The 114,116-nt window shown below is 69.7% G+C and carries 97 protein-coding genes, 1 tRNA gene and 3 pseudogenes (1 of these 101 cut by a window edge); 72 read left to right on the top strand and 29 right to left on the bottom strand.

Features of this window, described 5'->3' with window-relative positions; genetic code table 11:
* Positions 1-11: 11 nt before the first annotated feature.
* The 3 genes from GXN78_RS27050 to GXN78_RS27060 all read left to right on the top strand — a co-directional run bounded on the left by GXN78_RS27050 (position 12) and on the right by GXN78_RS27060 (position 2,116).
* Positions 12-920, top strand: coding sequence for an SDR family oxidoreductase (locus GXN78_RS27050; protein ID WP_106558147.1), 909 nt, complete (start codon positions 12-14; stop codon positions 918-920).
* 83 nt (positions 921-1,003) lie between these two features.
* Positions 1,004-1,474, top strand: coding sequence for a hypothetical protein (locus tag GXN78_RS27055; RefSeq protein ID WP_106558148.1), 471 nt, complete (start codon positions 1,004-1,006; stop codon positions 1,472-1,474).
* A gap of 282 nt (positions 1,475-1,756) precedes the next feature.
* Positions 1,757-2,116, top strand: coding sequence for a DUF1428 domain-containing protein (locus tag GXN78_RS27060; RefSeq protein WP_106558149.1), 360 nt, complete (start codon positions 1,757-1,759; stop codon positions 2,114-2,116).
* A gap of 19 nt (positions 2,117-2,135) precedes the next feature.
* Here the strand turns inward: GXN78_RS27060 and GXN78_RS27065 are convergent, their stop codons facing one another.
* The gene (locus GXN78_RS27065) at positions 2,136-3,065 is read right to left on the bottom strand and encodes a LysR substrate-binding domain-containing protein (RefSeq protein WP_106558150.1); all 930 of its coding nucleotides are present in this window, start codon (positions 3,063-3,065) and stop codon (positions 2,136-2,138) included.
* Between the two features lie 124 nt (positions 3,066-3,189).
* On the opposite strand from GXN78_RS27065, the gene GXN78_RS27070 reads away from it, so the two are divergent.
* Positions 3,190-3,888, top strand: a complete 699-nt coding sequence (locus GXN78_RS27070; RefSeq protein WP_106558151.1) for an NAD(P)H-dependent oxidoreductase — start codon at positions 3,190-3,192, stop codon at positions 3,886-3,888.
* Positions 3,885-4,292, top strand: coding sequence for a RidA family protein (locus GXN78_RS27075; protein WP_106558152.1), 408 nt, complete (start codon positions 3,885-3,887; stop codon positions 4,290-4,292). Before GXN78_RS27070 ends, GXN78_RS27075 begins: the two co-directional genes overlap by 4 nt.
* An 11-nt stretch (positions 4,293-4,303) precedes the next feature.
* Here the strand turns inward: GXN78_RS27075 and sctR are convergent, their stop codons facing one another.
* Positions 4,304-4,963 (bottom strand): type III secretion system export apparatus subunit SctR, encoded by a 660-nt coding sequence (gene sctR, locus GXN78_RS27080; RefSeq protein WP_106558153.1) that lies wholly within the window; start codon positions 4,961-4,963, stop codon positions 4,304-4,306.
* Between the two features lie 17 nt (positions 4,964-4,980).
* Positions 4,981-6,060, bottom strand: coding sequence for a type III secretion system cytoplasmic ring protein SctQ (sctQ, locus tag GXN78_RS27085; RefSeq protein ID WP_106558154.1), 1,080 nt, complete (start codon positions 6,058-6,060; stop codon positions 4,981-4,983).
* A 287-nt stretch (positions 6,061-6,347) separates the two neighbouring features.
* Between sctQ and sctV the strand changes: the two genes are divergently transcribed.
* From sctV to GXN78_RS27155, 14 genes are all read left to right on the top strand, one after another.
* Positions 6,348-8,420, top strand: a complete 2,073-nt coding sequence (sctV, locus tag GXN78_RS27090; RefSeq protein WP_106558170.1) for a type III secretion system export apparatus subunit SctV — start codon at positions 6,348-6,350, stop codon at positions 8,418-8,420.
* 43 nt (positions 8,421-8,463) lie between these two features.
* Positions 8,464-8,730 (top strand): type III secretion system export apparatus subunit SctS, encoded by a 267-nt coding sequence (sctS, locus tag GXN78_RS27095; RefSeq protein WP_068672733.1) that lies wholly within the window; start codon positions 8,464-8,466, stop codon positions 8,728-8,730.
* Between the two features lie 8 nt (positions 8,731-8,738).
* Positions 8,739-10,580 carry a type III secretion system outer membrane ring subunit SctC gene (gene sctC, locus GXN78_RS27100; protein WP_106558171.1) on the top strand — a complete coding sequence of 614 codons (1,842 nt, stop codon included), beginning with the start codon at positions 8,739-8,741 and terminating at the stop codon, positions 10,578-10,580.
* Between the two features lie 5 nt (positions 10,581-10,585).
* The gene (locus tag GXN78_RS27105; RefSeq protein WP_106558155.1) at positions 10,586-11,734 is read left to right on the top strand and encodes an FHA domain-containing protein; all 1,149 of its coding nucleotides are present in this window, start codon (positions 10,586-10,588) and stop codon (positions 11,732-11,734) included.
* Between the two features lie 144 nt (positions 11,735-11,878).
* Positions 11,879-12,085 (top strand): hypothetical protein, encoded by a 207-nt coding sequence (locus GXN78_RS27110; RefSeq protein ID WP_068672726.1) that lies wholly within the window; start codon positions 11,879-11,881, stop codon positions 12,083-12,085.
* A 67-nt stretch (positions 12,086-12,152) separates the two neighbouring features.
* Positions 12,153-12,575: a hypothetical protein gene (locus GXN78_RS27115; protein ID WP_106558156.1), complete on the top strand. Its 423-nt coding sequence runs from the start codon at positions 12,153-12,155 to the stop codon at positions 12,573-12,575.
* Between the two features lie 8 nt (positions 12,576-12,583).
* Positions 12,584-13,366: a type III secretion inner membrane ring lipoprotein SctJ gene (gene sctJ, locus GXN78_RS27120; RefSeq protein ID WP_239142941.1), complete on the top strand. Its 783-nt coding sequence runs from the start codon at positions 12,584-12,586 to the stop codon at positions 13,364-13,366.
* 16 nt (positions 13,367-13,382) lie between these two features.
* Positions 13,383-14,072, top strand: a complete 690-nt coding sequence (locus GXN78_RS27125) for a SctK family type III secretion system sorting platform protein (protein WP_164255788.1) — start codon at positions 13,383-13,385, stop codon at positions 14,070-14,072.
* Positions 14,054-14,692 (top strand): type III secretion system stator protein SctL, encoded by a 639-nt coding sequence (sctL, locus tag GXN78_RS27130; protein WP_106558159.1) that lies wholly within the window; start codon positions 14,054-14,056, stop codon positions 14,690-14,692. The genes GXN78_RS27125 and sctL overlap by 19 nt, the downstream gene beginning before the upstream one ends.
* Before the next feature lie 59 nt (positions 14,693-14,751).
* Entirely contained in the window at positions 14,752-16,089 is a 1,338-nt protein-coding gene (locus GXN78_RS27135) for a FliI/YscN family ATPase (protein WP_106558160.1), read from the top strand.
* A 2-nt stretch (positions 16,090-16,091) separates the two neighbouring features.
* Positions 16,092-16,595: a serine kinase gene (locus tag GXN78_RS27140; protein ID WP_106558161.1), complete on the top strand. Its 504-nt coding sequence runs from the start codon at positions 16,092-16,094 to the stop codon at positions 16,593-16,595.
* 2 nt (positions 16,596-16,597) lie between these two features.
* On the top strand, positions 16,598-17,380 hold the full coding sequence (sctT, locus tag GXN78_RS27145) for a type III secretion system export apparatus subunit SctT (RefSeq protein WP_106558162.1): 783 nt from the start codon (positions 16,598-16,600) through the stop codon (positions 17,378-17,380).
* 6 nt (positions 17,381-17,386) lie between these two features.
* Positions 17,387-18,418: an EscU/YscU/HrcU family type III secretion system export apparatus switch protein gene (locus tag GXN78_RS27150; protein WP_106558163.1), complete on the top strand. Its 1,032-nt coding sequence runs from the start codon at positions 17,387-17,389 to the stop codon at positions 18,416-18,418.
* A 421-nt stretch (positions 18,419-18,839) separates the two neighbouring features.
* A complete protein-coding gene (locus GXN78_RS27155) occupies positions 18,840-27,509 on the top strand; it encodes a DUF4781 domain-containing protein (RefSeq protein ID WP_106558164.1) in 8,670 nt (2,889 codons plus the stop codon).
* 8 nt (positions 27,510-27,517) lie between these two features.
* Here GXN78_RS27155 and GXN78_RS27160 read toward each other — a convergent pair whose 3' ends face one another.
* Both GXN78_RS27160 and GXN78_RS27165 read right to left on the bottom strand, forming a co-directional pair.
* Positions 27,518-29,254 (bottom strand): winged helix-turn-helix domain-containing protein, encoded by a 1,737-nt coding sequence (locus GXN78_RS27160; RefSeq protein ID WP_164255790.1) that lies wholly within the window; start codon positions 29,252-29,254, stop codon positions 27,518-27,520.
* Between the two features lie 166 nt (positions 29,255-29,420).
* On the bottom strand, positions 29,421-29,594 hold the full coding sequence (locus tag GXN78_RS27165; protein ID WP_164255792.1) for a hypothetical protein: 174 nt from the start codon (positions 29,592-29,594) through the stop codon (positions 29,421-29,423).
* On the opposite strand from GXN78_RS27165, the gene GXN78_RS27170 reads away from it, so the two are divergent.
* The 3 genes from GXN78_RS27170 (at position 29,583) to GXN78_RS27180 (ending at position 32,117) form a co-directional block, all read left to right on the top strand.
* The gene (locus GXN78_RS27170; protein ID WP_164255794.1) at positions 29,583-30,821 is read left to right on the top strand and encodes a vanadium-dependent haloperoxidase; all 1,239 of its coding nucleotides are present in this window, start codon (positions 29,583-29,585) and stop codon (positions 30,819-30,821) included. The genes GXN78_RS27165 and GXN78_RS27170 overlap by 12 nt on opposite strands.
* 54 nt (positions 30,822-30,875) lie before the next feature.
* A complete protein-coding gene (locus tag GXN78_RS27175; RefSeq protein WP_106554760.1) occupies positions 30,876-31,265 on the top strand; it encodes a hypothetical protein in 390 nt (129 codons plus the stop codon).
* Positions 31,266-31,367: 102 nt separating this feature from the next.
* Positions 31,368-32,117: an SGNH/GDSL hydrolase family protein gene (locus GXN78_RS27180; RefSeq protein ID WP_106554759.1), complete on the top strand. Its 750-nt coding sequence runs from the start codon at positions 31,368-31,370 to the stop codon at positions 32,115-32,117.
* 45 nt (positions 32,118-32,162) lie between these two features.
* Here the strand turns inward: GXN78_RS27180 and GXN78_RS27185 are convergent, their stop codons facing one another.
* The 6 genes and pseudogenes from GXN78_RS27185 to GXN78_RS27210 form a co-directional block, all read right to left on the bottom strand.
* Entirely contained in the window at positions 32,163-33,041 is an 879-nt protein-coding gene (locus tag GXN78_RS27185) for a DMT family transporter (RefSeq protein ID WP_106554758.1), read from the bottom strand.
* A complete protein-coding gene (locus GXN78_RS27190) occupies positions 33,038-35,350 on the bottom strand; it encodes a molybdopterin-dependent oxidoreductase (protein ID WP_106554757.1) in 2,313 nt (770 codons plus the stop codon). The genes GXN78_RS27185 and GXN78_RS27190 overlap by 4 nt, the downstream gene beginning before the upstream one ends.
* A gap of 13 nt (positions 35,351-35,363) precedes the next feature.
* Positions 35,364-36,548, bottom strand: a pseudogene (gene metC / locus GXN78_RS27195) (cystathionine beta-lyase).
* Between the two features lie 47 nt (positions 36,549-36,595).
* A complete protein-coding gene (locus GXN78_RS27200; protein WP_164255844.1) occupies positions 36,596-37,537 on the bottom strand; it encodes a tripartite tricarboxylate transporter substrate binding protein in 942 nt (313 codons plus the stop codon).
* A gap of 118 nt (positions 37,538-37,655) precedes the next feature.
* On the bottom strand, positions 37,656-39,239 hold the full coding sequence (locus GXN78_RS27205) for a rhodanese-like domain-containing protein (protein ID WP_106554756.1): 1,584 nt from the start codon (positions 39,237-39,239) through the stop codon (positions 37,656-37,658).
* Positions 39,240-39,338: 99 nt separating this feature from the next.
* A complete protein-coding gene (locus GXN78_RS27210; RefSeq protein ID WP_181360487.1) occupies positions 39,339-39,875 on the bottom strand; it encodes a cysteine dioxygenase family protein in 537 nt (178 codons plus the stop codon).
* A gap of 152 nt (positions 39,876-40,027) precedes the next feature.
* Between GXN78_RS27210 and GXN78_RS27215 the strand changes: the two genes are divergently transcribed.
* From GXN78_RS27215 to GXN78_RS27245, 7 genes are all read left to right on the top strand, one after another.
* On the top strand, positions 40,028-40,918 hold the full coding sequence (locus GXN78_RS27215) for a LysR substrate-binding domain-containing protein (protein ID WP_106554754.1): 891 nt from the start codon (positions 40,028-40,030) through the stop codon (positions 40,916-40,918).
* A gap of 166 nt (positions 40,919-41,084) precedes the next feature.
* Entirely contained in the window at positions 41,085-42,140 is a 1,056-nt protein-coding gene (locus tag GXN78_RS27220; RefSeq protein WP_106554753.1) for a M14 family metallopeptidase, read from the top strand.
* A 101-nt stretch (positions 42,141-42,241) separates the two neighbouring features.
* Positions 42,242-43,240 (top strand): tripartite tricarboxylate transporter substrate binding protein, encoded by a 999-nt coding sequence (locus tag GXN78_RS27225; RefSeq protein ID WP_106554752.1) that lies wholly within the window; start codon positions 42,242-42,244, stop codon positions 43,238-43,240.
* A 145-nt stretch (positions 43,241-43,385) separates the two neighbouring features.
* A complete protein-coding gene (locus GXN78_RS27230) occupies positions 43,386-50,840 on the top strand; it encodes a DUF4781 domain-containing protein (RefSeq protein ID WP_164255796.1) in 7,455 nt (2,484 codons plus the stop codon).
* A 51-nt stretch (positions 50,841-50,891) separates the two neighbouring features.
* Positions 50,892-51,335 (top strand): AraC family transcriptional regulator, encoded by a 444-nt coding sequence (locus tag GXN78_RS27235; RefSeq protein ID WP_106554780.1) that lies wholly within the window; start codon positions 50,892-50,894, stop codon positions 51,333-51,335.
* A gap of 42 nt (positions 51,336-51,377) precedes the next feature.
* The gene (locus GXN78_RS27240) at positions 51,378-51,797 is read left to right on the top strand and encodes a VOC family protein (RefSeq protein ID WP_106554750.1); all 420 of its coding nucleotides are present in this window, start codon (positions 51,378-51,380) and stop codon (positions 51,795-51,797) included.
* The gene (locus GXN78_RS27245) at positions 51,794-54,190 is read left to right on the top strand and encodes an excinuclease ABC subunit UvrA (protein ID WP_106554749.1); all 2,397 of its coding nucleotides are present in this window, start codon (positions 51,794-51,796) and stop codon (positions 54,188-54,190) included. Before GXN78_RS27240 ends, GXN78_RS27245 begins: the two co-directional genes overlap by 4 nt.
* Before the next feature lie 21 nt (positions 54,191-54,211).
* Here GXN78_RS27245 and GXN78_RS27250 read toward each other — a convergent pair whose 3' ends face one another.
* Positions 54,212-55,114 carry an AraC family transcriptional regulator gene (locus tag GXN78_RS27250; protein ID WP_106554748.1) on the bottom strand — a complete coding sequence of 301 codons (903 nt, stop codon included), beginning with the start codon at positions 55,112-55,114 and terminating at the stop codon, positions 54,212-54,214.
* Positions 55,115-55,336: 222 nt separating this feature from the next.
* Here GXN78_RS27250 and GXN78_RS27255 point away from each other — a divergent pair, with 222 nt between their 5' ends.
* The 11 genes and pseudogenes from GXN78_RS27255 to GXN78_RS42020 all read left to right on the top strand — a co-directional run.
* A complete protein-coding gene (locus GXN78_RS27255; protein ID WP_106554747.1) occupies positions 55,337-56,914 on the top strand; it encodes an ABC transporter substrate-binding protein in 1,578 nt (525 codons plus the stop codon).
* Between the two features lie 15 nt (positions 56,915-56,929).
* Entirely contained in the window at positions 56,930-57,940 is a 1,011-nt protein-coding gene (locus tag GXN78_RS27260) for a M14 family metallopeptidase (protein WP_106554746.1), read from the top strand.
* A gap of 19 nt (positions 57,941-57,959) precedes the next feature.
* Complete coding sequence (locus GXN78_RS27265; protein WP_106554745.1) at positions 57,960-58,937, top strand: ABC transporter permease; 978 nt, start codon at positions 57,960-57,962, stop codon at positions 58,935-58,937.
* A gap of 44 nt (positions 58,938-58,981) precedes the next feature.
* Positions 58,982-59,944, top strand: coding sequence for an ABC transporter permease (locus tag GXN78_RS27270; RefSeq protein WP_106554744.1), 963 nt, complete (start codon positions 58,982-58,984; stop codon positions 59,942-59,944).
* Between the two features lie 5 nt (positions 59,945-59,949).
* The gene (locus tag GXN78_RS27275; RefSeq protein ID WP_106554743.1) at positions 59,950-60,948 is read left to right on the top strand and encodes an ABC transporter ATP-binding protein; all 999 of its coding nucleotides are present in this window, start codon (positions 59,950-59,952) and stop codon (positions 60,946-60,948) included.
* Positions 60,949-60,952: 4 nt separating this feature from the next.
* A complete protein-coding gene (locus tag GXN78_RS27280; RefSeq protein ID WP_106554742.1) occupies positions 60,953-62,047 on the top strand; it encodes an oligopeptide/dipeptide ABC transporter ATP-binding protein in 1,095 nt (364 codons plus the stop codon).
* Between the two features lie 186 nt (positions 62,048-62,233).
* On the top strand, positions 62,234-63,190 hold the full coding sequence (locus GXN78_RS27285) for a LuxR family transcriptional regulator (RefSeq protein WP_164255798.1): 957 nt from the start codon (positions 62,234-62,236) through the stop codon (positions 63,188-63,190).
* 164 nt (positions 63,191-63,354) lie between these two features.
* Positions 63,355-63,576: a hypothetical protein gene (locus GXN78_RS27290; RefSeq protein ID WP_106554740.1), complete on the top strand. Its 222-nt coding sequence runs from the start codon at positions 63,355-63,357 to the stop codon at positions 63,574-63,576.
* An 81-nt stretch (positions 63,577-63,657) separates the two neighbouring features.
* Positions 63,658-64,386 (top strand): hypothetical protein, encoded by a 729-nt coding sequence (locus tag GXN78_RS41455; RefSeq protein ID WP_146162975.1) that lies wholly within the window; start codon positions 63,658-63,660, stop codon positions 64,384-64,386.
* A complete protein-coding gene (locus GXN78_RS41460; RefSeq protein WP_239142966.1) occupies positions 64,296-65,147 on the top strand; it encodes a transglutaminase domain-containing protein in 852 nt (283 codons plus the stop codon). Before GXN78_RS41455 ends, GXN78_RS41460 begins: the two co-directional genes overlap by 91 nt.
* 446 nt (positions 65,148-65,593) lie before the next feature.
* Positions 65,594-66,202: pseudogene (locus GXN78_RS42020) on the top strand (DUF6531 domain-containing protein); the annotation flags it as partial.
* A 234-nt stretch (positions 66,203-66,436) separates the two neighbouring features.
* Here GXN78_RS42020 and GXN78_RS41470 read toward each other — a convergent pair.
* The 5 genes and pseudogenes from GXN78_RS41470 to GXN78_RS27325 all read right to left on the bottom strand — a co-directional run.
* Positions 66,437-66,898: pseudogene (locus GXN78_RS41470) on the bottom strand (glycosyltransferase); the annotation flags it as partial.
* A gap of 3 nt (positions 66,899-66,901) precedes the next feature.
* Complete coding sequence (locus tag GXN78_RS27310; protein WP_106554738.1) at positions 66,902-68,041, bottom strand: ATP-binding protein; 1,140 nt, start codon at positions 68,039-68,041, stop codon at positions 66,902-66,904.
* The gene (locus GXN78_RS27315; protein WP_106554737.1) at positions 68,038-68,712 is read right to left on the bottom strand and encodes a response regulator transcription factor; all 675 of its coding nucleotides are present in this window, start codon (positions 68,710-68,712) and stop codon (positions 68,038-68,040) included. The genes GXN78_RS27310 and GXN78_RS27315 overlap by 4 nt, the downstream gene beginning before the upstream one ends.
* 215 nt (positions 68,713-68,927) lie before the next feature.
* A complete protein-coding gene (locus tag GXN78_RS27320) occupies positions 68,928-69,959 on the bottom strand; it encodes an aldo/keto reductase (RefSeq protein ID WP_106554736.1) in 1,032 nt (343 codons plus the stop codon).
* Between the two features lie 45 nt (positions 69,960-70,004).
* On the bottom strand, positions 70,005-71,195 hold the full coding sequence (locus GXN78_RS27325) for an MFS transporter (protein WP_106554735.1): 1,191 nt from the start codon (positions 71,193-71,195) through the stop codon (positions 70,005-70,007).
* 79 nt (positions 71,196-71,274) lie between these two features.
* Between GXN78_RS27325 and GXN78_RS27330 the strand changes: the two genes are divergently transcribed.
* The 6 genes from GXN78_RS27330 to GXN78_RS27355 are packed head-to-tail and all read left to right on the top strand — an operon-like array spanning position 71,275 to position 76,287.
* Positions 71,275-72,219 (top strand): LysR family transcriptional regulator, encoded by a 945-nt coding sequence (locus GXN78_RS27330; RefSeq protein ID WP_106554734.1) that lies wholly within the window; start codon positions 71,275-71,277, stop codon positions 72,217-72,219.
* Positions 72,216-72,839, top strand: a complete 624-nt coding sequence (locus GXN78_RS27335) for a paraquat-inducible protein A (RefSeq protein ID WP_106554733.1) — start codon at positions 72,216-72,218, stop codon at positions 72,837-72,839. The genes GXN78_RS27330 and GXN78_RS27335 overlap by 4 nt, the downstream gene beginning before the upstream one ends.
* Positions 72,836-73,498 (top strand): paraquat-inducible protein A, encoded by a 663-nt coding sequence (locus GXN78_RS27340; protein WP_106554732.1) that lies wholly within the window; start codon positions 72,836-72,838, stop codon positions 73,496-73,498. Before GXN78_RS27335 ends, GXN78_RS27340 begins: the two co-directional genes overlap by 4 nt.
* Positions 73,495-75,123 (top strand): MlaD family protein, encoded by a 1,629-nt coding sequence (locus tag GXN78_RS27345; RefSeq protein WP_106554731.1) that lies wholly within the window; start codon positions 73,495-73,497, stop codon positions 75,121-75,123. Before GXN78_RS27340 ends, GXN78_RS27345 begins: the two co-directional genes overlap by 4 nt.
* Positions 75,120-75,743, top strand: coding sequence for a PqiC family protein (locus tag GXN78_RS27350; protein WP_106554730.1), 624 nt, complete (start codon positions 75,120-75,122; stop codon positions 75,741-75,743). Before GXN78_RS27345 ends, GXN78_RS27350 begins: the two co-directional genes overlap by 4 nt.
* Before the next feature lies 1 nt (position 75,744).
* Complete coding sequence (locus tag GXN78_RS27355) at positions 75,745-76,287, top strand: methylated-DNA--[protein]-cysteine S-methyltransferase (protein ID WP_106554729.1); 543 nt, start codon at positions 75,745-75,747, stop codon at positions 76,285-76,287.
* Here the strand turns inward: GXN78_RS27355 and GXN78_RS27360 are convergent, their stop codons facing one another.
* A complete protein-coding gene (locus GXN78_RS27360; protein WP_239142943.1) occupies positions 76,288-77,199 on the bottom strand; it encodes an endonuclease/exonuclease/phosphatase family protein in 912 nt (303 codons plus the stop codon).
* A 310-nt stretch (positions 77,200-77,509) separates the two neighbouring features.
* On the opposite strand from GXN78_RS27360, the gene GXN78_RS27365 reads away from it, so the two are divergent.
* The 3 genes from GXN78_RS27365 to GXN78_RS42265 all read left to right on the top strand — a co-directional run bounded on the left by GXN78_RS27365 (position 77,510) and on the right by GXN78_RS42265 (position 80,692).
* Complete coding sequence (locus tag GXN78_RS27365; protein ID WP_106554779.1) at positions 77,510-78,946, top strand: MFS transporter; 1,437 nt, start codon at positions 77,510-77,512, stop codon at positions 78,944-78,946.
* Between the two features lie 145 nt (positions 78,947-79,091).
* Positions 79,092-80,258: an MFS transporter gene (locus GXN78_RS27370; protein WP_343231033.1), complete on the top strand. Its 1,167-nt coding sequence runs from the start codon at positions 79,092-79,094 to the stop codon at positions 80,256-80,258.
* The gene (locus GXN78_RS42265; RefSeq protein ID WP_343231034.1) at positions 80,255-80,692 is read left to right on the top strand and encodes a hypothetical protein; all 438 of its coding nucleotides are present in this window, start codon (positions 80,255-80,257) and stop codon (positions 80,690-80,692) included. The genes GXN78_RS27370 and GXN78_RS42265 overlap by 4 nt, the downstream gene beginning before the upstream one ends.
* Before the next feature lie 79 nt (positions 80,693-80,771).
* On the opposite strand, the gene GXN78_RS27375 is transcribed toward GXN78_RS42265, so the two are convergent.
* The 3 genes from GXN78_RS27375 to GXN78_RS27385 all read right to left on the bottom strand — a co-directional run bounded on the left by GXN78_RS27375 (position 80,772) and on the right by GXN78_RS27385 (position 82,415).
* Positions 80,772-80,845: transfer RNA gene (locus tag GXN78_RS27375), tRNA-Gly, on the bottom strand.
* A 59-nt stretch (positions 80,846-80,904) separates the two neighbouring features.
* Positions 80,905-81,381: a c-type cytochrome gene (locus GXN78_RS27380; protein WP_106554726.1), complete on the bottom strand. Its 477-nt coding sequence runs from the start codon at positions 81,379-81,381 to the stop codon at positions 80,905-80,907.
* A gap of 35 nt (positions 81,382-81,416) precedes the next feature.
* Positions 81,417-82,415 (bottom strand): AraC family transcriptional regulator, encoded by a 999-nt coding sequence (locus GXN78_RS27385; RefSeq protein ID WP_106554725.1) that lies wholly within the window; start codon positions 82,413-82,415, stop codon positions 81,417-81,419.
* A 107-nt stretch (positions 82,416-82,522) separates the two neighbouring features.
* Between GXN78_RS27385 and GXN78_RS27390 the strand changes: the two genes are divergently transcribed.
* Positions 82,523-83,983: an FAD-binding oxidoreductase gene (locus tag GXN78_RS27390; protein WP_106554724.1), complete on the top strand. Its 1,461-nt coding sequence runs from the start codon at positions 82,523-82,525 to the stop codon at positions 83,981-83,983.
* Here GXN78_RS27390 and GXN78_RS27395 read toward each other — a convergent pair.
* Positions 83,958-84,779, bottom strand: a complete 822-nt coding sequence (locus GXN78_RS27395; RefSeq protein ID WP_106554723.1) for a ferritin-like domain-containing protein — start codon at positions 84,777-84,779, stop codon at positions 83,958-83,960. The genes GXN78_RS27390 and GXN78_RS27395 overlap by 26 nt on opposite strands.
* A gap of 88 nt (positions 84,780-84,867) precedes the next feature.
* On the opposite strand from GXN78_RS27395, the gene GXN78_RS27400 reads away from it, so the two are divergent.
* Positions 84,868-86,799 carry a PhoX family phosphatase gene (locus tag GXN78_RS27400; protein ID WP_106554722.1) on the top strand — a complete coding sequence of 644 codons (1,932 nt, stop codon included), beginning with the start codon at positions 84,868-84,870 and terminating at the stop codon, positions 86,797-86,799.
* 21 nt (positions 86,800-86,820) lie between these two features.
* Here GXN78_RS27400 and GXN78_RS27405 read toward each other — a convergent pair whose 3' ends face one another.
* Positions 86,821-87,198 (bottom strand): DUF2784 domain-containing protein, encoded by a 378-nt coding sequence (locus tag GXN78_RS27405; RefSeq protein WP_106554721.1) that lies wholly within the window; start codon positions 87,196-87,198, stop codon positions 86,821-86,823.
* Positions 87,199-87,370: 172 nt separating this feature from the next.
* On the opposite strand from GXN78_RS27405, the gene alaS reads away from it, so the two are divergent.
* The 5 genes from alaS (at position 87,371) to GXN78_RS27430 (ending at position 93,885) form a co-directional block, all read left to right on the top strand.
* The gene (gene alaS, locus GXN78_RS27410; RefSeq protein ID WP_106554720.1) at positions 87,371-89,995 is read left to right on the top strand and encodes an alanine--tRNA ligase; all 2,625 of its coding nucleotides are present in this window, start codon (positions 87,371-87,373) and stop codon (positions 89,993-89,995) included.
* 171 nt (positions 89,996-90,166) lie between these two features.
* Positions 90,167-91,189, top strand: a complete 1,023-nt coding sequence (locus GXN78_RS27415) for a 2-dehydropantoate 2-reductase (protein ID WP_106554719.1) — start codon at positions 90,167-90,169, stop codon at positions 91,187-91,189.
* Between the two features lie 25 nt (positions 91,190-91,214).
* Positions 91,215-92,468 carry a D-amino acid dehydrogenase gene (locus tag GXN78_RS27420; RefSeq protein WP_106554718.1) on the top strand — a complete coding sequence of 418 codons (1,254 nt, stop codon included), beginning with the start codon at positions 91,215-91,217 and terminating at the stop codon, positions 92,466-92,468.
* Positions 92,469-92,560: 92 nt separating this feature from the next.
* Positions 92,561-93,241 (top strand): hypothetical protein, encoded by a 681-nt coding sequence (locus GXN78_RS27425; protein ID WP_106554778.1) that lies wholly within the window; start codon positions 92,561-92,563, stop codon positions 93,239-93,241.
* Positions 93,238-93,885 carry an RES family NAD+ phosphorylase gene (locus tag GXN78_RS27430; protein WP_106554717.1) on the top strand — a complete coding sequence of 216 codons (648 nt, stop codon included), beginning with the start codon at positions 93,238-93,240 and terminating at the stop codon, positions 93,883-93,885. The genes GXN78_RS27425 and GXN78_RS27430 overlap by 4 nt, the downstream gene beginning before the upstream one ends.
* A 27-nt stretch (positions 93,886-93,912) precedes the next feature.
* Here GXN78_RS27430 and GXN78_RS27435 read toward each other — a convergent pair whose 3' ends face one another.
* Together GXN78_RS27435 and GXN78_RS27440 are read right to left on the bottom strand one after the other, a co-directional pair.
* Positions 93,913-94,272, bottom strand: a complete 360-nt coding sequence (locus GXN78_RS27435; protein WP_106554716.1) for a hypothetical protein — start codon at positions 94,270-94,272, stop codon at positions 93,913-93,915.
* Positions 94,273-94,339: 67 nt separating this feature from the next.
* Positions 94,340-95,146 (bottom strand): substrate-binding domain-containing protein, encoded by an 807-nt coding sequence (locus GXN78_RS27440; protein ID WP_106554715.1) that lies wholly within the window; start codon positions 95,144-95,146, stop codon positions 94,340-94,342.
* 218 nt (positions 95,147-95,364) lie between these two features.
* Here GXN78_RS27440 and GXN78_RS27445 point away from each other — a divergent pair, with 218 nt between their 5' ends.
* Genes GXN78_RS27445 through GXN78_RS27520 form a run of 16 tightly spaced genes read left to right on the top strand, consistent with a single transcriptional unit; the run spans position 95,365 to position 110,923 of the window.
* Positions 95,365-96,342, top strand: coding sequence for a tripartite tricarboxylate transporter substrate binding protein (locus tag GXN78_RS27445; RefSeq protein ID WP_106554777.1), 978 nt, complete (start codon positions 95,365-95,367; stop codon positions 96,340-96,342).
* 6 nt (positions 96,343-96,348) lie between these two features.
* Positions 96,349-97,164, top strand: coding sequence for an SDR family oxidoreductase (locus GXN78_RS27450; RefSeq protein WP_106554714.1), 816 nt, complete (start codon positions 96,349-96,351; stop codon positions 97,162-97,164).
* A gap of 19 nt (positions 97,165-97,183) precedes the next feature.
* Entirely contained in the window at positions 97,184-97,738 is a 555-nt protein-coding gene (locus tag GXN78_RS27455; protein WP_106554713.1) for a cupin domain-containing protein, read from the top strand.
* Between the two features lie 16 nt (positions 97,739-97,754).
* A complete protein-coding gene (locus GXN78_RS27460; RefSeq protein ID WP_106554712.1) occupies positions 97,755-98,627 on the top strand; it encodes an alpha/beta hydrolase in 873 nt (290 codons plus the stop codon).
* Positions 98,628-98,654: 27 nt separating this feature from the next.
* The gene (locus tag GXN78_RS27465) at positions 98,655-99,482 is read left to right on the top strand and encodes an IclR family transcriptional regulator (protein ID WP_106554711.1); all 828 of its coding nucleotides are present in this window, start codon (positions 98,655-98,657) and stop codon (positions 99,480-99,482) included.
* 10 nt (positions 99,483-99,492) lie between these two features.
* Entirely contained in the window at positions 99,493-100,329 is an 837-nt protein-coding gene (locus tag GXN78_RS27470; RefSeq protein WP_106554710.1) for an SDR family oxidoreductase, read from the top strand.
* Positions 100,322-102,019: a thiamine pyrophosphate-binding protein gene (locus tag GXN78_RS27475; RefSeq protein ID WP_106554709.1), complete on the top strand. Its 1,698-nt coding sequence runs from the start codon at positions 100,322-100,324 to the stop codon at positions 102,017-102,019. The genes GXN78_RS27470 and GXN78_RS27475 overlap by 8 nt, the downstream gene beginning before the upstream one ends.
* 9 nt (positions 102,020-102,028) lie before the next feature.
* Positions 102,029-102,829, top strand: a complete 801-nt coding sequence (locus tag GXN78_RS27480) for an aspartate dehydrogenase (RefSeq protein ID WP_106554708.1) — start codon at positions 102,029-102,031, stop codon at positions 102,827-102,829.
* A gap of 6 nt (positions 102,830-102,835) precedes the next feature.
* Entirely contained in the window at positions 102,836-104,311 is a 1,476-nt protein-coding gene (locus GXN78_RS27485) for an aldehyde dehydrogenase (protein ID WP_106554707.1), read from the top strand.
* Between the two features lie 13 nt (positions 104,312-104,324).
* Positions 104,325-105,296: a VOC family protein gene (locus GXN78_RS27490; RefSeq protein ID WP_106554706.1), complete on the top strand. Its 972-nt coding sequence runs from the start codon at positions 104,325-104,327 to the stop codon at positions 105,294-105,296.
* Positions 105,293-106,303, top strand: coding sequence for a tripartite tricarboxylate transporter substrate binding protein (locus GXN78_RS27495; protein ID WP_239142944.1), 1,011 nt, complete (start codon positions 105,293-105,295; stop codon positions 106,301-106,303). Before GXN78_RS27490 ends, GXN78_RS27495 begins: the two co-directional genes overlap by 4 nt.
* Positions 106,304-106,326: 23 nt before the next feature.
* Positions 106,327-107,472, top strand: a complete 1,146-nt coding sequence (locus tag GXN78_RS27500) for an FAD-dependent monooxygenase (RefSeq protein ID WP_106554705.1) — start codon at positions 106,327-106,329, stop codon at positions 107,470-107,472.
* Positions 107,473-107,501: 29 nt separating this feature from the next.
* Positions 107,502-107,723, top strand: coding sequence for a recombinase-like helix-turn-helix domain-containing protein (locus GXN78_RS27505; RefSeq protein ID WP_106554704.1), 222 nt, complete (start codon positions 107,502-107,504; stop codon positions 107,721-107,723).
* Between the two features lie 12 nt (positions 107,724-107,735).
* Positions 107,736-108,773: an aromatic ring-hydroxylating dioxygenase subunit alpha gene (locus tag GXN78_RS27510; protein WP_106554703.1), complete on the top strand. Its 1,038-nt coding sequence runs from the start codon at positions 107,736-107,738 to the stop codon at positions 108,771-108,773.
* Between the two features lie 32 nt (positions 108,774-108,805).
* On the top strand, positions 108,806-109,777 hold the full coding sequence (locus GXN78_RS27515; RefSeq protein ID WP_106554702.1) for a PDR/VanB family oxidoreductase: 972 nt from the start codon (positions 108,806-108,808) through the stop codon (positions 109,775-109,777).
* Positions 109,778-109,816: 39 nt separating this feature from the next.
* Complete coding sequence (locus GXN78_RS27520; RefSeq protein WP_106554701.1) at positions 109,817-110,923, top strand: porin; 1,107 nt, start codon at positions 109,817-109,819, stop codon at positions 110,921-110,923.
* Between the two features lie 16 nt (positions 110,924-110,939).
* Here the strand turns inward: GXN78_RS27520 and GXN78_RS27525 are convergent, their stop codons facing one another.
* The 4 genes from GXN78_RS27525 to GXN78_RS27540 all read right to left on the bottom strand — a co-directional run.
* Entirely contained in the window at positions 110,940-111,395 is a 456-nt protein-coding gene (locus tag GXN78_RS27525) for a hypothetical protein (RefSeq protein ID WP_106554700.1), read from the bottom strand.
* 224 nt (positions 111,396-111,619) lie between these two features.
* Positions 111,620-112,381, bottom strand: coding sequence for a Mut7-C RNAse domain-containing protein (locus tag GXN78_RS27530; protein WP_106554699.1), 762 nt, complete (start codon positions 112,379-112,381; stop codon positions 111,620-111,622).
* Positions 112,382-112,406: 25 nt separating this feature from the next.
* Positions 112,407-112,886 carry a YbaK/EbsC family protein gene (locus GXN78_RS27535; protein ID WP_106554698.1) on the bottom strand — a complete coding sequence of 160 codons (480 nt, stop codon included), beginning with the start codon at positions 112,884-112,886 and terminating at the stop codon, positions 112,407-112,409.
* A gap of 152 nt (positions 112,887-113,038) precedes the next feature.
* On the bottom strand, positions 113,039-114,116 hold the 3' portion of the coding sequence (locus GXN78_RS27540) for an MFS transporter (RefSeq protein WP_106554697.1). Its footprint extends 221 nt past the window's final position; the window shows 1,078 of its 1,299 coding nt (coding positions 222-1,299); the start codon falls outside the window, past its right edge; the stop codon is at positions 113,039-113,041.

Here is a 114,116-nt window from a genome sequence, read left to right on the forward strand (position 1 = left end):
AAGGACCCCCAATGATCCAGGACTTCCACGGCACCACCGCCGTTCTCACCGGCGCCGGCTCCGGCTTCGGCCTCGAATGCGCGCGCATCGGCGCCGCGCGCGGCATGAACCTGGTGCTGGTCGACGTGCAGCAGGACGCGCTGGACGAGGCGCGCGCCGAGATGGAGGCGGCCGGTGCCCAGGTCCTGGCGCGCAAGGTCGACGTGGCCGACGCGGGCCAGATGGAACAGCTTGCAAGAGACGTGAAGGAGCGCTTCGGCGCGCCGCATTTCGTCTTCAACAATGCCGGCGTGGGTTCCGGCGGGCTGGTCTGGGAGAACACCGTTGCCGACTGGGAATGGGTGCTCGGCGTCGACCTGTGGGGCGTGATCCACGGCGTGCGCCTGTTCACGCCGATGATGCTCGAGGCGGCCGCCAAAGACCCGGCCTGGCGCGGCCACATCGTCAACACCGCCAGCATGGCAGGCCTGCTGACGCCGCCCAACATGGGCATCTACAACACCGCCAAGGCGGCGGTCGTGAGCCTCACCGAAACCCTCTACCAGGACCTCAAGCTCATCACCGACCAGGTCGGCGCGAGCCTGCTGTGCCCGTACTTCGTGCCCACCGGCATCACCAGCAGCGAGCGCAACCGGCCCGGCGCGCTGGCGGCCGACAAGCCCACCCGAAGCCAGCTGATCGGCCAGGCCATGAGCAACAAGGCGGTCAGCAGCGGCAAGGTCACGGCCGTCGAGGTGGCGAACCAGGTCTTCGAAGCGATCAGCGCCAACCAGTTCTACGTGTTCAGCCATCCCAAGGCGCTGGGCAACGTGAGGAGCCGCATGGAGAACATCGTCTCCCTCACCAACCCCGCCGATCCCTTCCTGGAGCGGCCCGAGATCGGCGCGAAGCTGCGCGCCCAGTTGCGCGGCGCGGACTGAACCCGGGCCGGGTCGGACTCGGGAGGCCCCCCGCGTAGGTGTTCGCTGGCAGACAGTGCGTCTGCTTTGGGGACACTGGCTCGATGCTGAACCAAGCCTACGCAACGCCCGAAGCGGCGCGGCGCGACTACGGCCCCGTGCACGCCCAACTGACCAAAGCCGATCTCGGCGCCCAGCTGGCACGCCGCGCCGACGAATGGATCCGCCATGCGGGTCCCGCCGAGCTGTTGAGCGTCATCCTCTCCGGCGGCCTCAGTCCGGTGATCGTCGAAGAGGACGGCCACGTCCGCACCGGCATCGAGCTCGGCGAAGAGCCGGGCCTGCTGTCGAAACTCGGGATCATCTGGTCCGATCTGCCGCCAGCGGAGACGCTGCCCATCGTCGCGCTCGTCTGGGAGGCGACGCCGCCGCCTGCCGACAGCCGCCTATGGGAGGCCTGGCTGGCCCTCGACGGCCATGCGCGGGAAGGTGTGCGCCGCTTCCTGCACGACGAAGTCGACCAGTGCATCCCCTTGTTCGAGGCCTGCGCTGAGGCCTGGCTCCGCGAGAAGTAAACCCTTCGTTGTACCTGTTGCATTCGGTTGTAACCCACTGCTTCTTCAACAGGCAATCCGGCGGCAAGCCTTGTGGGACAAGGCTTCGGGGAGTTGCTCCCGCAGTTTTCCACAAGCTTGTCCACCTTCCGCGGGGACATTTCCGAGGAATGTCGCACAAGGGTGAGGAAGGGCGAGGTGCCGTCAGGGCTTCTGTGCCGGCACTTGCGATAGTGCCGGCACGCACTACGCTGTCTTGACTGCCTTCCCCGTTTGCCTTCAACCCAGCCCAAGGAGATCTGCATGGCTTACATCGACGGATATGTTCTTCCGGTCCCCAAGCGCAACATCGAGCAGTACCGCGAGATGGCCACCAAGGCGGGCAAGATCTGGCGCGAGCACGGCGCCCTCGAGTACCGCGAGTGCGTGGCCGACGATGTGAAGCCCGGCGAGGTGACGTCCTTCCCGCAGGCCGTGAACCTGAAGGAGGACGAGCTCGTCATCTTCTCGTACATCGTGTACGAATCGCGCGCGCACCGCGACGAGGTCAATGCCAAGGTGATGGGCGATCCGCGCCTGGCCGACATGATGGACCCCAAGACCTTGCCCTTCGACGGCAAGCGCATGTTCTGGGGCGGCTTCGACACGCTCGTCTCGCTCTGAGCTCGCGGGCGGCTCAAGCTCAGGCTTGGCCGGCCTGCGCCGCGATCCACGCCCACACGGCCCCTATCGCCGGCTCGCGCTCGCGGCCCCTGGCCGTGGCCAGGAAATAGCGGCCGGTGTCGAGCGCCGGGCCGAAGGGCTGCACCAGCGCGCCGCTGCGCAGCTCCTCGGCCGCGAGCGTGAGGCTCAGCAATGCGACGCCATGGCCCGCGAGCGTGGCGAACATCGCGTGCGTCTCGTCCGAGAAGCTGAGGCCCGCGGCCGCCGCGCGCGAGCGGGCTTTCGGCATGGCCAGGCCTGCTTCCGCGAACCAGCGCGGCCATCGCGCGGGCGCACTCGCGTTCGGCTGCCAGTCGCAATGGATCAGGCGGTGCTGCGGCAGGTCCCGCGCGCGCTTCAGGCCCAGCGCGGGGCTGCACAGGGGCGCATAGCGCTCGGCCATCAGCTCCGCCGTCGCGAGGCCGGGCCAGTCGCCCCGGCCGGAGCGGATCGCGAGGTCCGCGTCGCCGCGCGCCAGGTCGACCAGCGTATCGCTCGCATGCAGCCGAAGCTCGATGCCGGGGCAGGCGCTGCGAAAGGCCGCGATGCGCGGCAGCACCCACTTGGCGACGAAGGCGGTGTTGGCAGTGAGCGTGACCGTCTCGCCCTCGGCGCGCGCGCGCAAGGCCTGCACGCCAGCTTCGAGCGTGTCGAAGCCTTCGCGCAGCGCATGGAACAGCCGCAGGCCCGCGGGCGTCAGCGCCAGCTGGCGCGTCAGGCGCCGGAACAGCGGCTGGCCCAGCGTGCTTTCGAGGCCGCGCACCTGGTGACTGATGGCGGTGGGCGTGACCGAGAGCTCGGCTGCGGCGCGCTGAAAGCTGGCATGCGCCGCGGCGGCCTCGAAGGCCCGCAGCGCGGACAGGGGCGGCAGCCGGCGAGGCGGCCGAATGGGTGAGCTAAGTTCATTCATCGAGGAGAAATCGTCATTTGCGGCGCAACGAAAGCAGCTCTAGATTCGATGCAGGCATGGGTGTCGCCCGAGGGTACGACACACAAGCCAGGTTCATCCATCGATTCCAAGGAAAGCCTTCTTCATGAGCACGCTTTTGCACATCGACGCCAGCGCCCGGACAGGCCGCTCCGGCATCGACCCCCATGGTTCCCACACGCGCCGGCTGTCGGCGCGCTTCGTCGAGCGCTGGCGTGCGGCACGCCCGCAGGACCGCATCGACTACCTCGACGTCGGCGCCCGGCCGCCATCGCACGTCACGGGCGCATGGATCCACGCCGCCTTCACGCCGCCGGACGCACGCGAGCCGTGGATGGGCGAGGCCCTGGCCGAGAGCGATCGTCTCGTCGACCAGCTGATCGCGGCCGACCTGATCGTGGTGGGCGTGCCGATGTACAACTTCGGCGTGCCCGCGCAGTTCAAGGCCTACATCGACAACATCGTGCGCGTGGGCCGCACCTTCGGCTTCGACCGTGCGCGCGGCGAGGTGCCGTACTGGCCGCTGCTGGTCGATGCGGGCAAACGCCTGGTGCTGCTGGGTTCGCGCGGCGACTTTGGCTACGGCGAGGGCGAGCGCATCGCGCATCTCAACCACACGGAGGCCAGCGTGCGCTCGGTGTTCGGCTACATGGGCATCATGGAGGTGCACGAACTCGCGGTCGAGTACGACGAGTTCGGCGGCGAACTGCTGGCACAGTCGCTGGTGCAGGCCGAGCATGCCGTCGATCGCCTGGTCGACCACCTCTCGGCCCGACATGTTCAATTCATCATGGAAAACGCATGACCTCTTTTCAACTCTTCAACCCGGCCGGCCTCTACGACCCGGGCCCCAATGGTTACTCGCACCTCGCGAACGTCCCGCCCGGACACCGGTTCGTGCTCGTGTCGGGGCAGGGCGGCGAGGCGACGGACGGGCAGCTGCCACCCGATTTCGAAACGCAGGTGCGGCAGGCCCTCTCGAACATGCGTGTCGCGCTCGCGTCCGTCGGAGCCGAGACCGGGGATGTGGCGCGGCTGCTGGTGCTGGTGGTGGACCACAACGAAGAGCGGCTGAAGGTGCTCGGAGCGGAACTCGACCGTGTCTGGGGCGATGCGCCGAAGCCGGCGTGCACGCTGGTGCCGGTGCCGCGGCTGGCGCTGGATGGGATGCTGTTCGAGGTCGAGGCGACGGCGGTGGTGCTTGCTTAGGGCCGAGCCGCTCACCGATACGACAACACCAACCCATGCACCAGCCGCGTCCACCCATCCAGCATCACGAACAGCAACAGCTTGAACGGCAATGAAATCGTCGTCGGCGCAATCATCGACATCCCCAGCGCGAGCAGCACGGTGGCGACGATCAGGTCCACCACCACGAACACCAGGTAGATGATGAAGCCGATCTGGAAGGCCCGCGTCAGCTCGCTCAGCGTGAAGCTCGGCACCAGCACCATGAAGTCGTCGGCACGCAGCTGCTCGGCGCGCGCCTGCGGCCAGATGTTGGAGGCCGACTTCAGGAAGAACTGCCGCTCCCGCTCGTGCGTGTGCTTCTGCAAGAACTCCTTGAGCGGTGCCTTGGCCGCATCGATCACCGCCACGATGTCGTTGAGGCCCTCGCCCTTGGCGCCGAAGTTTCGATTGCGCAGCGCATCGCCCACGTCCATGCCCACCGGCGCCATGATGTAGACCGACAGGATGATCGCGATGCCGTTGAGCACCATGTTCGGGGGCGTCTGCTGCAGGCCCAGCGCGGTGCGCAGCAGGCCGAAGACGATCACCAGCTTGGTGTAGCTGGTCACCATCAGCGCCACGAAGGGCGCGACGCCGAAGGCGACGATCAGCGCGACCAGCGTGAGGGGTTCGGGGAGTCCGCCCTGCATCTTTGCCGCCCGCCCGCTCAGACTTCGCCGGGCGCGAACTCCGACACGCGCACCCCCAGCCGGTCGCCCACCGCCACCAGGTAGCCCTTGCCCAGCACATTGCCGTGCGCCAGGATGCGCACCGGGCTGCGGTTGAGCGGCTGGCCGAGCTCGAACACGTGGCCGGCGCGGATGCTCTTCAATTCGCCGAGCGACAGCGACAGCTCGCCGACCTCGAAGCGCAGCGTGACCTCCAGCGCATCGAGCCGGTCGATCGGCAGGTTGACGCTGGCATCAGCGGCGGTCGGGGCGGGAGTGTCTGGCTTCATGGCGCTGTCTTTGGTTTGCTGAACGGTGATGCGCGAGCCCTCGGCAAAGGCCGTGAGCTGCCGGCCCGCCGGCCCGCCGAGCGCGGCCGTGACCACGATCGCGGCGCCCGAGGAGCTCCATTGCTCGATGCCGACGATGTCGCCGGGGCGGATGCTGTTGATCTCGCGCAGCTGGATCGGCGTGCCGCCGATCACGAAATGGACGGGTAGCCGCAGCGCATCGAAGGCGGCGCCCGGCCGTACCGCGTGCCGCTCGGCATCGGCCGGCACCAGGGCATCGAGCGTCGCGCCATCGTCGAACTGGACGAAGCCGCGCAAGACCGCGCCGCCCTCGGCCGCGGTGGCGACGAAGAAGGCCGCGCGTTCCGGATCGCAGGTCGGCGCAACGGCATCGCCGCCCTCCGGCGGCTGCCATTCGAAGTGCAGGCGCAACGCCTTCTCCAGCGCATCGGCCACCGGATGCAGCGCATCGGCCAGCAGGATGTAGCGCAGCTCGCGCGGCAGCAGCTCGAGGCGGCGCTCGCCCAGCAGCGCCTGAAGGCTCGGTGCATCCAGCCCCAGGTGGCCCGCGTGCGCACCGAGCTTGAATCGATAGCTCTCGCGCACCGCAGGCACCGGCCCCGCGTCGTGCCGCCACGCGAGGCGATAGCGCACGTCGCGCGCCACCAGCTCGCGCGGCGGCGCCGCGCCGTACAAGCGGTTGAGCGCACGCACGTTCGCAGGCTCGGCCCGCGGCAGCGCGCGCGCCTCGCCGAGCGCGGTCACCGGCTCAGCGGCCTGCGCGGGCATGCGTGCTTTCGTTGAACAAATCGCTGGGTCCTGTCACTGTCCACATTCCGCGCGGGCAGCGGGCCGCTGTCGCATTGCGGCGCAGCTTAGCGAAAGCAAACGGGCGCAGGTAGTACGCAAATGCGTAGTGCCATCCATGCGACAGGCGTGCGGATTCCTACGAGAACTCGTGGTTGCCGTAAACAGAGGCTGCCACTTAGAGTGCGCCGCGACGTGATCTTTTTCACGTTCGAGGCCGGCGCGTGGCGCCGGTCCGCAAGGCCAGCAAACTCCAACAGCAACACAACATGGCGAGTCCCGCCCGATCCTTGCAGCCGTACCGCGGCAGCCTGCGCGACCTGTTCGCGAGCGCTGGCCGCTACAACGATCTGCTGCTCGCGGGCCTGCTGGTGGTGGTGGTGGCGCTCTTCGTGCTTCCGCTGCCGACGCCGCTCCTGGACCTGCTGATCGCGAGCAACCTGGCGATCAGCCTGGTGCTGCTGATCGTGGCGATGTACGTGCCCTCGGCGCTGTCGCTCTCCACCTTTCCCTCGCTGCTGCTCTTCACCACGCTGTTCCGGCTGGCGCTCAACATCGCCTCCACCAAGCTGATCCTGCTGCAGGCCAATGCCGGCCACATCATCGACACCTTCGGCAAGCTGATCGTCGGCAACAACGTGGTGGTCGGCGGCGTGGTCTTCCTGATCATCGCCATCGTCCAGTTCATCGTGATCGCCAAGGGCTCGGAGCGCGTGGCCGAGGTGGCGGCGCGCTTCGCGCTGGACGCGATGCCGGGCAAGCAGATGAGCATCGATGCCGACGTGCGCGCCGGCGTGCTCTCCTCGGCCCAGGCGCAGAAGCGGCGCCAGGTGCTGGAGCAGGAATGCCAGCTGCACGGCGCGATGGACGGCGCGATGAAGTTCGTCAAGGGCGACGCCATCGCGAGCATCGTGATCGCGCTGGTCAACATCCTCGCGGGCATCGCCATCGGCACGCTGATGCACGAGATGACGCTTTCCGGCGCGCTGCAGCGCTACGCCATCCTCACGGTGGGCGACGGCATGGTCTCGCAGATCCCGTCGCTGCTGGTCTCGATCGCCGCCGGCATCGTGATCACCCGCGTGGGGAGTGGCGAGCGCCGCGATGCGCAGCTGGCCAGCCAGATCGGCGAGCAGCTGATGGCGCATCCGCGCGCGCTGATCATCGCGGGCCTCGCCGTGGCCAGCTTCCTGGTGGTGCCGGGCTTTCCCAAGTGGGTGTTCGGCCTGCTGGCGGCGGTGATCATCGGCCTGGGTTTCGCGATGCGCAGCGTGCGCGAGCGGCGGCGCACGCCGGGCTGGATCTCGCACCGCGAAGGCGTGGCCGAGGAGGAGGGCGAGAGCGGCCATGCAATCGCCTCGCCGCTGGCCGTGCGGCTGTCCGACACGCTGCGCGGCTCGGTCGACCGCCATGCGCTCGACCAGCAGCTTGCCGGCGTGAAGACCGCCGTCGAGTCCGACCTGGGCCCTGTGTTCCCGCGCCTGCAGCTGGCCCATGCGGCCGGCCTGCCCGAGCACGGCTATCAGGTGCTGGTGCATGACGTGGTGGTATCCGAAGGTTTGCTCCAGCCGGGCTGGCAGTTGCTCGACCCGGCCGAGGCCACCACGCCGCCCGCAGGCGCGCAGGTGGCCGAACCCTTCGGCCCCTTCGCGCGCGTGGTGTGGGTGCAGGGCGCGCAGCCCGGCCTGCGGACCTGGGAGGCGGAGGAGGTGGTGGGCCTGCACGTCGACCATGCGGTGCGCCGCAACGTGCGCGAGCTGATCGGCCTGCAGGAAGTGCAGCGCCTGCTGCATTCGGTGCAGCGCGATGCGCCCGAGCTCGCGGCCGAGGTGGCGCGCGTGGCCTCGCCGCAGCGCATCGCCGAGGTGCTGCGCCGGCTGCTGCAGGAGGGCATCCCGATCCGCAACCTGCACGCCATCTTCGAATGCCTGGCGATCTGGGCGCCCAAAGAGCAGGACTCGATCGCGCTGACCGAGCTGGTGCGCATCCACCTCGGCCGCTACATCACCAGCCGCTACGTGGGCCCGAGCCGCCAGCTCGAGGCCATCCTCTTCGAGTCCAGCCTGCTCGAGCGCGTGCAGAACGCGGTCGAGCGCTCGCCGCGCGGCAACCTGCTGCTGCTGAGCCCGGCCGTGACGCAGGACATCCGCGAGCAGGTGCGCCGCATCCTCGGCTCGACCGCCAACCGCGTGGTGGCCATCGCGTCTTCCGACGTGCGCCGCTACGTCAAGACCCTGATCGAGCCGGTCGCGCCCCAGCTTCCGGTGCTGTCCTATCAGGAAGTCGACGAAGACGTGGCCCTGCAGCCGGTGGGCTGGGTCACCAACCCGCAAGCCCATTGATCGATGAACCGCCCCCTGCGCACAGAGCGAACCCACCAGCCCCATGACACCGCAGAACATCCTGGACATCACCCGCGAGGGCCTGCTGCTCGTGCTCTGGATCTCGCTGCCGGTGGTGGTGGTGGCCACCGTCACCGCGCTGGTGGTGGCGGTGCTGCAGGCGGTGACGCAGGTGCAGGACCAGAGCATCGGCCAGTCGATCCGGATGATCGCGGTGATGGTCGCCATCATCGCCACCGCCGGCTGGCTGGGCCGCGACGTGATGCGCTTCGCCGAGCGTGCCTTCCACACGCTCACTTCATTGCCGTGAGCTGGGCCATGGTCGTCATGCCCATACGCAAGGCCCGCAGGGCCGGGCAGCATGCCTGGCTGCTGCTGGGCCTGGCCACGCTGCTGCTCGCCGCCGCGCAGCCCGCTTCGGCGGCCGAGCTGCGCTGGAGCAGCAACCGGCCCTTCCAGATCGTCGCCAACGAGAAGCCGATGCCCGACTTCCTGCGCGAGCTCGCCTCCTCGCAGAACATCACGGCGGTGATCGATCCGAAGGTGAGCGGCGTGATCAGCGGCAAGTTCTCGGGGCCGGCGCAGCACATCCTCAACAGCGTGTGTGCGGTCAACGGGCTGACCTGGTACTACGACGGCGCCTTCCTCTACATCGACCTGGCGGCCGACTCGCGCAGCGACGTGCTGCCGATTGCGCCCGAGAACGCCAGCCGCATCGCCGAGACGCTGGTGCGCCTGCGCATCTCCGACGAGCGCTATCCGCTGTCGATCAGCGAGAGCGATGCCAGCGTGCATGTGACCGGGCCCAAGCGCTATGTCGAGATGGTGCGCCAGGCGGTCAAGCTCGCCGACCAGCGCAGCGCGCTGGCCGATGGCGCGGAGATCCGGCTGTTCCCGCTGAAGTACGCCTGGGCCGCCGACTTCAAGATCAACCGCTCGGGCAAAGAGACCGTCATCCCCGGCGTGGCCAACGTGCTGCGCAGCCTCTACGGCCGCAACGGCAACGCGCCCGGCAGCAGCGCCGGCCGCGGGCCCAGCGCGCCTTTCTCGGTCGGACCCAACCGCCAGATCAAGCTGCGCAGCGGCGAGTCGATCAACGCGCCCAAGATCGAGATGCCGGGCGTGGGGCCGGCGAGCGCAGACGCAGGCGGCGCGAGCATGCCGGCCGCCTTCGGCAACGAGCTGCCCCAGTTCCAGGCCGACACCCGCATGAACGCGGTGCTGGTGCGCGACACGCCCGAGCGCATGGGCCAGTACCAGCGCCTCATCGAATCGATGGACGTGCGCCCGCGGCTGATCGAGATCGAAGTGACGATCATGGACATCAGCTCCGACACCCTGAGCAGCCTGGGCATCGACTGGCGCCTGCACGGCCGCCACGGCGACTTCCAGACCGGCCGCGGCGATCGCGGCCCGCTGACCTGGGACAGCGCGACCTCCGAGGCCGGCCAGATCGGCGGCTTCAACGCCAGCGGCCAGCCGGTGACGCCGCTGGGCAGCATGCTCACCGCCGCCATCGGCAACAGTGCGCGCAACTACCTGCTGGCCCGCGTCACGGCGCTGGCCACCAACGGCGACGCCAACTTCGTCGCGCGGCCCAAGGTGATGACGCTGGACAACACCGAGGCCGTGCTCGAGAACCTGAGCGAGTTCTACGTGCGCGTCGACGGCTTCCAGGACGCGGGCCTCTTCAGCATCACCGCAGGCACCGCGGTGCGCGTGACGCCGCTGATCATCGAGGAGAAGAGCGGCCGCGGCGTGATGATGTCCATCGACATCGTGGACGGCGACCTCAGCAGCCAGGCCGTGGACCGTATCCCGATCGTGCGACGCCGCACCGTCAATACGCAGGCGCTGGTGGACGAGGGCGCGAGCCTGCTGATCGCCGGCTATTCGTCGGAAGAGCGCACCAACGCGACCACCGGCGTGCCGGTGCTCAAAGACATCCCGGGCGTCGGCAACCTCTTCAAGTACAGCGACAAGAAGCAGATCAACATGGAGCGCTTCTACCTGCTGACCCCGCGCCTGGTGGTGCCGGGCTCCGCGGCTTCGGCGCCGGTGCTGCCGCTGGGGCCCATCTCGACGCCCGCGCCCGCGCCGGCGCCCAAGACCACGCCCGTGTCGATGACGACGCCGACGGCGGCGACGCCCGGAGAGTGACGGCGATGCGTGAAGACCCCGCCTTCGACCCCGCGCCGGCCCCCAACGCCGGCTGGTGCCTGCGCTTCCTGAGCGGCGCGGTCAAGGGCCGCACCATTGCGCTGAAGCCCGGCATCAACGTGCTCGGCTCGGGCGGCGAGTGCGAGGTGATGCTGCCGGGCGGCGACGTGCTGCCGCGCCACCTCGTCTTCACCGTCGGCGAGCTGGTCGTCTCCATGCAGCGCCTGGGCACCGCCTCGGCCCGGCTCAACGGCGAGGAGATGCAGCAGCCGCGCCGCAGCGTGGTGGCCGGCGACATCGTGAGCGTGGGGCAGATCGACTTCCAGCTCGACCGCAGCTATCCGGCCGCCGTGCAGGAGGACCGCATGTTCGCCGCCGCGCCCGATGCCGCGGCCGCGGCGCAGGCGGCCGCGCTGGCGCCGCAGCGCCGCGGGCCGCGCGTGGGCTACTGGGCCGGCGGCATCGTGGCGCTCTTGGCCGTGCTCGGCCTCGCGGCCCTGTGGGTGGGCGGCGAGCGCGGCGCATCCGCGGCCGGCCTGGGCCGCGTGAACCTGGCAGAGGTGGAGAAGGCGCTCGCGCCCTTCCCGGAAGTCGAGGTGGTCGCGGCGCCGGGCGGGCAGTTCAGCGTCAAGGGCTATGTCGAGTCGAAGCAGCGCCGCGAGACGCTGCAGCGTGCGGTGGCGCCCTTCGGCGGCAAGGTCGCCGTCAACGTGCATTCGGCCGAGGACATGGTTGAGCAGGCGCGGCGCTACGTGGGCGATCCCGGCGTGGCCGTCACCTACACGGGCCAGGGCCGGCTGGTGCTGAGCGGCACGGTGGAGGATGCTTCGGTGCGCCAGAAGATCCGGCGCCTGAGCGAGGACCTGCATCCGGCCGTGCTGGTTTCCGACAAGGTTCAATACCGCGAGAAGCCGCAGCCCGACAACAAGGACGCCGACCTGCGCGCGCAGTGGCAAGGCTGGCAGAGCGTGCTGCCAGCGCGCATGGTGAGCATCACCGAGGACGGCAACGGCCTGCGCCACATCCAGCTGTCCAACGGCAATCGCTACTACGAGGGCTCGGTGCTGCGCTCCGGCGCCGAACTCAAGCGCATCGACGCCGACGGGCTGGTCCTGAGCGGCGGCGTGCCCAACAACGGCAAACCTGCGAGGTGACGAGATGCGCCCACCCACGCACCCGATGCCCGCGCCCCGATTTCATGCGGCGACAGCGACCCTGCGCGCCGCGTGGAATGGCTTCGTCCTACCCGGACGGGGCTTTCAAACCGCAGTGATTCCCCATCAACCAGGAGAAATGAAATGGCAGGCTCTGTCGACAACTCGATCCAGCAAATGAATCAGGCCGCGGCCGACAACGCGCGCCTGATGTCCGCCAGCATGGCGGCATCGACCAGCATCCAGGGTGCGGCCTCGACCGCCCACACGGTGAACGGTGCCAGCGCCGCCGGCGGCGAAGTGGCCAAGTCCACCGGCAACGACATCCGCCAGTCGGCGAAGTCGTCCTGATGGTCCAGGCCTGCACGAGGCCGCAAGGCCGCGTGCAGGCATTTCCCTTTTCACCAGGAGCTGAACCATGACCGATCCCATCGCGTCGGCCGCCGCGAGCGCGCCGCCGCCCGAAGTCGCCGGGCCCGGCGCGGCGCAGCAGCAGCAACAGAACACGAGCGGCTCCCGCTTCGATCCGGGCGACACCCGCATGTTCGCCAACATGATGCAGGGCGTGCAGGCCCCGCCGCCGGCCCTGGCCGGCCCCAGCGCCATCGGCGATGCGGCCAAGTCGCTGGCCGCGCAGTTCTCGGGCAACGTGCGCTCCTACGAGGAGATGCGCCACAGCATGCTCGAGTCCATCGACCTGTCGGACCCGATCAAGACCATGTTCGTGATGACCGACCACGCGATGGAGGCGCACATGATGTTCGCCAAGATGCACATCTCCACCGGGCTGGCCAGCGCCGCGACCAGCCTGTTCGGCACGCTGCTGAAGAACCAGCAATGAGGCGGCCAGTGAAGCCCATCGCCTTCATCGCCCGCATCCGCTGGCTGGCCGCCTTGCTGCTGCTCTTCGCGCTGGCCGGCTGCAAGGTCCCGCTGTACTCCAACCTCAACGAGCAGGAGGCCAACGAGATCGTGGCCGCCCTGTCGGGCGAGGGCATCGACGCCGCCAAGAGCAAGCTCGAAGGCACGAGCTGGCAGGTCGAAGTGGAGCAGGGCCGCCTGGGCCAGGCCCTCGACGTGCTGCGCACGCAGGGCCTGCCGGCCGAGCGCTACACCACCATGGGCGAGGTGTTCCAGAAGCAGGGCCTGGTGTCCACGCCCTCCGAGGAGCGCATGCGCTACATCTACGCCGTCTCGCAGGAGCTGTCGCAGACCCTGCGCAATGTCGATGGCGTGGTGGCGGCGCGCGTGCACGTGGTCATTCTGGCCAACGACCCGTTGTCCGAGAAGATCCGGCCCTCGTCGGCCGCGGTCTTCATCAAGCACCGGCCCGATGTGGACCTGCGCCTGCTCGCGCCGGCGGTGAAGGACATGGTGGCGCACAGCATCGAAGGCCTGACGCACGACCAGGTCTCGCTCTCGCTCTTCGAGGCGCGCCGGTCGGCGGCGACGCCCGCGACCAACGCCGCTACGCAGCCGCTGGTGCTGGGCCTGTTCTCCACGCAGACCGCCATGCTGCTGCTGGGCCTGCTGCTCGCGGCCGCCGTGTGCCTCATGGTGCTTCCCGGCCTTCTGCGCCGCCAAGGTCTGGATTGGCGTAGCTGGTCGCGCAGCCAGGTCTTCAGGCGCTGAGGGAGCCGTCGACGCAATGTCCGCCACCGCACCCAGCCCACCCAGGCCGCCCCCGGCCCGATGGACCCTGGTGCGCCTGGTGATGCGCTTCAACCTGCATCCCGAGCACGATCTGCATCCCAGCTGGCTGCCCGCCCACTGGCCGGCGCAGCACCGCGTGCCGGCGCGCCTGGGGGAGGGCGGCCGCGCCGTGCTGGCCGATCTGCTGCGGCGCGACCAGGCGCCGCCGTCCTCGGCGGACTACAACTTCGATTCGCGCCTCAAGCGCCTGGCGCTGCTCGATGCGCGGGCGCTGCGCCGGCTCGCCGCCTACCTCGGCTTCTGCGCCCACCTGCCGCTGTTCCGGCTGCGCGCCGGCGCGGGCCGGCAACTGCGCCGCCAGGCCTGCCGCTTCGATGCCGACGCGGTGGACTTCGTGCTCGACCGCGTGCCGCAGCTCAGCGAGCTGCGCATGAACCACTCGGCCCTGGAGCAGCGCCCCATCGCCGCCGGCCGCATCGTGCTGGAGCGTGGCCACCGCCTGCTGCTGGGCGCCTTCGCGCCCGAGGGCGAGGCGGTGCTGCGCCGCCTGCAGCACAAGCTCCCGCGGCGCGTCTCTTCCCTGGCGCTGCCGCAGTTCGAGCCGCGCCAGGCCCGCCAACTCCACGAGCTGATGCTCTCCTGCATCGTTCCCGAAAGACTGCCGCAATGGGACTGGCTTTTCTGATCACCACCGAGAACCTGCAGCTCCTGAGCGAGCGCAAGGTGCTCAAGGAACACGAGTACGCGGCCCTGCTCGATGCCTCGGCCGTGGTCGAGACGGCGCGGCGCGAGGCGCGGCGCATCTCGCAGCAGGCGCAGCAGGAGGCGGAGGCCAGCCGCCGCCAGGGCTACGAGCAGGGCCTGCAGCAGGCCAAGGCCGAGTACGCGACGCAGCTGGTGTCCGAGGCCCTGGCGGCGGAGCGCCAGATGCAGGCGCTGCGCACGTCGATGGCGCAGATCGTGGTCAAGGCGGTGGGGCAGTTCATCGCCGGTGCCGATCCGGCCGCGCTCTTCGAGGCCGCGCTGCTGCGCGTCGACACGCTCATCCGCAGCGAGCCTTTCGTCACCGTGCGCGTCGCGCCGGCGCAGGAGGCGACCCTGCGCGAGGTGCTGGCCCGGCTGCGCCACGAGGCGCAATGGACCATGAGCCTGAGCCTCGCGCCCGACCCTTCGTTGCAGCCCGGCGCCTGCGTGGTGCAGACCGCCTCGGGCGTGCTGGAGATCGGCGTCGAGGCCCAGTTGGAGGCCTTCCGTCGCGCGGTGGAGCGCGGCGGGCTGCTGCCGGCGGCAGGAGCCGCGCCATGAGCGCCGCCCGGCCGCCCGAAGGCGCTCGCACCGCAGCTGAAGGCGAAGGTTGTTCTCCAATGACCCAGGGCCCAGCCGCCAGCGCCCTGGACATCGTCGCCGACCTCGAACAGGCCTTCGGCCGCATCACGCCGGTGGCGATGCGCGGGCGCGTGAGCAAGGCGGTGGGCATGCTGATCGACGCCTCCGGCATCCAGGCCCACGTGGGCGAGCTGTGCGAGCTGGTCACGCCGGGCGAGCCGCCGCTGCTGGCCGAGGTGGTGGGCTTTCGCGGCAACACCGCCATCCTCACGCCGCTCGGCCCCATCACCGGCATTTCGGCGCTGACCGAGGTGCTGCCCACCGGCCGCGGCCATGCCTGCCCGGTGGGCGATGCGCTGCTGGGCCGGGTGCTCGACGCACTGGGCCAGCCCATCGACGGGCGCGGCCCGCTTGCCACGCGCGCCCAGCTGCCGGTGCACCGCGAGCCCGTGAGCCCGCTGGAGCGCCGCATGATCGAGGCGCCGCTGCCCACCGGCATCCGCGCCGTCGATGCGCTGCTGACGCTGGGCGAAGGCCAGCGCATCGGCGTGTTCTCGCCGCCCGGCGTGGGCAAGAGCACCTTGCTCGGCATGCTGGCGCGCGGCTCCAGCGCCGAGGTCAACGTGATCGCGCTGATCGGCGAGCGCGGGCGCGAAGTGCAGGAGTTCATCGCCCACAGCCTGGGCCCCGAGGGCCTGGCGAAGACGGTGATGGTGGTCTCCACCTCCGACCGGCCGCCGATGGAGCGCATCAAGTCGGCCTATGTGGCCACCACCATCGCCGAGCATTTCCGCGACCAGGGCAAGAAGGTGCTGCTGCTGGTGGATTCGCTCACGCGCTTTGCGCGCGCGCAGCGCGAGATCGGCCTGGCCAGCGGCGAGCCGCCGACGCGGCGCAGCTACCCGCCCTCGATCTTCTCGATGCTGCCGCAGCTGCTGGAGCGCGCGGGGCAGGGCCGCACGGGCTCGATCACCGCCGTCTACTCGGTGCTGACCGAAGGCGACGAGGAGAACGACCCGATCGCCGAGGAGGTGCGCTCCATCCTCGACGGCCACATCGTGCTCTCGCGCAAGCTGGCCGCGGCCAACCGTTACCCGGCCATCGACGTGCTGGCCAGCATCAGCCGCGTGATGCCGCTGGTGACATCGCGCGCGCACCGCGAGGCCGCGGCGCATTTCCGCGGGCTGCTGGCCAAGTACCAGGAGATGGAGCTGCTGGTGCAGATCGGCGAGTACAAGGCGGGCAGCGATGCGCTGGCGGACGCGGCCATCCGGGCCCGGCCCGCGATGCTGAATTTTCTTGCGCAGCCGCCCGACGCGCGCCAGGACTACGAGGCCTGCCTGGCCGCGTTGCAGCGCTTCCAGGAGGAGGCCTGATCATGAGCAGCAGCAACGCCAACAGCATCGACTTGAAGCTGCTGATCGACGTGCGCGAGCGCCAGAAGACCGCCGCCCTGGGGGTGGTCGCGCGCGACCGCGAGGCGGCCGAGCAGAGCCATGCGCAGCTTCTGCAGGCCGAGGCCTGGCGCGAGCAGCAGGTTCGGAGCAAGGCCGCGCACTGGCAGGCCACGGTCGGCGCGCTGGCCGGCGGGCAATGCAATGTCGCGCAGCTGCGCCATGCCGGCGCCTGGAGCGGCGCGCTCGATGCGCAGATCGCGCAGGCCCACGAGCAGGCGGTGCAGGCGGGTGAGTTCCATGCGCAGCGCGAAGAGGTGCTGGCCCGCAGCCGCCAGGCGCTGCGCGACGCCAGCGGCGAGCTCGAGAAAGCGCAGCAGATGCAGCAGCGCGCCCGCGCCGAGCGTCTGGCCCTGCAGGAGACGCGCCAGGATGAGGCCGCCGAAGAAGCGGCCTCACAGGCCTGGGCCGCGCGAAGAACCGTGTAGCCATGGAAAGCGCCCTCGAGCTCGCCAACATCGAGAAGTTCTTCTCGTCCGTGGTGCTGACGCTGCCGCGGCTGTTCGCGATCTTCGCGGTCGTCCCCTTCCTGTCGGGCGGGATGATGACCGGGATCGTGCGCAACGGCCTCTTGCTGATGCTCGCGATCTTCATGTCGCCCGCCGCCGGCGCCATGCCCGAGGTGGGCATCGGCACCTGGGTGCTGATCGCCGGCAAGGAGGCGCTGATCGGCCTGCTGCTGGGCCTGGGCTTCGGCATCTTCATCTGGGCGATCCAGAGCGTGGGCGACCTGATTGACTTCCAGACCGGCTCGGCCAACGCCTCCTTCTTCGACCCGGTGGCCGGCCACGAGAACGGGCCCACGGGCGAGTTCCTGGGCTGGCTGGTGATCACGCTCTTCGTCGCGGCCGGCGGGCTGCTGGCGATGCTGGGGGTGATCGTCGACTCGTACCGGCTGTGGCCGGTGGGCTCCTTCTTCCCCAACGTGGGCGCGGTGCTGGAGCAGTTCGCGATCCGGCAGGGCGACACGCTGTTCCTGTGGATCGTGAAGCTCGCCTCGCCGGTGATCTTCGTGCTGCTGCTGGTCGAGCTGGGCATGGGCCTGATCAGCCGCGTGGCGCCGCAGCTCAACGTCTTCGTGTTCTCGCAGCCGCTCAAGAGCCTGCTGGCGCATCTGATGATGCTGCTCTTCGTCTTCTTCGTGTACGAGTCGCTGCAGGAATTCCTGCGGCCGGAGAACGGGGTGCTCGACTTCTTGAGGGCAACGCTGTAGCCAACGATGGCCGAGAAGGACCAGAAGCCCACCCCCAAGCGCCTGCGCGATGCGCGCAAGCGGGGCGAGGTGGTGTTCAGCGCCGATGTCGCCTCCACCACCGTGTTCGCGGTGGTGCTGGTGTCGGTCTGGCTGGGCGGCGAGACGCTCTACAGCCTCCTGCGCGAGCTGTGGCTGCATGCCACCAGCGCCGCGCTGCTGACGCGGCCCGACGACCGCTTCGCCGAGCTGCTGCTGCACACGGGCGAGGCGCTGCTGTGGGGCACGCTGCCCATCATGGGCATCGCCGCGGTGGCGGGCATCGCAGGCTCGTTGTTCCAGGTGGGCGGGGTGGCGGCGTGGGAGCGGATCAAGCCCGACGTCAACCGCATGAACCCGGCCGAGGGCGCCAAGCGCATCTTCTCGACGCGCAACCTCATCAACCTGCTGAAAATGAGCGTGAAGACGATCCTGCTCGCGGCGCTGATGTACATCGTGGTGCGCGGCTTCGTCGACAGCGCGCTGAAGCTGGGCTATGCCTTCCCCGGCACCATCATGCGCGCCGCGGCCCACATGGTGCTGGTGGCCTTCGGCTGGGCGGTGGTGATCTACGCGCTGATGGCGATGGTGGACTACGCGCACGAGCACTACGAGTTCATGAAGCAGCAGCGCATGTCCATCGAGGAGCTGCGCCAGGAATACAAGGAGGTCGAGGGCGACCCGCTCAACCAGTCGCGGCGCCGCTCGGCCCATTTCGAGGCGGTGTATGCGAGCCTGGGCGACCGGGTGCGCATGGCCTCGGCGGTGATCCATTCGGCGCGCACCGCGGTGGCGCTGCAGTATCTGGGCGAGAAGGACCTGCCGCGGGTGATTGCGCGCGGCGAGGGCGATGTCGCGGCGCAGATCCGGCGGCATGCGGGGGAGGGGCTGGTGCCGATGGAGTTCGAGCCGCAGCTGGCCGAACGGCTCTATGCGGAGGTGCCGGTGGACCAGGCCATTCCGCGTTCCTTGTTTGCGCCCGTGGCCAAGCTGCTGCGTTGGGCGCAAGGGGTTGAGTAAGTGGCCTGTAGCAGCCGATGGGGTCCGTCGTTGGATGCACGCCCGGCAAGCGGTGCGGGCCGGTCGACCCCACTGCGGCGGCCCCTTCGGGGCTTCCCTGCGGTGCTCGCCTTTCGCGGGGTCTCGCTCAAACTCGCTTCGCTCAGACAGTCGCGAGCCCTGATCCGCGAAAGGCTGCGCTCCTCGGCACCGCAGAGGGGATCGCCCGACCCGCACCGCATGCCGGGCTTGGGGGTGTGCGGGGGTTGCGTGCACCTCGGAGGTCCGGTTGCCCTCACCCGCGCGCAGGCGGTCTTGCTCCCTCTCCCTCTGGGAGAGGGCTGGGGTGAGGGCACCGGGCCTATCCACGGCACCGCCTGCCTCCGCACCCCTGCCGCCAGGCCCCTTCCTTCAAAAAACTGAACAACACCAAGACACCACCATGGTTGCACCCGCCGGTTCCTCCCAACTCTCAGGCCAGGCCGCGATCGACAACGCGGCCGCATTGCGTGCCGCCGAGGAAGCGCGACGGCGCGCGGAGGAGGCGGCGCGCCGCGCGGCCGAGGAGGCCAAGCGCCGCGCCGAGGAAGCGCGGCGCCTCGCGGAAGAGGCGCGCAAGAAGGCCGACGAGGCGCGCAAGGCGGCGGAGGCGGCCGAGGCCAAGGCGGCCAAGAGCAAGGACAAGATCGACCAGGCCGACGCGGAGAAGCTGCGCACCCAGTCCGACAAGGACGAGACCGACGCGCTCAAGAAGGAGGCCACGGCCAGCCTGCGCGACAAGGAGAAGACCCTGGCCGACTCCAAGCTGGACGACGTGCGCCAGCGCCGGCCGCAGAACGATCCCTCCGAAGGCACGCGCGCGGCGCAGAGCGAGGTCGATGCCGCGAAGAAGACCGTGGCCCTCTACGACGCGCCGGCCGGTGCCGCGCCCGCCGCCGAACGGCCTGCCGACCCGCAGACCCAGGCCCTGCTCGACAAGGCCGAGAAGGCCGCCAAGCCGGTGTTCGACGCCCAGGCCCGCGGCGAGGATCCCAAGGCGGAGGACCTGGCCAAGCTCAACGGAGCGGTGGACGAATGGCAGGCCGCTGCCGCGCAGGACATGCGCGAGGCGGCCGTGCAGGCCCAGGCGCAGGGCGAGGACCCGAACAAGGCGATCGCGGCCCAGGCCGCCAAGCTGCGCGATGCAGTGGAGAAGGGCAAGGAGATCGATCCCTCCAGCATCGACAAGTACCTCGACCAGGCGAAGGACGCCGTCAAGGCCGAGAGCCCCGCGATGCGGCAGCTGCGCAGCGAGCAGTACACCGTGCAGAAGGACGGCGAGAAGCAGGTGGCCGACGGCCGCCAGGCCGCGAAGGACGCCGATGCCGCCGCCGACAAGGCCGAGGCCTATTCCAAGAGTTTCGGCAAGGGGGCCGGCAGCAACGACACCATCATCACCGCCAAGCAGAACGCCAAGGACGAGGCCACGCGCCTGCGCAAGCTCTCCAACGAGGCCAACGACCGGCAGGGCGGCTTGGTGCGCACTTACGGCGGCACCGCGCCCGACCCGAAGGACCCGAACAAGACGCAGAGTTTCGTCGGCTCGGTGAACGCCGACTACAACGCGCAGGTGGCCGACCTCGAGGTGAGCGAGGCTTCGAAGGCCTACGAGCTCGCCAAGGCCGGCAACGACCCGAAGAAGCTGGCCGCAGCGCAGGACGCGCTGGACCTGGCCATCGATGCGCGCGACATCATGCATGCGGCGCTCGACGACGCCAAGGCGGAGCTGGAGCGCAGCGACAGCGCGGCCGAGCTGCGCGATGCAAAGGCCGCCTACGAAGCCGAGAAGGAGAAGCAGCCCCAGCCCTACAAGGTCAAGCACCACGGCGGCTTCCTGCAGGACGACTACGAGACCACCGAGCTGCCCGAGGGCTACGACTGGACCTTCGAGGTCACGCCCGGCAGCGAGATGGCCAAGCAGGTCAAGGAGATCGACGGCAAGTGGTACTACGTCTTCGACATCAACGGCGAGGAGAGCAAGACCGAGATGAACCCGGTCACGGCCCGGCTGTGGGAGGCGCAGCAGAAGGCCGATGCCGCCAACGCCAAGGCCGACACCGCGGCCAGCACGCTGCAGGAAGTACAGAACGACCTGATCGGCAGCCAGGGGCAGGGGCCGACGATCGACCCGGCGCGCTTCACCGGCGACGCCGACGGAATCAACAGCCGCCTGAACGATGCCAACAACACGGTGGCGACCACGCAGGCGAATCTCGGCAAGCCCACGCCGCCGCCCGGCGTGCAGGGCGTGTGGGCGCCGTCGGCCACGGCCGAGCAGATGGGCGTGGCCCTGCAGAACCAGACCGATGCGCAGAAGGATGCCGATGCGCTCAAGGCCATGCAGGACTGGCGCCAGGCGCAGTACGACCAGGCGGCCGGCAAGGCGGTCGACCCCAAGCACTTGGCGGACCTGAAGACCAAGGCGCGCAACGCCCAGCGCGGGGCCGACGAGGCCAAGCCTGCGCTCACCGCCGAGGAAGAGGCGGACATCACCGACAACAAGCTGCCGGCAGCACGCAAGGCGCTGAAGGACCAGGAGGACGAGGTCACGCGGCTCACTGCGCCCGACAGCAAGGCCACCCAGGCCGAGCGCGACACGGCGCAGAACAAGTACGACCGGCTCGACCTGGACGTGCGCGACTACGAGACCCGGCTCGAGCTCGAGCATGCGAAGCAGGCCAGCCTGGGCGCGCCCTATGCGTATGCGACCGCGTCCTTCGCGAAGCCGCAGCTCAGCGCGTTCAACGAGACGCGCAACAACGGCAACTACGGCGACACGGTCACCACCGACATCTACCCCGACAACTACGACCCGACCTGGAACATCGTGCCGGGCAAGGACGGCGGGGTGAAGGCCGACGGCCTGCCCAGGGGCATCTCGCCGGAGGACGTGGAGGTCCGCTACAACCCCTGCGGCGGCGGCTACACCGTCACCTTCAAGAAGAACTCCGAGGTGCTCGGCCGGCAGAGCGACATGTTCACCAACTACGTGGTCCAGAAGGGCACGTACAAGATGAACCCGGCGACCGCCGAGCTCTGGAACGCCACCAATACCGACAAGAGCGTGGGCGGCGGCCGCTTGATCGCAGCGCAGGAGGCGCGCGACCAGGTGCTCGCCGAGCGCAAGCAGATGGCCGCCGACGCACCGCCGGCGAAGGACGCGCCGCCCCTGGTCGGACCCGACGGCAAGCCGGTGCCCACGCTGAACTTCACCGACGACCTGGGCCCGCGCAAGAAGGCGGTCGACCAGAAGGTGGTCGACGCCAACGGCAAGCTGGCCGATGCCCAGCGCGCGCTCGATGGCGGCACCGGCGACAAGACCCAGCTGACCCAGGCGCGTGACGACGCCAAGGCCGAGCGCGACATCGCACTGGCCGAGCAGAAGGCGGTGGATGCCGTGATGCTGTGGCAGGAAGCCAACCGCACGCGCCAGCTCTACGAGGCCAACGAGCGCGCCGGCCGCCCCAACGCGAGCTACGCCAAGCCGCCGCGTGAGTACGCCGACGAGATGCATGCCAAGGCCGAGACCGCGCGCAACGACTGGTACACCACCCGCAACCAGCACTACAAGCAGGTGGCCGCGCGCGAGCTCGACGCGGCGCAGAAGTCGCACGACGACTGGAAGAGTACGCATCCAGGCCTGTCGGACAGCGGCAGCGACACCGCGAAGGCGCTGGAGGCCGCCAAGACGAAGAGCAGCTTCGCCGACCGCATGCTGGCTGCCGGCGCCAACCAGGAGGCCGCGGCGCGCGAGTACCAGTACATCGCCGAGAACCTGAGCCCCGAGCAGCACGACGACCCGCGCGCGCTCTACAAGCTCTTCGACAAGGACCCGGCGCGCATGGCGCAGTCCATCATCAACAGCCACTTCGTGCAGTACGGCGGCGATCCCACGGAGATGGAGAACCGCACCCAGCTGGCCAACACGGTGGCCAACGCGCTGGGCTGGCAGCCCACCACCGAGCTCGACCCCGACGCGCCCGCCACCAACGAGCGGCTGCGCCGCACCCAGGACCTCTACGGCGGCCTGGGCAAGGAGCAGAAGGAGATGCGCGACAAGATCGTCGACCAGATCATCAAGGACGGCGGCGCGCATGCGAAGGTGACGGTGCTGCCGGTGGTGTACGCCACGGAGAAGGGCGGCGTCGTCAAGACCGCCGTCTTCAAGGTCGAGAACAAGGACGATCCGCGCGGCAAGGAGATGGAGTTCGTCGACGAGCAGGCCTGGACCTACGACAGCCTGGACGACTACCGCGCCAACAACAGCCTGCCGGTGGAAGGCGTGAAGCTGGCGATGCCGAGCGACGGCAACTTCACGCTCGACGACCGCGGCAACGTCGAGCTCTACACCGGCGACGCGCGCACCGAGACCGGCTGGGAGACCTTCAGGCGCACCTCGCACATCGACTGGGTGGTGGGCGGCGTGGGCCTGGTGGCGGGCGTGGTGCTCACGGTCGGCTCCTTCGGCACGCTGTCGGCGCCCGGCGTCATGCTGGCCGCCGGCTCGCTCACGCTGCTGGCGGCCGGCTACGGCGCCGTGACCTCGGCCCAGAGCCTCTACAAGCAGGGCAGCCATGGGCAGGACATCAATCCCTTCACCAGCACGCAGGCGCGGCTGGACTGGCTGAACCTGGGCCTGTCGGTCGCGGCCGTGCCGGTGGTCGGCGCCTCCACCCGCGCGACGATGCAGGCCATGCGTGCGCGCAATGCGCTGCAGGCCGCGCTCAAGGAAGCGGGCAAGGAGGGCGGCAACGCGGCGCTGGCCGGCAAGCATTTCGCCGACTTCGAGCGCTACACGCAAAGCGCGCAGGCCTGGGGCCAGCCGGCTTCGGCGATGGCGCGCCCCTTCGCGAAGCTGCCGGTAGGCCTGCTGAAGAAGGTGGGGCCGCTCGACGCAGGCAGCGCCTATGCCTTCGAGGAGGGCGCGCGCTACCTGCACGACAACTGGGACCAGCTCGCGCCCGGCGAGCGCAGCAGCCAGTTCGCGATGCTGGCGATGAATGCCAGCGGCTTCGCCTCGCCGGTATTCGCCAAGGGCTACCTGCGCGTGCACAACGCAATCAAGCCGCAGGTGCACGAGGCCACGCAGGCCGGCTTCCCGACGGCGGGCCGCACGACGAACGCGCCGGAGGCGGAGCCTTCCAACGTGGTGGCACTGGACAGCCGGCGCGGCAGCGGCGCCGACGCCTTCGACGAAGCGCAGGCGGGCGGCGGCAACGATGCCGCGCTGCTGCCCTTCCGCGAAGCACCGGCCACGCCGGTCGCGGCCCCTGAGCCTGTGCCGGACAACGTCACGCCGCTGCATCCGGACGGGCCTCCGCTCGTGACCGCCGAGGTGTCGCCCGATGCCGATCTGGCCCCGGTGATCCCGCTGGTGCTGCGCCGTCCCTCCGGCGATGGACCGGAGCCTGGCGCGCCGGGCGCTGCCGCGGGATCGGCACGCAACGCGGCGCGTGAGCCGCAACAGCAGCAGCTGGCGCTGGCCGCAGGCGGGGAGGGCGACGTCGCGAACGCACCCTTCACGCGCTCGCCGCACCGCATCGCGGTCGTGCGGCAGCTCAACCCACAGGCCTCGGCGCAAAACCCGGGGGGAGGCGGCAGCCACGGGCAGGGACAGCCGCCGGTACCGCCGGCGAAGTCGACGCCCGGACCGGTGCCGGGTGCGGGCGCCGGCTCGGGGGCGGCCCGCCCGCCCGTGCCGGCGGCGCAGCCGCCTGCATCGACCCCGGCATCCGGCGCGCCGGCCTCCGGCCCCGAGGCGCTGGCGCGCCTCACGCAGGAGCCGCCCGCGGGTTCGACGGAACGCTTCACCGTGTCGAAGCTGAGCCCGGACGACACCATTGCCGGCGGCGCCGGCGTGAAGGCCAAACGCAACAACAGCTATGCCAGCTTCGCCGAGGCCAGCGCCGCGGCCGCCGACATGGGGGGCGCCTGGGTGCATCGCGTTGCGCCGCGCGATGGTCCCGGCGCGCTCTTCAGGCGGGGCCGTGCCGCGCCCGACGAGATCATGGGTGCGGTGGAGGTCAATGCCGCGGGCAAGCTGCAGCCGAACGCGGTAGCGAATCCGCGCGCGTCCGCGTGGCAGCCAGCCGCGGCTGCACGGGCCACGCCAGCTGCTGCGCCGGCGCCCGTTGCAGCCAAGCCGCCTGTTGTGCCTACCCCTGCGCCAGCGCCCGTCGCCGCAGCGAGCCACGGCACGCCCCAACACCAGTCGGGCCAGTCGACCGGTCTGGCCTACAACGGCCCCGACATCGACCTCCTGCTCGAAGGCACCCCGAGCTTCACCGACAAGCGGCCGGCCTACGCCGGCCCCGCCACGATGGCGGAGCTGGAAACCAGCACGGCCTTGCCCACGCCGGCCGACATCGAGCAGACCCAGTACCTCGCCTCGGCCGGCTCGCCCGACGGCCATGCGGCACGCGACATCCCGCTGCGCCGCCGCTTCGTGCAATGGGCGCGCGGCCAGGCGCCGAACTTCATCGGCGCGCCGGACTTCGTGGGTGGCCGCTATGTGCTCGCGAAGGATGCCAACGGCCTCAATCAGGGTGCGCCCGATGCGAGCTTCGCGCTGCTCGACCGGCAGCATGTCTACTCGAGCTTCGAGACGGCCCGCGCGGCGGCCGCGGCCCATGCGCAGGCGAGCGGCGACACGCAGGCCGGCGTGGTGCGCCTGATCGGCCCGAAGACCGCGATGGCCGAAGTGGTGGCCAGCGGCAGCTTCCGCAACGACCAGGTCGACGGCATCGTCGCCGTGCAGCCCGACGGCTCGGTCAACCCCATCAGCATCGCCAACCGCAATGCCGCGCATGCGCCGAAGCCGGGCGAGCAGTTCGTCGATCCGCACAGCGCGATGTCGGCCAACGACAAGGTCTACAGCGGCAGAGACAAGGCCAAGCTCTTCGCCAAGTCGACCGCCTACATCGTGGGCACCGGCGCGGCCTTCTACGCCACCGTGCGCTGGGGCGGCGGCTCGATGGGCTGGAGCATGGCCGGCGCCGGGCTCGGCAGCTACATCGGCGCGCGCAGCGTGTTCCTGCGCTATGCCTTCGACGCCTTCCTCTACCGCGGCGGCGTCGCGGGCGCGCGCCAGACCGCCAAGATCCGGCTGCAGAAGCACCTGAATCCCAAGGACGACAACGCCTTCGCGCAGATCGCGAACATCGCCGACCCGGAAAAGCAGCAGGCCGCGCTGTTCCAGCTCAAGACCCAGCTCGTCAGCTGGCATGCGGCGCGCCGCGGCATCCAGGGCCGGGCCGACTACCGCCAGGCGCTGCAGACGCTGGCACGCGATCCGGCCGATGCCGCCGCGCTGGCGACGCTGGAGCGTGGCGCGGCCGAACGCGCAGCCCGGCCGCTGATCGGCAAGCGCGGCTGGGTCAACCGCGTGCCGCCGGCCTTGCGCACGCAGTACGCGCAGGCGCTCTCGCGGCTCGAGGCCGGCAACGCCACGGTCGACGACAGGGCGCTGCTGGCCACCGCACCCGAGGTGGGGCGCGGCACGCAGTACGCAGGCGCGCTGCGCGGGCGCGTGCTGCGCAATGTGCCCGGCGCCGATCGCGCGCGCTACCGCGAAGCCGTCGACACACTGAGCACGCGCCAGGGCGACGTCAACGCGGCACTGAAGACGCTGGAGGGCATCCCCCTCGACACGGTGCAGCGCCACACCACCGGCGCGCGCGGCGCGGTGCGCGGCATTCCCAAGGCCGACCGCCAGAGCGTGGCGATGGCGGCGGAGACGCTGCGCGCGAACCCCGCCGACCAGCGCTCGAAGGATGTGCTCGATGGCAGCCCGGGCACGCTGACCTCGCCGAATTCGCCGCTGGGCCGCGCACTGTTCGGCGCGCGGGTGCTGAGCTTCGGCCTCAGCCATTCGGCCGGCACGCGCCTGTACCTCAACCCCTTCTTCGACGGCGCCGCGCAGCAGTGGACCTGGAACATCACCAGCCTCGACGGCGCGCGGCAGTGGATCGGCAACGAGGGCAGCCTGCACTACGCCATCGGCAACGCCACCGGCCTGGGCGCCACCGTGGCCGGGCGCTACGCAACCATCGGGAAGGCCCGCAGCGGCCTGGACATCAAGGAGCGCGGCGAGACCCCGCCGGCCGCGGGCACCACGCCCGACCCGACCGCGGTCCCGCTGGGCAAGAACGGCAAGCCGGTGCCGGTCTACAAGGCCACCGACAAGAATTCGTGGTTCGTGCGCTTCCTCAAGGGCCTGGGCAATCCGAATGCGGTCAAGCACGCGGGCGTGGACGCCGACGGCAAGCCGATGGTCAAGCCTTCCTTCGTGCAGCGGCTGCCGCAGTATTCGTCGTGGGGCGACTCCAGCGGCACCATCGCGCTGACCATCGCGGACGGGATGCAGGGCTTGATCTACGCCAAGGCCGGGCAGTGGGACCTGGCCGCGCCCCAGATCCTCAAGGTGCTGTCGGACGTGGGCATCTTCCGCGGCACGCAGAAGGACTATCTCGACGAGTACGCCTCCAACCGCAAGATGGGCCCGCGGGTCTACAACACGCGCTGGACCAACTACGTGAACGCGCCGCTGGGCGAGGCCAAAGTCACGCCGACGAAGATCTCCGACGGCTGGATCCGCCGCGGCTGGCCACCGCTGGTGCTGCTGGGCGTCGCGGTCGGCGGGCGCGTGCTGGCGGAGGAGTGGTCGGTGCACGAGAAGGACAAGGCGGTGGCTGCGGGGATCACGCCGGGGGTGCGGCAGACGAGCGGGCCGGCGAGTTCGAGTCCGACTCCGACTCCGAGCGCGACTCCTTCGCAGCCGCAGGACCCGCCGACGCAGCAGGCCGATCCGCAGCAGCCCGATCCGCAGCAGCCGCCGCGCCCCGAGTACTGGATCGTCGACGGCCAAGTGCGCGAGCGCTCCAGCTTCAGCCGCATGGCCGAAGCCAAGGGCGAGCGCGACCGCATGGGCTACGACGAGGCGCTCGCGCAGCTCTTCAACCTCAATCCGCAGTACCGGCGCTCGCTGATGGACGGCTATGTGGACCCGGTGCGGCTGGACGATCCGGACACGCTCAACAACGGCACGCGCATCCGGGTGGGGAGCCTGCCGTGAAGGAGACGCTATCGCTCCGGCAGGCCTGCCGCGCGCAGGCCTGCGACGAACCTGTTGCGGCTGGCCAGGTAGCCGTCGGCACCGGCAGGATTGTTGATGACGTACCGCTCGATCGTGTTGTGCGGCATCAGCTTGCGGTGCTCCGCCATGTTCCGTTCAGCATCCGCCTGGCGGCCGTGCAGCGCATCGATCGACGCCAGCGAGGCATGGGAGAGTCCGAAGTTCGGCCTTTCCGCCAAGGATCGTCGTGCCAGCGCGTAGGCTTTGTCGTCGTCTTCGAGCGTGAAGGCTGCGTTCGACGCCACGAAGTAGGCAGAGGCCATGATCCGCGAGTCCCGGTAGCCAATCCGCATGGCGCTGTCGATATGGGGCTGCATCTCCGCGGCACGGCCGTTGAGTTGCAGTGCCGTCGCATACCTCAGGCGCGCGTTCGGGTTGGAAGGCGAGCGCAGCATCGCCTTCTCGTAGACAGGCAGCGCCACGTCCGGCTGGCCGCGAAACAGCAGCACATTGGCCCAATTGATGAGCGCAACGGTGTCGTTCGGTGCGATGGCCAGAGCGCGTGCGGCAACGCGCTCGGAAGCGGCAAGATCTTCAAGCGGAGCCTCGCCGGAATGGCCAAAGCGCTCGGACATGAGCGCTGCACCCAGGCCGGTCAGTGCGACCACGGAATCCGGGTCGGCGCGCAAGGCGGCCTCGAAACGCGCCCTGGCTCTCTTCACGTCTTCCATGGACTGGCGCCGCTCGATGTCGGCCCATCCTGACAGCGCGAGGTCCGCGGGGTCGAACTGGTAACCGGGCCGACTCACTTTCGTCTTGTGCATCTCCGACTGACGCAGCCTGAGGCTGCTGACGGCACGAAGCGCGACGTCGACGTTCAGCCCCGGGTCATTCGCATCGGGATACTCGAAGTGTTCCGACCAGACGATGTTCCCTTCGGGAATCGTCTTGACCTGCGTGTCGATCGCGACGCCACCCCCGTGTGCGGCGATTCGACCGCTCATCGCGTACCGCGCGCCGGCGGCCGATGTCGAGCGCATGACAATCGCGCTCTGCCGTTCTGAAAGCTGGGCTGCAATCTCATCCACGAGTCCGTTCCGAACATTCGCAGGTGCGGGCATGGTGCCGATGTCCTGGAACGGGATCAGGACAATGGAATGGCGTCTTGCGATCTCCTCGTCGATGCGAAGCGGCGGCGACGCCGATCCGACATAGATGGTGCCGCCGGCGATCACGAGCGCCGCCAGCGCGACGGCCGCCGCAAGGCCGCGCTTGCCATGACGCGTGGGTGATGCGGCCGGCACAGTGGCCGCCGCCACCGGCGTGCCTGTCGTTGGCGCGGGAGGGCCAGGCTCGCTCGGACCGACAGGCCGAACGTCCGCCTCGAACATGTAACCGCGGCGCGGCAACGTGGTGATCAACTTCGCGCCTTGATCGCTCAGCCGGCTTCGCAGGTCGCCGACGCACTGCACGAGCGAGTCGTCCGTTACCACGACGTCCGCCCACAGGCTCTCCATTAATTCGGCCCGGCTGATGAGGCGTTGGGGATTTGCCAGGAAATAGCGCAGCAGCGCGCTCGGCTTGGGGCTGAGCGGTATCGGCGAGCCGTTCCGTCGCAGTTGGTCGCGCTCGAAATCGAACTCGAAGTCGACGAACTGAACGACCGCCGGAATCCCGACTCGAGCGCGCGATGGTGTGGGCGCGGTCGGGACTCGCTCATGGATGGTCGATTGCCCGTCGTTCATGGACCCGCCCTTCACGCAGCCGCAGGCGCCCGGCATCTCGGGGCGGCGATCCGCCAGGGCATTCTCCTCCCGTTTGCGACGACGTGAAAGGCTTCGACACGTCGCATCCTCGGAGATTGATCGTCTGTTCATCGGGGTTCGATCGTGATGATTTCGCCCGTCGCGCCTATGGTGACTCGGCGCGCCCGCTCAGTTCGCGCGGTCCGACCAGCAGCACCCTGATGACGAAGGGAAGCGTGTCCATGAACAAGCACTTGACGGCGGGCTGGTTGAGGCGCTGGCCGCCATCCTGGCCATGGTCCCGGCTTGCGGCGGTGGAGGTGGGGCGGTGGTGGCTCATTCGGCGGTGGGAGCCTCGCCGTGCCACCCTGTCGGCGTCAAGGTCACGGGACCCAACGCGGTGACCTTACTGGAACGAGGTGGCGAGTTATCACCGTCAACTCCTCCCCGCTGCTGCCACGGGTCACCGGCGGAACAACGGCCGTCCGATGCAGTGGACCTCGCCGTCGTTCATCTGGCCATCTACAACGCGCTCGCCGCAATCACCGGGCAATACCAGCCGTACGGGGGCCTGACGCAAACCGCTTCCAACGCAGATGCGTCCCAGCAGGCAGCGATCGGCGCGGCGGCCCATGGCGTCTTGAAGGGAATGTTCCCGAATCGATCGGCCCGGTATCAAGCTCCCTACGACAGCTTCCTGGCGTCGATCCCTGACGACGCGGCCAGGGCCGAGGGCATCGCAGTGGGCACTGGAGCGGCGAGCGCGATGCTTGCATTGCGTGGCGACGACGGTCGCTCGGTGGCGCTGGCACCCTATGTGCCCGGCACGGAACCGGGGCGCTTTCGGGGCGTGAACCCGATCAACCGCAACGCGCAGTTCATCAAGCCGTTTGCAATGACCAGTGCCTCGCAGTTCCGCACGCCTTCGCCGCCTGCGCTCGACAGCGAGGCCTACGCCATCGATTTCAATGAATCGCGCTTGCTGGGCGGCGCCGTCGGCAGCTCACGCACCGACGCCCAACTCGAGATCGCGAGGTTCTACACGGAAGCCCCGCCACGCTATTGGCAGCGCAACTTGCGCCGGTTCGCGATGAGCGACGCCAGCCTGGTCGATCAGGCGCGGTTGATGGCCATGCTGTTCACGGTCGAGGCCGATGCAGGCATCGCCTGCTTCGAGTCGAAGTACCGCTATGAATTCTGGCGTCCGCAAAGCGCCATCCCGCTGGCCGAAACGGACGGCAACGCGGCCACGCCGGCCGACGCCACATGGACGCCCGTGGTGCCGACCCCCAATCACCCGGAATACCCGGCGGCCCACGGCTGCATCACGGCGGCGATGGCCGAAACGCTCAAGACCTACTACCGCACCGACCAGGTCGAATTCACCCTCGACAGCACGGTGACCGGCACCACGCGCAGTTTCAAGACAACGCAGGCCATGGTGGACGAAGTCTGCGACGCCCGCGTCTACGGTGGCATGCATTTTCGAAATTCGACGCTTCGCGGCGCAGAGCTCGGAACCAACGTGGCCCGGTGGGTGTTGCAACGGAACTTCCTGGCGCGATGAGCCGGGCTGCGCCACAGCGGCGCCGGTTGGGCGCGCGATGGGTTGGAGTGAACCATGCACGCACGAGTCTTCGTCTCGATGCTTTTCAGCTGGATGGGACTCTTCCCGCCGACCGGTCCGGTGACGGCTGCGGAAGAGCGCATCTATCTCAGCAAGGCCGACATCGAGCGCGTTCTCGTCGGCAAGGGCCTCGAGTCGAGGAACCTGTCGACCGGCATGGTGTCGCACTGGGTTTTTCTGCCGAACGGCAGCGTCGAGTTTGCCAACAAGCGAGGCCCGGGCAACGCTTCCGGGACCTGGATCGTTCGAGCCGATGGTTTGATGTGCGTGACGATGCTCGCCCGCACGGGTTGCCGCTATTGGTTTCGTCACGGCGCTGCACTCGCGAACGCGATCAGCAAGGATCCTGGTTCGCCGCTGGTGGCCGAGATCGAGTTCGAGTAGGCCAAGGGATCGCGCCGGCGTGCTTGCAAAGCGGAAGCGGGCGACTAGACTGCATGCGTCCGGCAAACCATCTCGACGCTGTCGTGCAGAGGAGATGAATCCATGATTCCTGTTCTCGCCGCCGTGTTGCTGACAGCATTCCTTGCCGGTTGTGGAGGCGGAGGCGACGGGGGCGGAGGCAATGGCGCATTCGCCACTGTCGGTCAGGACACGGCAAAGCCTGACGCCGGTTCCTCCAAGGGGCAAGATGCTGCGACCTCGAGAAAGTCCGCCGATGCATCCCTGTGCACGGTCGAGATTTATGGCGACTCGATCATGGCCTCCAACGGGAGCGCGGTCAGCCCCGCCACGACGCTGCAGCTCTTCAGGCCGAACCTGCTGGTGGTTGCCGATCATTCGGTCGGGGGCATGAGTCTCGGCGTCCTGGCGCCTGTCTTTCCCGGCCTCGCCCGCAGCGCGCACTACGTGATCATCGAGAACGGTGTCATCGATGCGTGGCAAGGGAGGAACATCAACACGGTGATCGGCGAGTACTACGCCATCATCCAGAAGGTGCGGGACGAGGGACGCATTCCGGTGCTGACCGGCTTTTCCCGTCAGTCCAGGGGCGGAGAACTCAACTCATTTCAAGTCCAACTCCGGGACTTTTACGACGCCATCCTTCAAGCGATCGCCACGAACACGAACACGACCTTTGCCGACTGGGGACAGGTGCCGTTCTTCGGCGCCTGGGACTTGCTCGACTTCGTGCACCCCAACAAGAACTACAGCGACCGCCTGATCTTCAAACTCGCGTTGACGCTCGACACGCTCACCACGAGCTGCACGGACACCTTGCTTCCTCCGGCCTGATCGGGGTACGTCCAGGAGTCTGCCCAACAGGCTCGCGCTCGCCCATCATTCCGGCTGAGCATCCAGCGCAGCCGCGCGGGTCCGGCCCCGCTCGCTGTGCAGCATGTAGAGGCCCGATCCGACGAGCAGCGCGATTCCCAGCCAGGCCCACCCGCTGGGGACCTCGTTCCACACGGCGTAGCCCAGCAGCATGGCGAAGAGAACCGCGGTGTAGCGGAAGGGGGCCGTGAGCGACGCCTCGCCGGTGCGCATGCATTGCACCAGCAGGAAATAGCCGGAGGCCAGGAAGGCCGCCGCGATGCCCAGCAAGGCCAGGTCGACCGGCGCAAACGCCTGCCAGCCGCTCAGCAGGGTCAGGCCGCCGGCCAGCAAGGTGACGGCCAATGCCGTGGCCAGGGTGATGATGATCGACGGGATGGCCGGATCGATGCGTCGCGTCATCAGGTCGCGCGCGGCATGGAACAGCGTGCCGAGCAGGCACAGCAGGGACCATGCGTTGAAGCCTTCCCCGCTGGGCTGCACGACACAGAGAACACCCGCGAAGCCCAGCACCACGGCGGACCAGCGCGCCATGCCGGCGCGCTCGCCCATGAAGAGCACCGCGAACACGGTCATGAAGAGCGGCGCGGCGAGGTTGATGGCGGTGGCGTTGGCGATCGGCAGGCGGAACAGCGACAACAGGTACATCACGGTCGCGCAGGCATCGACCGCGCCACGCAGCGCCACGCGCGGATGCAGCACCGCCCCGACCTGGCGCAGTGCGCCCAGGCGGTGCGCGACCAGCAGCACCAGCGCCGAGGCCATCAGCCCGCGCAGGAAGATGAGCTGCGCCGAGGGCATGGACTGGCTGACGTGCTTGACCAGCGCGTCGTTGAGCACGAAGCAGCCCATGGCACCGATCATCATCGCGATGGCGCGTGTCACCTGCCTGGCATGCCCCTTCCCGGCGGCTCGAAGGCGCGGATCGGCGGCAGCGTGCCGTCGTAGCGCTCGATCTGCACCGTGCTGAGCTGCCCCGCGCAGCCCTGTGCGAGCAATGACGTGCCGATGTCGCGCGTCAGCACGTTGGGATTGCCGTGTGCGCACATCGGGCGGCCCTGGTCGTCCAGCGCCGGGTCGTACCAGGCGCCGGTAGGCAACTGCACCACGTCCTCGCGCATGTCGGCGCACAGGTGGGCGCTGGCCAGGCAGGCACCGATCTCGTTGAAGAGCCGCACGATGTCGCCCTGCCGGATGCCGCGCGCCGCGGCCGCAGACGGGTGCAGGGTGCAGACCTCGCGGCCTTGGCGCTTGCTGGCCTGGCTGTGCGCGCCGAAGTCGAGCTGGCTGTGCAGCTTGGCGTGCGGCTGGTTGGCGACCAGCCAGAGCGGGTGCTCGGCGGTGGGGGCAAACCTGGGCGGCAGCCACGCCGGGTGACCGCGGCAGTCGGCGTAGCCGAAGGCCTCGACCGTGTGCGAGCTGACCTGGACCTTGCCGCTGGGCGTGGGCAGCGGTGCGCCCACCGGGTCGTTTCGAAAGGCGCGCAGGATGCCGCCGTCGTCGTCGCGCTGCGGCAGCATGAGCTTTCCGCGCTGCCAGAAGGCTTCGAAGGTGGGGGCCTCCAGGTCCATGGCTTCGAGCGCGGCGCGGGTGCGTTCATACAGGTGCGCCAGCCATTCGCGCGTCGTGCGGCCTTCGCTGAAGGCCTCGAGCCCGCCCAGGCGCCCGGCCAGGTCGCAGAAGATGTCGTAGTCGTCGCGGCTCTCTGCGTGCGGTTCGGCGATGCGGTGCATGGCCACCATCATCGGGTCGGTCGGCGTCGCGCCGATGTCCTCGCGCTCCAGCGTCATCGTGCAGGGCAGCACGATGTCGGCGTGCCGGGCGGTGGCGGTCCAGGCGATCTCGTGCACGACGAAGGTATCGAGCCTGCGGAAGGCCTCGGCCAGCCGCGCCAGGTTCTGGTGATGGTGGAACGGGTTTCCTCCGGCCCAGTAGGCCAGGCGGATGTGGGGGTAGCTGAAGCTTTGGCCGTTGTAGTCGAAGGGCTGGCCGGGGTTGAGCAGCATGTCGCTGATGCGCGCGACGGGGATGAACGCCTTCACCCCGTTGGTGCCCTGCGGCAGCGCCGCGGCCGGCACCGCATTGTTGCGCTTGCCGTAGTGGGCCACCGTGCCGAGCGCGTAGTTGTAGCCGCCGCCGGGCAGGCCCAGCTGGCCCAGTGCCGCGGCGAGCACGGCGCCCATCCATACCGGCTGCTCGCCATGCTCGGCGCGCTGCAGCGAATGCGAGACCACCACCAGCGTGCGCTTGCCGACCAGCGAGCGGGCGAGCTCGCTCAACTGCTGCGCCGGCAGGCCGCAGATCGGGGCGGCCCATGCGCAACTCTTGGCCACGCCGTCGCTGCGACCCATGAGGTAGTCCTCGAAGCGCTCCCAGCCGTCGCAGCAGCGGGCGATGAAGGCGCGGTCGTGCGTGCCGTCGCTGACCAGCTGATGCACCAGGGCCAGCATCAGCGCGGTATCGGTGTTGGGCACGGCAGGCAGCCATTCGAAGCGCGCCTCGTCGGGCAGGTCGCTCCTGAGCGGGCTGATGGAGACGAAGCGGCAGCCGCGCACCGCAGCGTCGCGCATGGCGTTGCGCTCGATGTGCCGGCTGATGCCGCCGGAGGCCACGCGCGAGTTCTTCAGGGCCATGCCGCCGAAGGCCAGCACGACGTCGGTGTGCTCGACGATCTGCTCCCAGGTCACGTTGCGTCGTGCCACTTCTTCCAGGGGGCCGATGACGTGCGGGAGCATGGGCCCGGAGGCGCCGGCACTGTAGTTGTTGACCGAGCGCACATAGCCGCCCAACACGGTGTTGAGGAAGCGATGCACCTGGCTCTGCGCATGATGGAAGCGCCCCGCGCTCGACCAGCCGTAGGAGCCGCCGAACACGGCGCCGGGGCCATGCTCATCCTTCACGCGCTGCAGTTCCTTCGCGAGCAGGTCCAGCACCTCGTTCCAGGGCATGGCGACGTAGCCGTCTCGGCCGCGCATCGGGTCGGGGCCCGGTCCCCGCTCCAGCCAGCCCTTGCGCACCATGGGCGTGGTGACGCGCACTCTGTGGCGCAAGGCATCGGGGAAGTTGTCGATCAGCGGGTTCGGGTCCGGGTCGTCCGGATCCGGCTTCACGGCCAGCGCATGTCCGTCCCAGGCCGCGGAGAAAACGCCCCAGTGAGCGCTATGGGGCAGGAAGCGCGGCGTTTCGGTCGTCATGCCTGCCGTGGGCTCAGCGCTGGAGCGCTGCAAAGGCGCGCTCGAGGTCGTCCACCAGGTCGTCCGGCGATTCCAGCCCGATGTGCAGCCGGATCACCGGGCCGCGTTCGCGCCAGTCCGTCACGCTGCGCGCATGCGTCATGTCGGCCAGCGTGACGAGGCTCTCGAACCCGCCCCACGAAGCGCCGAGGCCGAACAGGGACAGGCCGTCGATCAGGCGCTCCGCCGCCGCCACGTCGTAGTCGCGCCGCAGCTCGAAGGACAGCAGGCCGTTGGTGCCGCGGCAGTCGCGCAGCCAGAGCGCATGGCCCGGATCCGCGGGCAGCGCGGGGCAGAAGACGGTGGCGACCTCGGGCCTCGCCTCGAGCCAGCCGGCGATGCGCAGCGCGTGCCGCTCGTGCATCTGCAGGCGCGCCTACAGCGTGCGCAGGCCGCGCATCACGAGCCAGGCATCGTCGGGGCTCACGGTCATGCCGAAGGCGTCGCTGCGCTCGGCCAGCGGCTGCCACGCCGCCTGCGTGGTGCAGACGGTCCCCATCATCACGTCGGAGTGCCCCGACAGGTACTTGGTGGCGGCCATGATCGAGATGTCCGCGCCGAGCGCCAGCGGGCGGTACTGGCAGCCCGAGCCCCAGGTGTTGTCGGCCGCGAGCAGGGCGCCGCGTGCGTGGGCCATCTCGGCCAGGCGCGGGAGGTCGCACATTTCGTAGACCAGCGAGCCCGGCGCCTCCGCATAGACCAGCCGCGTGGCCGGCTCCATGAGCGACGCCGCATCGCTGCCGTCGGCATTGAAGAAGGTGCAGCGGATGCCGTAGGGCGCGAGGAAACTGCGCGCCAGATGCCGCGTGGGCTGGTAGACGCTGTCGGACATCAGCACGTGGTCGCCCGGCTTCAGGTAGGCGAGCAGGCTCATGCCGATCGCGGCCAGGCCGGTCGGGAACAGCCGGGTCCGGTGGCCGCCTTCGAGCTCGCTCACCGCGTCCTCCAGCGCGAAGGTCGTGGGCGTGCCGCGCGCGCCGTAGGTGAAGAGGCGCTCGCCGCCGCGGCGCGCGCGCATCTCGCGCTGCTGCGCGACGTTGTCGAAGAGCACGGTGCTGGCGCGCACCAGCGGCGGGTTGACCGCGTGGCCGCCGTCGAAGGCCGGCGCGTGTCCGGCATTCACGGCAGGCGGTCTGCAATTGCGGGTCCCAGGGGGCAGGGAGTAAGGGGATAGGATGGGAACGATTCTGCGTCGCGTCCTTCCAGTCACCCGGGCGCCAAAGGCTTCACCACGCTGGACCGGCGGTCGATGTCCTGGCGCAGCTGCGCTGCGAACGCCTCGGGCGAATTGCCGACCACTTCGCTGCCGCCGTCGGTGATCAGCCGCGCGACCTCCGGCATGCGCAGGGTGCGCACGATCGCCTCGTGGAGGTAGGCCACGCGTTCGCGCGAGGTGCCGGCGGGCGCGAAGACGCCGTACCAATCCTCGAAGCGCGCGTTCTTGTAGCCGAGCTCCTCGAGCGTGGGCACCTTGGCGAACACGCCGACGCGGCGCGGGCTGGTCACCGCCAGCGCGCGCAGCTTGCCGTTCTGGATCATGCCGGCCACCGAAGCGGTGGAGGTCACCAGCACGTCGACCTGGTGTCCCATCAGGTCCGTGATGGCGGGCGCCGCGCCCTTGTAGGGCACATGCGTCATCTGCGCACCGGCTTCCTTCTGCAGCACCACGCCGACCAGGTGCGACAGGGTGCCGTTGCCGGGCGAGGCGTAGGTCAGGCGGCCCGGCTGGGCCTTGCTGCGCCGGACCAGTTCGTCGAAGTCCTTGAGCGGCGAGTCGGCCGGCACCACGATCGCGAGCGGCGCCGCGTTGATCTGCGTGACCGGCACGAAGTTCTTCAGCGGGTCGAAGCCGGCCGACGCGTAGAGCGTCGGGTTCACGGCCATGAGCGAGACCTGTGCGGTCAGCAGGGTGTAGCCGTCGGCGCGTGCGTCGGCGACCGCCTTGGCCCCGATGTTGCCGCCCGCGCCGCCGCGGTTCTCGACCAGTGCCGGCTGGCCGGTCACCTCGGGCAGGCGCGTGGTGACGAAGCGGGTGGTGGCATCGTTGCCGCCCCCGGCGGGGAAGGGCGAGATGAAGCGGATCGGCTGGGCCGGGAAGCCGTCGCGCGCGGCGAGCGCTTGCGCGGCGGCGGGCGGTGCACCGGTCATCGCAAGGGCGCCTGCGAAGGTGGCGAAGGCGGCGAAGGCAGCGAGCCGGCGCCGGGGCGTCGACACGCAGAGGGAACGGGGCAGGGCGGCGGCAAGGGTCATCGTGAACTCCGGTGAATCAGGAGAGGGCGGTCGCAGGCAGGCGGAAGGCCGCCAGCTCCTGCGCGTCGAGCTGTGCGACCAGTCCGGTTTCCCAGGCCAGGTAGCGGCGCGCGGCTTCCTTGTTGCCGTCGTGCCGGTCGTGCACGAAGAACAGGAAGTCGATGCATTCGGCATCGGCCGGAAGCGCCGGGCTCTGCTCGATCGGCAGGCCGGCGTGCTCCCAGGCCTTCATGCCGCCTTCGAGGAGCAGGGGCGCGGGCAGGGTCGCGGGCCAGTCCGCGGCTGCCGCCCATTCGGCCGCCTGCGGCGGGTCGGCGACCAGCACCACCGGGCGGGTCTCGCCGGCCAGCGCGTCGGCCAGCCGCGGACGGATCGACCAGCGCGCGCCCGCGATGTGCGCGGCGCGGAACTGCATGCTCGGCCGCAGGTCGAGCACCGCGGCATCGCCGTCGCGAAGAAGCTGCGCCAGAGCCTGGACGCCGATCCTCGCGAGCGGTGGTGGCTCGGGGATGACGGCCGGGGCGATCGCCAGGCCGCTGCCGAGGCCGCCGACCAGCACCGAGGCGTCGTGGCCCATCTGCCGCAGCCAGCTCGCCACCGCGGGCGCACGCACGCCGTCGTCGTCCAGCAGCACCAGCCTGGCGCCGCGCACGCCGACGAACTGGTCGGTGGCCTGCATCAGCTGCCCGCCGGGCGTGTGCTGCGCGCCGGGCAGGCTGCCGCGCGCAAATTCTTCCGGCGTGCGGACATCGCAGAGGAACAGCGTGCGCTGCGAATCGTCGGTCCAGCGCGCCACCGTGCCAGCGTCGACGAAGGGCACCTCGAAGCGCCGTGCCAGCGCCTCCGCCTGTTCCTTCAGCGCGGCGCTGCCGCTCGCGTCGTCGTAGCGGCGCTGGCCGCCGTGCTCGAGGGCGTGGTCCGCCAGATACCAGCCCTGGGTGCCGTTCTCCAGTGCATAGACCGGATTGGGCAGGCCCAGGTTGATCAGGGTCTGCGCGCCGATGATGCTGCGCGTGCGGCCCGCGCAGTTGATCACGATGGGGGTCGCATCGTCGGGCACGAGGTGCCGGATGCGATAGGGCAGCTCCCCGTTGGGACAGCAGATCGCCGTTGGAATGTTCATCTTGCGGAACTCATTGACCGGACGTCCGTCGAGGACGACCACCGGCTCGCCGCGCGCGATCATGGCGGCCAGCCGGTCGGCGCTCACGCGTGGCGTGTGGTAGACCTTTTCGGCCAACTCGCCGAAGGTCTTCGAAGGCAGATTGACGCCCGCGAACAGGGGGTAGCCGGCGGCTGCCCAGCCCTGCGTGCCGCCGCGAAGGACCGACACGTCCACATAGCCGAGGGCGGCCAGCCGCGCGGCAGCGCGCTGCGCGACGCCGGCGGCTTCGCCCGCGTCGTCGTACACCACGGTGCGCGTCGAGCGCCGCGGCACCAGCCGCGCCACCTCGGTCTCGAGCACGCTGTAGGGCAGCGGTGTGCCATGGAACAGGTGGGATTCGCCGTACTGGCCGTGCTCGCGGACATCGAGCAGCGCCAGTTCGGCACCGTCGTGCGACCAGGTCTTGAGGGTTCGGGCGTCGATCTGTGGGTGCATGGGGACGAAGGGGCGTGAAGATGAAAAGGGCACGGGCGCGGCCGCGCCGTGCACGACCGGGACCGGCCGTGCACGACTTGCCGCAATCGGTGGGGAGCCTCAGCGTCGCGTCTGCACGCCGATGCCCATGGTCTGGCAGGTGCCCTTCTCGAGGTCGTAGCCGGTGCGCCGGTCGAGGGTCTCGAGCGCGCGGCCGTACATGTGCAGGTGGCGAATGACCTGCTCGCCCTGGATCTCGACCGAATGGATGTCCTCGGGCATGAGCGCAATCCCGATGCCGGGGGCGACCACCACGCAGTCGGTCTCGGCGAGCTTCGCGACGCCCGGCACGCTGCCGTCGTCGAGGCGCTCATACACACGGTTGTGCTCGGTGCCCTCCACCGCGGCAATGCAGGCCCAGGTGGTGTGGTTGTGCGGCACGATGCGCTTGCCGGGGCGCATCACGTTCAGGTAGAGCGCATAGCTCTGGTCGGGGTCCTCGGCGATCAGGTAGCGGGCCTGGTGCTCGCCCGCCTCGGGCGCGGGGAAATCGGCCTCGGACCAGAGCTCTCGCCGCGCGGCGAGCGCCAGGAGCGTGTCCAGCACGTCGGCGAGCTTCTCGCGCGTCGGCTCGCCCGCGCGCGTGGCCTGCTTCATGCGGTCGATCGATGCGGACACTGCTGCGTCTCGTTGGGGGGATGGCTTGCTCAAGTTGTCTCCTGCGTTGACTTGCCGACTGACACTGTAGGCAGGACGGGGATTGCGAACAATCCAGCGCGGGCAGCAAATCCATCAATAAGATTAATGGAATGAAAACCCTCGACCTCGAACTGCTGCGATCGCTCGACGCGATCGTCTCGCACGAAAGTTTTGCCGCTGCGGCGGTCCACCTCGACCGCACGCAGTCCGCGGTGACGCAGCAGATGCAGCGCCTGGAAGAGCAGATCGGCCACCCGCTCTTCGAGAAGCAGGGCCGGCAGAAGAAGCTGACCGAGCATGGGCAGCGCCTGCTGACCTATGCGCGCCACCTGCTGGCCATCAACGACGAGGCGATGCGCAACTTCCAGCAGGGTCGGCTCGAGGGCGTGCTGCGCATCGGCGCACCGCACGACGTCGCCGACACCATGCTGCCGCCCCTGCTGACCGAGGTGGCGCGCAGTTCGCCGCTGCTGCAGCTCGACATCCACGTGGGGCGCAGTCCCTTCCTGATGGCGTCTCTCAAGCGCGGCGAGATCGACATGACGATCTCCAACCGGGTCGACCCCGAGCTCGAGGGCGTCGTGCTGCGCAGCTCGCCGACCGTGTGGCTGTGCAGCGCGAGCTACCTGCACGACGAGGCCAAGCCGATCCCGCTGATCGACGCCGACGGGCCGAGCATCTTCCGGCGCCTGGCGCACGAGGCGCTCGACGCCGCGGGCATCGCCTGGACTTCGCGCTACACCTCGAGCAGCCTGATCGGCATCAAGGCCGCGCTGCGCGCCGGCCTGGGGGTGACGGCGCGCGGCGTGGAGCAGCTCGACGCGGGCCTGCGCGTGCTGGGCCCGACCGACGGCATGCCGCGGCTGCCCGACCTGGCCTACCACCTGTACGTGCGCAGCCACGTCGTGAACCCGGTGACGCGGGAAGTGTTCGAGATCCTGAAGAGCCGGATGCGCCTGCTGCGCACCGGCGCGCAGCGCGAGTACCCGCCTGGCGACTGAGCGCGCACACGCGCTGGATGCATCAGCGCTCCTAATGGTTTGCCGTCGACGGCTAATTGGAGCCGGGGCCGGCGGGCCCTACGATGGCCTCGATGCGCCGCCGGCACTCAATTGCGGGGCGCGCAGCTTCTGGCCTGGCCACCGTTCTTGCAAGGGGGATTGCAGCATGGGCATCGTGGGTGATTGGTTGAGATCCAGGGACGGCGCCGCGCGCACCTCGGGTCGTTTGCGTGTCGGCTCGATGGCCTCCGGTGCCGAGGTGTCGCTGCCCTATGTCGCGCTGCGCGGCGCGCGACCCGGGCGCACGCTCTGGCTGCACGGGCAGGTGCATGGCGACGAGATCAACGGCATGGTCGCCGCGCTGCGTTTTGCGCACGGGCTGGACCCTGCGCGCATGGCGGGCAACCTGGTCGTGACGCCGACCGGCAATCCGCAGGCGCTGGATGCGCGGCGCAAGCGCAATCCCTACGACGATCTCGACCTCGACCAGTGCTACCCGGGCAGCGCGTCCGGCCTGATCAGCGAGCGCGTCGCGCACGCGCTGTTCGCCGAGGTGCAGGGCGTCGCCGACGTGCTGGTCAACCTGCACACGATGAATCCGCTCTTCGACGCGCCGCCCTACACGGTCTACAAGGTGCACCCCGAGAGCCCCATCACCGAGGAGCAGGTGCTGGCCGCCATCGCGCCTTTCTTCCCGGCGCTGGCTTGTCGCATGGACGTGGGCGGCAAGGGCGAGCTGCCCGGCCACATCGCGGGCGCGCTCGACTACCAATGCCTCGCCGCCGGCATCTGCGCATTCATGCTGGAACTCGGGGCCGGCAGCCGCCTGCAACCCGCGAACGTGGCGCTGGCCGAGCAGGGCTTTCTCGGGCTGGCCCAGCGCATGGGCATCGTGGACGGCGCGCCCGCCGGCGCGGCCGCACGGCTTCGCACGGTCAGCCGCCGCGGCTGGGTCACGGCCGACGAGGGCGGGCTCTTCGTGCCGCGCTTCAAGGCCGGCGATCAGGTGCCGGCGGGCGAGTCGATCGGCGATCTGCTCGGCCTCGACGGCAGCGTCGCGCCGGTCGCGCCGCTGGCGCGCGACGGCGTGCTGATCGGCTTGCGCAGCGACCCGGTGGTCCACACCGGCGAGCGCCTCGCCTTCGTGGCCTGGGAGTGGGAGGAACGTCCTGCGCCCGCGGCCGGCCTCGTTACTGCCGGCCTCGTCGCTGCCGCCCGCTGACGCACGCCACGCATCGCGTCGCTGCGGCCGCCGAGCCCCGTGCCCTGAATTCGTCTGCCATCGTCCACCCCGCCGCCGCGCGCGGCACACCGGAGTCCGTCATGTCCGTTCCTTCGCCTTCCCACCCCCGCCGGCGCCTGCTGCGTCTCGGCGCCAGCCTGGCGCTGGCCGTGGCCGCACTGCCGGCCGCGCAGGCCGCCGATTGGCCGTCTGCCGACAAGCCGGTGCGGATCGTCGTCGGCTTTCCGCCAGGCGGTGGCGCCGACGTGTTGGCACGCGTCATCTCGACGGGCCTGGCGGCGGAGATCGGCGGCAACGTGATCGTCGAGAACCGGCCGGGCGCCGGCGGGCTGCTCGCGACCGAGGCGGTGGCCCGCGCGCCCGCAGACGGCTACACGCTGTACATCGCGACGCCCGGCTCGTTCACGATCTGGCCGTCGCTGCGCAAGCTGAAGTACGACGCCAGCAAGGATTTCGCGGCCGTGAGCCTGCTGGTCACCATGCCCAACCTGCTGGTGACGGGCGCGGCGACACCGTACGACAGCGTGGCCGGCCTGATCGCCGCCGCCCGGGCGCCGGGCGCCCGGCTGAACTACGCCTCGGGCGGCGTCGGCACGATCGGGCAGATCGCGGCCGAGCAGTTCAACGTGCTGGCCGGGCTGAATCTGTCGCACGTGCCGTACAAGGGCACGGCCCCGGCGCTCACCGACGTGATGGGCGGCATGGTGCCCATCACCTTCTCCGATCCCTCGGCGAAGTCGCAGATCGACGGCGGCAAGCTGAAGCTGCTCGCCGTGACCACCGCCAAGCGTTCGCGCCTTTTCCCCGACACGCCGACGATGGCGGAGTCCGGCGTTGCCGGCTACGACGTCATGAACTGGTACGGCCTGGTGGCGCCCGCGGGCACGCCGCCCGCGGTGGTCTCGAAACTCAACGCGGGGCTGGTCAAGGTCATGGCGCAGGCCGACGTGCGCCAGCGCCTGGAAGCAGCGGGCATGGAGGCGACCTCGAGTTCTCCGCGGCAGTTCGGCGAGCTGATGAGCCGTGAGCGCAGCAAGTGGGCTGCGCTGATCGCCAAGGCCGGCATCCAGGCGGATTGAGCGGCGGGGCGCCGGCCCTGTCCACCGGGGTCGTGTTGCATCGGCGCACTACGAGTTTTCGTGGTGCGCGGCCATGTGCGTGTCATGCAGGCCGGGCTACCCTCGGGAGTGCATCGCCCCCGAGAAAAGCACCCCAGGAGACTTCATGGTCGCACCCGCATCTTCTTCCGGTTCCACCCAGGCGGCCATCGACCATGCGGCCGCGCTGCGGGCCGCCGAGGAAGCCCGGCGCCGGGCGGAAGAGGCGGCGCGGCGTGCGGCCGAAGAGGCCAGGCGCGTAGCCGAGGAGGCACGGCGGCAGGCCGAGGAGGCGCGCAAGAAGGCCGATGCGCTCGATGCGCTGAAGAAGGAGGCCATCGCCAACCTGCGCGAGAAGGAAGCGAAGGTTGCGGAGTCCAAGCTGGACGACGTGCGGCAGCGCCGCCCGGCCAACGATCCTTCGCAGGAGACGCGGGCCGCGCAGACCGAGGTCGATGCGGCGAAGAAGACGGTGGCCCTCTACGAACCGCCGCCGAAAGGGCAGGACAAGCCGGCCCTGCCCAGCGCCGGCACCCAGGCCCTGCTCGACAAGGCGCAGAAGGCTGCCAAGCCGGTCTTCGACGCCCAGGCGCGCGGCGGCGACGGCACCGCGGCGCAGAAGGCCACGCTCAATGCCGCGGTCGACGACTGGCTGGCAGCCGTGCAGCAGGACATGCGCAACGCCGCCGTCCAGGCCCGGGCCGAGGGCAAGGACCCAGGCGCCGCCATCGACCAGCAGGCCGCAACGATCAAGCAGGCCGTCGATGCGGGCGGCGTGTTCGACCCCACGTCGATGGGCGCCTACGTCGAGAAGGCGCAAAGCGGCGTCAAGGCCGAGACCCCTGCCATCCGGCAACTGCGCAGCGAGCAATACCAGGTCAACCAGTCCGGCGAGAAACAGGTCGCCGATGCGCGCACCGAGGCCGGCGATGCCGAGGCCGCGGCCGTCAAGGCCGAGAAGTACGCCGCCAGCTTCGGCGACGGGCCGGGCGGCAACGACACCCTCATCACGGCCAAGCAGAACGCGAAGGACGAGGCGGCCCGGTTGCGCGGCGTCGCGAACCGCGCGAATGCCAAGCTGAACGGCCTGGTCAAGGCCTACGGCACCAGCGACCCGTCCGACCCGCAGAACCCCAAGACCAATGTGGTGGGCGCGGTCAACGCCGACTACGAAGCGCGCGTGGCCGACCTGGAGGTGCAGGACCTCAGCGACAAGTACCAGCAGGCGGTGGCGGGCGGAGACCCCAAGAAGATCGCGCAGGCCGATGCCGCGCTGCGCGACGCCCAGGACGCGCAGCGCTATGCCCACGCGCTCGCCGACGACGAGACGGCCCAGCTGGACCAGATCGATGCCGGCATCGAATACACCGACGCCGAGGCCGCGTGGAAGGCCGAGTCGCTGCAGCAGCCCGGCACCTACACGGTCACCGAGCGCGACGGCGACAAGACGAGCACGAAGACCGAGAAGGCCGAGGGCTACGACCCGGCCTTCTGGGCCAAGCCCGGCAGCGAGGAGGGCAAGAAGGTCCAGGCCATCGACGGCAAGTACTACTACGTGGATGGCGACAAGAAGACCGAACTGAACCCGACCACCGCGCGCCTCTGGGCCGCGCACGACAAGCAGGAGGCCGCGAAGACGCGTGGCGGCGAGACGGGCAAGACGCTGACGCAGGTGAAGGAAGACCTGGTCGGCGGCGCCGACGGCAGCGGTCCCCAGCTCGACGAGGGCCGCTACCTCGACGACGCCGATGGAATCCAGCAGCGCCTGGCCGATGCCAACCGCGACGTCACGGCGGCCTACGCCGGGCTCGGCAGCCAGCGGCCGCCCGGCTTCATCGGCCCGGTGGTCGCCTCCACCACGCCGAAGCAGCTGGGCGAGGCGCTGGAGCGGCAGCGCACCGCGCAAGCCGAGGCCGATGCCCTCGAGGCGATGCAGGACCTGCGCGGGGCCGAGCGCGACCAGGCTGCGGGCAAGCCGGTGGACGCCGGCAAGCTGCAGGGCTTGCGCGACACCGCGCGCGAGGCGCAGCGCAAGCACGAGGAGGCGCAGCCCAAGCTCTCGCCCCAGGACGAGAAGAAAATGCGCGACACGCTGCTGCCGCAGGCGCGCACCGACGCGAAGACCAAGAGCGACACCGTCGACAAGCTCACCGCCCCCGGCAGCACCGCCTCCGAGGCGCAGCGCAACAAGGCGCTGGACGAGCTCGATGCAGCCAAGCTCACGGTGCGCGACTACGAGACCAAGCTCGAGCTGATCGACGCCGAGCGCGACTGGTACGCGGCGCAGTACCAGTATGGCCAGGCCGACTTCGCCAAGCCGCAGCTGTCGATGTTCATGAAGAACGGCGAGTCGGTCACGGACGACGTCTACCCCGAGAACTACGACCCGACCTGGAACCTCAAGCCCGGCGCCGACGGCAAGGTCAGCGCCGAGGGCCTACCGCGCAGGCTCTCGCCTGATGACATCGAAGTGCGCCACGATCCATGCGGCGGCGGCTATACGGTGATCGTCAAGAAGGACTCCGAGGTCATCGGCTGGCAGAAGTCCGAGCGCTACGGCGACATACGCCACTTCACGGTGCGCGAGGGCGAGTACAAGATGAACCCGGCCACGGCGCGGCTGTGGGACACGTCCGAGTTCGGCAACGGCCGGCTCGCGCAGGCGCGCAGCGAGCGCGCCGGTGTCGAGAAGCAGCTCACCGACGCCGCGGCCGAGGCGCCGCCGCCCCCCGAGGCCCAGCCGCTGCTCGGGCCCGACGGCAAGCCGGTGCCCACGCTGCGCCTGGGAGAGGACCTCGGGCCGCGCAAGAAGCAGGCGGACCAGAACGTCGTCGATGCCACCACGGCGCGCGACCAGGCCCAGACCGCCTACGACGCCGGCACCGGCGATCGCAGCGCGCTCAAGAACGCGCTCGACGACGCCAATTCACGCCTCGCCATCGCGCAGAACGAGCAGGCCGCGGTGGATGCGGTGCTGCTGTGGCAGGAGGCCCACCGCACCCGTCAGTTGTACGAGGCCAACGAGCGCGCCGGCCGCGCGCAGACGATGTGCTACGCCAAGCCGCCGGCCGAGATGGAGAGCGACGCGCGCGCCAACGCCGTTGCGGCGCGCGGCAAGTGGCTGGATTCGCACAACAAGTTCTATACCGACACGGCCCAGCGCGACCTGGGCGCCGCACAGTCCGCGCACGACAAGTGGAAGAGCGCCCATCCGGGCCTGGCCGAAACCGGCAGCGCCACCTGGCAGGACCTGCAGGCGGCGCAGGCCAAGGTCGACACCGCCAAGCGCTACCAGGTGGCCGGCGCCACCGAGAGCGCGAGCGCGCGCGAGCAGAACTTCATCGCGCAGAACCTGCGGCCCGACCAGCACGAGAACGGCGCCGAGCTCTACAAGCTCTTCATGCGCGACCCGACGCTGATGGCGCAGCCCCTCATCAACAGCCACTACGTGCAGTACGGCGGGCAGTACACGCAGATGCAGGGCCGCACGCAGCTGGAGAACGCGGTCGCGACCGCGCTGGGCTGGAAGCCCGACGTCGGGCTGGACCCTTCGACGCCGGCCAACAGCGAGCGCCTGCAGCAGACGCAGAGCCTCTTCACCCAGCTCTCGAAGGAGCAGCAGGGGGTGCTGGACCGCACGGTCGGCAAGATCGTCGAGGAGGGCGGCGACAAGGCGCGCGTGATGGTGCTGCCGGTGGTCTACGGGCTGGAGGGCGAGCAGGGCGGCATCGTCAAGACGGCGGTGTTCAAGGTCGAGACGAAGCCGGGCGAGTCGAAGCTGGTGGACGAGCAGGGCTGGGTCTACGACGACCTCGACGACTACCGCGCCAACAACAGCCTGCCGGTGGAAGGCGTGAACCTGGTCACGCCGGAGGACGGCAACTTCACGCTCGACGCCAACGGCAACGTCAAGCTCTTCGCCGGCGATGCGCGCACCGAAACCGGCTGGGAGAGCTTCAGGCGCAAGTCGCACCTCGACGTGGTGGCCGGCGCGGTCGGCGTGGTGGCGGGCGTGGTGCTGACGGTGGGCTCCTTCGGCACGCTGTCCGCGCCGGGCGTGATGCTGATCGCGGGCTCGGCCGCGGTGCTGGCGGCGGGCTACGGCGTTGCGACCTCGGCCGAGAGCCTGTACCGGCAGGGCAGCCATGGGCAGGACATCAATCCCTTCACCAGCACGCAGGCGCGGCTGGACTGGCTCAACCTCGGGCTGTCGGCGGTCAGCGTGCCGGTGGTGGGCGCGTCCACCCGCGCCACCATCCAGGCCATGCGCGCCGGCAATGCACTCAAGGCCGCGGCGGCGGCGCGCGGCGCCGGCGACGTGGTGGCGGCCGACAAGCACCTGGCGGACTTCGCGCGCTATTCGCAGAGCGCGCAGGGCTGGGGCCGCCCGGCCGCCGCGGCCGCCAAGCCGCTGGGCGTGGGCAGTGTCTACGCCTTCGAGGAAGGCGCGCGCTACATGGTCGACAACTGGGAGCACATGACGCCCGGCGAGCGCCAGAAGCAGCTGGGCATGCTGGGCCTCAACGCGGCCGGCTTTGCCTCGCCGGTGTTCGCGCGCGGCTATGTGCGGGTGCACAACGCGGTCAAGCCGCAGACGGTCGCGGCGCAGCCCGAGACGGTTGCGGCGGGCAGCACCGCGGCGACGGGAAGCCGTGTGACGGATGGGGCGGAGGTGATTCCGCTGGCCAGCCGGCGGCCGGCCGTGGCGGCCGACGATCCGCAGGCGCCCATCGCGGCGCAGGATCCCTTGCAGCCCTTCCGCGAATCGCCAGCGGCGCGCAGCGAGGGCACGGTGCAGACGCCCGACAACGTCGTCCCCCTGCATCCCGAAGGGCCGCCGCCGGTGGTGGTCGCCGAGTCGCCCGATGCGGCGCTGGCGCCGGTGATCCCGCTGGTGCTGCGCCGGCCCGCGGGCGATGGGCCCGACCCCGGTCCCGGCGCGGTGCCGGCCTCCGCGCGCCGGCCGCAGGAACAGCAGCTGCCCCTGGCCGCGGGCGGCGAGGAGCAAGCCGCCAATGCGCCGTACACGCGCTCGCCGCACCGGCTGGCGACGGTGCGGCAGCTGAGCCCGCAGGCCTCGGCCAACCCCGGCGGGCAGGGCACGCACGGGCAGGGCGGATCGGGGCAGCCGGCCGGATCGGTCCCGCCCGTCAGCGCGCACGCGAGCGGCGTGCCGCAGGCCTCGTCGCCGCCGCCATCTTCCTCGGGTTCCGGTTCGGGCCCCGGCGGTCCCGCAGGGCCTTCGACGCCCGCCGCGCCGACGCCGCCCGGCGGCTTCCGCGGCTGGGTGGCCCGCATCACCGGGCCGACCAAGGCGCTGGTTGCCTTCGGCGTCACGCAGGGCGGCGCCATCACCGCCAAGCTCTTCGGCGCCGGCGGCTTCTACGACAACGTGACCGGCGGCCCCTGGGCCACCTGGGTCAACCAGACCCGCGGCCTGGGCACGCGCGGCGCCTATTACACGGGCAAGCGCGGGCTGGAGAACGCGCTGGAGTTCGCCCGCAAGGGCGATGCCGCATCGGCCGTGCGGCAAGTCGAGCTGGTGGCCAAGCGCGCTCCGCTGCGCGGCCTCTCGCCCGAGGAGATCGCGAGCAAGAAGCAGAAGGCCGTCGACCAGCTCGGCGAGTTCGGCGAGGCCGTGGCGCGCTACCAGAAGGGGCTGGAAGACGCGGGCGTGCCGCAGGACGTCGCCGAGGCTTTTCCGGTGCGCCTGGCCTCCGAGGCGGAGATCAAGACCGGCGCCGATCAGCAGCTGCCGGAGATGGCGCCGGGCACCTTGATCGATGCGCTCGGCAAGAGCACTTTGCTGGGCCGCGCGCTGCACGATCCGAGCGCCTCGCCAGCGGCGCTGGCCCTTGCCGTCGATGCCTACAACGCCGGCGATGCGCAGACCGTCGCCGCCTTCAACCGCCTGCGCCCCGAGACGCGCGACCGCGTGCTCGCCGCGCGCGAGGCCGAGCTGGGCTACGGCCGGGCGCGCGAGATGGTCAACGAGAAGGGCAACCTGATCGACATGAAGGACGTGCAGGGCGCATTGGGCAGCACCATGCACATGGGCTCCAAGGTGGGCATCAGCTTCAAGTACCTGGCGCTGGGCTTCGCGACCAACTCCGGGCTCGGGGGCAGCTACAACTTCGTCAAGCAGGCCTTCACGCCCGGCGCGTGGACCAGCGCGAAGGGCGGGCTGCGCACTGCGGGCCTGTCGGGCGAGGTGGTGGGCAACGTGCCGAACATCGGCATCCAGTGGAGCTACCTGCGCGCACTCAACACGCGCACGAAGTTCTCCGACGCCGGGCCCGACAGCCAGGTGCCGATCGCGGACGTCAAGGCCTACCTGGACAAGCGCCTCGAGCGCATGGAATGGCTGCGCGACACCTGGTGGACGAACCGCGAGAAGTGGATGACCCAGCGTGCGCGGGACAAGGCCGGCCAGTCCATCAAGGACGATGTGAAAGCGCTCGAGCAGGCCAACGACCGCGGCGATCCGCCGCCCGTCGAGAACCGCACCTGGGGCAAGCATGTGCTGCTGCGCAAGGCGCAGGCCAACGAGCGCGTCGAGGCGATCGAGAAGGCCATCGCCGAGGCCGGGCGCTCCGGCGACGACAGCCACTTGCGCGCGATGGCCAAGACCGAGAGCGAGAAGGCCGCCAAGTCGATGAACACGGCCGGCGACTTCATGGCCATTCCCAGCATGTACCGCTACACCTTCATGGGCGTGCTGCTGGCTTCCACGGGCCATCCGGTGCTGGCGGGCATCACGATGTTCCACGGGATCGTCTCCAACGGCGGCTGGCTGCGGGCGCAGCAGGGCAAGGGCACGATCTACGGCATGCGCATGGCGCCGCGCGGCCTGTACGAAGGCAACGGCCTGTTCGGCGTGGGCAAGCGCATCGGGCGCGGCTACAACCAGGCCCTCGACCAGGTGCCCGACAGCGTGGGCGAGACGCTGGCGAACGCGGCGAAGAAGACGCCGGTGGTCAAGCGCTTCGCGAAGAGCGACAACCTGGTCGATTCGCTGAAGCTCGACGGGACCACCGAGGGCGCCGCGAACCGCCGCCGCATCCGCCTGCTGCTGACGGGCGCGACCGCGCCGACGGTGAACCTGATCAACGCGCTGTTCGCGGACGACGACGGCAAGAAGCAGCCGCCGCAGACGCCACCGGGCTCGCCGCCGACGAGCGGGCCCAGCCCGACGCCTACGAGCCCGCCGACGACATCGCCCTCGACACCGCCCAGCACGCCGCCGACCACGCCGCCGGATGAGCCGGACGATCCCGGCACCGTCGAGCCCACGCCGCCGGACACCTCGGTCAAGCCGGTCCATGTCTTCGTCGACGGCGAGCATCGCGAGAGCGCCACGCTGTGGGGCATCTCGGCGCACAACCTGAAGACCCTGCTCACGCCCGCGGCGCTGGCCGAGGCGCGGCAGGAGGGCGGCGAAAACCATGTGACGAGCGAGGCGCTGTCGCATCTCTTCAACCTCAACCCGCGCTTCGACAAGCGGCTGATGGACGGCATCGTGACGAATGTCGAAGGCGATCCCGATACGCTGATCGACGGCTGGAAGATCCGGGTCGGATAGCGAGACGGCGCGATGATTGAGTACGCCGGTTCGGCGTGGCACGATCGCGCGATGACCAGCAGACCCACCGAAGCGCAGAACCTGCGCGACCTCGCGCGCCTGCGCCGCGTTCGCGACCGGATCGACCGGGAGTACGCGCAGCCGCTGGACGTCGAGGCGCTCGCCCGCGGCGCGAACATGTCGGCCGGGCACCTCAGCCGCGAGTTCCGGCTTGCCTACGGCGAGTCGCCCTACAGCTACCTGATGACGCGGCGCATCGAGCGCGCGATGGCGCTGCTGCGCCGTGGCGATCTCAGCGTCACCGAGGTGTGCTTCGAGGTCGGCTGCGGGTCGCTCGGCACCTTCAGCACCCGCTTCACCGAGCTGGTCGGCGTGCCGCCCAGCACCTACCGCCGCCAAGCCGCGGGCGCGACCGCGGGGATGCCGTCGTGCGTGGCGAAGCAGGTCACGCGACCGATCAGGAATCGAGAAGCGCCCGCCTCCGAGCCGCAATAGACTGGCCGCCATCGACACCCTCATTCACTTCGATTGACCGCCATGGACATCACCATTCACGCGAGCTTCCTTCCGCACAACGACCCGGACGCAGCGCTGGCCTTCTACCGCGACACCCTCGGCTTCGAGGTGCGCAACGACGTCGGGTACGGCGGGATGCGCTGGATCACGGTCGGCCCCGCCGGCCAGCCCGGCACATCGATCGTGCTGAATCCGCCGGCCGCCACACCCGGCCTCACCGACGACGAGCGCCGCACCATCGCCGAGATGATGGCCAAGGGCACCTACGCCATGCTCCTCCTGGCCACCAAGGATCTAGCCGGCACCTTCGAGCGGCTGCAGGCCAGCGGTGCCGAAGTCGTGCAGGAGCCGACCGAGCAGCCTTACGGCGTGCGCGACTGCGCCTTCCGCGATCCTGCGGGCAACCTGATCCGCCTCCAGGAGCTGCGTCAGACACGATGAACAGAGCCACGAAGACGGACAGGAAATCGCCCGCGCCGCCGCCCGCTGCCGACAGCCACGACCGGATCCGCGTGCACGGCGCGCGGGTGAACAACCTCAAGGACGTCAGCATCGAGCTGCCGAAGCGCCGGCTGACGGTGTTCACCGGCGTCTCCGGCTCGGGCAAGAGCTCGCTGGTGTTCGGCACGATCGCCGCGGACTCGCAACGGCTGATCAACGAGACCTACAGCAGCTTCGTGCAGGGCTTCATGCCGACGCTGGCGCGGCCCGAGGTCGACGTGATGGAAGGGCTGACGACCGCGATCATCGTCGACCAGCAGCGGATGGGAGCCGACGCCCGCTCCACGGTCGGCACCGCCACCGACGCCAACGCGATGCTGCGCATTCTCTTCAGCCGGCTGGGCAAGCCGCACATCGGCTCGCCCAGCGCCTTTGCCTTCAACGTGCCCTCGGTGCGGGCGAGCGGTGCGATCACGGTCGAACGCGGCGAAGGCAAGACCAGGACCGTGAAGCAGACCTTCTCCCGCACCGGCGGCATGTGCCCGCGCTGCGAGGGCATGGGCGCGGTCACCGACTTCGACCTGGCGGCGCTCTACGACGACAGCAAGTCGCTCAACGAGGGCGCGCTCATCATCCCCGGCTACAGCATGGAAGGCTGGTACGGCCGCATCTTCCGCGGCTGCGGCTTCTTCGACGCGGACAAGCCGATCCGCAAGTTCACCAAGAGGGAGCTGCACGATCTGCTGCACAAGGAGCCGACGAAGATCAAGGTCGACGGCATCAACCTGACCTATCAGGGCGTCATCCCGCAGATCCAGAAGTCCTTCCTGTCGAAGGACGTCGATGCGCTGCAGCCGCACGTGCGCGCCTTCGTGGAGCGGGTGGTGACCTTCAGCACCTGCCCCGAATGCGGCGGCACCCGGCTCAGCGAGGCCGCCCGGTCCTCGAAGATCAAAAAGATCGGCATCGCCGACGCGTGTTCGATGCAGATCAGCGACCTGGCCGGATGGGTGCGCGGCCTCGACGAACCCTCGGCGGCGCCGCTCGTGGCCGCGCTGGCGCACACGCTCGACTCCTTCGTGGAGATCGGGCTGGGCTACCTCTCGCTCGACCGGCCGTCGGGCACGCTGTCGGGCGGCGAGGCGCAGCGCGTCAAGATGATCCGCCATCTCGGCTCCTCGCTCACCGACGTCACCTACGTCTTCGACGAGCCCACCACGGGCCTGCATCCCCATGACATCCAGCGGATGAACGAACTGCTGCTTCGGCTGCGAGACAAGGGCAACACGGTGCTCGTGGTGGAGCACGAGCCGGAGACGATCGCGATCGCCGACCACGTCGTCGACCTCGGTCCCGGTGCCGGCACGGCCGGCGGCACCGTCTGCTTCGAGGGGAACGTCGGCGGGCTGGTGGCCAGCGGCACCATCACCGGCCGCCATCTGGGCGACCGGGCCGCGCTCAAGAAGACGGTGCGCAAGCCCACCGGCCAGCTGCCGATCCGCGGCGCGAAGGCGCACAACCTGCGCGAGGTCGACGTCGACATCCCGCTCGGCGTGCTGGTCGTCGTCACGGGCGTCGCCGGCTCCGGCAAGAGCTCGCTGGTGCATGGGTCGATCCCTGCCGGCGCGGGCGTGGTGGCGGTCGACCAGGGCGCGATCCGCGGCTCGCGACGCAGCAATCCTGCCACCTACACCGGGCTGCTCGATCCGATCCGCAACGCGTTCGCGAAGACCAATGGCGTGAAGCCGGCGCTCTTCAGCGCCAACTCCGAGGGCGCCTGCCCGAACTGCAACGGTGCCGGCGTGATCTACACCGACCTGGGGCCCATGGCCGGCGTCGAGACTCCCTGCGAGGAGTGCGGGGGCAAGCGTTACCAGGCCTCGGTGCTGGAGCACAAGCTCGGCGGCCGCGATATCAGCGAGGTGCTCGCGATGTCGGTGACCGAGGCCACGGCCTTCTTCGGCGGCGGCAAGGCGCACACGCCGGCCGCGCACGCCATCCTCGAACGGCTCGCCGACGTGGGCTTGGGCTATCTCAGCCTCGGCCAGCCGCTCACCACGCTGTCCGGCGGCGAGCGGCAGCGGCTCAAGCTGGCCACGCACATGGCCGAGAAGGGCGGCGTCTACGTCCTCGACGAGCCGACCAGCGGGCTGCACCTCGCCGATGTCGAGCAACTGCTCGGCCTGCTCGACCGGCTGGTCGATTCAGGCAAGTCGGTCATCGTCATCGAGCACCACCAGGCGGTGATGGCGCGCGCCGACTGGATCATCGACCTGGGCCCCGGCGCCGGCCACGACGGCGGGCGGATCGTCTTCGAGGGCACGCCGGCCGATCTCGTCGCGGCCCGCGCCACCCTTACCGGCAAGCACCTCGCGGCGTACGTGGGCGGGTGAACGCGGCCGACTCGCCGCGCCTCACTCCACGATGCCGTTGCGCGCCGAAGGCGGCTGCAGCGCATCGAGCGCCGACAGGCGCCGGTACTCGCCCGGCACCACTGCGTAGGTGCTGAGGAAGGTCTTGTGCAGATGGCTCTGGTCGCTGAAGCCGGCCGCGTGCGCCGCGTAGGTGACGCGTGCGCCGCCGGCGATCAGGTCGCGGGCGTACTCGATGCGGTGGCCCACCAGCAGCTCGTGCGGCGTGAAGCCCCAGGCGCTCTTGAAGCGGCGCTGCAGGTGCACCGGATGCCAGCCCACCGTCTCGGCCAGGCCGTCGAGCGTGAGGCGCTGGTGGAAGCCCGAGGCGATCAGGCCGTAGAGCCGGTTCACGCGCTCGTCGCCGCTGTCGATGGCGAGCGCGGGGCCTTGCAGCGCGCTTGGCGCATCGACGGCCTGCAGCGGCATCCACTGCGCGAGGCGCTCGCGCATAAGCGCGCGGCCAACCGCGGCGGCTTCCTCGTTGCCGCTGCGCGCGGCCTCCTGCAGCAGGCGGTGGCATTCGAGGAAATCGCGCGCTGCCGATGGCTGAGAGAAGACGGCGACCGCCGCGTCGCCTTCGACCGGCTGCACCTGGGCGCCGCCGGCATCGGCCGGGCTCACGCATCGTGCGACCGCGAAGCTGCAGTACATCGCGTCTTCGCGCCAGGGGGCGCTGCGGGCCTGCACCGAATGCCACACCTGCGGCGCGATGCGCAGCAGCGTGCCCGGGGGCACCACCATCACGCCGCCGGGCGTGCGCACCTGCAGCTCCGTGTCGCACACCGAGAGCGTGAAGCCCACGTGACGGTGCGGCCGGATCTCGCGCTGCATGAAGCGGTTGGCGGTGAATTGAAGCCCCGCGAGTTCAGCGTCTCGCCAGTAGCAGGAGTCGAGGAGTTCCATCGAAGGCCCAGGTCCGGCGGACCTTAAGAATCTACAAGGCGAAAAATTCGCCGCTTGGTAATTTCGCGGTCATCGATTGCGGCGCAGTCGATTCACCGATTCGAAGGGCGTGAGCATGCCAGTGCCCAGCGATTCTGTGAAGGGCGATCGACATCTTCGCCACGCTTCGCAGCGTGGGGAATGCGCTCGTGCAAACCAACGTTTTCGAACCGGAGAAGAACCATGAGATGGAGACAAGGGCGCCTGCGCGGCTGGCTGTGCGCGGCATCGCTGGCGCTCGCCGCCTGCGCGCTGCCCGCGCAGGAACTGCGCATTGGGTTGGCCAGCAATCCCAGCACGGTGGACCCGCACTTCTACAACAACGATGCCGTCAGCGCGGTGATGAGCCATGCCTACGAGACGCTGGTGGCGCTGGACCCCGACGCGCGCCTGGTGCCCGCGCTCGCTGCCTCGTGGCGCGCGGTCGACGACCGGACCTGGGAGTTCAAGCTGCGCGACGGCGTCAAGTTCCACGACGGCAGCAGCCTGAGCGCGGAAGACGTGCTGTTCTCGCTCGACCGCCCCGCGGCGATCGCCAACAGCCCGAGCTCCTTCGCCACCTACGCGCGCAGCATCACGGGCAAGAAGGCCATCGACCGGCTGACCGTGCAGCTCACCACCGCCGCGCCCGCGCCGCTCTTGCCGAATGACCTGACACGCATCTTCATCGTCTCGAAAAAGGCGGCCGAGAAGGCGAGCACCGACGACTTCAACCAGGTGAAGGTGGATGCCGGCACCGGCCCCTTCCGGATCGTGAAGTTCAGCCCCGGCGCCTCGGTGCAGTTCGCGCGCTTCGACGACTACTGGGGCGCGAAGCCGGCCTGGGCTGCGCTCACGCTGCGCATGCTGCCGGCCGATGCGGCGCGCATGTCGGCGCTGCTGTCGGGCGACGTGCAGCTGGTGGAGAACGTGCAGGCCAACTTGGTCTCGCAGTTCCGGCAGAACAAGGACCTGGCCGTGTTCGACAAGGTGTCGAGCCGCGTGATGTTCCTCTACACCGACCACCGCGACAGCTCGCCCTTCGTCACCGACAAGGAGGGCCGGCCGCTGGCGAAGAACCCGCTGAAGGATGCGCGGGTGCGCCAGGCGATCTCGAAGCTGATCGACCGCAAGCTGCTGGCCGAGCGCGTGCTGGACCGGCTGGCCGTGCCCACCGCCAACATCGCCGCGCCCGGCATGTTCGGCTTCAACCCGAAGCTCAAGCCCGAGGCCGTGGACCTGGCCGGTGCGCGCAGGCTGCTGGCCGAAGCGGGCTACCCCGAGGGCTTCGGCCTCACGCTCTTCGGGCCCAACGACCGCTACATCAACGACGAGCAGGTGGTGCAGGCCATCGGCCAGATGCTCACGCGTGGCGGCATCGCGACCAAGGTGCAGGTCTCGCCGATGTCGACCTACGTGGGACGGGCATCGAAGAAGGAGCTGGGCTTCGGCTTGCTGGGCTGGGGCGTGGGCGGCGGCGAGCCCTCGGGCGCGATGCGCGGCCTGCTTGGCACGTCGGACAAGGAGAAGGGCATGGGCGCCACCAACTGGAGCAGCTACGCCAGCCCGGCGTTCGATGCGCTGCTGACCGAGGCCCTGCGCACCGTGGACGACCGCAAGCGCGAGCAGCTGCTGCAGGACGCGGCCGAGCAGGCGCTGGCGAAGGACTTCGCCATCATCCCGCTCTACCACCAGGTCGCGACCTGGGCCGGCCGCAAGGGCATCGCCTTCGTGCCGCGGGTGGACGAGTTCACGCTGGCCTACCAGGTCCGGCCGGATTGAGGGGGGCGCGCGTTCATGCTGCAGCAGCTCGACCACCTGCCTCCCGGCTTCATGACGGCCTCGGCGCGCGATCTGCATCGCGTGCTGCCGGGGCCGACGCTGATCCATCTGCCCGGCGATGCGCCGGAGCCCTTGTTCGTCTCGATCCTGCTGCACGGCAACGAGGACGTCGGCCTGTTGGCGCTGCAGTCGGTGCTGGCCAGCCATGGCGCGCGCCGGCTGCCGCGTGCGCTCTCGGTCTTCGTCGGCAATGTGGAGGCGGCCCGGGCCGGCGTGCGCCGGCTGGAGCACCAGCCCGACTTCAACCGCATCTGGTCGACCGCGCCGCCGCGCACGCCCTACGAGCACATGGCGGCAGCGGTGGTGGAGGTCATGCGTCAGCGCGCCGTCTTCGCCACGCTGGACCTGCACAACAACTCCGGGCGCAATCCGCTGTACAGCTGCCTGAGCGGCACGCAGCGGCAGCACCTGGTGCTGGCGCGCCTGTTCTCGCCGCTGGCCGTGCTGATCGAATCGCAGCCTTCGCTGGGCGCGGCCTTCGCGGCCTTCTCGCCGAGCATCAGCTGCGAGTGCGGCGAGATCGGCAGCGCTCAGGGCGTTTTCCGCGCGGCGGCGCTGATCGACAAGTGCCTGCGCGCCACGCGCGAGATTTTCGAGGCCGGGGAGGGCGGGTCGCTCGACATCTTCCAGGCCTTTGCAAAGCTGAAGGTGCGCGACACGCTCACGATCTCCTGCGACGGCACGGAGGAGGCCGATGTCCGCCTCGCGCCCGACATCGAGTCGCTCAACTTCTGCGCGCTGCAGGCCGGCCATGTGATCGCGACCACGGCCGCGCACCTGGACATCGAGCCGCTGCAGGCCCTGCGCCTGAACGGCGAACCGATCGAGGACTTGCTGGTGCGCAAAGGCACGCGGCTGAGCCTCGCGCAGCCCGCCATCGCCGCCATGCTCACGCGCGACCTGCGCGCGATCCGCCAGGACTGCCTGGGCTACCTGATGCGGCGCGTTCGCCTCGCGGCCTCCTGAACCACAGCCAGCCTCACCCATGCTTGCCTTCGTGATACGACGCCTCGGGCAGAGCCTGCTCGTGCTCTTCGCCATGTCCCTGCTGGTCTTCGCCAGCGTCTACCTGATCGGCAACCCGGCCGACATCCTGATCAGCATGGATGCCGACCAGGCCGAGCGCGCGCGGCTGGCCCATGCCATGGGCCTGGACCGCTCCCTGCCGCTGCAGTACGCGCAATTCCTGTGGCGCGCGCTACAGGGCGACCTGGGGCAGTCCTTCGTGCATGGCGTGCCGGCGGTGGCGCTGGTGTTCGAGCGCCTGCCCGCGACGCTGGAGCTGGCCGCGGTCGCGATGGCGATCGCGATGGGCATCGGGCTGCCGCTGGGCCTGTGGGCCGGGCTGAAGCCCGAGTCCTTCGCCGGCAAGGCGATCATGACCGGCTCCATCCTCGGCTTCTCGCTGCCGACCTTCTGGGTGGGGCTGATGCTGATCATGGTGTTCTCGGTGCAGCTGGGCTGGCTGCCGGCCGGCGGGCGCGGGCCGACCCAGGAGCTGCTCGGGCTGCAGCTTTCGCTCTTCAGCCTCGAGGGCTGGAAGCACCTGCTGCTGCCGGCGCTCAACCTCGCGCTCTTCAAGCTGGCGCTGGTCACGCGGCTCACGCGGGCCGGCACGCGCGAGGCGCTGACGCAGGACTACGTGAAGTTCGCGCGTGCCAAGGGGCTGTCGCCCGCGCGGGTGGTGGGGGTGCATGTGCTGAAGAACATCATGGTGCCCATCGTCACGGTGGTGGCGCTGGAGTTCGGCGCGCTGGTCGCCTTCGCCGCCGTCACCGAAACCATCTTCGCCTGGCCCGGCGCCGGCAAGCTGATCATCGAATCGATCGGCCTGCTGGACCGCCCGGTGGTGGTGGCCTACCTGCTGGTGGTGGTGGCGATGTTCACGCTGCTCAACCTGCTGGTGGACATCGCCTATTCGGCGCTCGATCCGCGGGTGCGGCTGGGCGATGCCGGAGCCTGACCCCCTGCAGGCACTGCTTTCCACGACAACAACGATCCATCCCCATGAGTACACAGTTCGCCACCCTCGGCGAGGGCGCCGAGGTGCCCGCCTCGCCGGTCCCGAAGCCTGCGGCCGACGCAGCGCCGGTTGAATCGCCGCTGCGCCTTTTCCTGCGGCAGTACGCCGAATCGAAGATCGCCCTCATCGGCGCCGCGCTGCTGCTCCTGCTGGCGCTCGCCGCGCTGCTCGCGCCGGTGCTGGCATCGCAGAACCCCTACGACCTGGCGCAGCTCGACATCCTCGACGCGCGCCTGCCGCCGAGCTCGCACGCCGCCGAGGCCGGCCGGCGCTACTTGCTGGGCACCGACGAGCAGGGGCGCGACATGCTCTCCGCGATGCTCTACGGCCTGCGCATCTCGCTGGCCATCGGCATCGTCGCCACCGTGGCCGCGCTGTCGCTGGGCAGCACGCTGGGCCTGCTGGCGGCCTATGCGGGCGGGCGGCTCGATGCCTTCCTGATGCGGGTGGTGGACATCCAGCTGTCCTTCCCGGCCATCCTGCTGGCGCTGGTGCTGAGCACGGTGCTGCAGCCGGGCGTGGGCAACGTCGCGCTGGCGCTGGTGGCGGTGCAGTGGGCCTACTACGCGCGCACCGTGCGCGCCGCCGCGTTGGTCGAGCGCAAGAAGGAATACATCGAGGCCGCGCAGGGCCTGGGCCTGTCGGGCGCGCGCATCGTGTTTCGCCACTTGCTGCCCAACTGCCTGCCGCCGGTGATCGTGGTGGCGGCGCTGCAGGTGGCCAACGCGATCGCGCTGGAGGCCACGCTGTCCTTCCTGGGCATCGGCGTGCCGATCACCGAGCCCTCGCTGGGCCTGATGATCGCCAACGGCCAGCAGTCCCTGCTGGCGGGGCAGTACTGGATGTCGGTCTATCCGGGCCTGCTGCTGCTGGCGACCATCCTCGCGATCAACCTGGTGGCCGACCAGCTGCGCGATGTGCTGAACCCGCGGCTTTCGAGGCAGTGAGCACCATGACGACTCCCACGCTGATCGTCGAAGGGCTGCAGACGCGCTTCTTCACCCGCGCCGGCATCGCGACCGCGGTCGACGAGGTCTCGTTCACGGTGGATCGGGGCCAGGTGATGGGCCTGGTGGGCGAGTCCGGCTCCGGCAAGTCGATGACGGGCTACTCGATGCTGGGCCTGGTCGACGCACCAGGCCGCGTGACCGGCGGCAAGGTGCTGCTGACGCAGCGCGACGGCGAGGTGCTGGACCTGCTCCAGCTCTCGCCGCGTGCGCTGCAGGCGGTGCGCGGCAACCGCGTCGCGATGATCTTCCAGGACCCGATGATGACGCTCAACCCGGTGCTGCGCATCGACACGCAGATGATCGAGGCGGTGCGCGCGCATCACCGCGTGAGTGCGAAGGCGGCGCGCGAGCGTGCGGCCGCGGCGCTGGCCAAGGTGGGCATCGCCTCGCCGCACGAACGGCTGCTGGCCTACCCGCACCAGTTCTCGGGCGGCATGCGGCAGCGGGTGGCGATCGCGATCGCGCTGCTCAACGAGCCCGACCTGATCATCGCGGACGAGCCGACCACGGCACTGGACGTGACCATCCAGGGCCAGATCCTCGCGGAGATGCAGGCGCTGTGCCGCGAGTCGGGCACGGCGCTGGTCTGGATCACGCACGACCTCTCGGTGGTCGCGGGCCTGGCGGACACGGTGTCGGTGATGTATGCCGGGCGCATCGTCGAGCAGGGCCCCGTGGCCGAGGTGCTGGAGCGGCCGCGCCATCCCTACACCCGCGGCCTGATCGCCAGCGCGCCTTCGCGCAATCCGCGCGGCCGGCCGCTGGCGCAGATCCCGGGCATGACGCCCTCGCTGCTCGCGCTGCCGCCGGGCTGCGCCTTCCAGGCCCGCTGTGCGCGCGCCGATGCGGCCTGCCGCGCAACACCGCCGCTCGTGCGCCTGCCCGAGCGGCAGCTGCGCTGCTTCCATCCTCATTCCGTGATTGCCGCGACGACGGCTTGAATCCATGCAGACCTCGACACCCTTGCTGGAACTGCGCGCTACGTCCAAGCGCTTCGTGAAAAAAGCCGATGCCGCGGCCCGGCTCGCGCGCCTGCTGGGCGCGCCGCCGGCGGCGCAGACGGTGCATGCGGTCGATCGCGTCTCGCTCGCCGTGAGAAGCGGCGAGGTGGTGGGCCTGGTCGGCGAGTCGGGCTGCGGCAAGTCGACGCTGGGGCGACTGGCGGCAGGGCTGCACGGCCTCAGCGAAGGGGAGCGCTGGTGGCAGGGCGAGAACACCGCGGCGCTGGAGCAGCGGCTGCCGCGCGCCGACTACCGGCGGCACATGCTGGGCATCCAGATGGTCTTCCAGGACCCTTACGCCAGCCTCAACCCGCGCCTGCGGGTGCAGCAGATCGTGGGCGAAGCGCCTCTGGCGCATGGGCTGGTCGATGCCGGCGGGCAGCAGGAGCTGGTGGCCGGCCTGCTGCGCCGGGTCGGGCTGGACCCGCAGCTCATGCGCCGATATCCGCACCAGTTCTCGGGCGGGCAGCGTGCGCGCATCGGCATCGCGCGCGCACTCGCGGTGCGGCCGCGGCTGCTGATCTGCGACGAGGCCGTGGCCGCGCTCGACGTCTCGATCCAGGCGCAGGTGATCAATCTCTTCATGCAGCTGCGCGAGGAGCTCCGGCTGACCTACCTTTTCATCAGCCACGACCTGGGCGTGGTGCGGCATATCAGCGACCGCGTGCTGGTGATGTACCTCGGGCGGGTGGTGGAGTCGGCGCCGGCCGAAGCCATCTTCGAAGAGCCGCTGCATCCCTACACGCAGGGCCTGCTGGCCGAGGCGCCGAAGCTGGAGGTGCGCAGGAAGCGCTTCGTCGCGATCCGTGGGGAGATCCCATCGCCGATGAACCCGCCGCGCGGCTGCCACTTCCATCCGCGCTGCCCGCAGGCGCTGCCGCGCTGCGCCGAGGAGGCGCCGGTGCTGGCGCCGGCGGGGGCCGATCGCTGGGTGGCTTGTCATCGAATCGACACACAGGCGGTCGACGCGGCGGCGTCCTACAAGACCGGGTCAGCGGGGGTTAAGAATTTACAAGGCGCAGTCACCGGCTTTTGCTAACTTGCGGACGCAGGGTGGCCTTGGCGTGGCCGCCCACTGATGCACGCAGCGCATCGATCTGGCTCATCAATTTCACTGGACGCCCGCGAGGGGCCGAATGATCATGAATGTTTGCCGTGGCGCGCCTGCGCCTTTCAGCGAATCCGCAACCATGATGATGAACATGCCCGTGGGCAGGTGCAGGCCATGATGCTGTCATCCCTGCTGCAACGCGCCGCGGCCTCGTCGCTGCCTGCGGCGAGGGCCGGCGAAGCGGCGCCTTCGGCCGGTGAAGGCAGCGTGCCCGGCGGACCTCCGCCGCAGCTCTATGCCGAGGAGCAGCTGTGCCGGCCCGAGACTCTGGGCCGCCATGCCGAGCTGCCCGGCATCGTGCGGGATCTGGTGGAGGCCGGCAGCATCGACGCCCGGGCGCGCCTGGTGCGCGGCATGCTGCACGCGATCGGCTTCGAGTGGATGGGCTACGGCATGGTCACCTATGTGCGCGGCCAGTCCTGGCCGCTGAGCTTCTTCACCGGCTACGCCAATGCGCACTGGGTGCGTCGCTACTTCGCGCAGCGCCACTACGAGGTGGATGCGCGGCACCAGGAGGCGCCGGCCTCCAGCCTGCCGCTGCTGTGGGACGTGAGCCAGCTGGAAGCCTCGCTCACCGGCCCGGACCCGAGCGAGCGGCGCCGACGCTTTCTGGACGACCTGCATGCCAGCGGCATCCGCAGCGGCCTGTTTTTTCGCCTGGCCTCGCCCACGCACGTGAACGAGCACACGGTGATCAGCCTGACCTCGAGCGCGCTCAGCCGCAGCTGGATCACCGAGGACGTGGTGGGCCAGTCGCTGGTGCTGAGCCTGAGCGTGCACGAGTACCTGTCGCGCCACGCGCGCGTGCCGGCCGCACCGGCGGCGGCGCGGGCCGAGATGTCGGGCATGTCGCCGACGCAGCAGTACATCCTCGAGCACCTGCTGCAGGGGCGCAGCGACAAGGAGATCGCCTACCGCTTGCAGCTGTCGTCGCACACGGTGGACTACCACATGCGCCAACTGCGGCGCCGCTTCGCGGCCCGCAACCGGGTGCAGTTGGTGAAGGCGGCGACGCAATCGCAGCACGGGGAGAGCGGCTTCGGCGGGGTCAGCCAGCTGTCGACGCTCTAGCGTTGGCAGAGCTTGGGCGGCTGACGCTCGAGCTGACCCGCTGCGTCTGGCGGACAGAAGGCAGGCGGAAGTCTTACCAGTCTGTCCTACCAAGGTTGGTAGTTACGCAAGACGCCCATTGAAGGCCTAATGCGCTCCGTCATCAAGACGGGAGCAAAAAAAGCATGAGGCCAACCACGTCGCGTCGCGACTTCCATCGAGCAGCCCTGGCCGGGCTTCTGCTGTTGGGCGCCGGTGCCGCCCACGCCGGATCCGTGAGCTACGGCTATGACGCCTTGGGGCGTCTGGCCAGTGCCGTGTACAGCAACGGTACCTCCACCACCACGATCACGTACAGCTACGACGCCGGGGGTAATCGCATCTCAGTGGCGACTACCACGCCGTAGCGTCGGCGCGCTGTCGCGGCCCTGGCCCGGGAGGGCAGGGGCTGTTCATTTCCTTTCCATAAAAAACCTCGGGGAGTTCCCATGTCCAAGCTCGCGCGCGCCTGCGCCGTTGTCGTGGCCGTCGCCACATCGCTTGCAGGCGGCATCGCTGCTGCGCAGATCCAGAGCGGCGTTGCTCGCAAGGCGGCAGCGCCTTCCGTTGCCCTCGGCGTTCCCGTACCCGTTGCCAATGCCAAGGCCAGCCAGCGTTCGTCCTCCAATGCCACGGCGGGTTCGGGCAGTTCGTTGAACTTCGCCAGCGGCCAGCCCGCTCTGCGCTACCTGCCGGACGATTTGCCCGCTGCCAAGGACCCGGTGCGGCGCGAGGCCGTCAAGGACGGTGCCAAGGAGGCCGGTGCTTCCGCCCGTGGCGCTACCGCAGCCGGCGCCGCCAGCGCTGGCGCTGGGGAGTTCGCCCCCGCCCCCGGCGTCCTGCGCGCCAACATGCCCCCGGTCACCTTCGCCGACGCCCAGCGCGTCCTCAAGGCCAGAGTGCTTCCGGCCAACGTCAATCAAGGCGTCACCGCGGCCCCCAAGACCAGCAAGACCTCGGCCTCGACCTCGACGTCGGCCATGAAGATCTCCGGCGATGGCAACGCCTTGGGCCCCGCCTCCATCGCCGAGCTCGCGCGCTCCTTGCGCAATCACCCGACCTCATCTACCAGTACGTCCGCAACAACATCGAGTACTACCCTGTCTTCGGAAGCCAAAAAGGCGCCCTTGGCTCGGTGCTGGACAACCAGGCCACCGCCCACGACCAGGCCACCTTGATGGTCGAGCTCCTGCGCGCCTCCGGCTTCGAGGCCAACTACGTGCGCGGCATCGCCAAGCTCAGCGCCGCCCAACTGGCCGAGTGGTGGGGCGTGAGCACCGCCAACGCCTGCGGCGTCCTGTCGCTGCTCGGCCAGGCCCAGATCCCAGTCTACGAGATCAACGCCACCAGTGCCGGCAGCTGCCCCGGCACCGTAGCCGCATTGACCGATGTGTCCTTCGAGCACGTCTGGGTCAAGGTCAGGATCAACGGCAGTTGGTATGCCTTCGACCCCAGCTACAAGCCCCACACCTTCAAGACCGGCATCGACCTCGCCAGTGCCGCCGGCTACAACGCCGCCAACCACCTGGCCTCGGCCCAGAGCGGCGCCACCGTCACTGGCGACTACGTGCAGAACATCAACCGCACCAACATCCGCTTCAATCTCGAGAAGTACGCCGGCATCCTCGCAGGTCACCTGCGCACCAGCAAGCCCGCTGCCACCCTGGACGACGTCATCGGCGGCAAGACCATCGTCCCCTTCTACGGCGCGCTGCGCCAGAGCGCGCTGCCCTACCAGAACACCGCCTGGGGCAGCGAGGAATTGGCCGAGCTCCCGGGCTACATGAAGCCCACCCTGCGGGTGCAGTACCAGGGCATCGACCAGACTTACACCTCCGACGCCATCTACGGCCGGCGTTTGACCCTCACCTACAACGGCGCCAACCAGCCGGTGCTCAAGCTCGACGGCGTGGCCGTCGGTGCGCGGGCACGGCAGTGACCCCAGGTGTTTCCACCCCCATCACCTTCACCGTCACCCACAACGCTTACGTCTCCACCTGGGCCAACCACAGCTTCACCCAGAAGATCAAGGGCGGGGGCACCAACACCTTCCTGATCGCCAACGGCTGGGGCCCCGCCGGCCGTGGCACCGCCGAGAATTACCGGCGCGTGCTCAGCGACCTCAAGGCCTCCGGCGCCGCCGATGCTTCAGAACCTTTGCTGGGATCGACGCTCGCTGTCATCGGCGCCCAGTGGATTGCCCAGAACACCCACGCCGGCTCGATCACCGAGCGCATCGCCGACACGACTCTCTTGCACCAGCACCAGATCGGCATCGTCGGCTACACCGGCAGCGCCTATGTCGACCTCCCGAGCAACGTGCTGGCCGTGGCCAACCTCGCCGGCAATGTCGACAAGGAGAGCGCCGCCTTCGCCAACTGGGCCATGCACCTGAGCATCCTGGAGTCCACCGCGGTGCAGCAGACCACCGGGGTTCCGGCAGTCTCAACCGTCAAGCTCATCGACCTGGCCTCGGCCGCCGGCCAGCGCATCTACAACGCGACTGCCGCCAACTACGCCAGCGCCGTGCAGCCCAACCTCACGGGATGCAGTGCGCACCTGGCCAACTTCAACAGCTACCTGGCCTCTGGGTTGCGCCTGATCCTGCCCGCGCGCTGCGACATCGCCGAGAACAGTTGGGCCGGTGCGGGCTACTTCACCGTGGGCTCGGGCCTCTACCTGGGCTCCGTCATCAGCAATGGCCTCTCGGGCGGCTACTCGACCTACCCTCAGTCCGCAGGGACGGCCACCGAAACTGTGGTCTATGGAGTCCGACCACCCTTCAGCCTGATCCAGGCAGGCCTGGACCTCCTCGGCGACCCGATCGACATGGTCCAAGGCCACTTCCTCTACAACCACGAGGACCTCAACGTCGGCGTCGGCAGCTTCCCGCAGTCCCTGAGCTTCCAGCGCCTGTACAGCTCCGGCATGCGCCACCAGAACGGGTCTCTCGGCAAGGGCTGGACCCACAACTTCAACGCCACCGCAGCGGTCAACTCCGACGGCTTCCAGGCCATGGGCGAGGACTCCGCCCTCGACGCCGTGGGCACCATCGTCGAGCACAAGGCCTCCTTCGACCTCCTGATGGACCCGGCGCGGCCGCTGGCCAAGCTGGTCACCGCCACGCTCGGGCAGCGCTGGTTCGGCGACCAGTTGATCAACAACACCGTGGTGGTGACCCAGGGCCTCAACGCCGAGGTGTTCGTCAAGCTGCCGGACGGGACCGGCATCCGGATGAGCACCGATCTCGAAGCGAAAGACCGAGAAATCGCCGGTCACGCGCCGCCGCCACCGCCGCTTGTCGTCCTCGATGATCAGGAACTTGCCCGGATACTCGAAGAAGGGATCGAGCCCGCCGACGATCACCACGTCCAGGTCGAGGAAGAGCGCCGTGCCGCGCAGGCCGTACAGATCGGCGGCGAAGCCGACCAGCTTGGTCCGGCCGCGCTCGGGCGTGCCCTCGGGCAGGTCGAGCGGGGGGATGGGCCGGCACTCCACCTCGGAGCGGATGCCCTGCGGGTCGTCCGTCAGGCAGGTGAAGCGGAAGCCGCTGCGCAGGTTTCGGCGCACCATGGCATAGAGGCGGTTGACGTACTCGGGGCCGTACTTGGTGCCCCACTTCATGCACAGGATGTGGCGGCGCTGCGCATTGAGCAGGGTGACGTGGAAGGGTATTCGGGTGTCGGACATGGTTCAGTTCGGCGGAGAAGGCATGTAGCGGACATGGACCGCGAGTCCGCCCAGGGCCGGGGAGCGCCCGATGTCGATCGCCATGCGATGCACTGCAGCGATGCGGCGCGCAATCGACAATCCCAGGCCGCTGCCGCTTTCCGCATTGCCCAGGGCCCTGAAGAAGCGCTCGCCCAGGCGGCGCATGTCTGAATCTCGCAGGCCGGGGCCGCCGTCTTCCACGCTGAGCCGAACGCCCGAGGCGCCGCATACAACGCGCACCTCGATGCGGGCCGAGCGCGGACTGTAGCGGACGGCGTTGTCGACGAGGTTGCGAACCAGCACCGCCAGCAGCGTCTCGTCGCCGCGGATGACGCAAGCCGGGCCATCGCTCAATTCCAGGGACTGCCGCTTGGCGAGTGCCCGCGGCGCGATGTCGGCCAGCACGCGGCGGGCGAGGGCGGCGAGGTCGACGTCCTTGTCTTCGGGCATGGCATCGGCTTCCAGGCGCGAAAGCGTGAGCAACTGCTCGACCAGGCGCGTGGCGCGGTCGCAGCCGTCGAGGGTGCCTTGCAGCGCACGGGAGCGGCGCTGTTCATCTGCCTCCTGCATCGCGACCTGCGCATGGGCGCGGATCGCCGCGATGGGCGTGCGCAGTTCATGGGCGGCGTCGGAGGTGAAGCGCCGCTCGGATTCCAGCAGGAACTCGATGCGCCGGAACAGGGCATTGAGCGCATCGATCATCGGCACCATCTCGGAAGGCGCATCGTCGAAGCGCACGCGGTCCAGCACATCGGGCCGGCGCTCGAGCAGCGAGCGCCCGAGCCGCCGCATCGGGCGCAGCCCCCGGTGAACCGCCCACCACACCGCCAGCACCAGCAGCGGCAAAGCGGCGAACAAGGGCCACAAGGTGCTCCGGAGGACGGCCCAGAGGATGGCGTTTCGATGCGACGTGAGCACGTCGACCTGGAGATCGTTCCCGGACCCGCCGTGCTGGGCCATGACCAGCGCGGCCACCTGCGCGAGATGGCTGTCGAGAATTTTCTCCACTTCCTGGCGCGCGTCGAACCAGGTGATGACCGCGGTGCTGATCCAGGCCACGACGACGAAGCCCAGTACCAGCCTTGCCAGGCGGCCCTGCAGCGAGTAGGCGGCCCGGATCACGGCGAAGCGGAAGAAGAGCGCATCAGCACATAGCCCACGCCGCGCACGGTTTGAATGAGCGCATTGCCCAGCTTGCGCCGCAGCCGATGGACATGGACCTCGATGGCGTTGCTCTCTACCTCCTGGCCCCAGCTGTAGAGGTGCTTCTCCAACTGCTCCCGCGACAGGACGCGGCCGGCATGCAGCATGAGCGTGTGCAGCAGGTCGAACTCCCGGCTCGAGAGCAGCACCGGCTCGCCCGCCTTGTGGACCGCGCGTGCGGCGGGGTCCAGGAGAACATCCCGGGCCATCAGGCATTCCTGTGGCTGACCATGCGAGCGCCGCACCAGCGCCCGCAGGCGTGCCGCGAGCTCGCGCATGTCCACCGGCTTGACCACGTAGTCGTCCGCGCCGGCATCGAGGCCGCGGACCCGATCGTGCAGCGCGTCCCGCGCCGTCAGCACGAACACGGGCAGCGTCACGCCCGCTCCGCGAATGACCGTGAGCACCGACAGCCCGTCTTTGAGGGGCAGGCTCAGGTCGAGCACGCAAGCCGCGTAAGGGTTCGCACGCAGCTCGCGCTCGGCGGCGAGGCCGTCGTGGACCCAGTCGACCTGGAAGCCGAGCTGCTGGAGGCCCGCGCGAAGGCCTTCGCCGAGCAGGGTGTCGTCTTCCGCGAGAAGGATGCGCATGGGGCGGGATTGTCTATCCGGCAGGGCCGCTCAGCGATTGCCCTCCGGCTCGCGCCCGGGTTTCGGTGACAGTGGCGGGCTTGTGGTCGGGGTTCGGCATGCGTGTTCGGGTCCGGTTGGCCGCCATGATGCATACCCGTCCTTATCGCATCCTTAACAGCGCGCCGGACCGGGGCGCTCCGTCGCCGCCCCGCCACGGCCAAGCACGCAAAAGCTCAGACGGCCACCGGGCTGCGCTCCGAAAACTGCCCGTTCCAGTAGGGGTAGTAGGGGTAGGGCGGCGTCACGGCGCTGGCCGCATCGAGGCGCTTCACCTGCTCGGCCGTCAGCTGCCAGCCCAAGGCGCCGAGATTTTGCTCGAGCTGTTCCTCGTCGCGCGCGCCGATCAGCACGCTGGCCACGGTGGGGCGCTGCAGCAGCCAGTTGAGCGCGATCTGCGGCAAGGTCTTGCCGGTCTCCTCGGCCACCTGGTCCATGGCGTCGACCACGCGGTAGAGGCGCTCCTCCTCGACCGGCGGTGCGAAGCCTGCCGTGTCGTGCAGGCGGCTGCCGGCCGGCAGCGGCTGGCCGCGCCGGATCTTGCCCGTGAGCCGGCCCCAGCCCAGCGGGCTCCAGACGATCGCGCCCATGCCCTGGTCGATGGCCAGCGGCATCAGCTCCCATTCGTAGTCGCGGCCGATCAAGGAGTAGTAAGTCTGGTTGGCGACGTAGCGCGACAGGCCCAGCCGGTCCGAAGCGGCAAGCGATTTCATCAGCTGCCAGCCCGAGAAGTTCGACACGCCGATGTAGCGCACCTTGCCTGCGCGGACCAGATCGTCGAGGGTGCGCAGCACCTGCTCGACGGGCGTCATCGCGTCGAAGGCGTGCAGCTGCAGCAGGTCGATGTAATCGGTGCCCAGGCGCTCGAGCGCAGCATCGGTCGCCCTGACCAGGTGGTGGCGGGAGGAACCGACGTCGTTGGGCCCTTCGCCGGCGCGCAGCGACATCTTGGTCGAGAGGATCACCTTGTCGCGCCGGCCCTTGATGGCGGCGCCGAGGATGGACTCGGAGGCGCCGTTCGAGTACACGTCGGCGCTGTCGAAGAGATTGACGCCGGCGTCGAGGCAGATGTCGACGATGCGGCGTGCGCCGTTGACGTCCGTGTTGCCCCAGGCGCTGAAGAGCGGCCCCTGCCCGCCGAAGGTGCCGGCGCCGAAGCCGAGGGCCGGCACCTTGAAGCCGGAGTTGCCGAGGTAGCGATGTTCCATGACGAGTCCTTGGTTCGAATCGGATTGAGGAATGAGGAAGCGATTTCAGCTACGGGCTGGGGCGCAATCCGCGAGCGCCGGCTCGCGCCGGTCGAGCGCGCGGCTCCACAGCGCGATGGCCAGGCCCACCAGCGTGAGCAGCGCCGCCACCCAGCCCAGCGCGCCGAGGCCGGGACCGTGCTCGATCACCGCGCCGCCGACCCAGGCGCCGAGCGCATTGCCGAGGTTGAAGGCCGCGATGTTCAGGCTGGAGGCGAGGTTCTGGCCCGCGCCGGCCGCCTTCTCGAGCACGCGCAGCTGCAGCGGCGCCACCGTGGCGAAGGCGGCGACGCCCAGCAGCCCGACGAAGAGGGCCGCCGTCACGCCGGTCTGGAGCCCCGGCTGCATCAGGGCCATCACCGCGGCCAGCACCGCCAGCGTGCCCAGCACCGCCGGCATCAGCGCCCGGTCGGCCAGCTTGCCGCCCAGGATGTTGCCGACCGCGAGACCACCGCCGAAGAGCAGCAGCAGCGGCGAGACGGCGGATTCGGGCAGGCCGGTGATGCGCGTCAGCAGCGGCTGGATGTAGGTGAAGACCACGAACACGCCGGCATAGCCCAGCACGGTCATCGCGAGCCCCAGCAGCACCTGGGGCCGGGCCAGCACCGCGAGCTCTTCGCGCAGCGGGGCCGGGGCCTGCCGGTCCGCGGCGTGGTCGCGCGGCACGAAGAGCGCGAGCACCGCCAGTGCGAGCACGCCGATCAGCGCCACGGCCCAGAAGGTCGAGCGCCAGCCGAAGTGCAGGCCCAGCCAGGCGCCGGCCGGCACGCCGAGCATGGTGGCGGCGGTGAGGCCGGTGAACATGATGGCGATGGCCGAGGCGCGCTTCTCGGGCGCCACCAGGCCGGTGGCCACCACCGAGCCGACGCCGAAGAAGGTGCCGTGCGCCAGCGAGGTGATCACGCGCGCGGCCATCAGCGTCTCGTAGCTGGGCGCGAGCGCACAGGCGATGTTGCCGAGCGTGAAGATCGCCATCAGCGCCAGCAGCACGGTCTTGCGCGAGGCGCGCCGCGTGGCGATGGTGAGCAGCGGCGCGCCGACCGCAACCCCGAGCGCATAGCCCGAGATCAACAGGCCTGCGGCCGCGATGGAGATATGAAGATCCGCCGAGACCTGCAGCAGCAGGCCCATGATGACGAATTCGGTGGTGCCGATGCCGAAGGCACCAGCGGTGAGGGCGAGGAGGGCGATGGGCATGATGTCCTGTACTGTGCGGGCGCCGCGCCTGGATGACTAGAATGCCGTTCGGACACAGAACTGTGAGTTGAATTCACATATGGCGCGGATCGATGTCAACCGCTCCGGCGAAATGGAAGCCTTCGTGCAGGTGGTCGACCGCGGCAGCTTCTCGGCCGGCGCGCGGGTGCTGGGCATGACGCCCTCGGCCGTCAGCAAGCTGGTGGCGCGGCTCGAGGCCCGGCTGGCGACGCAGCTGGTGCACCGCTCCACCCGCAAGCTGCAGCTCACGCCCGAGGGTCAGAATTTCTACGAGCGCAGCGTGCGCGTGCTGGCCGACATGGACGAGGCCGAGCGCTGTGCCGCCGCCGGGGCCGCGCCGCGCGGGCGGGTGCGTATCAACGCCAGCTACTCCTTCGGCCATTGCGTCCTGATGCCGCTGGTGCCGCGCTTCCTGGAGCTGCATCCGCAGGTCACGCTCGACATCGTGCTGACCGACCGCGTGGTCGACCTGATGGACGAGCGCACCGATGTCGCGATCCGCTGGGGCCCGCTGCCGCCCTCCGACCTGGTGGCGCGCCACCTGTTCGACACCGGCCAGGCGATCGTCGCCTCGCCCGCTTACCTGGAGCGCTACGGCACGCCCCGCACGCCCGGGGAGCTGGAGGCGCACAACCGCATCGGCTCCACCTACCGCCGCTCTGCGCCCGACTGGCCGCTTCGGGTCGACGGCCGCCAGGTCGAGATGCCCGTGGCGGGCACGGTGCGCGCGGGCGACGGCGAGACGCTGCGGCGGCTGGTGCTGGAGGGCGTGGGCCTGGGGCGGCTCTCGCTCTATCACATCCAGCCCGACCTCGAGGCCGGGCGGCTGGTGCCGGTGATGGAGGAGTTCAATCCCGGCGACAAGGTGCCGGTCCATGCCGTCTACCTGGGCAAGGCCGGCCGGCTGCCGGCGCGCATCCGCGCGCTGCTCGACTACCTGGCCGCGCGCCTCGCGGACAATAAGCCGCACCGGGCCGCGGGCCCGCGCCATTCACGACCATGAAGGAAGTTCCCGACGCCATCGTCTGCGAGGGCTGCGACGCGGTCTACCAGCGCCAGCCCCTGCGCCGGCGCCAGGTCGCCCGTTGCGCCCGCTGCGGCGCCGAACTGGACCGCCATGCCGGCGAGCAGGGCGCGCGCGTGCTGCCGCTCACGGTGGCCAGCCTGATCCTGTTCGCGATCGCCAACCTGTTCCCGATCGTCGAGATCCAGGTGAAGGGCCTGCACAGCCAGACCACGCTGGCCGGCGCGGTGGTGGTGCTCAGCACCGAAGGCATGTCGCCGGTGGCGCTGCTCGTGCTGGCCACCACCATCCTGTTCCCGCTGCTGCAGCTGTGCATCCTGTTCTACCTGCTGGTGCCGATGGCGCGCGAGCGCAAGCCGGCCGGCTTCGGCGTCCTGGTGCGGATCCTGCAGATGCTGCGGCCATGGGGAATGATCGAAGTCTTCCTGCTGGGCGTGCTGGTCGCGATCGTCAAGCTCTCGAGCCTGGCGCAGGTGGTGGCCGGGCCGGCGCTGTGGGCCTTCATGGGCCTCACCGTGCTGCTGACGGCGGTGCTGTCCTTCAACCCGCGCGCCTTCTGGGAAATGGCGCTCGAGCCCCGGCCGGGGCAGAGAAAATGACCATCCAGACCGCCGCCGGGCTCGGCCTGCTGAGCTGCCACCACTGCGGCACCGTGTGGTGCGACACCGGCGAGGGCGAGCCCTGCGGGCGCTGCGGCACCCACCTGCACCGGCGCAAGCCGCAGAGCATCCAGCGTACCTGGGCCTACCTGATCGCGGCCTGCATCATGTACGTGCCGGCCAATCTGCTGCCGGTGATGATCACCAAGAGCCTGCTGGGATCGCAGTACGACACCATCCTCTCCGGCGTGATCTACTTCTGGGTCTCGGGCGCGTACGGGCTGGCGGCGATCATCTTCATCGCCAGCTTCCTGGTGCCGCTGTTCAAGCTCACGTCGCTGATCCTGCTGGCGGTGCTGGCCCAGCGCCACAGCGACTGGCGCCAGCCCGAACGGGCGAAGCTCTACCAGGCGCTCGAGATCATCGGCCGCTGGTCCATGCTCGACGTCTTCGTGGTGTCGCTGCTGGCCGGCCTGGTGCGCATCCAGGGCTTCGCCGAGATCACGGCCGGCGTCGGCATCGCGGCCTTCGGCGCGGTGGTGGTGCTGACCATGCTGGCCTCGCTGAGCTTCGATGCGCGCCTCACCTGGGACAGCAAGGATGTGATGGAAGACGAGGAGCCCGAACCCCGCATGGCTAGCAAGGAACAAGTGGTATGACCGACCCGCAGGACGAAACGAGGCCGCTGGCCAAGCCGGTCATCGTCAGGCGCCGCAACTGGCTGCCCTCGCTGATCTGGCTGATCCCCATCGTGGCGGCGCTGGTCGGCGTTGCGCTTGTGGCGCGCATCCTGTTCGACCGCGGGCCCGAAGTGGTGCTGACCTTCAAGACCGCCGAGGGCCTCGAGGCCGGCAAGACCGCCGTGAAGTACAAGGACGTGCAGATCGGCACCGTGCAGACCATCCGCCTGGCCAGCGACCGCACGAACGTGCGCGTGGTGGTGCAGCTCAACAAGGAAGCGAAGAGCTTCACCGCCCAGGACACGCGCTTCTGGGTGGTGCGCCCGCGCCTGGACACCTCGGGCATCTCGGGCCTGGGCACCTTGCTCTCGGGCGCCTACATCGGCGCCGACGCCGGCAGCTCCGAGGAGACGGCGAGCGAATTCACCGGGCTGGAGGCGCCGCCCATCGTCACGCGCGACGCCTCGGGCAAGCAGTTCCTGCTGCGCGCGCGCGACGTCGGCTCGCTGGACATCGGCTCGCCGGTCTACTTCAGGCGCATCAAGGTGGGCCAGCTTGCGGCCTACGAGCTCGACGGCGACGGCCGCGGCGTCCTGCTTCGCGTGTTCATCAACGCGCCCTACGACAAGTTCGTGGGGGTGAACACGCGCTTCTGGCATGCCAGCGGCCTCGATGTGCAGCTCAGCGCCAGCGGCGTGAAGCTGCGGACGCAGTCGCTCGCCACCATCGTGCTCGGGGGCATCGCCTTCCAGGCGCCCGACGATGCACAGGGCCCGCTGGCGCAGGAGAACACCACCTTTGCACTGGCCGAGGACGAGGTCACCGCCATGAAGGAGCCGGACGGGCCCTCGCAACCCCTGCTGATGTACTTCAACCAGTCGCTGCGCGGGCTCTCGCCGGGCTCGGTGGTGGACTTCCGCGGCGTGGAGATCGGCGAGGTCAAGTCCATTGGCGTCGAGTTCGACCCGCAGGGACGCGAGTTCAGGATGCCGGTGCTGGTCCAGGTCTACCCCGACCGCCTGCGCCGCGGCCAGAACCTCGGCACGCAGGAGTCGCGCTACACGCAGACCGAACGCCTGAAGTTCCTGGTCGACAAGGGCCTGCGCGCGCAGCTGCGCACCGGCAACCTGCTGACCGGCCAGGTCTACGTGGCGCTCGACTTCTTCCCCAAGTCCCCGCCGGTGAAGATCGACCTCAATCAGAACCCGGTCGAGATGCCCACCGTGGCCAACAGCCTGGACGAGATCCAGGCACAGGTGGGCGATATCGCGCGCAAGCTCAACAAGGTGCCTTTCGAGGAAATCGGCCGCGACCTGCGCAAGACGCTGGCCACGCTCGACAAGACCCTGGCCAGCGCCGAGCAGCTGACCAGCAGCCTGAAGAACGACGTGAGTCCGGAGATGGCCGCTGCGATGAAGGACGTGCGCAAGACGCTGAACAGCGCCGAGAAAACCCTGGCCGACGATTCGCCCCTGCAGCAGGACATGCGCCAGACGCTGCAGGAAGTCACGCGCGCCGCGGGCTCGCTGCGCGTGCTGACCGACTACCTCGAACGCCACCCCGAGTCGCTGCTGCGCGGCAAGCCGGAGGACAAGAAGAAATGAGCACGATCCGAGCACGCGGCCTGGCGCTGGCCGCCGCCGCGCTGCTGGCCGCCTGCGCCAGCCCCGCGCCCCAGTACTACAGCCTGGCCGATGCCGAGCCGGCCCCGCCCGCGGCGGCGACCGGCGGCGCCACGGGCTACATCGAGCTCGCGCCCATCGCCATGCCAGAACGCTTCGCGCGCCCGCAGCTGGTGGTGCGGCAAAAGGATGCGGCCGCGGGGCCGGAGGTCGACATCCTGGAACAGCACCGCTGGTCCTCCTCCTTCGAGAACGAGTTGCGCGACGCGCTGGGCAGCGGTATCGCGCGGCGCCTCGGCGCCGTGGACGCCACCAAGGGCGGCCGCCCGCGCGGCCAGCCGGTGATGCGCATCGCGGTGCAGCTGCGGCAGTTCGATGCCGTCGAAGGCAGCCGCGTCGACGCCGGCTTCAGCTGGACCCTGCGCCGCACCGAAGAGGGCTTGGCCGTCAGCTGCCAGCTCTCCGTGCCGGAGCCCGTGGAAGGCCGCGGCATCGACGCGCTGGCTCGCGGCGCCCAGCGCGCCACGGCGCGGCTGGCCGGCGCCATTGCGCGCAGCGTGACCGCCGTGCAGAACAACGCGGCGAACCCCTGCCAGGGCTGAGATGAACCCCGAAGGCTTCGCGCTCTTCGACACCGCCATCGGCGCCTGCGGGATCGCCTGGGGTGCGCGGGGCATCGTCGGCGTGCAGTTGCCCGAGGCCGGGGAGGGCGCCACGCGCTCGCGCATGCAGCGACGCTTCGCGCAGGTGCCGGAGGTGGTGCCGCCGGCCACGGTGCAGGCCGCTTGCGACGCGATCCGTGCGCTGCTCGAAGGCGCGCCGCGCGACCTGGCGGAGATCGTGCTGGACTACCAAGGCGTGCCCGACTTCCACCGCCGCGTCTACGAGATCGCGCGCCGCATCGTGCCCGGCCACACGCGCAGCTACGGCGAGATCGCCGCAGAGCTCGGCGACAAGGGCCTCTCGCGCGCCGTCGGGCAGGCGCTGGGCCACAACCCCTTCGCGCCCGTGGTGCCCTGCCACCGCGTGCTGGCGGCCGGCGGCAAGCCCGGCGGCTTCTCGGCGCATGGCGGCGCGACGGCGAAGCTCAGGATGCTGATGATCGAAGGCGCGCGGCCGCCCAGCGACACGGCGCCGCTGTTCTGACTACACCCCCAGCTTGATCGGCTTGTGCTTGAAGACGGCACGGATGATCCCGTGGTCGTTGGTGCCGTCGGCCTTGTGGTCGTCGAAGTTGAGGTGGTCGTTGTTCACGGCCAGCCCGTCGAAGAGCCAGAGCCGCTTGCGGCTGTTGTCGTAGAACTGCTCGCTGACCAGGATGTGGTCCAGCGATTCGCGGAAGTCCTGGTGCACGTGGGTGTAGTAGACGTCGCGCGTGTCCCGGTATTCCTGGAGCGTCTGCGCGGTGTAGAGCGCCACGTCGCCGCCGCCGACGGAGTCGCCCACCAGGTAGCGGGGCTGCTCGGTCAGGATGTTGGCGGTGTTGCTCTGCTGGCCGTCGTTGATGTCGCCGAGCACGATCACAGGCGTGTCGTTGCCCTTCATCTGCTCGGTCAGCAGAAAGCGCAGCGCAGCGGCCTCGGCGGTGCGCCGGATCGTCGACAGCGCGCCACCCAGCGCCGTCGAATGCTTGCCGTAGGCGGCCTTGTCCACCTTGAACCATGCTTCGTTGAAGACCTTGGTGGGTGCCTTCGACTTGAAGTGGCACACATAGACATGGACGTCCGGCTCGTCCTCGCGCGGCTTGATCGTGAAATGCGCCACCGGCCTGGAGAAGCCGCGGATCGTCACGTCGATCTCCGGCGTTTGCGGATCGTCGCCGCTGGATTGCAGCTTGAACTTCTGCGGAAACTCGCTGATCCAGTTCGGCGTGCTGCTGAGCAGCCCCTTGCGCACGATCGCGGCGCAGACGATCTTGCGGCCATCGGCGTCGGGCGGCACCAGCAGGTCGTACGAGTCCGTGAGGCCCGCGGCCTCGAGTGCCCGGGCCAGCGAGGCGGCATGCCACAGCTCCTGGAAACCGAAGACGTCCGACTTCAGCACGCCGAGCTGCCGCACCGTCCAGGCGATCTTTCGCTCGTATTCCTCTTGCGTCCAACCGTCCTTGTCCGAGTAGAGCGCGCGGCCCGGCTCGTTGAGGTTGTAGAGATTGAAGGTGGCCAGGCTCAGTTCTTTCAGGTTCGTCGTGGTGCTCCTCTGGGTGCGGATTCAACTTAGCCGCGTTTGGTGACAGCAATGCGAACAGCAGCATTGGGCGTTCGTCGGCGTCCTTCCGCAACTACCAACGTTGGTAGGTCGCCGGGCTGCCTAGCACAGCAGCTTGCATTCCGCTCGCACGCGCCATTGCGGCCTTGGCGACAATCGGATGATGACTTCCTTGCACGCGCAGCCGGCCGCTCCCGCCCAGGCGCCCGTCGCCGACGGGCTGCCGCAGCCGCAGCGCCGCTGGGCGATGCTGGTGATCATCTTGGGCATCATGGTCGCCGTGCTCGACGGCACCATCGTCAACCTGGCGCTGCCCGGCATCGCGCGCGAGCTCCAGGCCGATCCGGCGCATGCGATCTGGGTGGTCAATGCCTACCAGATCGCGACGCTGGTGATGCTGCTGCCCCTGGCCTCGCTGGGCGATCTGGTCGGCTACCGGCGCGTGTACCTGGTGGGCATGGCGCTCTTCGCCTTGGCCTCCTTGGCGGCGACGCTGGCCGACTCGCTCGCCACGCTCATCGCCGCGCGCGCCCTTCAGGGCTTGGGCGCCGCCGGCCTGATGAGCGTCAATTCGGCGCTGGTGCGGCTGGTCTATCCGCGTGCGCAACTCGGTCGCGGCATGGCGATCAACTCGATGGTGGTGGCATGTGCCTCGGTCGCCGGGCCCTCGGTGGCGGCTGCGATTCTTTCGGTGGCTTCGTGGCCCTGGCTGTTCGCGCTCAACCTGCCGTTGGGCCTTCTGGTGCTGGCGCTGGGCTGGCGCGCGCTGCCGGTGGAGCGCACGGCGGTCGCCGCGGGGGAACGCTTCTCCTGGGTCGACGTGCTGCTCAACGTGCTGATGTTCTCGCTGGTCTTCGTCGGCGCCGACCGGCTGGGCGTGCGCAGCGACGCAGGGCAGGGCGCCCAGGCCGGTGCGTGGCTGCTGCTGCTGGCCGGGCTGGCGGTGGGCGTCGTCTACCTGCGGCGCCAGCGTGCGCTGGCCGTGCCGCTGTTCCCGGTGGACCTGCTGCGCATCCCCGTGTTCGCGCTGTCGATGGGCACCTCGGTGGCCGCCTTCTGCGCGCAGATGCTGTCCTTCATCGCGCTGCCTTTCCTGCTGCTCGAAACCTACGGGCGCTCTCACGTGGAGGCCGGCCTGCTGATCACCGCCTGGCCGCTGGCCATCGTGGTGATGGCGCCGATCGCGGGGCGCCTCATCGGCCGCTACCCGGACGGCTGGCTGGGCGGCATCGGCCTGAGCCTGCTGTCGCTCGGCCTCGTGCTGCTGGCCACGCTGCCCGCGCAGCCGGGCAATGCCGACATCGTGTGGCGCATGGCGCTGTGCGGCCTGGGCTTCGGCCTGTTCCAGTCGCCCAACAACCACACCATCGTGACGTCGCCGCCCGCGCACCGCAGCGGCGCGGCCAGCGGCATGCTGGGCACCGCGCGGCTCACGGGCCAGACCCTGGGCGCGGTGCTGCTGGCCGGCATCTTCAGCGTGTGGCCTCCGCACGCGGGCCGCGGGCCCTTCATTGCGCTGGGCCTGGCTGCTGCCTGCGCGGCCGTGGCCGCGGTGTGCAGCACGCTGCGCACGCGCGAGCCGCGCACCCGCATCGCCTGAGGACGCGCAGGAGGTTATCCAATGAGTCGCACGGCCGCTCCGAAGGCTCATTGCACCGTAGCCCGCAGGGCGGAGGTTATCCAATGAGCCGCACGGCCGCTCCGAAGGCTCATAGCACCGCAGCCCGCAGGGCGGAGGTTGTCCAATGACTCAGATCGGCAAGCCCCCGGGCGACGACGCCCTGATCCGGCATGGCTGCGAGGCCGCGGCGTGCCCGCAGTCCTCGAAGCCCTGGGTGCTGGCCGCGGCCATCATCGGCTCGAGCATGGCCTTCATCGACGGCACCGTGGTCAACGTGGCGCTGCCCGCCATCCAGCGCGAACTGGACGCGACGGCCTTCCAGGCGCAATGGGTGGTGGAGTCCTACGCGTTGTTCCTGGCTGCGCTGCTGCTGGTCGGCGGCGCGCTGGGCGACCTGTTCGGACGGCGCCGCATCTTCGCGCTCGGCGTGCTGCTTTTCGCGCTGGCCTCGGCGGGCTGCGCGCTGGCGGGCACGGTGCAGCAGCTGATCCTGGCGCGCGCGGTGCAGGGCATCGGCGGAGCCTTGCTGGTGCCGGGCAGCCTGGCGTTGATCAGCGCCAATTTCGAGAAGAAGGAGCGCGGCCGCGCCATCGGCACCTGGTCCGGCGCGAGCGGCATCACCGCCGCCGTGGGGCCGGTGCTCGGCGGCTTCCTGGTCGACCATTACTCGTGGACCTGGGCCTTCCTGGTCAATGTGCCGATGGCGCTGGCGGTGCTGTGGATCGCGTGGCGCCACGTGCCGGAGAGCCGCGGCAGCTCCGCCGGCAGCGGACTGGATGTGTGGGGCGCTGCGCTCGCGACCGCGGCGCTGGCCGGCATCGTCTATGCCTTCATCGAGGCGCCTACGCAGGGCTGGCGCTCCGCGGCGGTGCTGGCGGCGCTGTCCATCGGCATCGGAAGCAGCATTGCCTTCGTGGCGGTGGAGCGGCGCGTCCGATCGCCGATGCTGCCCTTGTCGCTGCTGCGCATCGGCAATTTCGGCGGGGCCAACCTGCTGACGCTGCTGCTGTATGCGGCGCTCGGGGGTGGGCTGTATTTCTTTCCGCTCAACCTGATCCAGGTGCAGGGCTACTCGGCGACCGTGGCGGGCGCTGCGCTGCTGCCTTTCATCCTGATCATGTTCGCGCCTCGCGGGCGGGCAGCTGGTGGACCGCTTCGGGCCGCGCCTGCCGCTGGTGGTGGGGGCCGAGCATCGCGGCGGCGGGCTTCGCGTTGTTCGCGGTGCCGGGCGTTGGCGCGAACTACTGGACGGCCTTCCTGCCGGCGGTGGTGGTGCTGGGGTTCGGCATGACCATCACCGTGGCGCCGCTCACGACGACGGTGATGAATGCGGTCGGGGAAGAGGCGGCGGGCATCGCCTCGGGCGTGAACAACGCGGTGTCGCGCGCGGCCTCGGTGCTGGCGATTGCGGTGTTCGGCGTGGTGATGGCGTGGGTCTTCGATGCGGTGCTGGCCGAGGGCTTGCGCGCGGCGGGAGCGTCGGCGCAGGCCAGTGCTTTTATCGAAGGGCAGCGCAGCAAGCTGGCGGGGGCGCAGTTGCCGCCGGGCATCGATGCGGCTGCGGCGGCTGCGCTCAAGCAGGCAGTGGCCGAGTCCTTCGTGGCGGGCTTTCGGTGGGTGATGCTGGTCTGCGCGGGGCTGGCGCTGCTGAGCGCGTTGAGCGCGTGGGTGATGATCGGGCGCGGGCCGAGCGAGGCGAGGGGCGTGGTGCCGAAGGCGCGTTAGCGGTCAGGGAGGCAGCAGGCTCGAGGGGTCGAATGGGCTCCCTGGGGAGCGCTTGGCGGCCTCGCGGGGCACCAAGAGATGGAGCGGGTGAAGGGAATCGAACCCTCGTATGAAGCTTGGGAAGCTGCCGTTCTACCATTGAACTACACCCGCAGCAGGCGCGAATTCTAGCGCGTGTCCGGCACGCATCGCCGCAGTTTGCGCAGCTCGCCCTACTGCGGAAACTGCACCACCGGCCCCTGCGCCTTCTGCCCCGGCGGCACATAGGCAGGCGCCGGTGCGCCGCCGGGCCCCAGAGAACGGGTGTAGGCGTAGATGGCCTTCAGCTCGGCATCGCTCATGGCGCGCACGTTGAACCAGGGCATGGGCGGCCTCGGCTCCATGTGGCGGGCATGGTGCAGCCACTGCCGCTCGGTCATGCTGGCCATCATGAGGCGCAGGTTGGTCCCATAGGTCGTGCCCCACGGGCCTGCCCAGCCCAGGCTGTCGCCGGTCAGCCAGAGCTTCTCGTCGACCTGGCCGTTCTTCTGTGCGTAGCGGGGCGTGTGGCAGTCGTTGCATCCGGCGATGCGGATCAGGTGGCGACCGCGTTCCAGCTGGTTCTTGCCCGGCCCGGGCGGCGCGGCCACAGCCGCGGTGGAGGCGAGGGCGGTCATGGCTGCAGCGAGGAAGATCCGGTACGGCGTCATGGGGCACTCCTTGGACTTGGGCGTTGAGGAAAACATCACTTCTGGTTGCTGCGCTCCCGCCGCCAGGCCGCCGGCGGCCTGCCCACCAGGCGCTTGAAGGCCCGCGCGAAAGCCGCCTCGGAGTCGTAGCCGACATCGAGCGCGATCGCCGCGACGGTGGCGCGCGTCTCCAGCAGCAGCCGCGCCGCAGCCTGCATGCGCCACTGCGCCAGGTACTGCATGGGCGGAATGCCGACCAGCTGGACGAAGCGCTCGTGCAGCGCGGAGCGCGACAGGCCGATGCGCCGACCGAGCTCGTCGAGGGTCCAGTCCTCGGCCGGCTGCTCGTGCATCAGCGCCAGGGAGCGGCCGACAAAGCGGTCGCGCAGGCCGGCGAGCCAGCCGGCGCTTTGCGCTGGCAGGGCATCGGCGTAGCGGCGCACGGCGTCGACGAACATCATCTCGCTCATGCGCGCCAGCATGGCCTCGCCGCCGGGGCGGTGGGCCCGCGATTCGGCCGCGGCCTGCTCGGTGAACTGCGCGATCCAGGCGTCCTCGCCGTTGGCGCGCAGGTGCAGCATGCGCGGCAGCGCGGCGATCAGGGGGTTGAAGGGCTGCATGTCGCAGCCGAGGAAGCCGCAGACGATGGTGGCGTCGCTGGCGGAGTCCGGCGTGGTCTCGAGCTGCACATTGCGGCCGTCGTAGGCGACGCGCAGCGGCAGCTGCTCGATGCGCGCGCTGCCGAACCAGCTCAGGTCGCTGCTGCCGCGCAGCCCGGGCGCGCTCGACACCACGTGCGCGTCGCCGTGCGGGAACATCACGACGTCGCCCGCGGACAGCTGCGCGAACGGCCCGCCGGGGATGCCCGCCCAGCAGGTGCCCTGGGTGACGGCGTGGTACTCCACCACGTGCTCGACGCCGGGCATCAGGAGCGGCGCGATCTCCCGCGCCGGGGGCGCCTCGGCCGCCCAGTCGCTGTGGCCGCTGATGTGGAAGAAGACCGCGCCGCGCAGGCGCACGCTGCGCAGCACGTCCGACAAGGTGTCCAGGCTCATGCCCCGGACGCGCGAGCAAGCACGCGCGACGCGAAATCAAGCATCGCCGCAGGCAGGCCGGAAGAATGAATGCACCCCTTCCTCACCACGTCCTCCTGGAGCACGACATGCACTCTGTGACTTACCTTACGCTGGACAAGGATGTCCGGCAAGCCCGGCCCGCCGAGCTCGACGCTTTCGCGGCGCAGGTCAGCGGCGGCGTGCTCAGCGCCGCAGATGCCGACTACGACACGGCGCGAAAGGTCTGGAACGGCACGGTCGACCGCCGACCGGCGCTGATTGCGCGCTGCCTGACGGACGCCGACGTGCAGGCCGCGGCGCGCTTCGCCGCGGCGCAGCGGATGCTGCTGAGCGTGCGCGGCGGCGGCCATCACATCGCCGGCAACGCGGTCGCAGAGGGGGGACTGATAATCGACCTGTCGGGCATGCGCTCGATCCGCATCGACGCGATGAAGCGCACCGCGCACGTCGCCGCGGGCGCGCTGCTGGGCGACCTGGATCGCGAGGCGCGGGCGCACGGGCTGGCCACGCCGCTCGGGATCAATTCCACCACCGGGGTGGCCGGGCTCACGCTCGGCGGCGGCTTCGGCTGGCTGACGCGCCGCCACGGCATGAGCATCGACAACCTGCTGAGCGCTACGGTGGTGATGGCCGACGGTTCGCTGCGCACGGCTTCCGCCGACTCGGAGCCGGAGCTGTTCTGGGCGCTGCGTGGCGGCGGCGGCAACTTCGGCGTGGTGACCTCTTTCGAGTTTCGGCTGCACCCGGTCGGGCCCGAGCTTTACGCCGGGCTGGTCGTGTACCCCTTCGCGCAGGCCCGCCAGGTGCTGCGCGCCTGGCGCGACTTCACGGCGGGCGCGCCCGACGAGCTAACCGTCTGGACGGTGCTGCGCAAGGCGCCGCCGTTGCCTTTTCTGCCGGCCGAGGTGCACGGCACCGAGGTGGTGATCTTTCCGCTGGTCTACAGCGGCGGGGTGGAGGAGGGCGAGCGGGCTGCGGCGCCGGTGACGCAGTTCGGCGATCCGCTCGGCGTCGCGCTGGGGCCGACGCCCTACGCCGGCTTCCAGTCCGCCTTCGATCCGCTGCTCGCGCCGGGCGCGCGCAACTACTGGAAGTCGAACAACTTCAGCGCGCTCGGCGACGCGGCGCTCGACCTGATGATCGAGGCCGCCGGGCGGCTGCCGGGGCCGGAGTGCGAGATCTTCATCGCGCAGCTCGGTGGCGCGATGGAGCGGGCGGCCCCGTCGGCAACCGCCTTCGTCGGCCGCGATGCGCGCTACATCATGAACGTGCACGGCCGCTGGTCCGATGCGCGCGACGACGCGGCGGTGCGCGCCTGGGCGCGGCAGGTGTTCCAGGATGTCGCGCCGCACGCCACCGGCAGCGGCTACGTGAACTTCCTGACCGAGGACGAGGCCGGGCGCGTGGAGGCGAGCTACGGCATGAACTACCCGCGCCTGCAGCAGCTCAAGCGGCGCTTCGACCCGGGCAACCTGTTCCGCATGAACCTGAACATCGAGCCGGCCGGCGGGGCCAGCGCTCTCAGCGCAGGAACACCCGCGTCATGAACTGCTCGATGGGGAACTGCAGCGCCACCCGCAGCGGCTCCGGCAGCTCCAGCGGCCGCATCAGCATCTTGAGCGTGGCGCCCGGACTGAGGTTGCGGCTCACGGTGCGGCTCATGCGGCTGCCCATCTCGCGCAGGTAGCGCGCATCCTCGGCGCGCTCGGGCGCGCGGGTCTTCGCGATGTGGCGAATCGCGCAGTCGGCATCTTCGCTCTTGAGCTCCCAGGTGCGCCGCGCCAGCGTGCCCAGCACGCGCAGGCGGCCCAGGCCTTCCTCCTCGCGGTAGCGGCGGAAGAAGCGGTAGAAATGCTTGTAGTGGCTGATCTCGTCGTTGGCGATGCGGGTCGCGAGATCGATAAAGACCGGCTCGCTCGTGCTGCGGGCCAGCGCCCGGTAGTAGGTGGCGGTGCCGGTCTCGACCACGCAGCGCGCCGACATCTCGAGGCCGCGGCTGGGCGCCAGCAGTTCTACCTTGCAGTAGGTCGTGTATTCCTCGAGGAAGCTGCGGTAGGCGGGCTCCCAGTCGAACTCCGGCCAGACGTGCGCCACATAGGCCCGCAGTGCCTTGCCGTGCTGCAGTTCCTCGGGCTCCCAGTGCTCGCGCAGCCAGGTGATGACCTCGTCGTCGCCCTCGAAAAAGTCGATCAGGTTGCTCGTGTAGAGGTCCGAACCGCTCTCGATGAAGGAGGCGGAGCAGGCCAGGTAGAAGTGGGTCTCGTCGGGTCGTACTGCGTCGAGCGAGATGCGCGAGAAGTCCAGGTCGTCGATGACCCAGTGCGTGGTGTCGTAAGCCGGCATCGCGCCACCTTACACCGATGTCACGGTGCCTTCATGCGGCTCGTCGAACATGGAGGGCTTGCCCCCCACTTGACGAGAGTTCACAAGAATGGCCAAAGACTTCGACTGCATGGAGGACTCCAACCGGAGCGCCAATCCCACCATCCATGAGGTTTCCGACCCCGCCCGTCGGGTATTCGTGCGCGGCGGACTGGCGGCCACCGTGGCCGGGCTGTTCGGGCCGCTGGCCGCCGGCGCGCTCGCGGGCTGCGCCACCACCGGCAGCGGCAACGCGGCCTCGCTGGGCCGCGGCATCGGCTTCAAGAGCGTGCCGATGGCGGCGGTCGACCGCATCGTGGTGCCCGAGGGCTACAGCGCCCAGGTGCTGTACCGCTGGGGCGATGCCGTGGGCGTGGCGGGCCAGATGCCGGCCTTCAACGCGGACGCCTCCAACACCGCGGCCGAGCAGGCGCTGCAGGCCGGCATGCACCACGACGGCATGGCCTTCTTCCCCACCGAGGGCTCCTCGCAGCGCGGCCTGCTGGTGATGAACCACGAGTACGTCGACGACGGCCTGCTGCACACCGACGGCATGAAGACCTGGAGCGCCGAGAAGGTGCGCAAGTCCATGAACGCGCATGGCGTCTCGGTGATCGAGATCCAGCGCGAGGGCAGCGGCTGGAAGCAGGTCGCGCCTTCGAAGTTCGCGCGCCGCATCACGGCGCTCACGCCGATGACCCTGACGGGCCCGGCCGCCGGCCACCCGATGCTGCGCACCGCCGGCGACCCGACCGGCACGCGCATCCTGGGCACCTACAACAACTGTGCCAACGGCCACACGCCCTGGGGCACCTACCTCGCCTGCGAGGAGAACTTCGCCGACTACTTCGAGGGCGTCGACAACCCCGATGCGCACCAGCGCCGCTGGGGCATCCGCAAGGGCAACGGCGCCAAGTACCGCTGGCACGAGCACGACGAGCGCTTCAGCGTGGCGAAGCATCCCAACGAATCCAACCGCTACGGCTGGGTGGTCGAGATCGATCCGCAGGACCCGGCGTCCACGCCCATCAAGCGCAGCGCCCTCGGCCGCGCCGCGCACGAGGGCGCGGCCACCGCGCTCACGGCCGACGGCCGGGCGGTGGTCTACATGGGCGAGGACTCGCGCTTCGAGTACATCTACAAGTTCGTCAGCCGCGACCGCGTCAAGCCGGGCGGCTTCGCGGCCAACCGCGAGCTGCTGGACCACGGCACGCTGTACGTCGCGCGCTTCGACGTCGACGGCACCGGCGAATGGATGCCGCTGGTGCAGGGCCAGGGCCCGCTGACGGTGGACAAGGGCTTCGCGAACCAGGGCGACGTGCTGATCAAGTCGCGCCAGGCCAGCGATGCGCTGGGTGCCACCAAGATGGACCGCCCGGAGTGGACCACGGTGGACCCGATCACGAAGGAGGTCTACTGCACGCTGACCAACAACAGCAACCGCGGCGGCCAAGGCCAGGCCTTCATGGACGCGGCCAATCCGCGCTCCAACAACACCATGGGCCAGATCATCCGCTGGAAGGAAACGGGCGACCTCGACGCCACCCGATTCGCTTGGAACCACCTCGTGCTGGCCGGCGATCCGAAGCAGAGCCGCTACGAGGCGCAGGGCAACATCAAGGGCGACACCTTCGGCAGCCCCGACGGCCTGCTGGTCGACGCGCGCGGCGTGCTGTGGATCCAGACCGACGTTTCGACCTCGACGCTGGGCAAGGGCGAGTACGTCAACCTGCCCAACAACCAGATGCTGGCCTGCGATCCCACCAAGGGCGAGATCTGCCGCTTCCTGCTCGGCCCGGCCGGCTGCGAGGTCACCGGGCTCACGGCCACGCCGGACCTGAAGTCGCTGTTCATCAACATCCAGCATCCCGGCGAGCCGGCCAACGAGCGCAGCGACCCCGAGAAGCCGCTGGCGATCTCGAAGTGGCCGGATGGCGCCGGCCGGCCGCGCTCGGCGACGGTGGTCATCACCAAGAACGACGGCGGCGTGATCGGAACCTGAGCGCTTCCCCGGGCGCCGGAATCAGGGGCGCCCGGCCTGGCGATGTCGCCGCCGCACCAGCAGTGCATAGACGCCCACGTTCAGCAGCGTGACGAAGACGCCCACGCCGATCTCCAGTTCGCGCGTGAAGCCCTCGGGATAGATCAGGCCGGGCAGGTAATGCTGGACGAAGCCGCCCTCGTAGCCGGCCTGGCCGGCCTCGCGGCGCAGCGTGTTCTCCAGCGGCGTCAGCGGGCAGACCCCGCCCGCCCAGGAGATCCAGGCTGCCCAGGCGACAGCCGGCAGGTGCAGCCAGGCCACGCGCGGCCAGCGCCACACCAGCGCGCCGCCGGCGACGACAAAGACGATGAAGAGCCCGTGCAGCAGGAGCACGGCGTCGGCGAGCAGGCGCGGGGTCATGGGCGCAAGGGTCGCATGGGCGCGGCTTTTCGGCAAAGGCGCCCCGCATGGCCGCGGGGGCGGCGAGGGCAGGGCCAAACCTATAATCGACAGCTCAGCAGATCAAGTAGTCAGGTGGGTTCGATGCAGGGCTGCCCGCAGCCGGCCGCCTCTCTCAGCACTCCAATCCAAGATGAGCCAGCCCACCTTCAGCGTCGCGGACATCCGCAAGTCCTTCCTCGATTTCTTCGCCTCCAAGGGTCACACCGTGGTGCCGTCGAGCTCGCTGGTGCCGGGCAACGACCCGACCCTGATGTTCACCAATTCCGGCATGGTGCAGTTCAAGGACGTGTTCCTCGGCACCGACAAGCGCCCCTACGTGCGCGCCACCTCCGTGCAGGCCTGCCTGCGTGCCGGCGGCAAGCACAACGACCTGGAGAACGTGGGCTACACCGCGCGCCACCACACCTTCTTCGAGATGCTGGGCAACTGGAGCTTCGGCGACTACTTCAAGCGCGAGTCGCTCAGCTGGGCCTTCGAGCTGCTGACGCAGGTCTACAAGCTGCCGGCCGAGCGCCTCTGGGCCACCGTCTACCAGGAGGACGACGAGGCCTACGACATCTGGACCAAGGTCATCGGCCTGCCGCCCGAGCGCGTGGTGCGCATCGGCGACAACAAGGGCGGGCGCTACATGTCCGACAACTTCTGGATGATGGCCGACACCGGCCCCTGCGGCCCGTGCTCCGAGATCTTCTACGACCACGGCCCCGGGATCGCCGGCGGCCCGCCCGGCTCGCCCGATGAAGACGGCGACCGCTACATCGAGATCTGGAACAACGTGTTCATGCAGTTCGACATGCAGCCCGACGGCAGCGTGAAGCCGCTGCCGGCGCCCTGCGTCGACACCGGCATGGGCCTGGAGCGCCTGGCCGCGATCCTGCAGCATGTGCACAGCAACTACGAGATCGACCTGTTCGACCGGCTCATCAAGGCCGCCTCGCGCGAGACCGGCGAGAAGGACCTGCACAACAAGAGCTTGCGCGTGATCGCCGACCACATCCGCGCCACCGCCTTCCTGGTGGCCGACGGCGTGATCCCCTCCAACGAGGGCCGAGGCTACGTGCAACGCCGCATCGTGCGCCGCGCCATCCGCCATGGCTACAAGCTCGGTCAGAAGAAGCCCTTCTTTCACAAGCTGGTGCCCGACCTGGTGGCGCTGATGGGCGAGGCCTACCCCAAGCTGGTGGCCGACGAGCAGCGCATCACCGAGACGCTGAAGGCCGAGGAGGAGCGCTTCTTCGAGACGCTCGCCAACGGCATGGAGATCCTCGACGCGGCCCTGGCCGGCGATGCCAAGGTGCTGCCGGGCGAGGTGGCCTTCAAGCTGCACGACACCTACGGCTTCCCGCTCGACCTCTCGGCCGACGTCTGCCGCGAGCGCGGCGTGGAGGTCGATGCCGCGGGCTTCGATGCCGCGATGGAAAAGCAGAAGGCTGCCGGCCGCGCCGCCGGCAAGTTCAAGATGGACCGCGCCGTGGACTACGCGGGCGCGGCCAATGCCTTCACCGGCTACGAGCATCTGGAGGAACAGGCGCGCGTGCTGGCGCTGTACTTCGAAGGCGCGCCGGTGCAGGAGCTGAAGGAAGGCCAGCCCGGCATCGTGGTGCTCGACACCACGCCCTTCTACGCCGAGAGCGGCGGCCAGGTCGGCGACCAGGGCGTGCTGGTGGCCGAGGGCCTGCAGTTCGGCATCGACGACACGCAGAGGATCAAGGCCGACGTCTATGGCCACCACGGCACGCAGACGCAAGGCACGCTCAAGGTGGGCGACACGGTCACGGCGCGCGTCGACACGGCACTGCGCGCCGCCACCATGCGCAACCACAGCGTGACCCACCTGATGCACAAGGCCCTGCGCGAGGTGCTGGGCACGCACGTGCAGCAGAAGGGCTCGCTGGTCGATGCCGACAAGACCCGCTTCGACTTCGCGCACAACGCGCCGGTGACGCCTGCGCAAGTGCTCGAGATCGAGCGCCGCGTCAATGCCGAGATCCTGGCCAACCAGGCCACGCAGGCGCGCCTGATGGACATGGAGTCGGCCCAGAAGACCGGCGCCGTGATGCTCTTCGGTGAGAAGTACGGCGAGACCGTGCGCGTGCTCGACATCGGCACGAGCCGCGAGCTGTGCGGTGGCACCCACGTGACGCGCACCGGCGACATCGGCCTCTTCAAGATCGTGAGCGAGGGCGGCGTGGCCGCCGGCGTGCGCCGCATCGAGGCCGTGACCGGCGCCAACGCGCTGGCCTACCTGCAGGCGCTCGAGGCCACGGTGAACAGCGTGGCCGCCACGCTCAAGACGCCGGTGCCCGAGGTGCAGCCGCGCCTGGTGCAGGTGCTGGAGCAGGTGCGCGCGCTGGAGCGCGAGGTCGGCGCGCTCAAGGGCAAGCTGGCCTCGTCCAAGGGCGACGAGCTGCTGGCCCAGGCGGTCGAGATCAAGGGCATCAAGGTGCTGGCCGCCAAGCTGGACGGCGCCGATGCCAAGACGCTGCGCGAGACCATGGACAAGCTCAAGGACAAGCTCAAGACCGCGGCCATCGTGCTGGCGGCGGTCGACGGCGGCAAGGTCCAGCTGGCCGCCGGCGTCACGGCCGACAGCATGGGCAAGCTCAAGGCAGGCGAGCTGGTCAACTTCGTGGCCCAGCAGGTCGGCGGCAAGGGCGGCGGCAAGCCCGACCTGGCGATGGCCGGCGGCACCGATGCGGCCGGGCTTCCCAAGGCGCTCGCCTCGGTGCAGGACTGGGTCGCCCAGCGGGTCTGACACCCTGCCCAGGCGGGTCCGTCCGTGCCATAGTCGCGCGGATGGAAGGGGCTTTCCGGTCATTGCCGATCTTCACCGCCGCGCTGGGCGCGGGCGCCGCCCTGGCGGCCGCGCCCGCACAGCCGGTCGACTTCGAGGGGCGCGACCGCACGCGGCCCGGCGCCGACGGCCATGGCTGAGGAGGCGCTCCCCGTCGACGTGCTGGTAATGGGCGCGGGCGCCATCGGCTGCTACATCGGCGGCAGCCTGGCCTCCGAGGGCGTGCGCGTGCTCTTCGTCGGCCGTCCGCGTGTGCTCGAGCCGCTGGAGCGGCACGGGCTGCGGCTCAGCGATCTGGATGACGGCGAGCGCTACATGCCGCCCGGCACGCTTCAGGTGGCCGAGCGCATCCCGCCCGGCGTGCGGCCGGGCCTGGTGCTGCTGACCGTGAAGAGCGGCGCCACCGCGCAGGCTGCGGCCGAGCTCGGCGCGGTGCTGCCGGCGCGCACGCCGGTGATCTCGCTGCAGAACGGCGTGTCGAATGCGAGCACGGCGGCGCACGTGGCGCCGACCCTGCAGGTGCTGCCGGGCATGGTGCCGTACAACGTCGCGGAGATCGGTCCGGGCGCCTTCCATCGCGGCACCACCGGCCGCCTGGCCGTGCAGGACGACGCGGTGCTGCGGCCCTGGCTGGCCGTGTTCGAGCGCGCGGGGGTGCCGATCGACCGGCACAAGAACATGCTGCCGGTGCAGTGGGGCAAGCTGCTGCTCAACCTCAACAACCCCGTCAATGCACTGTCCGGCCTGCCGCTGCGCCGGCAGCTGATGGACCGCGGCTACCGCCGCTGCCTCGCAGCCCTGATGGACGAGGCGCTGGAGGCGCTGTCATGGGCCCACATCAAGCCGGCGCAGCTGGCGGCCGTGCCGCCGCGCCGCATGCCCGTGATCCTGCGGCTGCCGAACCCGGTGTTCCGCGTGATCGCAGCGCGCATGCTGCGCATCGACGACAAGGCGCGCTCCAGCATGGCGGACGATCTGGCGCTGGGCCGCCGCACCGAGATCGATGCGTTGTGCGGCGAGGTGGTGCGGCTCGCGCGCTCCAACGGCGCCCGCGCGCCGATGAGCGCGAAGATGGTGGAGCTGGTGGAAGCCTGGCCGGAGCGGCCGCATGCGCTCTCGGCACAGGAGTTGCTCGCGGCGCTGGGTTTGAAATGAAGCGCGTGATTTCCAAAGGAGCGGCATGCATGTCCTGATCCTCGGCAGCGGCGTCATCGGCACCACGGTGGCGTACTACCTCGCCAAGGCCGGCCACGAGGTCACGGTAGTCGACCGCCAGGACGCGCCGGCGCTCGAGACCAGCTACGCCAATGCCGGCGAGGTTTCGCCCGGCTATTCGGCGCCCTGGGCCGGGCCCGGGGTGCCGATGAAGGCCGTCAAGTGGCTGCTGATGCGCCACAGCCCGCTGGTGATCCGGCCCATGTTCGATCCCGCCATGTGGCGCTGGGGCATCGCGATGCTGTGCAACTGCACGCAGGCGCGCTACGAGATCAACAAGAGCCGCATGGTGCGCCTGGCCGAGTACAGCCGCGATTGCCTGCAGCAGCTGCGCGCCGACACCGGCATCCGCTACGACGAGCGCTCGCTGGGCACGCTGCAGCTGTTCCGCACGCAGAAGCAGCTCGACGGCACCGGCAAGGACATCGAGATCCTCAAGGCCTACGGCGTGCCCTACCAGCTGCTGGACCGCGAGGGCTGCGTGCAGTACGAGCCGGCGCTGGCCGCCGTGCGGCACAAGTTCGTGGGCGGCCTGCGCCTGCCGGGCGACGAGACCGGCGACTGCTTCAAGTTCACCCAGAGCCTGGCACGGCTGGCCGAGGCCGCGGGCGTGCGCTTCCGCTTCGGCGTGACCATCACCGACATCGCGCGCGATGCCGAGGGCGTGGCCGCGGTCCATACCGATGCCGGCCCCTTCCGCGCCGATCGCTATGTGCTCGCGCTGGGCAGCTATTCGCCGCGGCTGCTGAAGCCGCTGGACATCCGCCTGCCGGTGTACCCGGTCAAGGGCTTTTCGATCACCGTGCCGATCACCGATGCCGCGATGGCGCCCGAGTCCACCGTGATGGACGAGACCTTCAAGGTCGCGGTGACGCGCCTGGGCGAGCGCATCCGCGTGGGCGGCACGGCACAGCTGTCGGGCTACGACCTGCGCCTCAACGACCGCCGGCGCGACACGCTGGAGCACGTGGTCACCGATCTGTTCCCGGGGGGCGGCAGCGTCGAAGGGGCGGAGTTCTGGACCGGCCTGCGGCCCATGACGCCCGACGGCACGCCGCTGCTCGGCGCCACGCCGATCCCCGGGCTGCTGCTGGCGACCGGCCATGGGACGCTGGGCTGGACCATGGCGGCGGGGACGGGGCGGGTCATGGTCGACCTCATCGCGGGCCGTTCGCCCGAGATCGACATGGAAGGCCTGGGCCTGGAACGCTACGCCTGAGCGCCCCGCGGGCCGCCTCGGCCTGGCTGGTTTTGATCCATTTGATGGGAGCCTGTAGAATGAGATCAAACAGATCAACCAAGGCCTCGATGATGAGCAGTTCCGATCTCACCGCCAGGTTGCAGCAGGGCGACCTGCTGTCGCTGGAGCCCTATACCGCTGCCCGCGCGGCTCGCAAGGGCGGCGCGCGCAAGTTCCTGCTGGAGATCAAGGACGAGGCGATCTCGAAGGTGCTGCTGGCCTCCCTTCCGATGCTGGAGCGCGCGCTGCTCGAGAAAACCGCCCAGGCCCGCGAGCGCCGCATCGAGGCCGTGGTCGACTTCATGGCGGGGCAGATGGTGCTGCCGAGCGCGATCGACCGCGAGATGGCCCAGCGGCTCGCCAAGCGGCATGCGCGCGTTCTGAACGAGTTCGGGCATTTCACGGCCGAGCAACTGGCCGACGCCAACCGCTCGCAGGCCAGCAGCCGCACTGCGTTGGTGGACAACTGGCGCAAGCGCCGCCAGGTCTTCGCCGTGCCGCATCCGGACAAGAGCGCGCGCGAGCGCGACGTCTACCCCGCCTTCCAGTTCGAGGACCACAAGCCGATCAAGGCGGTGCAGGCCGTGCTCGAAGCCTTCGGCGATCGCCGGGCGCCCTGGAAGCTCGCATTGTGGTTCACCTCGAACAACGGCTGGTTGCCCGGCAGTGCGCGGCCCGTCGACCTGCTGGCATCGAACCCGCAGGCCGTGGTCGAGGCGGCGCAGCGCGACGCGGAAGAGGTCGCGGCTTGAGTTGCCGCGCGCCGGCACTGCTTCTCGACCCCCTTTTCGATCGCTGGCCGGCTGGCGCACCGATCCACGTCATCCACGACACGGCCTTTGCGCCCGAGAGCTTCAACCCCGGCGTGGATGGCGCTGGCGCTTTGCGCAAGCCCACGCGATTCGCGCCCATCCGTGATGCCAAGAACCGGGTGGTGCCCTATCTCTACGGCGGTTCGACCCTGGACTGCGCGATCTTCGAGACGGTTTTCCACGAGGTGCCGATCGACGCGCCCGACAAGTTCGTGGACCTCGACACTTTCGCGCAGCGCGGCCATGGCCAGCTCCTGCCCAGCCGCGAACTTCTGCTCGTGGACCTCACGAGCGAGGGGCTGCACCGGCTCAAGATTCCAAAGGAGGAGCTCATCGCCAGCCCGGCACGCGACTATGTGGACACCGCCCGATGGGCCGAGGCGCTGCACCGCCAATGCAAGGATGCCGATGGCCTGGTGTGGATGTCGCGCCAACGTGATCGCGACAGGGCGATGCTGCTCTTCGGCGACCGCGTGAAGGGCGCTCTTTCCGGAACGCGCATCGGCGGGCCGCTGGTGCGCAATGACGTGTTGCGCCAGGCCATCCTCGCCGCGGCGCTGCGCGCCGGCATCGATGCGTCTTGACGTTCAGGGCTCGGTCGCGCTGGCCCCTCAGTTCCGCCAGTTGCCGCGCTCGCGCAGCACGGTCTTCTTGCCCTGCGTCACGATCAGCCACCCGTCCTGCCCGACGAAGTAGCTGGTCGCGTTGCCGTCGTAGAACTGCCAGCCCAACGGGTCGCAGGGCGCGTTGCCGGACGGGCAGGGCCGCTGCCCTGGCTTGCCGAGGAGGTTGATGCGGCTGCCGTTGCGGTTGTGGGTGCCGGCATAGGCGAACTGCTCGCAGTCCGTCACGCGCTCGCCGCACATCGGGGTGATCTCCACCGTGTAGCTGCGGGTCTCCAGCGTGGCAGCCTGCAGCGGATCGAGGACGAAAAGACAGAGCAGGGCGGAGGCGGGCGCAAGTCGATTCATGGGTAGTCCGTGCAGGGCTGCGGGGCCGCCAGTGTATGTCGCTGGTGCGCGTGCAGGCACGCGCCGATCAGGGCTTGGCGGCTGCCGGCTCCAGCCCGCTCTTGACGATCGCCGGCGCCGCTTGCGGCGAGGTGAAGTAGCGGATCAACTGCTTCGCCGCCTCGGGCTGCCGCGCCGTGCTCGAGATGCCGGCCGAGAACACGGTGACGCGCTGCACTTCCGCCGGTAGCGGCCCGACGTAGTCGATGCCCTGGATCGGCAGCAGTTCGCTCACCTGCTGCAGGCCCAGCGCCGCGTCGCCACGCGCGACCACTGCGCCGACCCGTTCGCTCAGGATGCGCCGGCTCTTGGGCTTCACCTGCTCCTCGATGCCGAGCTTCTTGAGCAGCTCGGTCTCGTAGTAGGTGCCGCTGGCGCTGGCCGAGTAGGCGATCGAGGGCGCCGCGAGCAGCGTGCGCTTGAGTGCGTCGACCGTGCCGATGTCCGGCTTGGGCGTGCCGCTGCGCACCGCGAAGCCGATGGATGAGCGCACCAGGTCGACCTGGCTGCCCGGCACCACCTTGCCGTGCGCCACCAGGGCATCGAGGGCAGGGCGCGCCAGGATCACGATGTCGACCGGTTCGCCGCGCGCCAGCCGGCTCGGGATCGAGTCGCTGGCCGCGCCCATCGAGGCGCCATAGGCCGTCTGCACCTTGTGGCCGGTGGCCTTCTCGTAGGCGGGCGTGAGCTCGTCGTAGGCGGCAGTGAAGCCGCCGGAAGTCATCACGCGGATTTCGGTGCCGGCGGGTGCGACGGCTTGGGTAGCGGCGTAGCCGGCGAGGGTGAATGCGGCCAGCAGCAGGGCGGCGCGGCGCGTGAGCCTGGGAAAAGTCATGGGTGTCTCCGGGAAGTAAACCCGCCCATCCTAAAAAGCCAAGCTGTCAGTTCGCGTTCACGCGGGTCAGGGTAAACGCGCCCGAACCAAGGGTTTATGCCTAGACAGCCTGAGCACTTCGGGATTATTCTTCGCCTATACGTTCCATTAATAAATCAATGTTTTATTAGTGGAACAAACAAAGTCTATCACCAAGACCACGGATCGAAACCAAGATGATGAAGCCCACCCGTCGCCAGGCGCTCGCGCTGGCCGTTTCCCTCGCTGCTGCCGGCACCGCCGCTCCGATCTGGGCGCAAGGCTATCCGGCCAAGCCGATCACGCTCGTGGTCGCCTATCCGGCCGGCGGCGACACCGACGCGCTGGCGCGCCTGTTCGCCGAGAAGCTGTCCACGCGCATCGGCCAGCCGGTGGTGGTCGACAACCGCCCCGGCGCCAGCGGCGTGATCGGCAGCAGCTTCGTGGCCAAGGCGCCGGCCGACGGCTACACGCTGCTGCTGGCGCCCAGCACCTTCTCGATCGCGCAGCTGGTGCTGAAGACCGGCGGCAGCGCGAGCTACGACGTACTCAACGGCTTCACGCCCGTCGTCCAGGTCGGCACGCTGCCGCTGTTCCTGGTGGCGGGCGCGGGCACCGGCTTCAAGACCTTCAAGGACGTGCAGGCCGCCAAGGGCCAGACGCTCTCGTATGCCAGCCCCGGCAGCGGCTCGCCGATGCACATCCTGGGCGAGATGGTCAACAAGGCGGCGGGCATGAACCTCGGCCACGTGCCCTACAAGGGCGTGGCCCCGGCGGTCAACGACGTGCTGGGCGGCCATGTGCCGCTGACCTACATCACCTATGGCCCCGTTGCGCCGCACCTCGCTGGCGGCAAGATGCTGCCGCTCGCGGTCGCGGAACGCACCCGCTCGCCGCTGGCGCCCAACGTGCCCACCTTCGCCGAGCTGGGCTACAAGAACGTCGAAGTGACGGCCTGGCACGGCCTCTTCGGGCCCAAGGGCCTGCCGCCCGAGATCGTGAAGACGCTCAACGGCCACTTCAACGAGATCCTCAGGATGCCCGACGTGGTGTCGAAGATGGCGGTGCTCGGCGCCTTGCCGCTGGGCGGCGCGCCGGAGGTGCTGGCCAAGACCAATGCGGCCGACTTCGAGCGCTTCGGCAAGATCATCAAGGAGCTCGGCATCCAAGCCGATTGAAGCACCATGACCGAGCTCAAGGCCATCCCCGATCCCGACAGCCTGCAGGCCCTACTGGCCGAGCTGCCGGCCAACCTGCTTGCCGGCCGGCGCGTGCTGGTGACGGGCGCCGCGCGCGGCCTCGGGCTGGCATTCGCCCAATGCATCGCCGCAGCGGGCGCTTCCGTGGTGCTGGCCGACATTCTTTCGGAACTGGCCGAGACCGAGGCCCACGCCTTGCGCAAGGCCGGCTTCAAGGCTCACGCGCTGGCGCTGGACCTGTGCGATCCGGCTTCGATTGACGCCTGCGCCGCCGCGGCAGTGAAAGCGCTCGGCGGCCTCGATGGCCTGGTCAACAACGCCGCCATCACCAATTCCGGCGGCCGCGACGCCCATGCGCTGGACATCGAAACCTGGGACCGCGTGATGGACGTCAACGTGCGCGGCACCTGGCTCATGAGCCGCGCCTGCCAGCCGGCCCTCGCGCAGGGCGGGCGCGGCGCCATCGTCAACCTCGCGTCCGACACCGCCTTGTGGGGCGCGCCCAAGCTGCTGGCCTATGCCTCGAGCAAGGGCGCCGTGATTTCGATGACGCGGTCGCTGGCGCGGGAGTGGGGCGAGTCCGGCATCACCGTCAACGCGGTCGCGCCCGGGCTCACGCTGGTGGAAGCCACCGAGTACGTGCCGCTGGCACGCCACCAGAAGTACCTCGAGGGCCGCGCCCTCCCGCGCGAGCAGCAGGCGGTGGACGTCTGCGGCGCGGTGCTCTTTTCCCTGTCCGGCCTGTCGCGCTTCGTGACCGGCCAGCTGCTCGCCGTCAACGGCGGCTACGTGATGCATTGATCCTTCAAGGAGTTATTCGATGAGCGATTTGTCAGAGCAAAAGAAATTCGACGACAGCAAGGTCGGCGAGACCCTGCGCCGCCCCGAGGGCGCGAGTCTGGAGGCGTGGATGAACAGCCGCATCGCGCGCTATTCGACGCGCAAGTACGACTGGGACGCGCTGAAGTTCCAGGCCGACTTCGACCCCAAGTTCCGCCGCGCGCAGATGCGCTACGTGGGCACCGGCGGCACCGGCGTGGCGAGCGACGTCAACACCATTCCGGCCGAGAGCTTCACCTTCTCGACCATGGTGATCCCGGCCGGCCACGAAGGCCCGCCGCACCTGCATACCGACGTGGAAGAAGTGTTCTTCCTGCTGCGCGGCAAGCTCAAGGTGGTGCTGACCACGGCCGAGGGCGAGCGCTACGAGACCGTGCTGACCGACCGCGACCTGATCTCGGTGCCCCCGGGCGTGTACCGCGAGGAGATCAACATCGGCGACGAGGATGCGCTGATGTGCGTGATGCTGGGTTCCAGGAAGCCGGTCACGCCGACGTACCCGGCTGACCATCCGCTCGCCAAGATCAAGCGCTGATCGCGACGCAGAAGCCATGAGCGAGACCACCGTGATCGAAGTCCCCAGCTTGCCGGCCGCCGAGCTGGCGCGCCTCGACGCGCGCTTCCCGGCACGCAGCGTGCCGGTGCAGGGCGGTGCCGTGGTCTCGGTGCGCGAATGCGGCGCGGGACCGGCGATCGTGTGCCTGCACGGCATCGGCTCGGGCTCGGCCTCGTGGCTCGACACGGCCTTGCTGCTCGAAGGCGAGGCGCGGCTGATCGCGTGGGATGCGCCGGGCTATGGCGCATCGACACCGCTGGCCGCGCAGGCACCTACCGCACACGACTACGCGCAGCGCTTGCAGGGCCTGCTCGATGCCCTGGACATCCAGTCCTGCGTGCTGGTCGGCCATTCGCTCGGCGCGCTGATGGCTGCGTCCGCCGCGCGTCCCGGCTCGCCGCTCGCCTCGCGCATTTCGAAGCTGCAGCTGATCAGCCCGGCCGCCGGCTACGGCGCCGCAGGCCGTGCAGCGGCGCAGGCCCGCGTGCGCGCCGAGCGCCTGGGCACGCTGGCTGAGCTGGGCATAGCCGGCATGGCCGCAAAGCGCTCGGGCCGGCTGCTGTCGGAACACGCGAGCGAGACCGCGCGCCAATGGGTGCGCTGGAACATGGCGCGCCTGCATGAGGCGGGGTATCGTCAAGCCGTGGAGCTGCTGTGCGGCGCCGACCTGCTGGCCGACCTGCCGCCCGCCGTGCCGGTGCGCGTGGCCTGCGGTGCGCTGGACGTCGTCACCACGCCCGAAGCCTGCGCCGAGGTCGCGAAGCAATGCGGCGTGCCGCTCGAGCTGCTGTCCGATGCCGGCCACGCGAGCTACGTGGAGCAGCCCGCCGCAGTCGCCGCACTGCTGCGCGAAGCCCTCGCAGACTGATCGATCCACAAGAACGACGAGAGAACCATGAGCAACGAATTGATGGAAGAGGGCGCCGATCGCTACAACGTGCCGGCCCTGGAACGCGGCCTGCGCATGCTGTGCGAGTTCAGCCGCGAGAGCCGCACCCTGTCCGCGCCCGAGCTGGCGCGCCGCTTCGACCTGCCGCGCTCGACCGTGTTCCGCTTGCTCAGCACGCTGGAGAACATGGGCTTCCTGGAGCGCGCCGAGGGCGGCCGCGACTACCGCCTGGGCCTGGCCGTGCTGCGGCTGGGCTTCGAGTACCTGGCCTCGCTGGAGCTCACGCAGCTCGGCACGCCGCTGCTCAACCGCCTCTGCGAGGAGCTGCGCACGCCCTGCAACCTGGTAGTGCGCGACGGCCGCTCCATCGTCTACGTTGCCAAGGTCGCGCCGCCTTCGCCCTTTGCCAGCTCGGTCACGGTGGGCACGCGCCTGCCGGCCCATGCCACGGTGCTGGGCCGCATCCTGCTGGAAGACCTGACGCTGCCGCAGCTGCGCGCGCTCTACCCGGAGGACAAGCTGGAGACCTTCTCGCCGAGCACGCCCAAGACGGTCAACGAGCTCTTCGACATGGTCCAGGCCGACCGCGACCGCGGCTACGTGCTGGGCGAGGGCTTCTTCGAATCGAACATCTCCACCATCGCCGCGCCGGTGCGCGACCACGGCGGCCACATCGTGGCGGCGCTGGGGGCAACCATCACCTCCGGCCACATCGACGAGGCCCGCATGGACGAGATGGTGCAGCGCGTGCGCGGCACGGCCGACGAGATCTCGGGCCTCCTGAACTACGCACCCGAAGGCAAGGCCAAGGTGGTCCCGCTGCGCAGCGCCTGAGGCCGACGACATGGCAACATCGACTTCCCCTTCCTTCTTCGCCCCCGATGCGCTGGCCGGCCGTGTGGCAGTGGTGACCGGCGGTTCGTCGGGCATCGGCCTCGCGACCGTCGAAGCCCTGCTCGACTGCGGCGCCGCGGTCGCGCTGTTCGGCCGCAATGCCGAGCGGCTGGATCGCGCCGTGGCCGGGCTGCGCGAGAGCCGGCCGCAGGCCACGCTCTTCGCCCAGACCTGCGACGTGCTGGACCCTGCCTCGGTGAAGGCCTTCGCCGCGGCCAGCGAGGCTGCGCTCGGCCCGGCTTCCATGCTGATCAACAACGCCGGTCAGGGCCGCGTCTCCACTTTCGCCGACACCGAGGACGCCGCCTGGACCGAGGAGCTGAACCTCAAGTTCTTCTCCGTCATCCATCCGACGCGCGCCTTCCTGCCGCAGCTGGCGGCGCAGCGCGCCGTGGTGGGCGATGCATCCATCGTCTGCGCCAACTCGCTGCTGGCGCGCCAGCCGGAGCCTCACATGGTCGCGACCTCGGCTGCGCGCGCGGGCCTGCTGAACCTGGTGCGCTCGATGGCCACCGAGTTCGCGCCGCAGGGCGTGCGCGTCAACGGCATCCTGATCGGCCTGGTCGAGTCGGGCCAATGGCGCCGCCGCTTCGAGGCGCGCGAAGACAAGTCGCTGGATTGGTCCACATGGAGCGGCCAACTTGCCAGCAACAAACACATCCCGCTGGGTCGCCTGGGGCTTCCGACCGAAGCCGCACGCGCGATTCTTTTTCTCGCTTCCCCTCTCGCTTCCTATACGACGGGCAGCCACATCGACATTTCCGGAGGCCTTTCCCGCCATGCATAACGCTCCCAGCAATCCCCAGGTCACGGTCGGCGCGGTCGTCGCCGCCTTCCTCGAACAGTGCGGGGTCAAGGCCGCCTTCGGTGTGATCTCGATCCACAACATGCCGATCCTCGATGCCTTCGCGCAGCGCGGGGCGGTCCGCTTCATCTCGGCGCGCGGCGAGGCCGGCGCGGGCAACATGGCCGACGCCTACGCCCGCTCCACCGCCAGCCTGGGCGTGTGCGTGACCAGCACCGGCCCCGCCGCGGGCAACATCGCCGGCAGCATGGTGGAGGCGCTCACCGCCGGCGCGCCCGTGCTGCACATCACCGGCCAGATCGAGACGCCCTACCTGGACAAGGGCATGTCGTACATCCATGAGGCGCCGGACCAGCTGACCATGCTCAAGGCCGTCTCCAAGGCCGCCTTCCGCGTGCGCAGCGTCGAGAACGTGCTGGGCACGCTCAAGCGCGCGGTGCAGGTCGCGCTCACCGCGCCCACCGGCCCGGTCAGCGTGGAGATCCCGATCGACATCCAGTCGGCGCTCACCACGATGCCGGCGGATCTTTCGCCGCTGCCCATCGAGGCGGCCGTGCCCTCGAAAGCCGGGCTCGATGCCTTGGCAGCGAAGCTCGCTTCCGCCAAGCGCCCGATGCTGTGGATCGGCGGCGGCGCGCGCCGCGCCGGCGCGGCGATCAAGCGGCTGCAGAAGCTGGGCTTCGGCGTCGTGACGACCACGCAGGGCCGCGGCACGGTGCCCGAGGACGATCCGGGTTCGCTCGGCGCCTACAACATTCAAAGGCCGGTCGAGGACTTCTACCAGACCTGCGACGCGATGCTGGTGGTCGGCTCGCGCCTGCGCGGCAACGAAACGCTCAAGTACGAGCTGAAGCTCCCGCGTCCGCTGTACCGCGTCGATGCCGATGCCGCAGCAGAAGGCCGCTGCTACGAGACCGACGCCTTCGTCTGCGGCGATGCCGCACTCGCGCTCGAAGGGCTGGCCGACCGGCTGGAAGCGCTGCGGTACCACGCCGATCCGGCGCTGCTCGCCGACCTGCGCGCCGCGCACGACCAGGCGGTCGCCACGCTGCGCGACGGCCTCGGCCCCTACGCCGAACTCGTGCGCCAGATCCAGTCCGTGGCCGGGCGCAGCTTCAACTGGGTGCGCGACGTCACCGTCTCCAACAGCACCTGGGGCAACCGCGAACTGCGCGTCTTCGAACCGAGCGCCGGCGTGCACGCCACGGGCGGGGGCATCGGCCAGGGCATGCCCATGGCCATCGGCGCGGCCATCGGCGCGGCGGTGACCGGCTCGGGCCGCAAGACCTTCTGCCTGGCCGGCGACGGCGGCTTCATCCTCAACCTGGGCGAACTGGCCTGCATGGTGCAGGAAGAGGCCCCCATGGTGATCGTGCTGATGAACGACAAGAGCTACGGCGTGATCAAGAACATCCAGGACGCGCAGTACGGCGGCCGCCGCTGCTACGCCGACCTGCACACGCCCGACTACGCGCTGCTGTGCAAGTCCATCGCGCTGCCGCATGCGCGCGTCTCGCGCCTGGAAGAGCTGAAGGGCCAGCTCGACGAGGCGCTGGCCGCGCGCGGGCCCTTCCTGCTGGAGATCGACATGCTGTCGATCGGCGGCTTCAAGAGCACCTTCGCCGGCCCGCCGACCAACACCGTGACGCAGATCCCTGCGCTCGCGAAGTGAGGCACTGACATGCTGCGCGTGGCACTCATCGGTTGCGGCGCCATCGGCAGCTCGGTCATCGAGCTGCTGAAGGGCGATGCGGGGCTGGCAGTGGTGGCGGTGGTCACCCCCGCCGAGGGCGTGGTCGCCGCGCAGGCGGCCTTGCAGAAGCTGGCGCCCGGCGTGCAGGTCTGCACCGGCGTGCCTGAGTCCGGCGTCGACCTGGTGGTCGAGACCGCCGGCCACGCGGCGATCGAGGAACACGTGCTGCCGGCGCTGCGGCGCGGCACGCCCTGCGTGGTCGCCTCCGTCGGTGCGCTCTCTGCGCCTGGCTTGGCGGAGAAGCTCGAGATCGCGGCCATCACCGGCGGCACCCAGGTGCAGCTGATCGCCGGCGCCATCGGCGCCATCGATGCGCTCGCCGCGGCCCGCATCGGCGGACTCGACAGCGTGCGCTACACCGGCCGCAAGCCGCCGCGCGCCTGGAAGGGCACGCCGGCGGAGCAGGGCCGTGACCTCGATGCGCTCACGGCCGAATGCGTGATCTTCGAAGGCAGCGCGCGCGAGGCCGCAGCGCTCTACCCGAAGAACGCCAACGTGGCGGCCACCGTCTCGCTCGCGGGCCTGGGGCTGGATCGCACGCTGGTGCGCCTCATCGCCGATCCGACGGTGGACGAGAACGTGCACACGGTCGAGGCCGAGGGCGCCTTCGGCAGCTTCGAGCTGAGCATGCGCAACAAGCCGCTCGCGGCCAATCCCAAGACTTCCGCGCTGACGGTCTACAGCGCCGTTCGCGCCTTGCGCAACCGCGCTGCGGCACTTGCCATCTGATTCATCATGATCTCCACAGAACTCCTCCCCATCAACGTGGCCGGCGAATGGCGCCTGGGCGGCGGCGACGCGTACGAGAGCCTCTATCCCGCCACTGGCGAACCCATCGCCCGCTTGAAGGCTGCGAGCCTGGCCGATGTCGACGAGGCCATCGTGCGCGCCGACCTGGCTTTCCGTACCAGCGGCTGGGCGCAGAAGCTGCCGCACGAGCGCGCCGCGGTGCTGCACCGGGTGGCGCAGCTGATCCGCGATGAGGCCGAGCCGCTGGCGCAGAAGCAGCGCCTGGACAACGGCAAGCCGATCAACGAGACGCGCGCGCTGGTGGCGAGCGCGGCCGCCACCTTCCAGTTTTTCGCGGCGGCGCTGGAGACGCTGGAAGAGACGATCACGCCCTCGCGCGGCCCCTTCGTCACGATGAGCGTGCACGAGCCCATGGGCGTGGTGGCCGCCATCACGCCGTGGAATTCGCCGATCGCGAGCGAGGCGCAGAAGCTGGCGCCGGCGCTGGCGGCCGGCAATGCGGTGATCGTCAAGCCGGCCGAGGTCACGCCGCTGATGGCGCTGGAACTGGCCCGCATCTGCGAGGCCGCCGGCGTGCCGAAGGGCATCGTGAGCGTGCTGCCGGGCAAGGGCTCGGTCATCGGCGATGCGATCACCAAGCATCCGCTGGTCAAGCGCGTGTCCTTCACCGGCGGCACGACGACGGGCAAGCACATCGCCCACATCGCGGCCGACAAGATGATGCCGGTCTCGCTGGAGCTGGGCGGCAAGTCGCCCACCATGGTGCTGGAGGATGCTGACCTGGACCACGCGGTCAACGGCGTGCTCTACGGCATCTTCAGCTCCTCGGGCGAGTCGTGCATCGCGGGTTCGCGCCTCTTCGTGGCGCGCCGCATCTACGACGAGTTCGTCACGCGCGTGGCCGAGGCGGCCGCGATGCTGCGGGTCGGCGATCCGGCCTCGGAACGGACCCAGATGGGCCCGCTGATCACCGCGAAGCATCGCGAGAGCATCGAGCGCTACGTGGAGATCGGCGTCTCCGAGGGTGGGCAGATCCGCACCGGCGGCGTGCGCCCGCATGGCGCCGAGTTCGAAAGGGGCTACTTCTACACGCCCACCATCCTGGAAGGCCTCACCAACAGCGCGCGGATCAGCCAAGAAGAAGTCTTCGGCCCGGTGCTGGTCGCCATGCCCTTCGACAACGAGGAAGAACTGATCGCCCAGGCCAACGACAGCGTCTACGCGCTGGCCGCGGGCGTGTGGAGCCGCGACTTCAAGCGCGCCTGGCGCCTCGGCCGCGCGGTGCAGGCCGGCACGGTCTGGGTCAACACCTACAAGCAGTTCTCGGTCTCCACGCCTTTCGGTGGCTGGCGCGACAGCGGCCTGGGCCGCGAGAAGGGGCGAGAAGGGATCTTTCAGTACATGGAGCAAAAGAGCATGTACTGGGGCACCAACGAGCAGCCGCTGCCGTGGGCCAACTGAAGGGAGTCATGCCATGAGCGTTCTTGGAATCGATCAGATTACTTATGCGGCGGATGATCTGCCGACCTGCCGGCGCTTCTTCTCGGACTGGGGCCTGGCGCTCAAGTCGGAGACTGCGGACCAGCTCGTGTTCGAGTGCCTGAATGGTTGTCGCGTCGTGGTTGCCGCGCTGGGCACGCCGGGCCTGCCGGCCGCGGTGGAGGAGGGGCCGACGCTGCTCGAAGTGGTGTGGGGCGTCGAGAGCGAGGCCGACCTCGCGCGCTATGCCGCGGCCATCGCGAAGGACCCCGGCTTCGTCGACGGCGAGGCCGAGGGCGCACGCCGCATCGGCTGCACCGACCCCAACGGCCTGGCCGTCCGCCTGCAGGTCAGCCGCAAGCGCAGCATCGACGTCGAGTGCGGCGCGATGAACACCTGGAATGCCAAGCCCCGCGTCAACCAGGCCGCGCCGGTCTACGAGCGCGCGACGCCGATCGAGGTGGGCCACGTGGTCTTCTTCGTGGCCGACGTGAAGGCCACCGCCGACTTCTATGCGAAGCGCTTCGGCTTCGTGGGCTCCGACAGCTACCCCAACCGCGGCGCGTTCATGCGCTGCGCACCCGAGGGTGGCCACCACGACCTGTTCCTGCTGCAGCTGCCCTCGGGCAAGCGCGGGCTCAACCACGTGGCCTTCACCGTGCGCGACATCCACGAGGTCTTCGGCGGTGGGCTGCACTTCTCGCGCTGCGGCTGGGAAACCCAGTTGGGCCCGGGACGGCATCCGGTGTCTTCCGCCTATTTCTGGTACTTCAAGAACCCGGCCGGCGGCCTGATCGAGTACTACGCCGACGAAGACCAGCTCACGGCCGAGTGGCAGCCGCGCGAGTTCGAACCGGGCCCGACCGTGTTTGCCGAATGGGCGGTCGATGGCGGCCTCGATGGGAACACCCGCCGCCAGAAGAACGCAGAGGGCCCGCAGGGCAAGTTCCTCACCGAAAAGAAATGACTTCCAAGACCATGCAACGACGCACCTCCCTGTTGTCCCTTGCCGGCGCCGCCCTGATGGCACTGGCCGCCGTCGCGCCGGCCCATGCGCAGAACGCCGTGGAGAAGCAGCTTTCGAGCGACCGCTTCACCATCGTCTCGCCGTTCCCGCCGGGCGGTCCGGTCGACACCCTGGCACGCGTGCTCTCCGAAGGCCTGGCCAAGCGCTACGGCCAGGCGGCGGTGGTCGAGAACATGCCGGGCGCGGCCGGCAACATCGGCATCGACAAGGTCAAGCGCGCGAAGGGCGACGGCCACACGCTGCTGGTGGTGCCTGCCGGCAACCTGACGATCAACCCGACGCTGATGCCGAACTTCCCCTTCGACATCGAGAAGGACTTCGTGCCCGTCACCATGCTGGCCAAGGCGCCCAACGTGCTGGTGGCCTCGCCCTCGGCCGGCATCAAGAGCGCCAAGGACCTGGTGGCCCAGGCCAAGGCCAAGCCGGGCACGCTGTCCTATGCGTCGCCGGGCGTGGGCAGCGGCCTGCACCTGGCCGGCGAGCTCTTCAAGCAGCAGGCCGGCGTCGACCTGCTGCACGTGCCCTACAAGGGCACGGCGCCCGCGCTCAACGACGTGCTGGGCGGCGTGGTGCCGCTGATGTTCAGCAACCTGCCCGCCACGCTGCCCTTCATCAAGAACGGCAAGCTGGTCGCACTGGCCGTGACCGAGGCCCAGCGCAGCCCGGCCGCGCCGGAGATCCCGACGCTGGCGGAGCAGGGCATCCAGGGCGTGGCCGTGACCTCCTGGTACGGCCTGCTGGCGCCCGCCGGCACGCCGCCGGCGGTGGCTGAGCAGCTGGCCAAGGATGCCGCGCAGTTCCTGGCCCAGCCCGAGGTGCGCGAGCGCCTGAAGGCCCAGGGCATGACCGAAGCCACCATGAAGCCGGGCGAGTTCGCCGTCCACATGCGCGACGAGACCGCCATGTGGGCCCGAATCATCAAGGCCCGCAACATCGTGGCCGAATAAGACAACGAAGGACGGAGACAAGAATGGAAACCAGCCAATCCACCATCGGTATCGTTGGCGCGGGCATCGGCGGCCTGGCCGCGGCCATCGCGCTGCGGCGCGCAGGCCACGAGGTCGTCGTGTTCGAGCAGGCGAAGCAGTTCGCCCGCGTCGGTGCCGACATCAACCTCACGCCCAATGCGGTGCGCGCGCTCGACGGCCTGGGCGCCGGCGAGGCGGCGCGCGTGACCGCCGCGCGGCCCAGCCACCGCATCAGCCGCAGCTACGACACCGGCGAGGAGACCTCGCGCCTGGAAATGGCCGAGACCGCCGAGCAGAAGTACGGCGCGCCGCAGCTCACCATCCACCGCGCCGATCTGCTGGCGGCGCTGGCCGAGATGTTCCCGGCCGATCGCGTGGCGCTCGGCAAGCGCGCCTCGGCGATCGCGGCCGACGCGGAGGGCGTGAGCCTGGCCTTCGAGGACGGGAGCAGCGCCCGCGTGGGTGCGCTGGTCGGCGCCGACGGCATCCATTCGGCCGTGCGCCGCGCCATGTTCGGCGCCGAGAGCCCGCGCTTCACCGGCATCGTCGCCTACCGCGCGGTGGTGCCGGCCGAGCGCGTCGCCAGCCTGCCCAACCTGGGCGCTTTCACCAAGTGGTGGGGACCGAATCCGCAGAGCCAGATCGTCACCTTCCCGCTCAACCGCGGCAAAGACATCTTCATCTTCGCGACCACGCCGCAGGACAGCTGGCAGCTCGAATCCTGGACGGCGCCCGGCAGCGTGGACGAACTGCGCGAGCAGTACGTCGCCTACCACCCCGAGGCGCGCGCGCTGCTCGAGGCCTGCGACACGGTGCTCAAGACCGCGCTGTACGAGCGCGACCCGATGCCGGCCTGGGCCGCGGGCCGCATGGCGCTGCTCGGCGACGCGGCGCATCCGATGCTGCCCTTCATGGCGCAGGGCGCGGGCATGGCCATCGAGGATGCGGTCGTGCTGGCCCGCCATCTCGAAGGCGTGGCGATGCGCGACATCGCCGGCGCGCTGCAGCGCTACGAGCGCGCGCGAATCGAGCGCACGAGCCAGATCCAACTGGGCTCGCGCGGCAACAACTGGCTGCGCGAAGGCGGCAATGCGGACTGGGTCTACGGCTACGACGCCTGGGCCGTCCCGCTTGCCGCCGCCGCCTGACAAACCCAACCCTTCCCACGGAGGCCACGATGCAACAAGACCGCTACCTGCAACCCCACCAGGCGCGCCAGCGCCCCGCCACCACCTACGAAGACCTGCTCGGCGATGCGATCGAGCGCGCCTTCGGCGACGGCGTCCACGACCTCGCCGGCCTGGTCGAGCGGCTCAACGACAGCGGCCTGGCCACGCCCGGCGGCCAGCGCTGGACCGAGGACCTGTACCGCCAAGAGATGGCCAAGCTCGGCGCCTGAGGAGAACACACCATGACCACCATCGCCATCCAACCCGTCGCGCAAGACCCGGTGGACCAACTGCTCGAGATCGGGCTGAAGGACCTCTGGTATCCGATCTGCCCCTCGCATTTCATCGGCGAGAACCCCATCTCGCTGCGCCGCCTGGGCCGCAAGCTCGCGCTGTGGCGCGACGGCGAAGGCACGCTGCATGCGCTGGAGGACCGCTGCCCGCATCGCGGCGCGCCGCTGTCGCAGGGCGTGATCCTGGGCGACCGCCTGTCCTGCCCCTACCACGGCGTCGAGGTGCGCCATGACGGCGTGGTGACGCGCGTGCCCGGCAGCCCGGGCTGCAAGCTCGAGGGCTCGCAGGCCACGCGCCACTTCCATGTGGAAGAGCGCGCCGGCGCGGTGTTCCTCTACAACTCGAAGGAGTCGGTCGACGTGCCGCCGCCGCTGGTGTTGCCGGAGCAGCTCACGGACGACGCGCAGTACGCCTCCTTCCTTTGCTACACCGAGTGGAAGGGCGACTACCGCTACGTGCTGGACAACGTGATGGACCCGATGCACGGGACCTTCCTGCACAAGCAGTCGCACTCGATGGCCGAGGGCGATTCGCAGGCGAAGTTCGGCGTTCGGCCGACCGACCACGGCTTCGTGTTCGAGAAGGAAGGCCAGCGCAACGTCAACTTCGACTGGACCGAGTGGGCCGACACGGGCCTGCACTGGATGCGGCTGGAGATCCCGTACCCGCGCACCGGCGGCCCCGGCGGCAACTTCATCATCGTCGGCGCCTTTGCGCCCATGTCGAAGGGCATGACGGCGACCTTCTTCTGGCGCGTGCGCAAGCTGGCGCCGGGCTGGGAGCGCGACACCTGGCGCTTCCTCTACAAGAACCGGCTGGAAGCGCGCCACTGGCATGTGCTGGAGCAGGACCGCGTGATGCTGGAAGACATGGAGCCCGATGCCAACCAGCACGAGAACCTGTACCAGCACGACCTGGGCATCGTCCGCCTGCGCCGCCACATGCGCAACCTGGCGCAGGCGCAGCTGGAGCAGGCCGCGGCCTGAGCCTTCCTTTAGTTTTCTCGAGGTCCACGCCCATGTCTTCCCCCACGCTCAACGCGCTCGTGCACACCATGCGCTACGAGGCCGAGGGCATCGTCAGCGTCGAATTCCGCCCGGCTTCGCCGGAGGTGGATTTCCCCGCCTTCGAGGCCGGCTCGCACATCGATTTGCATCTGCCCAACGGGCTGGTGCGCAGCTACTCGCTGTGCAATCCGGCCAGCGACCGCCAGCGCTACGTGGTCGGCGTGGCCAACGACCGCAAGAGCCGCGGCGGCTCGCGCTACGTGCACCAGCAGTTGCGCGTGGGCATGACGCTGCCGATCTCGGCGCCGCGCAACAACTTCCACCTGGAGGAGGGCGCCGAGCGCTCGGTGCTGGTGGCCGGCGGCATCGGCGTGACGCCCATCTGGTGCATGCTGCAGCGCCTGGTCGCCATCGGCAAGCCGGTGGAGATGATCTACTGCGCGCGCACCCGCAAGGAGGCGGCCTTCTGCGACGCGATCGAGGCGCTGGCGCGCGAGAACCAGGTCGCGCTGACCTGGCATTTCGATGCCGACAAGGGCGCGCCGCCCGATCTCGCGGCGATGCTGGGCGGCAAGAGCGCGGGCAGCCATTTCTATTGCTGCGGCCCCGCGCCCATGCTCGACGCCTTCGAGAAGCACTGCGAGCAGCTGGGCTACGCGAATGCGCACGTCGAGCGTTTCGCCGCCGCCCACGTGGAGGCGCCCAGCGCCACCGAGGCTTACGTGGTCGAGTGCGCGAAGAGCGGCAAGAGCGTTGAAGTGCCGCCGGGCAAGTCCATCCTCGACAGCCTGATCGACGCCGGCCTCAATCCCGACCACAGCTGCAAGGAAGGCGTGTGCGGCGCCTGCGAGACGAAGATCGTCTCGGCGGGTGAGATCGAGCACCGCGACGGCATCCTCACCAAGGCCGAACGAGCCGCCAACAAGACCATGATGATCTGCGTCTCGCAGTGCAGGCGTGGGCCACTGGTGCTGGACATCTAGTCATCTGGTTTCCCAACTCTCTCTCTCTCGAAAAATCCAATGAAAAAGTCTTTTGTGGCCGCGGCCGCATGCGCGGCTGCGGCCGGCGCCTGCGCGCAAGCGAATTCCGTCCAGGTCTTCGGCGTCGTGGATGCTGCCGTCACCTACACCACCGGGTCGGGCAACGGCTCCTCCAGCAAATGGCAGCTGACCAACAGCGGCAACACCTTCAGCCGGCTGGGCTTCCGCGGCACCGAAGATCTTGGCGGCGGCCTGGCCGCCGGCTTCTGGCTCGAGGCGGGGCTGCAGAACGACAACGGCACGGGCTTCGGCACGAACAGCAACAACCAGGCGAGCGGCGCGACCGCTCCGGGCCTGATGACCTTCAACCGGCGCTCCACGGTGAGCTTCTCCGGCGGTTTCGGCGAGCTGCGGCTGGGCCGCGACTACACGCCGACCTTCTGGAACACGGCGCTCTACGATCCCTTCGGCACCGGCGGCGGCATCGGCGCGAACCAGCTGTACTTCTCGGGCCTGGGCGGCCTCACGGCGCCGACAGGCACGCGCGCCTCGAACAGCATCGGCTACTTCCTGCCGCCGAACCTGGGCGGCTTCTACGGGCAGGCGATGTACGCCATGGGCGAGAACGACAACCGGTCCGTGCTGCCGGGCACACTGCGCTCGAACCGGGACGACGGCGACTATGCGGGCATTCGCGTGGGCTATCTCAATGGCCCGTTCAACGTGACGCTCGCCACCGGCAAGACCCGCTACGCGACCGGCGACCTGCGGGTGTCGAACATCGGCGCCTCCTATGTCTTCGAGTCGCTGATGAGCCTCAGGCTGATGGGCGAGGTCTACAGCGAATCGCTGGGTGCGGTCGACGGCAAGGGCGCGCTCTTGGGCTTCATCCTTCCGGTCGGCGTGGGCGAGATCAAGGCCTCGTATGCGCGCTACAAGCGCGAGCCCGTGGGCAATGTGCCGGAGCCGACGACGTCGAAGCTGGCGCTGGGCTATGTCTACAACCTGTCGAAGCGCACGGCGCTCTATGGCACCCTGGCCTACCTGCGCAACCGCAATGGCGCGACGCAGGCGCTCGCCGGCTCGATCACGACGCCCAACGGGTCTTCGAAGGGCACCGAGTTCGGCATGCGTCACACCTTCTAGGCGCGACCCTGCGCGTTCAGTCGAGGTAGTCGAGGAAGAGGGGAATCACGTCCTGGAGGAAGGCGGCCTCCTCTTCGGCGATGCTGCGCGGCTCCACGTCGAAGTGGATGAAGCTGCCGTAGAGCGTCCCGTCCTCGCGCCTCAGCACGCGGCCGTAGTAGGACTCGACGAGGCCATCGTAGGGGCTCACCAGGCCCTGGTCCCTGGAGGCATGGTGGGTCGCGAACTCGCCCTCGCGGATGACGAAGTCGCAGAAGCTCTTGTCCAGCGGCACGGCCTTGAGCCAGCTGCGGTATTCGGAGCCGCGATCGAAGACATGGACGGCTTCCATGGTCTCACCGGTCAGCTTGTAGATGGCCGTGTAGCGGTACGGCGTCCGGTCGTTGAGCAGGGCCAGCGCGGGACGGATCCCGTGCTTGGCAAGAACACTGCGAACTGCCGCCGTCTGGGCGGGCAAGTCGATCTCGTGCATGAGGATCCGAGGGGTGGGCGAGGGCAGATTTGACGCGGAGGGTTGACGGGAATTCTAGGAAGGGCTCGCCACCGGCAACTGACTTCGACGGCAATCTCCGCGACCGAGTGGGGCGATTGCGCGTTGCCATCCTCAGGTCACAGCATGCGCTGATGATGCAGCGTCGCTCTGCATGACACGGGCATGAAGACCAAAGGCCTACATGCGCGAAGCGGGTCGTTCGTTCATCTGGAATCGACACCGGATCGCGCCCCGCACAGCCCATCCACCAGGGCCCGCATGCGCTCCCAGTGCGAGCCTTCCCAGAACACGCCCCGGCACACATCGCAGGTGCTGAAGCGCTGGTAGCGCTCGCGCACCGACGGCGGCAATGCGGCGGCGACCTGCGCCTTGTCGATCCCGCGCAAGGGCGCGTTGCAGTTGAGGCAGAGCGTGAAAGGCCGCGCGCTGCGCGCCAGGTCGAGCCGGTCGAAGATCTCGCGCAACTGCTGCGCCGAATGCAGGGCGTGCACGTAGCAGCCATGCGTGACCCCACGGCGCTTGAGCAGCTCGCGGTCCCGCGTGAGCACGATGCGTTCCTGCGCGCCGGCGATGCGCTCGATCTCGTCGTCCTGGAAATGGTTGTCGTACAGGGTGTCGAAGCCGGTCATGCGCAACAGCCGGGCCAGACCGCCCAGATGCGCATCGGCGACGAAGCGCGTGCAGCGCAAAGCCTGGGCGCGAACGCGCAGCAGCGGCGTGACGTCGAGCGCTTCGAACTTCGGGTAGACGGCCACGCGGTCGCCTTCCCGCAGCAGGGCGCCGAAGCCGGACGACTCGCCGTTGAGCAGCACCAGCTCGACCTCGGTATGGGGCACGCCGAGCGCCTCGATCATGTGCTTGGTGGTCGCCCGGCGCGCGCAGGGGCAGGAGAACGCGCGCCTGCGCCGCTCGGGCGCAAGGAAGTCGTTCAGCTCCTCGTAGAAGCGGAAGGTCGCCGTGACCATGGGCGCACAGCCGCCGCGGCTGCCCTCAATGCATCGGCGACTTGCTGAAGCTCCCGTGCGGCTGGGCGCGCATCAGCTCGTGGAACTGGTCGTGCGACATCCGCAGCAGCTGCGCGTGGTCGCCGACCTCCATGTAGACGACCTCGTTGCTTTCGAGCTCGTCGTCGACGAGGGTCGGGATGCCCCAGGCCATGCCGACCGGCGGCACCGCGCCGCGCTCGCAGTCCTGGAACAGCGCGGCGATGCGATCCTCGTCGGCCAGCCGCAGCCGGTAGCGGCCGGCCAGGCGGGAGAACTCGCCCACCATGAGGACCCGGTCCGCGGGCAGGACGGCCATCACGCAGCCGTCGTCGTCCTGGAGGATGACCGATTTGGCCAGCTGGCTCGCAGGAACATGGGCGCTGCGCGCCGTCTCCGCGCTGCTGCGGCTGTGCTCATGCGTGCAGATCTCGTACCGGGCGCCGCGCTGGTCGAGGTAACTGGTCAGATGCGAGGGGAGGGACATGGCATCTCCTTGTGCGAAGTCGCCGGCCCGGTCCGACGCGGCCCAGGCCGTCCCGGCAGTTTGCGCCCGCCACCGACCGATCGCAAGAGTCGGCGGGATGTCCTGCCCCCTCTCCCGCTCGCGGGAGAGGGCTGGGGTGAGGGTCTGCGCCCTCAGCCCCGCCCCGCCTTCCGCCGATACAACGCCAGCGTCGCCACCAGCCCGCACAGCGCCGCGATGCTGATCCAGTACGCCGGCGCCGCCTTGTCCGCCGTGGCCTCGATCAGCCAGGTCGACACCGCCGGCGTGAAGCCGCCGAAGAGCGCGGTGGCCAGGCTGTAGGCCAGCGAGAAGCCGACCACGCGCACCTGCACCGGCATCACCTCGGTGAGCGCGACCACCATCGCGCCGTTGTACATGCCGAACAGGAAGGAGAACCAAAGCAGCACATCCAGCATGCGGCCGAAGCTGGGCGCCGCGGCCAGCCAGGACATCGCCGGGTAGGCCGTGAGAATGGCTAGCACGGTCATCGCGATCAGCAGGGGCTTGCGGCCGAGGCGGTCGGAGATCGCGCCACCCACCGGCAGCCAGATGAAGTTGGAGACGGCGACCAGCAGTGTGACGACCAGACTGTCCTTCGCGCTCAGGTGCAGCACGGTGCGGCCGAAGGTGGGCGTGTAGACGGTGATCAGGTAGAAGGTGGCGGTGGTCATCGCCACCAGCAGCATGCCGGCCAGCACGATGCGCCAGTTCTGCCGCATCGACGCAGCCACTTCGCGCGTGGTCGGATGGTGCGTCCGGGCGCGGAAGGCCTCGGTCTCCTGCAGCGAGCGGCGCAGCAGGAAGATGCAGGGAATGATCATGCAACCGACGAAGAAGGGGATGCGCCAGCCCCAGGCGCCGAGGTCTTCGGGCGTCAACAGCTCGTTGAGCGCGAAGCCCAGCGCCGCGGCCAGCACGATCGCCACCTGCTGGCTGGCCGACTGCCAGGCTGTGTAGAAGCCCTTGTTGCCGGGCGTAGCCATCTCCGACAGGTAGACCGAGACGCCGCCCAGCTCCGCGCCGGCGGAGAAGCCCTGCAGCAGCCGGCCGAGCAGCACCAGCGCGGGCGCGAGCAGGCCGATCGAGGCATAGCCCGGCACGAAGGCGATCAGCACCGTGCCGCTGGCCATGATGGAGAGCGTGACGATCAGGCCCTTGCGGCGGCCGACCTCGTCGATGTAGGCGCCGAGCACGATGGCGCCCAGCGGC

It is taken from the genome of Variovorax sp. WS11 (genome assembly GCF_010499245.1).
In the GTDB taxonomy this organism is placed as follows: Bacteria; Pseudomonadota; Gammaproteobacteria; order Burkholderiales; family Burkholderiaceae_C; genus Variovorax.

Excerpts from the sequence above, each read along its gene's own strand:
- GXN78_RS27335 (WP_106554733.1), top strand. The coding sequence starts at position 72,216 with ATGAAGGAAGTTCCCGACGCCATCGTCTGCGAGGGCTGCGACGCGGTC.
- GXN78_RS27135 (WP_106558160.1), top strand. The coding sequence starts at position 14,752 with ATGACCCAGGGCCCAGCCGCCAGCGCCCTGGACATCGTCGCCGACCTC.
- GXN78_RS27440 (WP_106554715.1), bottom strand. The coding sequence starts at position 95,146 with ATGACTTTTCCCAGGCTCACGCGCCGCGCCGCCCTGCTGCTGGCCGCA.
- GXN78_RS27280 (WP_106554742.1), top strand. The coding sequence starts at position 60,953 with ATGCAGACCTCGACACCCTTGCTGGAACTGCGCGCTACGTCCAAGCGC.
- GXN78_RS27450 (WP_106554714.1), top strand. The coding sequence starts at position 96,349 with ATGACCGAGCTCAAGGCCATCCCCGATCCCGACAGCCTGCAGGCCCTA.
- GXN78_RS27285 (WP_164255798.1), top strand. The coding sequence starts at position 62,234 with ATGATGCTGTCATCCCTGCTGCAACGCGCCGCGGCCTCGTCGCTGCCT.
- GXN78_RS27400 (WP_106554722.1), top strand. The coding sequence starts at position 84,868 with ATGGCCAAAGACTTCGACTGCATGGAGGACTCCAACCGGAGCGCCAAT.
- GXN78_RS27445 (WP_106554777.1), top strand. The coding sequence starts at position 95,365 with ATGAAGCCCACCCGTCGCCAGGCGCTCGCGCTGGCCGTTTCCCTCGCT.
- GXN78_RS27380 (WP_106554726.1), bottom strand. The coding sequence starts at position 81,381 with ATGACGCCGTACCGGATCTTCCTCGCTGCAGCCATGACCGCCCTCGCC.
- GXN78_RS27500 (WP_106554705.1), top strand. The coding sequence starts at position 106,327 with ATGGAAACCAGCCAATCCACCATCGGTATCGTTGGCGCGGGCATCGGC.
- sctC (WP_106558171.1), top strand. The coding sequence starts at position 8,739 with ATGGTCGTCATGCCCATACGCAAGGCCCGCAGGGCCGGGCAGCATGCC.
- GXN78_RS27205 (WP_106554756.1), bottom strand. The coding sequence starts at position 39,239 with ATGCACCCACAGATCGACGCCCGAACCCTCAAGACCTGGTCGCACGAC.
- GXN78_RS27370 (WP_343231033.1), top strand. The coding sequence starts at position 79,092 with ATGACTCAGATCGGCAAGCCCCCGGGCGACGACGCCCTGATCCGGCAT.
- GXN78_RS27390 (WP_106554724.1), top strand. The coding sequence starts at position 82,523 with ATGCACTCTGTGACTTACCTTACGCTGGACAAGGATGTCCGGCAAGCC.
- GXN78_RS27405 (WP_106554721.1), bottom strand. The coding sequence starts at position 87,198 with ATGACCCCGCGCCTGCTCGCCGACGCCGTGCTCCTGCTGCACGGGCTC.
- GXN78_RS27110 (WP_068672726.1), top strand. The coding sequence starts at position 11,879 with ATGGCAGGCTCTGTCGACAACTCGATCCAGCAAATGAATCAGGCCGCG.
- GXN78_RS27275 (WP_106554743.1), top strand. The coding sequence starts at position 59,950 with ATGACGACTCCCACGCTGATCGTCGAAGGGCTGCAGACGCGCTTCTTC.
- GXN78_RS27350 (WP_106554730.1), top strand. The coding sequence starts at position 75,120 with ATGAGCACGATCCGAGCACGCGGCCTGGCGCTGGCCGCCGCCGCGCTG.
- GXN78_RS27470 (WP_106554710.1), top strand. The coding sequence starts at position 99,493 with ATGGCAACATCGACTTCCCCTTCCTTCTTCGCCCCCGATGCGCTGGCC.
- GXN78_RS27070 (WP_106558151.1), top strand. The coding sequence starts at position 3,190 with ATGAGCACGCTTTTGCACATCGACGCCAGCGCCCGGACAGGCCGCTCC.
- GXN78_RS27210 (WP_181360487.1), bottom strand. The coding sequence starts at position 39,875 with ATGAAGCAGGCCACGCGCGCGGGCGAGCCGACGCGCGAGAAGCTCGCC.
- GXN78_RS27260 (WP_106554746.1), top strand. The coding sequence starts at position 56,930 with ATGCTGCAGCAGCTCGACCACCTGCCTCCCGGCTTCATGACGGCCTCG.
- GXN78_RS27215 (WP_106554754.1), top strand. The coding sequence starts at position 40,028 with ATGAAAACCCTCGACCTCGAACTGCTGCGATCGCTCGACGCGATCGTC.
- GXN78_RS27325 (WP_106554735.1), bottom strand. The coding sequence starts at position 71,195 with ATGCCCATCGCCCTCCTCGCCCTCACCGCTGGTGCCTTCGGCATCGGC.
- GXN78_RS27505 (WP_106554704.1), top strand. The coding sequence starts at position 107,502 with ATGCAACAAGACCGCTACCTGCAACCCCACCAGGCGCGCCAGCGCCCC.
- GXN78_RS27225 (WP_106554752.1), top strand. The coding sequence starts at position 42,242 with ATGTCCGTTCCTTCGCCTTCCCACCCCCGCCGGCGCCTGCTGCGTCTC.
- GXN78_RS27415 (WP_106554719.1), top strand. The coding sequence starts at position 90,167 with ATGGCTGAGGAGGCGCTCCCCGTCGACGTGCTGGTAATGGGCGCGGGC.
- GXN78_RS27190 (WP_106554757.1), bottom strand. The coding sequence starts at position 35,350 with ATGACGACCGAAACGCCGCGCTTCCTGCCCCATAGCGCTCACTGGGGC.
- GXN78_RS41455 (WP_146162975.1), top strand. The coding sequence starts at position 63,658 with ATGTCCAAGCTCGCGCGCGCCTGCGCCGTTGTCGTGGCCGTCGCCACA.
- GXN78_RS27255 (WP_106554747.1), top strand. The coding sequence starts at position 55,337 with ATGAGATGGAGACAAGGGCGCCTGCGCGGCTGGCTGTGCGCGGCATCG.
- GXN78_RS27165 (WP_164255792.1), bottom strand. The coding sequence starts at position 29,594 with ATGAGCCACCACCGCCCCACCTCCACCGCCGCAAGCCGGGACCATGGC.
- GXN78_RS27050 (WP_106558147.1), top strand. The coding sequence starts at position 12 with ATGATCCAGGACTTCCACGGCACCACCGCCGTTCTCACCGGCGCCGGC.
- GXN78_RS27290 (WP_106554740.1), top strand. The coding sequence starts at position 63,355 with ATGAGGCCAACCACGTCGCGTCGCGACTTCCATCGAGCAGCCCTGGCC.
- GXN78_RS27425 (WP_106554778.1), top strand. The coding sequence starts at position 92,561 with ATGAGCAGTTCCGATCTCACCGCCAGGTTGCAGCAGGGCGACCTGCTG.
- GXN78_RS27235 (WP_106554780.1), top strand. The coding sequence starts at position 50,892 with ATGACCAGCAGACCCACCGAAGCGCAGAACCTGCGCGACCTCGCGCGC.
- GXN78_RS27345 (WP_106554731.1), top strand. The coding sequence starts at position 73,495 with ATGACCGACCCGCAGGACGAAACGAGGCCGCTGGCCAAGCCGGTCATC.
- GXN78_RS27065 (WP_106558150.1), bottom strand. The coding sequence starts at position 3,065 with ATGAATGAACTTAGCTCACCCATTCGGCCGCCTCGCCGGCTGCCGCCC.
- GXN78_RS27480 (WP_106554708.1), top strand. The coding sequence starts at position 102,029 with ATGCTGCGCGTGGCACTCATCGGTTGCGGCGCCATCGGCAGCTCGGTC.
- GXN78_RS27245 (WP_106554749.1), top strand. The coding sequence starts at position 51,794 with ATGAACAGAGCCACGAAGACGGACAGGAAATCGCCCGCGCCGCCGCCC.
- GXN78_RS27250 (WP_106554748.1), bottom strand. The coding sequence starts at position 55,114 with ATGGAACTCCTCGACTCCTGCTACTGGCGAGACGCTGAACTCGCGGGG.
- GXN78_RS27365 (WP_106554779.1), top strand. The coding sequence starts at position 77,510 with ATGACTTCCTTGCACGCGCAGCCGGCCGCTCCCGCCCAGGCGCCCGTC.
- alaS (WP_106554720.1), top strand. The coding sequence starts at position 87,371 with ATGAGCCAGCCCACCTTCAGCGTCGCGGACATCCGCAAGTCCTTCCTC.
- GXN78_RS27435 (WP_106554716.1), bottom strand. The coding sequence starts at position 94,272 with ATGAATCGACTTGCGCCCGCCTCCGCCCTGCTCTGTCTTTTCGTCCTC.
- GXN78_RS27055 (WP_106558148.1), top strand. The coding sequence starts at position 1,004 with ATGCTGAACCAAGCCTACGCAACGCCCGAAGCGGCGCGGCGCGACTAC.
- GXN78_RS27395 (WP_106554723.1), bottom strand. The coding sequence starts at position 84,779 with ATGCCGGCTTACGACACCACGCACTGGGTCATCGACGACCTGGACTTC.
- sctT (WP_106558162.1), top strand. The coding sequence starts at position 16,598 with ATGGAAAGCGCCCTCGAGCTCGCCAACATCGAGAAGTTCTTCTCGTCC.
- GXN78_RS27520 (WP_106554701.1), top strand. The coding sequence starts at position 109,817 with ATGAAAAAGTCTTTTGTGGCCGCGGCCGCATGCGCGGCTGCGGCCGGC.
- GXN78_RS27475 (WP_106554709.1), top strand. The coding sequence starts at position 100,322 with ATGCATAACGCTCCCAGCAATCCCCAGGTCACGGTCGGCGCGGTCGTC.
- sctQ (WP_106558154.1), bottom strand. The coding sequence starts at position 6,060 with ATGCCCGCGCAGGCCGCTGAGCCGGTGACCGCGCTCGGCGAGGCGCGC.
- GXN78_RS27160 (WP_164255790.1), bottom strand. The coding sequence starts at position 29,254 with ATGAACGACGGGCAATCGACCATCCATGAGCGAGTCCCGACCGCGCCC.
- GXN78_RS27465 (WP_106554711.1), top strand. The coding sequence starts at position 98,655 with ATGAGCAACGAATTGATGGAAGAGGGCGCCGATCGCTACAACGTGCCG.
- GXN78_RS27075 (WP_106558152.1), top strand. The coding sequence starts at position 3,885 with ATGACCTCTTTTCAACTCTTCAACCCGGCCGGCCTCTACGACCCGGGC.
- GXN78_RS27420 (WP_106554718.1), top strand. The coding sequence starts at position 91,215 with ATGCATGTCCTGATCCTCGGCAGCGGCGTCATCGGCACCACGGTGGCG.
- GXN78_RS27385 (WP_106554725.1), bottom strand. The coding sequence starts at position 82,415 with ATGAGCCTGGACACCTTGTCGGACGTGCTGCGCAGCGTGCGCCTGCGC.
- GXN78_RS27485 (WP_106554707.1), top strand. The coding sequence starts at position 102,836 with ATGATCTCCACAGAACTCCTCCCCATCAACGTGGCCGGCGAATGGCGC.
- GXN78_RS27530 (WP_106554699.1), bottom strand. The coding sequence starts at position 112,381 with ATGGTCACGGCGACCTTCCGCTTCTACGAGGAGCTGAACGACTTCCTT.
- GXN78_RS27175 (WP_106554760.1), top strand. The coding sequence starts at position 30,876 with ATGCACGCACGAGTCTTCGTCTCGATGCTTTTCAGCTGGATGGGACTC.
- sctV (WP_106558170.1), top strand. The coding sequence starts at position 6,348 with ATGGCGAGTCCCGCCCGATCCTTGCAGCCGTACCGCGGCAGCCTGCGC.
- GXN78_RS27230 (WP_164255796.1), top strand. The coding sequence starts at position 43,386 with ATGGTCGCACCCGCATCTTCTTCCGGTTCCACCCAGGCGGCCATCGAC.
- GXN78_RS27150 (WP_106558163.1), top strand. The coding sequence starts at position 17,387 with ATGGCCGAGAAGGACCAGAAGCCCACCCCCAAGCGCCTGCGCGATGCG.
- GXN78_RS27510 (WP_106554703.1), top strand. The coding sequence starts at position 107,736 with ATGACCACCATCGCCATCCAACCCGTCGCGCAAGACCCGGTGGACCAA.
- GXN78_RS27455 (WP_106554713.1), top strand. The coding sequence starts at position 97,184 with ATGAGCGATTTGTCAGAGCAAAAGAAATTCGACGACAGCAAGGTCGGC.
- GXN78_RS42265 (WP_343231034.1), top strand. The coding sequence starts at position 80,255 with ATGACCATCACCGTGGCGCCGCTCACGACGACGGTGATGAATGCGGTC.
- GXN78_RS27340 (WP_106554732.1), top strand. The coding sequence starts at position 72,836 with ATGACCATCCAGACCGCCGCCGGGCTCGGCCTGCTGAGCTGCCACCAC.
- GXN78_RS27140 (WP_106558161.1), top strand. The coding sequence starts at position 16,092 with ATGAGCAGCAGCAACGCCAACAGCATCGACTTGAAGCTGCTGATCGAC.
- GXN78_RS27155 (WP_106558164.1), top strand. The coding sequence starts at position 18,840 with ATGGTTGCACCCGCCGGTTCCTCCCAACTCTCAGGCCAGGCCGCGATC.
- GXN78_RS27515 (WP_106554702.1), top strand. The coding sequence starts at position 108,806 with ATGTCTTCCCCCACGCTCAACGCGCTCGTGCACACCATGCGCTACGAG.
- GXN78_RS27320 (WP_106554736.1), bottom strand. The coding sequence starts at position 69,959 with ATGGAACATCGCTACCTCGGCAACTCCGGCTTCAAGGTGCCGGCCCTC.
- GXN78_RS27355 (WP_106554729.1), top strand. The coding sequence starts at position 75,745 with ATGAACCCCGAAGGCTTCGCGCTCTTCGACACCGCCATCGGCGCCTGC.
- sctR (WP_106558153.1), bottom strand. The coding sequence starts at position 4,963 with ATGCAGGGCGGACTCCCCGAACCCCTCACGCTGGTCGCGCTGATCGTC.
- GXN78_RS27330 (WP_106554734.1), top strand. The coding sequence starts at position 71,275 with ATGGCGCGGATCGATGTCAACCGCTCCGGCGAAATGGAAGCCTTCGTG.
- GXN78_RS27495 (WP_239142944.1), top strand. The coding sequence starts at position 105,293 with ATGACTTCCAAGACCATGCAACGACGCACCTCCCTGTTGTCCCTTGCC.
- GXN78_RS27535 (WP_106554698.1), bottom strand. The coding sequence starts at position 112,886 with ATGTCCCTCCCCTCGCATCTGACCAGTTACCTCGACCAGCGCGGCGCC.
- GXN78_RS27200 (WP_164255844.1), bottom strand. The coding sequence starts at position 37,537 with ATGACCGGTGCACCGCCCGCCGCCGCGCAAGCGCTCGCCGCGCGCGAC.
- sctL (WP_106558159.1), top strand. The coding sequence starts at position 14,054 with ATGGGACTGGCTTTTCTGATCACCACCGAGAACCTGCAGCTCCTGAGC.
- GXN78_RS27060 (WP_106558149.1), top strand. The coding sequence starts at position 1,757 with ATGGCTTACATCGACGGATATGTTCTTCCGGTCCCCAAGCGCAACATC.
- GXN78_RS27115 (WP_106558156.1), top strand. The coding sequence starts at position 12,153 with ATGACCGATCCCATCGCGTCGGCCGCCGCGAGCGCGCCGCCGCCCGAA.
- GXN78_RS27315 (WP_106554737.1), bottom strand. The coding sequence starts at position 68,712 with ATGCGCATCCTTCTCGCGGAAGACGACACCCTGCTCGGCGAAGGCCTT.
- GXN78_RS27180 (WP_106554759.1), top strand. The coding sequence starts at position 31,368 with ATGATTCCTGTTCTCGCCGCCGTGTTGCTGACAGCATTCCTTGCCGGT.
- GXN78_RS27490 (WP_106554706.1), top strand. The coding sequence starts at position 104,325 with ATGAGCGTTCTTGGAATCGATCAGATTACTTATGCGGCGGATGATCTG.
- GXN78_RS27460 (WP_106554712.1), top strand. The coding sequence starts at position 97,755 with ATGAGCGAGACCACCGTGATCGAAGTCCCCAGCTTGCCGGCCGCCGAG.
- GXN78_RS27240 (WP_106554750.1), top strand. The coding sequence starts at position 51,378 with ATGGACATCACCATTCACGCGAGCTTCCTTCCGCACAACGACCCGGAC.
- GXN78_RS27270 (WP_106554744.1), top strand. The coding sequence starts at position 58,982 with ATGAGTACACAGTTCGCCACCCTCGGCGAGGGCGCCGAGGTGCCCGCC.
- GXN78_RS27265 (WP_106554745.1), top strand. The coding sequence starts at position 57,960 with ATGCTTGCCTTCGTGATACGACGCCTCGGGCAGAGCCTGCTCGTGCTC.
- sctS (WP_068672733.1), top strand. The coding sequence starts at position 8,464 with ATGACACCGCAGAACATCCTGGACATCACCCGCGAGGGCCTGCTGCTC.
- GXN78_RS27220 (WP_106554753.1), top strand. The coding sequence starts at position 41,085 with ATGGGCATCGTGGGTGATTGGTTGAGATCCAGGGACGGCGCCGCGCGC.
- GXN78_RS27125 (WP_164255788.1), top strand. The coding sequence starts at position 13,383 with ATGTCCGCCACCGCACCCAGCCCACCCAGGCCGCCCCCGGCCCGATGG.
- GXN78_RS27105 (WP_106558155.1), top strand. The coding sequence starts at position 10,586 with ATGCGTGAAGACCCCGCCTTCGACCCCGCGCCGGCCCCCAACGCCGGC.
- GXN78_RS27525 (WP_106554700.1), bottom strand. The coding sequence starts at position 111,395 with ATGCACGAGATCGACTTGCCCGCCCAGACGGCGGCAGTTCGCAGTGTT.